Annotated in this window: 109 protein-coding genes and 4 tRNA genes; 65 read left to right on the top strand and 48 right to left on the bottom strand. The window is 60.9% G+C overall.

Going from position 1 to position 112,095, the window contains the following annotated elements:
- Positions 1–156 precede the first annotated feature (156 nt).
- On the bottom strand, positions 157–501 hold the full coding sequence (locus GH663_RS07240) for an STAS domain-containing protein (protein WP_153130980.1): 345 nt from the start codon (positions 499–501) through the stop codon (positions 157–159).
- A gap of 381 nt (positions 502–882) precedes the next feature.
- Positions 883–1,695 carry an inositol monophosphatase family protein gene (locus GH663_RS07245; protein ID WP_153130981.1) on the bottom strand — a complete coding sequence of 271 codons (813 nt, stop codon included), beginning with the start codon at positions 1,693–1,695 and terminating at the stop codon, positions 883–885.
- Between the two features lie 66 nt (positions 1,696–1,761).
- Between GH663_RS07245 and GH663_RS07250 the strand changes: the two genes are divergently transcribed.
- The gene (locus GH663_RS07250) at positions 1,762–2,523 is read left to right on the top strand and encodes an RNA methyltransferase (protein WP_153130982.1); all 762 of its coding nucleotides are present in this window, start codon (positions 1,762–1,764) and stop codon (positions 2,521–2,523) included.
- A gap of 8 nt (positions 2,524–2,531) precedes the next feature.
- On the opposite strand, the gene GH663_RS07255 is transcribed toward GH663_RS07250, so the two are convergent.
- From GH663_RS07255 to tig, 7 genes are all read right to left on the bottom strand, one after another.
- Positions 2,532–3,401: an HDOD domain-containing protein gene (locus GH663_RS07255; protein ID WP_153130983.1), complete on the bottom strand. Its 870-nt coding sequence runs from the start codon at positions 3,399–3,401 to the stop codon at positions 2,532–2,534.
- 64 nt (positions 3,402–3,465) lie between these two features.
- Positions 3,466–3,541: transfer RNA gene (locus tag GH663_RS07260), tRNA-Val, on the bottom strand.
- A gap of 9 nt (positions 3,542–3,550) precedes the next feature.
- A complete protein-coding gene (locus GH663_RS07265; RefSeq protein ID WP_066879221.1) occupies positions 3,551–3,823 on the bottom strand; it encodes an HU family DNA-binding protein in 273 nt (90 codons plus the stop codon).
- Between the two features lie 165 nt (positions 3,824–3,988).
- Positions 3,989–6,403, bottom strand: a complete 2,415-nt coding sequence (lon, locus tag GH663_RS07270) for an endopeptidase La (RefSeq protein WP_153130984.1) — start codon at positions 6,401–6,403, stop codon at positions 3,989–3,991.
- A 67-nt stretch (positions 6,404–6,470) separates the two neighbouring features.
- Positions 6,471–7,733, bottom strand: coding sequence for an ATP-dependent Clp protease ATP-binding subunit ClpX (clpX, locus tag GH663_RS07275; RefSeq protein ID WP_153130985.1), 1,263 nt, complete (start codon positions 7,731–7,733; stop codon positions 6,471–6,473).
- A gap of 14 nt (positions 7,734–7,747) precedes the next feature.
- Positions 7,748–8,377 carry an ATP-dependent Clp endopeptidase proteolytic subunit ClpP gene (gene clpP / locus GH663_RS07280; RefSeq protein ID WP_066879212.1) on the bottom strand — a complete coding sequence of 210 codons (630 nt, stop codon included), beginning with the start codon at positions 8,375–8,377 and terminating at the stop codon, positions 7,748–7,750.
- 56 nt (positions 8,378–8,433) lie between these two features.
- Positions 8,434–9,738 (bottom strand): trigger factor, encoded by a 1,305-nt coding sequence (gene tig, locus GH663_RS07285; protein ID WP_153130986.1) that lies wholly within the window; start codon positions 9,736–9,738, stop codon positions 8,434–8,436.
- Between the two features lie 152 nt (positions 9,739–9,890).
- On the opposite strand from tig, the gene GH663_RS07290 reads away from it, so the two are divergent.
- Positions 9,891–9,966 (top strand) — tRNA-His (locus GH663_RS07290).
- Between the two features lie 57 nt (positions 9,967–10,023).
- A complete protein-coding gene (locus GH663_RS07295) occupies positions 10,024–11,490 on the top strand; it encodes an aminoacyl-histidine dipeptidase (protein WP_153130987.1) in 1,467 nt (488 codons plus the stop codon).
- 120 nt (positions 11,491–11,610) lie between these two features.
- Here the strand turns inward: GH663_RS07295 and prmB are convergent, their stop codons facing one another.
- The 5 genes from prmB to dapC are packed head-to-tail and all read right to left on the bottom strand — an operon-like array spanning position 11,611 to position 16,877.
- Complete coding sequence (gene prmB, locus GH663_RS07300; RefSeq protein WP_153130988.1) at positions 11,611–12,507, bottom strand: 50S ribosomal protein L3 N(5)-glutamine methyltransferase; 897 nt, start codon at positions 12,505–12,507, stop codon at positions 11,611–11,613.
- The gene (dapE, locus tag GH663_RS07305) at positions 12,504–13,637 is read right to left on the bottom strand and encodes a succinyl-diaminopimelate desuccinylase (protein WP_153130989.1); all 1,134 of its coding nucleotides are present in this window, start codon (positions 13,635–13,637) and stop codon (positions 12,504–12,506) included. Before dapE ends, prmB begins: the two co-directional genes overlap by 4 nt.
- The gene (locus GH663_RS07310) at positions 13,637–14,824 is read right to left on the bottom strand and encodes a PilT/PilU family type 4a pilus ATPase (protein ID WP_153130990.1); all 1,188 of its coding nucleotides are present in this window, start codon (positions 14,822–14,824) and stop codon (positions 13,637–13,639) included. The genes dapE and GH663_RS07310 overlap by 1 nt, the downstream gene beginning before the upstream one ends.
- 30 nt (positions 14,825–14,854) lie before the next feature.
- Positions 14,855–15,670, bottom strand: coding sequence for a 2,3,4,5-tetrahydropyridine-2,6-dicarboxylate N-succinyltransferase (gene dapD, locus GH663_RS07315; RefSeq protein ID WP_153130991.1), 816 nt, complete (start codon positions 15,668–15,670; stop codon positions 14,855–14,857).
- Positions 15,671–15,686: 16 nt separating this feature from the next.
- Complete coding sequence (gene dapC / locus GH663_RS07320) at positions 15,687–16,877, bottom strand: succinyldiaminopimelate transaminase (protein WP_153130992.1); 1,191 nt, start codon at positions 16,875–16,877, stop codon at positions 15,687–15,689.
- Between the two features lie 59 nt (positions 16,878–16,936).
- Here dapC and GH663_RS07325 point away from each other — a divergent pair, with 59 nt between their 5' ends.
- Positions 16,937–17,314 (top strand): hypothetical protein, encoded by a 378-nt coding sequence (locus GH663_RS07325; protein ID WP_153130993.1) that lies wholly within the window; start codon positions 16,937–16,939, stop codon positions 17,312–17,314.
- On the opposite strand, the gene GH663_RS07330 is transcribed toward GH663_RS07325, so the two are convergent.
- Positions 17,311–17,784, bottom strand: coding sequence for a nucleoside deaminase (locus GH663_RS07330; RefSeq protein WP_066879185.1), 474 nt, complete (start codon positions 17,782–17,784; stop codon positions 17,311–17,313). The genes GH663_RS07325 and GH663_RS07330 overlap by 4 nt on opposite strands.
- A 126-nt stretch (positions 17,785–17,910) precedes the next feature.
- Between GH663_RS07330 and smc the strand changes: the two genes are divergently transcribed.
- Genes smc through GH663_RS07365 form a run of 7 tightly spaced genes read left to right on the top strand, consistent with a single transcriptional unit; the run spans position 17,911 to position 27,981 of the window.
- Positions 17,911–21,423, top strand: coding sequence for a chromosome segregation protein SMC (gene smc, locus GH663_RS07335; RefSeq protein ID WP_153130994.1), 3,513 nt, complete (start codon positions 17,911–17,913; stop codon positions 21,421–21,423).
- Positions 21,424–22,710 carry a cell division protein ZipA C-terminal FtsZ-binding domain-containing protein gene (locus GH663_RS07340; protein WP_153130995.1) on the top strand — a complete coding sequence of 429 codons (1,287 nt, stop codon included), beginning with the start codon at positions 21,424–21,426 and terminating at the stop codon, positions 22,708–22,710.
- Complete coding sequence (ligA, locus tag GH663_RS07345; protein ID WP_153130996.1) at positions 22,710–25,094, top strand: NAD-dependent DNA ligase LigA; 2,385 nt, start codon at positions 22,710–22,712, stop codon at positions 25,092–25,094. The genes GH663_RS07340 and ligA overlap by 1 nt, the downstream gene beginning before the upstream one ends.
- Positions 25,094–25,966 carry a UTP--glucose-1-phosphate uridylyltransferase GalU gene (galU, locus tag GH663_RS07350; protein WP_066879173.1) on the top strand — a complete coding sequence of 291 codons (873 nt, stop codon included), beginning with the start codon at positions 25,094–25,096 and terminating at the stop codon, positions 25,964–25,966. Before ligA ends, galU begins: the two co-directional genes overlap by 1 nt.
- Positions 25,966–26,511 carry a hypoxanthine-guanine phosphoribosyltransferase gene (locus tag GH663_RS07355; protein WP_153130997.1) on the top strand — a complete coding sequence of 182 codons (546 nt, stop codon included), beginning with the start codon at positions 25,966–25,968 and terminating at the stop codon, positions 26,509–26,511. The genes galU and GH663_RS07355 overlap by 1 nt, the downstream gene beginning before the upstream one ends.
- Positions 26,511–27,212, top strand: coding sequence for a class I SAM-dependent methyltransferase (locus GH663_RS07360; RefSeq protein WP_153130998.1), 702 nt, complete (start codon positions 26,511–26,513; stop codon positions 27,210–27,212). The genes GH663_RS07355 and GH663_RS07360 overlap by 1 nt, the downstream gene beginning before the upstream one ends.
- A 1-nt stretch (position 27,213) precedes the next feature.
- Positions 27,214–27,981, top strand: coding sequence for an S-methyl-5'-thioinosine phosphorylase (locus GH663_RS07365; RefSeq protein WP_153130999.1), 768 nt, complete (start codon positions 27,214–27,216; stop codon positions 27,979–27,981).
- Between the two features lie 79 nt (positions 27,982–28,060).
- Here GH663_RS07365 and GH663_RS07370 read toward each other — a convergent pair whose 3' ends face one another.
- A complete protein-coding gene (locus GH663_RS07370) occupies positions 28,061–30,622 on the bottom strand; it encodes a [protein-PII] uridylyltransferase (RefSeq protein ID WP_246181520.1) in 2,562 nt (853 codons plus the stop codon).
- Entirely contained in the window at positions 30,619–31,419 is an 801-nt protein-coding gene (gene map, locus GH663_RS07375; RefSeq protein WP_153131000.1) for a type I methionyl aminopeptidase, read from the bottom strand. The genes GH663_RS07370 and map overlap by 4 nt, the downstream gene beginning before the upstream one ends.
- Before the next feature lie 119 nt (positions 31,420–31,538).
- Here map and rfbD point away from each other — a divergent pair, with 119 nt between their 5' ends.
- The 17 genes from rfbD (at position 31,539) to GH663_RS07460 (ending at position 47,377) form a co-directional block, all read left to right on the top strand.
- Positions 31,539–32,450, top strand: coding sequence for a dTDP-4-dehydrorhamnose reductase (gene rfbD, locus GH663_RS07380; RefSeq protein ID WP_153131001.1), 912 nt, complete (start codon positions 31,539–31,541; stop codon positions 32,448–32,450).
- 199 nt (positions 32,451–32,649) lie between these two features.
- Entirely contained in the window at positions 32,650–33,399 is a 750-nt protein-coding gene (gene rpsB / locus GH663_RS07385; protein WP_066879159.1) for a 30S ribosomal protein S2, read from the top strand.
- Positions 33,400–33,455: 56 nt separating this feature from the next.
- Entirely contained in the window at positions 33,456–34,355 is a 900-nt protein-coding gene (tsf, locus tag GH663_RS07390) for a translation elongation factor Ts (protein WP_153131002.1), read from the top strand.
- Between the two features lie 19 nt (positions 34,356–34,374).
- Entirely contained in the window at positions 34,375–35,091 is a 717-nt protein-coding gene (gene pyrH, locus GH663_RS07395; protein WP_153131003.1) for a UMP kinase, read from the top strand.
- A gap of 12 nt (positions 35,092–35,103) precedes the next feature.
- Complete coding sequence (gene frr / locus GH663_RS07400; RefSeq protein ID WP_153131004.1) at positions 35,104–35,661, top strand: ribosome recycling factor; 558 nt, start codon at positions 35,104–35,106, stop codon at positions 35,659–35,661.
- 28 nt (positions 35,662–35,689) lie between these two features.
- Entirely contained in the window at positions 35,690–36,451 is a 762-nt protein-coding gene (uppS, locus tag GH663_RS07405) for a polyprenyl diphosphate synthase (RefSeq protein ID WP_153131005.1), read from the top strand.
- Positions 36,444–37,274 carry a phosphatidate cytidylyltransferase gene (locus GH663_RS07410; RefSeq protein WP_153131006.1) on the top strand — a complete coding sequence of 277 codons (831 nt, stop codon included), beginning with the start codon at positions 36,444–36,446 and terminating at the stop codon, positions 37,272–37,274. The genes uppS and GH663_RS07410 overlap by 8 nt, the downstream gene beginning before the upstream one ends.
- Positions 37,271–38,464, top strand: a complete 1,194-nt coding sequence (gene ispC, locus GH663_RS07415; protein ID WP_153131007.1) for a 1-deoxy-D-xylulose-5-phosphate reductoisomerase — start codon at positions 37,271–37,273, stop codon at positions 38,462–38,464. Before GH663_RS07410 ends, ispC begins: the two co-directional genes overlap by 4 nt.
- On the top strand, positions 38,461–39,828 hold the full coding sequence (gene rseP / locus GH663_RS07420; RefSeq protein WP_246181521.1) for an RIP metalloprotease RseP: 1,368 nt from the start codon (positions 38,461–38,463) through the stop codon (positions 39,826–39,828). Before ispC ends, rseP begins: the two co-directional genes overlap by 4 nt.
- A gap of 3 nt (positions 39,829–39,831) precedes the next feature.
- Positions 39,832–42,111, top strand: coding sequence for an outer membrane protein assembly factor BamA (bamA, locus tag GH663_RS07425; RefSeq protein WP_153131162.1), 2,280 nt, complete (start codon positions 39,832–39,834; stop codon positions 42,109–42,111).
- Between the two features lie 12 nt (positions 42,112–42,123).
- Positions 42,124–42,630 (top strand): OmpH/Skp family outer membrane protein, encoded by a 507-nt coding sequence (locus tag GH663_RS07430; RefSeq protein WP_205629801.1) that lies wholly within the window; start codon positions 42,124–42,126, stop codon positions 42,628–42,630.
- Positions 42,630–43,673 carry a UDP-3-O-(3-hydroxymyristoyl)glucosamine N-acyltransferase gene (lpxD, locus tag GH663_RS07435; protein ID WP_153131009.1) on the top strand — a complete coding sequence of 348 codons (1,044 nt, stop codon included), beginning with the start codon at positions 42,630–42,632 and terminating at the stop codon, positions 43,671–43,673. The genes GH663_RS07430 and lpxD overlap by 1 nt, the downstream gene beginning before the upstream one ends.
- 4 nt (positions 43,674–43,677) lie before the next feature.
- Positions 43,678–44,112, top strand: coding sequence for a 3-hydroxyacyl-ACP dehydratase FabZ (fabZ, locus tag GH663_RS07440; RefSeq protein ID WP_153131010.1), 435 nt, complete (start codon positions 43,678–43,680; stop codon positions 44,110–44,112).
- 1 nt (position 44,113) lies between these two features.
- Positions 44,114–44,884: an acyl-ACP--UDP-N-acetylglucosamine O-acyltransferase gene (gene lpxA, locus GH663_RS07445; RefSeq protein ID WP_153131011.1), complete on the top strand. Its 771-nt coding sequence runs from the start codon at positions 44,114–44,116 to the stop codon at positions 44,882–44,884.
- Entirely contained in the window at positions 44,884–46,032 is a 1,149-nt protein-coding gene (lpxB, locus tag GH663_RS07450) for a lipid-A-disaccharide synthase (RefSeq protein ID WP_066879127.1), read from the top strand. Before lpxA ends, lpxB begins: the two co-directional genes overlap by 1 nt.
- Positions 46,020–46,610 carry a ribonuclease HII gene (gene rnhB, locus GH663_RS07455; RefSeq protein ID WP_153131012.1) on the top strand — a complete coding sequence of 197 codons (591 nt, stop codon included), beginning with the start codon at positions 46,020–46,022 and terminating at the stop codon, positions 46,608–46,610. The genes lpxB and rnhB overlap by 13 nt, the downstream gene beginning before the upstream one ends.
- Positions 46,607–47,377, top strand: coding sequence for a TrmH family RNA methyltransferase (locus tag GH663_RS07460; protein ID WP_153131013.1), 771 nt, complete (start codon positions 46,607–46,609; stop codon positions 47,375–47,377). The genes rnhB and GH663_RS07460 overlap by 4 nt, the downstream gene beginning before the upstream one ends.
- Before the next feature lie 3 nt (positions 47,378–47,380).
- Here the strand turns inward: GH663_RS07460 and ppsR are convergent, their stop codons facing one another.
- From ppsR to GH663_RS07495, 7 genes are all read right to left on the bottom strand, one after another.
- A complete protein-coding gene (gene ppsR, locus GH663_RS07465) occupies positions 47,381–48,199 on the bottom strand; it encodes a posphoenolpyruvate synthetase regulatory kinase/phosphorylase PpsR (RefSeq protein ID WP_153131014.1) in 819 nt (272 codons plus the stop codon).
- 9 nt (positions 48,200–48,208) lie between these two features.
- Positions 48,209–50,971 (bottom strand): phosphoenolpyruvate carboxylase, encoded by a 2,763-nt coding sequence (gene ppc, locus GH663_RS07470; RefSeq protein WP_153131015.1) that lies wholly within the window; start codon positions 50,969–50,971, stop codon positions 48,209–48,211.
- Positions 50,972–51,067: 96 nt separating this feature from the next.
- The gene (locus GH663_RS07475) at positions 51,068–51,514 is read right to left on the bottom strand and encodes a universal stress protein (RefSeq protein WP_153131016.1); all 447 of its coding nucleotides are present in this window, start codon (positions 51,512–51,514) and stop codon (positions 51,068–51,070) included.
- Positions 51,515–51,588: 74 nt separating this feature from the next.
- On the bottom strand, positions 51,589–54,357 hold the full coding sequence (locus GH663_RS07480) for an FAD-binding and (Fe-S)-binding domain-containing protein (protein ID WP_153131017.1): 2,769 nt from the start codon (positions 54,355–54,357) through the stop codon (positions 51,589–51,591).
- A gap of 603 nt (positions 54,358–54,960) precedes the next feature.
- Positions 54,961–56,403: a LutB/LldF family L-lactate oxidation iron-sulfur protein gene (locus tag GH663_RS07485; protein ID WP_153131018.1), complete on the bottom strand. Its 1,443-nt coding sequence runs from the start codon at positions 56,401–56,403 to the stop codon at positions 54,961–54,963.
- The gene (locus tag GH663_RS07490) at positions 56,400–57,071 is read right to left on the bottom strand and encodes a LutC/YkgG family protein (RefSeq protein WP_153131019.1); all 672 of its coding nucleotides are present in this window, start codon (positions 57,069–57,071) and stop codon (positions 56,400–56,402) included. The genes GH663_RS07485 and GH663_RS07490 overlap by 4 nt, the downstream gene beginning before the upstream one ends.
- Entirely contained in the window at positions 57,068–57,850 is a 783-nt protein-coding gene (locus GH663_RS07495; RefSeq protein ID WP_153131020.1) for a (Fe-S)-binding protein, read from the bottom strand. The genes GH663_RS07490 and GH663_RS07495 overlap by 4 nt, the downstream gene beginning before the upstream one ends.
- A gap of 175 nt (positions 57,851–58,025) precedes the next feature.
- Between GH663_RS07495 and GH663_RS07500 the strand changes: the two genes are divergently transcribed.
- The 3 genes from GH663_RS07500 to GH663_RS07510 all read left to right on the top strand — a co-directional run bounded on the left by GH663_RS07500 (position 58,026) and on the right by GH663_RS07510 (position 62,632).
- Positions 58,026–58,802, top strand: coding sequence for an FCD domain-containing protein (locus GH663_RS07500; RefSeq protein WP_066879094.1), 777 nt, complete (start codon positions 58,026–58,028; stop codon positions 58,800–58,802).
- Between the two features lie 33 nt (positions 58,803–58,835).
- Positions 58,836–61,211 carry a phosphoenolpyruvate synthase gene (ppsA, locus tag GH663_RS07505; RefSeq protein ID WP_066879091.1) on the top strand — a complete coding sequence of 792 codons (2,376 nt, stop codon included), beginning with the start codon at positions 58,836–58,838 and terminating at the stop codon, positions 61,209–61,211.
- A 911-nt stretch (positions 61,212–62,122) separates the two neighbouring features.
- Positions 62,123–62,632, top strand: a complete 510-nt coding sequence (locus GH663_RS07510; protein WP_153131021.1) for a hypothetical protein — start codon at positions 62,123–62,125, stop codon at positions 62,630–62,632.
- Between the two features lie 249 nt (positions 62,633–62,881).
- On the opposite strand, the gene GH663_RS07515 is transcribed toward GH663_RS07510, so the two are convergent.
- Positions 62,882–64,246 carry a DUF6035 family protein gene (locus tag GH663_RS07515; RefSeq protein ID WP_153131022.1) on the bottom strand — a complete coding sequence of 455 codons (1,365 nt, stop codon included), beginning with the start codon at positions 64,244–64,246 and terminating at the stop codon, positions 62,882–62,884.
- 188 nt (positions 64,247–64,434) lie between these two features.
- Between GH663_RS07515 and GH663_RS07520 the strand changes: the two genes are divergently transcribed.
- Both GH663_RS07520 and GH663_RS07525 read left to right on the top strand, forming a co-directional pair.
- Positions 64,435–64,614: a hypothetical protein gene (locus tag GH663_RS07520; RefSeq protein WP_153131023.1), complete on the top strand. Its 180-nt coding sequence runs from the start codon at positions 64,435–64,437 to the stop codon at positions 64,612–64,614.
- A 162-nt stretch (positions 64,615–64,776) separates the two neighbouring features.
- The gene (locus GH663_RS07525; RefSeq protein ID WP_153131024.1) at positions 64,777–65,205 is read left to right on the top strand and encodes a hypothetical protein; all 429 of its coding nucleotides are present in this window, start codon (positions 64,777–64,779) and stop codon (positions 65,203–65,205) included.
- A gap of 20 nt (positions 65,206–65,225) precedes the next feature.
- On the opposite strand, the gene GH663_RS07530 is transcribed toward GH663_RS07525, so the two are convergent.
- Positions 65,226–67,070: a hypothetical protein gene (locus GH663_RS07530; protein WP_153131025.1), complete on the bottom strand. Its 1,845-nt coding sequence runs from the start codon at positions 67,068–67,070 to the stop codon at positions 65,226–65,228.
- 368 nt (positions 67,071–67,438) lie between these two features.
- Here GH663_RS07530 and GH663_RS07535 point away from each other — a divergent pair, with 368 nt between their 5' ends.
- Genes GH663_RS07535 through GH663_RS07550 form a run of 4 tightly spaced genes read left to right on the top strand, consistent with a single transcriptional unit; the run spans position 67,439 to position 70,230 of the window.
- Positions 67,439–67,981 (top strand): hypothetical protein, encoded by a 543-nt coding sequence (locus GH663_RS07535; protein WP_153131026.1) that lies wholly within the window; start codon positions 67,439–67,441, stop codon positions 67,979–67,981.
- Positions 67,981–68,268, top strand: a complete 288-nt coding sequence (locus GH663_RS07540) for a hypothetical protein (protein WP_153131027.1) — start codon at positions 67,981–67,983, stop codon at positions 68,266–68,268. Before GH663_RS07535 ends, GH663_RS07540 begins: the two co-directional genes overlap by 1 nt.
- Positions 68,262–69,176, top strand: a complete 915-nt coding sequence (locus tag GH663_RS07545) for an HprK-related kinase A (RefSeq protein ID WP_170291363.1) — start codon at positions 68,262–68,264, stop codon at positions 69,174–69,176. Before GH663_RS07540 ends, GH663_RS07545 begins: the two co-directional genes overlap by 7 nt.
- Entirely contained in the window at positions 69,169–70,230 is a 1,062-nt protein-coding gene (locus GH663_RS07550) for a nucleotidyltransferase domain-containing protein (RefSeq protein ID WP_170291364.1), read from the top strand. Before GH663_RS07545 ends, GH663_RS07550 begins: the two co-directional genes overlap by 8 nt.
- A gap of 27 nt (positions 70,231–70,257) precedes the next feature.
- On the opposite strand, the gene GH663_RS07555 is transcribed toward GH663_RS07550, so the two are convergent.
- Positions 70,258–70,569, bottom strand: coding sequence for a hypothetical protein (locus tag GH663_RS07555; RefSeq protein ID WP_153131030.1), 312 nt, complete (start codon positions 70,567–70,569; stop codon positions 70,258–70,260).
- 132 nt (positions 70,570–70,701) lie between these two features.
- Positions 70,702–71,466, bottom strand: a complete 765-nt coding sequence (locus GH663_RS07560) for a Mut7-C RNAse domain-containing protein (RefSeq protein ID WP_343029824.1) — start codon at positions 71,464–71,466, stop codon at positions 70,702–70,704.
- Positions 71,467–71,588: 122 nt separating this feature from the next.
- Here GH663_RS07560 and GH663_RS07565 point away from each other — a divergent pair, with 122 nt between their 5' ends.
- Positions 71,589–71,900 carry a hypothetical protein gene (locus GH663_RS07565; protein WP_153131031.1) on the top strand — a complete coding sequence of 104 codons (312 nt, stop codon included), beginning with the start codon at positions 71,589–71,591 and terminating at the stop codon, positions 71,898–71,900.
- A 107-nt stretch (positions 71,901–72,007) separates the two neighbouring features.
- Complete coding sequence (locus tag GH663_RS07570) at positions 72,008–73,249, top strand: threonine/serine exporter family protein (RefSeq protein ID WP_153131032.1); 1,242 nt, start codon at positions 72,008–72,010, stop codon at positions 73,247–73,249.
- Position 73,250: 1 nt separating this feature from the next.
- Here GH663_RS07570 and GH663_RS07575 read toward each other — a convergent pair whose 3' ends face one another.
- Both GH663_RS07575 and GH663_RS07580 read right to left on the bottom strand, forming a co-directional pair.
- Positions 73,251–75,485 carry a putative bifunctional diguanylate cyclase/phosphodiesterase gene (locus GH663_RS07575; protein WP_246181522.1) on the bottom strand — a complete coding sequence of 745 codons (2,235 nt, stop codon included), beginning with the start codon at positions 75,483–75,485 and terminating at the stop codon, positions 73,251–73,253.
- Positions 75,485–76,591 carry a methyl-accepting chemotaxis protein gene (locus tag GH663_RS07580; RefSeq protein ID WP_153131033.1) on the bottom strand — a complete coding sequence of 369 codons (1,107 nt, stop codon included), beginning with the start codon at positions 76,589–76,591 and terminating at the stop codon, positions 75,485–75,487. The genes GH663_RS07575 and GH663_RS07580 overlap by 1 nt, the downstream gene beginning before the upstream one ends.
- 567 nt (positions 76,592–77,158) lie before the next feature.
- Between GH663_RS07580 and GH663_RS07585 the strand changes: the two genes are divergently transcribed.
- The 3 genes from GH663_RS07585 to GH663_RS07595 all read left to right on the top strand — a co-directional run bounded on the left by GH663_RS07585 (position 77,159) and on the right by GH663_RS07595 (position 80,599).
- Positions 77,159–77,560: a DUF3135 domain-containing protein gene (locus GH663_RS07585; protein ID WP_153131034.1), complete on the top strand. Its 402-nt coding sequence runs from the start codon at positions 77,159–77,161 to the stop codon at positions 77,558–77,560.
- 28 nt (positions 77,561–77,588) lie between these two features.
- Complete coding sequence (locus GH663_RS07590; protein ID WP_153131035.1) at positions 77,589–80,051, top strand: Lon protease family protein; 2,463 nt, start codon at positions 77,589–77,591, stop codon at positions 80,049–80,051.
- 179 nt (positions 80,052–80,230) lie between these two features.
- Positions 80,231–80,599, top strand: coding sequence for a hypothetical protein (locus GH663_RS07595; RefSeq protein WP_153131036.1), 369 nt, complete (start codon positions 80,231–80,233; stop codon positions 80,597–80,599).
- Between the two features lie 131 nt (positions 80,600–80,730).
- Here GH663_RS07595 and GH663_RS07600 read toward each other — a convergent pair whose 3' ends face one another.
- The gene (locus GH663_RS07600) at positions 80,731–81,312 is read right to left on the bottom strand and encodes a nitroreductase family protein (RefSeq protein WP_153131037.1); all 582 of its coding nucleotides are present in this window, start codon (positions 81,310–81,312) and stop codon (positions 80,731–80,733) included.
- 17 nt (positions 81,313–81,329) lie between these two features.
- The gene (locus GH663_RS07605; protein ID WP_153131038.1) at positions 81,330–81,563 is read right to left on the bottom strand and encodes a hypothetical protein; all 234 of its coding nucleotides are present in this window, start codon (positions 81,561–81,563) and stop codon (positions 81,330–81,332) included.
- A gap of 400 nt (positions 81,564–81,963) precedes the next feature.
- On the opposite strand from GH663_RS07605, the gene GH663_RS21065 reads away from it, so the two are divergent.
- From GH663_RS21065 to nudC, 8 genes are all read left to right on the top strand, one after another.
- Entirely contained in the window at positions 81,964–82,278 is a 315-nt protein-coding gene (locus GH663_RS21065) for a nuclease-related domain-containing protein (protein WP_211371086.1), read from the top strand.
- 1 nt (position 82,279) lies between these two features.
- On the top strand, positions 82,280–83,740 hold the full coding sequence (locus tag GH663_RS07610; protein WP_211371087.1) for a DEAD/DEAH box helicase: 1,461 nt from the start codon (positions 82,280–82,282) through the stop codon (positions 83,738–83,740).
- A gap of 99 nt (positions 83,741–83,839) precedes the next feature.
- Positions 83,840–85,012 carry a hypothetical protein gene (locus GH663_RS07615; protein WP_153131039.1) on the top strand — a complete coding sequence of 391 codons (1,173 nt, stop codon included), beginning with the start codon at positions 83,840–83,842 and terminating at the stop codon, positions 85,010–85,012.
- Positions 85,013–85,269: 257 nt separating this feature from the next.
- Entirely contained in the window at positions 85,270–85,773 is a 504-nt protein-coding gene (locus GH663_RS07620) for a helix-turn-helix domain-containing protein (protein WP_153131040.1), read from the top strand.
- Positions 85,766–86,470, top strand: a complete 705-nt coding sequence (locus tag GH663_RS07625; RefSeq protein WP_153131041.1) for a nucleotidyl transferase AbiEii/AbiGii toxin family protein — start codon at positions 85,766–85,768, stop codon at positions 86,468–86,470. Before GH663_RS07620 ends, GH663_RS07625 begins: the two co-directional genes overlap by 8 nt.
- Positions 86,471–86,534: 64 nt before the next feature.
- On the top strand, positions 86,535–86,915 hold the full coding sequence (locus GH663_RS07630) for a hypothetical protein (RefSeq protein WP_153131042.1): 381 nt from the start codon (positions 86,535–86,537) through the stop codon (positions 86,913–86,915).
- 186 nt (positions 86,916–87,101) lie between these two features.
- On the top strand, positions 87,102–88,313 hold the full coding sequence (locus GH663_RS07635; RefSeq protein WP_153131043.1) for an MFS transporter: 1,212 nt from the start codon (positions 87,102–87,104) through the stop codon (positions 88,311–88,313).
- A 29-nt stretch (positions 88,314–88,342) separates the two neighbouring features.
- The gene (gene nudC / locus GH663_RS07640) at positions 88,343–89,110 is read left to right on the top strand and encodes an NAD(+) diphosphatase (RefSeq protein WP_153131044.1); all 768 of its coding nucleotides are present in this window, start codon (positions 88,343–88,345) and stop codon (positions 89,108–89,110) included.
- A gap of 69 nt (positions 89,111–89,179) precedes the next feature.
- Here nudC and GH663_RS07645 read toward each other — a convergent pair whose 3' ends face one another.
- The 8 genes from GH663_RS07645 to GH663_RS07680 form a co-directional block, all read right to left on the bottom strand.
- Complete coding sequence (locus tag GH663_RS07645; RefSeq protein ID WP_153131045.1) at positions 89,180–89,440, bottom strand: DUF2164 domain-containing protein; 261 nt, start codon at positions 89,438–89,440, stop codon at positions 89,180–89,182.
- Positions 89,441–89,520: 80 nt separating this feature from the next.
- Positions 89,521–89,751: a DUF2789 domain-containing protein gene (locus GH663_RS07650; protein WP_153131046.1), complete on the bottom strand. Its 231-nt coding sequence runs from the start codon at positions 89,749–89,751 to the stop codon at positions 89,521–89,523.
- 89 nt (positions 89,752–89,840) lie between these two features.
- Positions 89,841–90,227 carry a VOC family protein gene (locus GH663_RS07655; protein WP_246181523.1) on the bottom strand — a complete coding sequence of 129 codons (387 nt, stop codon included), beginning with the start codon at positions 90,225–90,227 and terminating at the stop codon, positions 89,841–89,843.
- Between the two features lie 57 nt (positions 90,228–90,284).
- The gene (locus GH663_RS07660; protein ID WP_153131048.1) at positions 90,285–90,698 is read right to left on the bottom strand and encodes a VOC family protein; all 414 of its coding nucleotides are present in this window, start codon (positions 90,696–90,698) and stop codon (positions 90,285–90,287) included.
- 54 nt (positions 90,699–90,752) lie between these two features.
- Entirely contained in the window at positions 90,753–91,247 is a 495-nt protein-coding gene (locus GH663_RS07665) for a VOC family protein (protein WP_153131049.1), read from the bottom strand.
- 247 nt (positions 91,248–91,494) lie between these two features.
- Entirely contained in the window at positions 91,495–91,845 is a 351-nt protein-coding gene (gene arsC, locus GH663_RS07670) for an arsenate reductase (glutaredoxin) (protein ID WP_153131050.1), read from the bottom strand.
- A 55-nt stretch (positions 91,846–91,900) separates the two neighbouring features.
- A complete protein-coding gene (locus GH663_RS07675; protein WP_153131051.1) occupies positions 91,901–92,785 on the bottom strand; it encodes a DMT family transporter in 885 nt (294 codons plus the stop codon).
- Complete coding sequence (locus tag GH663_RS07680; protein ID WP_153131052.1) at positions 92,782–93,180, bottom strand: tautomerase family protein; 399 nt, start codon at positions 93,178–93,180, stop codon at positions 92,782–92,784. The genes GH663_RS07675 and GH663_RS07680 overlap by 4 nt, the downstream gene beginning before the upstream one ends.
- Positions 93,181–93,279: 99 nt before the next feature.
- Here GH663_RS07680 and GH663_RS07685 point away from each other — a divergent pair, with 99 nt between their 5' ends.
- On the top strand, positions 93,280–94,173 hold the full coding sequence (locus GH663_RS07685) for a LysR substrate-binding domain-containing protein (RefSeq protein ID WP_153131053.1): 894 nt from the start codon (positions 93,280–93,282) through the stop codon (positions 94,171–94,173).
- A 101-nt stretch (positions 94,174–94,274) separates the two neighbouring features.
- Here the strand turns inward: GH663_RS07685 and GH663_RS07690 are convergent, their stop codons facing one another.
- The gene (locus tag GH663_RS07690; protein ID WP_066883576.1) at positions 94,275–94,493 is read right to left on the bottom strand and encodes a Nif11-like leader peptide family natural product precursor; all 219 of its coding nucleotides are present in this window, start codon (positions 94,491–94,493) and stop codon (positions 94,275–94,277) included.
- Between the two features lie 43 nt (positions 94,494–94,536).
- On the bottom strand, positions 94,537–94,818 hold the full coding sequence (locus tag GH663_RS07695) for a DUF6156 family protein (RefSeq protein ID WP_153131054.1): 282 nt from the start codon (positions 94,816–94,818) through the stop codon (positions 94,537–94,539).
- A 160-nt stretch (positions 94,819–94,978) separates the two neighbouring features.
- On the opposite strand from GH663_RS07695, the gene GH663_RS07700 reads away from it, so the two are divergent.
- From GH663_RS07700 to GH663_RS07750, 11 genes are all read left to right on the top strand, one after another.
- A complete protein-coding gene (locus tag GH663_RS07700; RefSeq protein ID WP_153131055.1) occupies positions 94,979–96,307 on the top strand; it encodes a malonyl-CoA decarboxylase in 1,329 nt (442 codons plus the stop codon).
- Between the two features lie 206 nt (positions 96,308–96,513).
- Positions 96,514–97,194 carry a substrate-binding periplasmic protein gene (locus tag GH663_RS07705; RefSeq protein ID WP_170291366.1) on the top strand — a complete coding sequence of 227 codons (681 nt, stop codon included), beginning with the start codon at positions 96,514–96,516 and terminating at the stop codon, positions 97,192–97,194.
- 89 nt (positions 97,195–97,283) lie between these two features.
- Positions 97,284–99,221: a DNA repair helicase YoaA gene (gene yoaA / locus GH663_RS07710; RefSeq protein WP_246181524.1), complete on the top strand. Its 1,938-nt coding sequence runs from the start codon at positions 97,284–97,286 to the stop codon at positions 99,219–99,221.
- Positions 99,214–100,389 carry a hypothetical protein gene (locus tag GH663_RS07715; protein WP_246181525.1) on the top strand — a complete coding sequence of 392 codons (1,176 nt, stop codon included), beginning with the start codon at positions 99,214–99,216 and terminating at the stop codon, positions 100,387–100,389. Before yoaA ends, GH663_RS07715 begins: the two co-directional genes overlap by 8 nt.
- A gap of 17 nt (positions 100,390–100,406) precedes the next feature.
- Positions 100,407–100,907, top strand: coding sequence for a molybdopterin-guanine dinucleotide biosynthesis protein B (gene mobB / locus GH663_RS07720; RefSeq protein ID WP_153131057.1), 501 nt, complete (start codon positions 100,407–100,409; stop codon positions 100,905–100,907).
- The gene (locus GH663_RS07725; RefSeq protein WP_211371088.1) at positions 100,907–102,124 is read left to right on the top strand and encodes a molybdopterin molybdotransferase MoeA; all 1,218 of its coding nucleotides are present in this window, start codon (positions 100,907–100,909) and stop codon (positions 102,122–102,124) included. The genes mobB and GH663_RS07725 overlap by 1 nt, the downstream gene beginning before the upstream one ends.
- A complete protein-coding gene (moaD, locus tag GH663_RS07730) occupies positions 102,121–102,369 on the top strand; it encodes a molybdopterin converting factor subunit 1 (protein WP_211371089.1) in 249 nt (82 codons plus the stop codon). The genes GH663_RS07725 and moaD overlap by 4 nt, the downstream gene beginning before the upstream one ends.
- 12 nt (positions 102,370–102,381) lie before the next feature.
- The gene (gene ylqF / locus GH663_RS07735; RefSeq protein WP_153131060.1) at positions 102,382–103,281 is read left to right on the top strand and encodes a ribosome biogenesis GTPase YlqF; all 900 of its coding nucleotides are present in this window, start codon (positions 102,382–102,384) and stop codon (positions 103,279–103,281) included.
- Between the two features lie 115 nt (positions 103,282–103,396).
- A tRNA-Asn gene (locus GH663_RS07740) sits at positions 103,397–103,472 on the top strand.
- Positions 103,473–103,522: 50 nt separating this feature from the next.
- A tRNA-Thr gene (locus GH663_RS07745) sits at positions 103,523–103,597 on the top strand.
- Between the two features lie 217 nt (positions 103,598–103,814).
- Complete coding sequence (locus GH663_RS07750; RefSeq protein ID WP_153131061.1) at positions 103,815–104,126, top strand: hypothetical protein; 312 nt, start codon at positions 103,815–103,817, stop codon at positions 104,124–104,126.
- A gap of 11 nt (positions 104,127–104,137) precedes the next feature.
- Here the strand turns inward: GH663_RS07750 and GH663_RS07755 are convergent, their stop codons facing one another.
- Positions 104,138–105,157, bottom strand: coding sequence for a class I SAM-dependent rRNA methyltransferase (locus GH663_RS07755; protein WP_153131062.1), 1,020 nt, complete (start codon positions 105,155–105,157; stop codon positions 104,138–104,140).
- A 287-nt stretch (positions 105,158–105,444) separates the two neighbouring features.
- Entirely contained in the window at positions 105,445–105,888 is a 444-nt protein-coding gene (locus GH663_RS07760) for a rhodanese-like domain-containing protein (protein WP_153131063.1), read from the bottom strand.
- Between the two features lie 185 nt (positions 105,889–106,073).
- Here GH663_RS07760 and GH663_RS07765 point away from each other — a divergent pair, with 185 nt between their 5' ends.
- Positions 106,074–106,625: a YaeQ family protein gene (locus GH663_RS07765; protein ID WP_153131064.1), complete on the top strand. Its 552-nt coding sequence runs from the start codon at positions 106,074–106,076 to the stop codon at positions 106,623–106,625.
- A 65-nt stretch (positions 106,626–106,690) separates the two neighbouring features.
- Entirely contained in the window at positions 106,691–107,167 is a 477-nt protein-coding gene (locus GH663_RS07770) for an OmpA family protein (RefSeq protein WP_153131065.1), read from the top strand.
- Between the two features lie 50 nt (positions 107,168–107,217).
- On the opposite strand, the gene GH663_RS07775 is transcribed toward GH663_RS07770, so the two are convergent.
- From GH663_RS07775 to GH663_RS07785, 3 genes are read right to left on the bottom strand one after another with little or no spacing between them, the layout of a single operon-like run.
- A complete protein-coding gene (locus tag GH663_RS07775; RefSeq protein WP_153131066.1) occupies positions 107,218–107,934 on the bottom strand; it encodes a TFIIB-type zinc ribbon-containing protein in 717 nt (238 codons plus the stop codon).
- Positions 107,931–109,808: a peptidase U32 family protein gene (locus GH663_RS07780; RefSeq protein WP_153131067.1), complete on the bottom strand. Its 1,878-nt coding sequence runs from the start codon at positions 109,806–109,808 to the stop codon at positions 107,931–107,933. The genes GH663_RS07775 and GH663_RS07780 overlap by 4 nt, the downstream gene beginning before the upstream one ends.
- A 7-nt stretch (positions 109,809–109,815) precedes the next feature.
- Positions 109,816–110,637 (bottom strand): class I SAM-dependent methyltransferase, encoded by an 822-nt coding sequence (locus GH663_RS07785; protein ID WP_153131068.1) that lies wholly within the window; start codon positions 110,635–110,637, stop codon positions 109,816–109,818.
- A 297-nt stretch (positions 110,638–110,934) separates the two neighbouring features.
- Between GH663_RS07785 and GH663_RS07790 the strand changes: the two genes are divergently transcribed.
- On the top strand, positions 110,935–111,213 hold the full coding sequence (locus GH663_RS07790) for a PI-PLC domain-containing protein (protein ID WP_153131069.1): 279 nt from the start codon (positions 110,935–110,937) through the stop codon (positions 111,211–111,213).
- 97 nt (positions 111,214–111,310) lie between these two features.
- Here GH663_RS07790 and GH663_RS07795 read toward each other — a convergent pair whose 3' ends face one another.
- A complete protein-coding gene (locus GH663_RS07795) occupies positions 111,311–111,964 on the bottom strand; it encodes a hypothetical protein (RefSeq protein WP_153131070.1) in 654 nt (217 codons plus the stop codon).
- Between the last annotated feature and the right edge of the window lie 131 nt (positions 111,965–112,095).

A 112,095-nucleotide genomic window follows, 5' to 3' on the forward strand; every position in this document is an offset into this window, starting at 1 on the left:
GCTAAATCCCCTACGGTGATATCGGTATTCGGCGTTTGGTGAGGTGAAGGAAAGCGCAACAAGGTGGAATTAATGCTGTGCTCAATGCATATCACTATTCCACGCATTCACTCGCTATCTTGTGAATGTTTGCGTTGCAGCGTTTGTGATCTCAAATCACAAAGAAGCGGCCTGCATTGCAGGGGATTTTCTGAACTTTGAGGCGCTGCTGCCTGGCCGAGTATGGCAGTGGATCGGAGAGAGCTGATGCAGCCTCACTTCGACTTCGGGCGAGGTTGCGATGATTTTCACTGCATCACCGCCAAAGCTTTTTAATACGGAAAGCAGATGTATGCCGCATCGATCAATTTCGTGAACTCGTGACAGGTCTACGTTAATTCTCGGATGTCGGCGCATCATGTCGATAATGCTGTTTTCTATTTCGCGGGCGAACTTGCAGGTCATGCTGCCCTCAAAAACCAGGCAATGATCATTACCCGTGCCATTGAGTGTGATTTTCATGGTGTCTCCAGCATATTTGTTAGTCCGTTTTTAACCGAGATAACGGAAGATAAAGACTGGAAATCAAGCACATCGTTTTTATCATTCCAACCTTTAGTTTTTTATTTAGAGGTTGTCCTGATCAATGACAGATGCTTCCAAGCGTCTTCCCGCCCATGCTGCTCGGTATTTTCTTAATCCGATTCTGTTGTCTTGGCGTGAAGTGGGTAATTCCGGGAAGTGTGTATTTTTATACGTATTCTCGGGGAGTGGGGCTAGGTGTTTTTGTGTAGCCATCTGGCACTTCATTTCCTGGGAGAAAAGATGCCACCCCATTGCATATGGGCTACTAAAAAACAAAAAAGCGCCATATCGGCGCTTTTGGGTTATGGCTGGAGAAACTTAGCCGCGCACGGATTCGGGTAGTTTTTCCTGAATCAGATTGAGGAGCGGAGAGAAAACCTTCGGGGTGCCGGCAATGATGTTGCCGGTTTCGAGATAGTTGGTTTCGCCGCGCAGATCGCTGACCAGCCCGCCCGCTTCAGAAATCAGCAGAGAACCTGCCGCCATGTCCCATGGAGCAAGGCCGAACTCCCAGAAAGCATCGTAGCGGCCACAGGCGACGTAGGCGAGGTCGAGTGAAGCGGCTCCGGGGCGGCGCAAACCGGCTGTCTTCTGGGCCAATTCCTTGAAGATGGCCAGGTAGCTATCGATGTGTTGAAACTGGCGGTACGGGAAGCCGGTACCGATCAGTGCATCCTGAAGTTTGAGCCGTTTGGAAACGCGGATACGGCGCTCATTGAGGAAGGCGCCTGCGCCCTTGCTGGCGGTGAACAGCTCATTGCGATTGGGATCGAACACCACCGCTTGCTCAACGACCCCGGCCTTGGCCAGGGCGATGGAGACAGCGTATTGGGGCATGCCATGAATGAAGTTGGTAGTGCCATCGAGCGGGTCGATGATCCACTGATATTCGGCATCGTTGTTGCCCTTGCCGGCAGTCTCGCCAGACTCCTCTGCTAAAATGCCGTAGCCGGGATAGGCCTCCTGCAGGGTTTCGATGATCGAAGCTTCGGCCGCTCTGTCGACTTCAGTGACGAAGTCGTTCGGTTGCTTGGTCGAAACCTTCAGCAAGTCGAGGTCGTTGGAGGCGCGGTTGATGATCTGGCCGGCGCGGCGCGCCGCCTTGATGGCGATATTCAGGGCTGGATGCATGGGCTTAAAGAGCTAACGGGTGGCCGAGGCCACCCGATTTATATTTGAAAGACTGGATTTTACACTATGAACCCTCAACTCCTGCTCTCGCGCATCAGAGTTGTTCTGTGCCGTCCGAGTCATCCGGGCAACATCGGTGCTGCGGCGCGGGCGATGAAGACGATGGGATTGTCCAGTCTGTATCTGGTGGAGCCTAAACAGTTTCCCGATCCCGAGGCCGATGTGCGGGCAACTGGCGCGGTCGACCTCCTTCAGGCAGCCAATATCACCAGTTCGCTGAAAGATGCTTTGGCTGGGACGATATTTGCGGTTGCCTTGTCTGCCAGGCAGCGTGATTTGGGACCGGAGATCGGTGCGCCGCGTGAAACGGTGGCTCGCCTGTTACGCGAGGCGGAGCAGGGGGAGGTGGCGCTGGTGTTCGGCAACGAGACCATGGGGTTGAGCAATGAGGAGATTCTGCATTGCCAAGCTGCAGTCACGATTCCGACCAACCCAGACTTCAGTTCCCTAAACCTGGGCTCTGCCGTCCAGGTGCTATGCTATGAAAGCCGGATGGCCGCATTTGCTGGTCAGCCACCGATCCGAGTGCAAGGGGTGACTCCGTTTGCTTCGCAGCCGGCGACGCTTGATGAGGTCGAGGGGCTGTATGGTCATCTTGAAAAAATCATGACCGACACCGGCTTCTTTAATCCCGAACAGCCGGGACGTTTGATGCCGAAATTGCGGCGCTTGTTTGGGCGGGTACGTCTCGAAAAAGATGAAATCAATATTTTGCGCGGCGTACTGGCCTCGACCCAGGTCAAGACCGGCTACGGACGCAAGGATTGATTGCCTATTTAAGCGAAGCTGGCGCGCATTTGTGAGGCTTCCGCTTCGATCTCGGGTCTGATATCGGCAAAGTGGGTCTCAAGTGCCTCCAGGTCTGTGGAGCACATCGGCAGATCCTGCATCGTCCATTCAAAATGTCCGCCAGCCAGCATGTTTGCCACGTAAACCACGTCGGTCAGGGTACGCACGGGGTTGGGCGGTGGGCGCAGGCGATCGTGATCTTCCGTCGCCTTGACAATTTCTTCGGGCAAGCCAAGCGCGTTAAGCAGCGAAACACCGATGCTTTCATGCCATTGGATGATCAAGTATTTGACGCTCTCCGGCCGGTGGCTTAGCTCCTCGTACTGTGTTGCACGATAGAGCATGTAGAAGGCCCCCAGATCGTGAATCAGGCCGGCCAGCATTGCCTCTTCCGGGTTGATGCGGGTCAGCTTGCGGGCAATGATGCGAGCGGCGGCGGCAGTGTTGATCGAATGATCCCAAAGGGTGTGGGTCAGCTCGCTGTAAGCGGCCATGCCTTTGGCCCGGAGAAGCTGGGTCATGACAATGGACAGCGCAGTGCTGCGTACCACGTTGATGCCGAGGCGGGCGATGGCTGCTTGAAGATCAAACACTTCGGTGCCGCCAGGGTTGAAGGCGACTGAGTTGGCGAGGTGCAGCAGTTTGGCGCTGATCAGCGGCTCAACAGCGACTGCGGCAGCGATCCTGCCGAGCGATTGGTTGGGGTCCTGGAGTGTCTTGCGAAGGCGCAAGACTGCATCGAAGTAAGTGGGAAACACAACTTCGCCAGCGAGTTCCTTGGCGATGTCTGCCAGCATCTCAAAACGCTGGGCTCTGAGCGCATCACCGGTCTTGTTGTCATCTTGCTGCGCAGTCATTTGATCCTTCCCAACAAAAACCCCGCTACGGGAGCGGGGTTAATGTAATCCTTTTCAGGAGTCTTGGTGGGTGCTGACGGGGTCGAACCGCCGACATTCGCCTTGTAAGGGCGACGCTCTACCAACTGAGCTAAGCACCCGGAAAGCTATTAGTTGATGGCGTCTTTCAGACCCTTGCCAGCGCGGAACTTCGGCGACTTGGCGGCCTTGATTTCAAGGGTCTTGCCGGTGCGCGGATTGCGGCCGGTGCGGGCAGCGCGCTCGCCCACGTAGAAAGTACCAAAACCGATCAGGCTGACGGTATCGCCGGCCTTCAGCGCATCCTTGACGGCTGCAACGGTGGCGTCGAGGGCGCGAGCAGCGGCTGCCTTGGAAATGTCAGCAGAAGCAGCAATCTGATCGATCAGTTCAGTTTTATTCATCTTGAGTCCCCTAAATGGAAGGATTTGAACGGCAAAAATTTTGTGAGGACGGATTTATATCTCTGCCGAAATCCTTGTGTCAAGCGGATTCTGGCGGCATTCGCCGGTGCGGAGCAGCCGGAAGAGCATGCTGGACGAATGGTCCGGCATGCTCTTCCTTTCAAATCAATGAGTAAGGATGGTCTGCGCTGCAGTGCTGTCGGCGCCCGCTGCGACGCCTGAACTTTGCTCGGATTGCTCCGGCAAGGCTTCCGGTTTGCGCTCCAGTGCGCGCTCCAGTACCTGATCGATCCATTTGACCGGGACGATCTCGATCTTGTTTTTGATGTTGTCAGGGATCTCGGTGAGGTCCTTGACGTTCTCTTCCGGGATCAAGGCTGTCTTCAAGCCGCCACGCACGGCGGCCAGCAACTTTTCCTTGAGACCGCCGATGGCCAGTACCTCGCCACGCAAGGTGATCTCGCCCGTCATGCAAACTTCACAGCGGACCGGGATACCGGTGTAGGAAGATACCAGTGCCGTGGTCATTGCAATGCCTGCAGACGGCCCGTCCTTGGGCGTGGCGCCTTCCGGAACGTGAATGTGGATGTCGGTCTTCTCAAACGCTTCATCCTTGATGCCGAGGCGGCGTGAGCGGGCGCGGACCACGGAGCGGGCAGCTTCGACCGACTCCTTCATGACGTCGCCCAGCGAGCCTGTGCGCAGGATATTGCCTTTCCCAGGCATGTTGGCGCATTCGATGGTCAGCAATTCGCCGCCGACTTCCGTCCATGCCAGACCGGTAACCTGGCCGACCTGGTTTTCCTTCTCGGCCATGCCAAAGCTGTAACGCTGCACGCCGAGGAATTTGTCCAGATTGCGGGCGTTGACCGCAATCTTCGTGTCGCGCTTCTTGAGTACCAGAGTCTTGACTACCTTGCGGCAAATCTTGGAGATTTCCCGTTCCAGAGCTCGGACGCCGGCTTCTCGGGTGTAGTAGCGGACGATGTCGCGAATGGCGCTGTCAGCCACGGCAATTTCAGTCTTCTTCAAGCCATTGTTCTTGATCTGCTTGGGCAGCAGATAGCGCATGGCGATATTGACCTTCTCGTCTTCCGTGTAGCCGGACAGGCGAATGACTTCCATCCGGTCGAGCAGCGGAGCGGGAATGTTCAGGGTATTGGCGGTTGCCACGAACATGACGTCGGAAAGATCGAAATCAACCTCGGCGTAATGATCCTGGAAGGTGTGGTTCTGTTCCGGATCAAGGACTTCCAGCAATGCGGAAGAGGGGTCGCCACGGAAATCCTGGCCGAGCTTGTCCACTTCGTCGAGCAGGAAAAGCGGGTTGCGGACGCCGACCTTGGTCAGGCTCTGCAGGATCTTGCCCGGCATCGAACCGATGTAGGTGCGGCGATGGCCGCGGATTTCGGCTTCGTCACGGACGCCGCCGAGCGCCATGCGCACGAACTTGCGGTTCGTTGCCTTGGCGATGGACTGGCCGAGCGAGGTCTTGCCGACACCCGGGGGGCCAACCAGGCAGAGGATCGGTGCCTTGACCTTGTCGACGCGCTGTTGCACCGCGAGATACTCGACGATGCGCTCCTTGACCTTCTCCAGGCCATAGTGGTCCGTGTCGAGAACCTTTTCCGCTTCGTGCAGATCCTTGCTGATCCGCGTCTTCTTGCGCCAGGGTAGGCCGATCAGCGTTTCGATGAAATTGCGGACGACGGTGGCTTCGGCCGACATCGGCGACATCAGGCGCAGCTTCTTCAGCTCGCCCTGAGCCTTGGCCAGGCCTTCCTTGCTCATGCCGGCGGCCTTGATCTTCTTGTCCAACTCTTCGAGGTCGGCACCTTCTTCGCCTTCGCCGAGTTCCTTTTGGATCGCCTTGACCTGTTCGTTCAAGTAGTACTCGCGCTGGCTCTTCTCCATCTGGCGCTTGACGCGGCCACGGATGCGCTTTTCGACCTGCAGGATGTCGATCTCGGATTCCAGTTGGGAGAGCAGGCGGTCGATGCGGTCGCGGATGCTTTCCATCTCCAGCACTTCCTGCTTCTGTTCCAGCTTGAGTGGCAGGTGAGCGGCGATGGTATCGGCCAGGCGGCCGGCGTCTTCGATGCCAGCGATGGAGGAGAGAACCTCCGGCGGAATCTTCTTGTTCAGTTTGACGAACTGATCGAACTGGGCAACCACCGCGCGGCGCATGGCTTCGATCTCGTGATCTTCAATCGCGGCTTGCGGCAAGGGGGCGGCCGTTGCCATGAAGACCGAGGATTGCACCTCGATGGCTTCGACGCGGGCACGCTGGGTGCCTTCGACCAGCACCTTGACGGTGCCGTCCGGCAGCTTGAGCATTTGCAGGATATTGGCCATGCAGCCAATGCGGTAGAGGTCTTCCGGCTCCGGATCGTCCTTGGCGGCCGATTTCTGGGCGACCAGCAGGATGTTCTTGCCGGCTTCCATGGCCATTTCGAGGGCCTTGATCGATTTCGGGCGGCCGACGAAGAGGGGGATGACCATGTGCGGGAAGACGACGACATCGCGCAACGGCAGCAGCGGCAGTTCGACGGTTTCCGGGAGCGTGTTGGGGTTCGACATTACGAAGCCTTTGAAATAGGTATGTGCCCCCTAGGTGGGGGCGGGAAACCGCAATTCAAGTCCCGGCTCAGTTTGAGCCGGAAACCTTTGGCTGATCGGCGTAAATAAGCAGCGGCGGGGTGTCGCCGGTGATCATGTTTTCATCGATGACGATCTTTTCGACATTTTCCATGCCGGGAAGTTCGTACATCGTGTCAAGCAGGGCATGTTCCATGATCGAGCGTAGGCCGCGGGCGCCGGTTTTGCGTTCCAGGGCCTTCTTGGCGATGGCAGAAAGGGCGCCGGGGCGGATTTCCAGTTCGACGTCTTCCATGCTGAACAGCTTCTGGTATTGCTTGACCAGGGCGTTCTTTGGCTCGGTCAGAATCTGCACCAGGGCTTCTTCTTCCAGCTCCTGCAGGGTGGCGACCACCGGCAGTCGACCGATCAGTTCGGGAATCAGGCCGAACTTGATCAGATCTTCCGGTTCGGTTTCGAGTAGAACCTTGCCGACGGCTTTGCCGTCATCCTTGCTCTTTACTTCGGCGCCGAAGCCGATCCCACCCTTTTCGGAGCGCTTCTGGATCACCTTCTCAAGGCCGGCGAAAGCACCGCCGCAAATGAACAGGATATTGGTCGTGTCAACCTGGACGAAGTCCTGGTTGGGGTGCTTGCGGCCGCCCTGCGGCGGGATCGAGGCGGTGGTGCCTTCGATTAATTTGAGCAGGGCCTGCTGCACACCTTCGCCCGAAACGTCACGGGTAATCGACGGATTGTCGGACTTGCGTGAAATCTTGTCGATTTCGTCAATGTAGACAATGCCCTGCTGCGCCTTCTCGACGTCGTAGTCGCATTTCTGCAGCAGCTTCTGGATGATGTTTTCGACGTCCTCGCCGACGTAACCGGCTTCGGTCAGCGTCGTCGCGTCGGCCATCACGAAGGGCACGTTGAGCATGCGAGCCAATGTCTGGGCGAGCAGGGTCTTGCCCGAACCGGTCGGCCCGATCAGCAGGATGTTGCTCTTCGCCAGTTCCACTTCGCCGGTGTTCTTGGCGGTGTGGCGCAGGCGCTTGTAATGGTTGTACACCGCAACGGCGAGAATGCGCTTGGCGACTTCCTGGCCGATTACATACTGGTCGAGGATGGAGCTGATTTCGCGCGGCGTCGGCAGATCGGAACGACCTGCCTTGGCAGCTTCTTCGGGGAGTTCGTCGCGGATGATGTCGTTGCAGAGTGCAATGCACTCGTCACAGATGAACACCGACGGACCGGCGATGAGCTTTTTGACTTCATGCTGGCTTTTGCCGCAGAAGGAGCAGTAGAGCAGTTTTTCCTGGCCGCCTTTAGACATCTGTATCTCCTTGCTTAAGCCGCATCGCGGCGGGTCAACACCTTGTCGATCAAACCATATTCCGCCGCTTCGACCGCCGACAGGAAATTGTCGCGGTCGGTGTCTTTTTCGATGCGCTCGAGCGGCTGGCCGCTGTGTTCGGCCATGATCCGGTTCAGGCGATCGCGAATCGACAGGATTTCCTTGGCGTGGATGGCAATATCCGAGGCCTGGCCCTGGAAGCCGCCCAGCGGCTGGTGAATCATTACGCGCGAGTTGGGCAGCGCGAAACGCTTGCCCTTGGCGCCGGCGTTGAGCAGGAAGGCGCCCATCGAGGCGGCCTGGCCGATACACAGCGTCGACACGTCGGGCTTGATGAACTGCATGGTGTCGTAGATCGACATGCCAGCTGTCACCGAGCCACCCGGCGAATTGATGTAGAAGTAAATGTCCTTGTCCGGGTTTTCCGCTTCAAGGAACAGCAATTGGGCGACGACCAGGTTGGCGCTGGCGTCGTTGACCGGGCCGACAAGAAAAATCACCCGCTCCTTCAGCAGGCGCGAATAGATGTCGTACGCGCGCTCACCGCGTCCGCTCTGTTCAACCACCATCGGGACGAGGCCCAGAGCCTGCGGATCCCAGTTGCTTGCGTTGTCGATATTCATGTCAGCCCTTCTCTGTTGCATTTCAGACGTTTGTCGTTTTTGTGACGATGTTCAGATTACTGCTTCTGACCCATGAGTTCATCAAATACGGCAGCCTTGTCGGTGACCTTGGCCTTACCCAGCACCCACGCCACGACGTTGTTTTCAATTGCGACACCTTCAACTTCCTGCAGGCGTTGCGGCTGAGCGTAGTACCAGCGGATAACTTCTTCCGGCTGTTCGTAGGAGGCCGCAGTTTCTTCGACCATCGCACGGACTTGTTCCGGGCTCGCCTGCAGCTTTTCCGTCTTGACGACTTCAGCAAGAATCAGGCCCAGCGAAACGCGACGCTTGGCCTGGTCGGCAAACCATTCCGGCTGGATCGGGAAATCCTTGGTTTTCATGCCGCGCTGTTCCATGTCCTGGCGGGCTGCTTGCATCAGGCGCTGGATTTCCATGTCGACCAGAGCGGTCGGGACGGTAATCGGGTTGGCCTTGAGCAGGGCTTCCATGACCTGGTCCTTTAGCTTGGCCTCGATGCGGCGCTTCACTTCACGCTTCAGGTTGGCTTCGATTTCGCTGCGCATCTTGCTGACGTCGCCGTCGGCAATGCCCATGCTGGTCGCGAATTCGGCGTCGAGTTCCGGCAGGACCGGGGCTTGCACCTGCTTGACGGTGATGTCGAACTGGACCGTTTGGCCAGCCAGATCCTTGGCGTGGTAATCGGCCGGGAAGGTCAGGTCGAAAGTCTTGGACTCGCCGGCTTTGGCGCCTTCAACGGCATTCTCGAAGTCGGGCAGCATCATGCCCTGGCCGAGGACGAACGGGTAATCCTTGGCTTCGCCGCCGGCGAACGGCACGCCGTCCTTCTTGCCGAGGAAGTCGATAACGACGCGGTCTTCCTTGGCGGCTGCGCGGTCGGCGTCAGCGTAGGAAACGCGCTGTTTGCGCAGGATGTCGAGGGTCTTGTCGACTTCGACGGCGCTGACTTCGAGTACCGGACGTTCGACTTCTGCGGTGGACAGGTCACCCGGTGTAAATTCCGGATAAACCTCGAAGATGGCGGAGAACTCGAGGTGCGAGGTGCTTTCGCTGGTCTTCGGCTCGATGCGCGGGTAACCGGCAACGCGCATCTTCTTTTCAGTAACGGTTTCGCCGAAAACGCGGTCAAGTTGTTCGGACAGTACTTCGTGGCGAGCCTGGTCACCGTACTGCTGCTTGACGATGCTGAACGGAACCTTGCCCGGACGGAAGCCGGACATCTTGACGTTCTTGCCCATGCGCTTCAGGCGTTGTTCCATTTCCTTCTCGACATCGGCGATGGCGATGGAGAGGTCGACGCGGCGTTCGAGTTCGTTAGCTTGTGCAGTAGTTGCTTCCATGAGGATTCCTTGTGACAACAGGGCCGAAAAATAAAGCGGACGATTCTATCACGGTAGACCAAACGCGGAATGCCAGCATTTTTTTCAAACTTATTTGAAAAGTCTGTAGACAGTTGCAGGAGAAGCCCCTACAATGCGGGCCTTCTTCAGCGGCGGCTGTAGCTCAGTTGGTAGAGTCCCGGATTGTGATTCCGGTTGTCGTGGGTTCGAGCCCCATCAGTCGCCCCAGAATTCAACCCCCGAAAGTCGAAAGGCTCTCGGGGGTTTTCTCTTTGGAGTTGCCGCATGTCACCAGCCAACCTCCCCACAGTTTTCCTTGATCTTCAACCGGCGGCGGTATGGGCTCATTTCGCCACCCTTTGCGAAACACCGCGTGCTTCCAAGGCGGAAGGTCTGTTGCGCGAAAAGCTGCAGCGTTGGGCGGTGGCCCGCGGCCTGAGTGCTGCGGTAGACGCTGCGGGCAACCTGATTATCAGGAAGGCGGCGAGTCCGGGGCGTGAAAACGTGCCGGCTGTCGTCTTGCAGGCGCATCTGGATATGGTTTGCCAGAAGAACAGCGAGAGCGCTCATGACTTTTCCCGTGATCCGATCTGCCCGGTGCTGCGCGATGGCTGGCTGATGGCCGACGAGACGACGCTGGGTGCCGATAACGGCATCGGCGTGGCGCTGATTCTGGCTGCGCTGGAGGCGCAGGATCTTGTGCATGGGCCACTGGAGGCGCTGCTGACGGTTGATGAAGAGGCCGGCATGGGCGGTGCCCGCGGCCTGGCCTCCGGTGTTTTGCAGGGGCGCCTGATGCTCAATCTCGATACCGAGGAATGGGGTGAGTTTTACCTGGGCTGCGCTGGCGGGCTTGATGTAAACATCGAGCGGCAGGGGCAAACCGAGCCGTTGCTGGCGGATTTGCAGGCATGCCGGATCAGCCTGCGCGGTCTGCGCGGCGGGCATTCGGGCGTCAATATCCACGAAGAGCGGGGTAACGCCATTAAGTTGCTGGTCCGTGTGCTGCGCGAACTGGAGGCAGTATTCCCGCTGCGCCTGGCGGCGCTACAGGGTGGTTCGGCCCGCAATGCGCTGCCGCGCGAGGCGAGCGCAACGCTGGCGTTGTCGGCTGAGGCGATGCAGGTGTTGCCGCAATGGCTGGCGCAGATGCAGGCATCTTTGCGCCAGGAATTGCTCGGCGTCGAGGCCGGTCTGCAACTGGAACTATCGAATGCTACTTGTGTGCAGGTCATGGCGCCGGCCGAGCAGGCAGTCTGGCTAGCCTCGCTACATGCGGCCCCGCATGGCGTCTATCGGATGAGCCGGCAAGTGCCGGGCGTGGTCGAAACCTCCAATAACCTGGGGATGGTCGATTTGCACCCGAATGGTGGCACCTGCAACTTTATGGTGCGCTCCCTGCTCGATAGCGGCAGTACAGCGCTGGCCGACGAGATCGTCAGCCTGTTTGCGTTGAGCGGCACGAAGGCCGAGAAGTCGGGCTATTACCCGGGCTGGGCGCCGAACCCGGCTTCACCGCTGCTGGCGCTGTGCCAGTCGGTCTATCGGGCAGAGTTTGCCGCCGAGTCGACGGTGCAGGTGATTCATGCCGGACTGGAATGCGGCATCATTGGCGCCAAGTACCCGGGGCTGGATATCGTCTCCTTCGGTCCGACGATTCGTGGGGCGCATGCGCCGGGTGAGTCGGTCGAAGTTGCCTCGGTCGGGCGCTGCTGGCATCTGTTGCGGTCGATTTTGGCGGCAATCAACTGAAGCCTCTGCCTGGCCGAGGTGTTTGGATGGGCATCAGCCTGATGCTCATTTTTGCTCAGGCGGTCCGACAAGTTGCTTGCCGATGTTACGAAGCGGGCTGGGCCCGCTTCGCTTTGCCGGTCAGTCGGGCAGGTCGGCGGCGTGGAGCAGGAAGACGTATTCGTCGCCTGCCGCAGTATCCAGCCAGGTGAAGGGCAGCGTCGGGTAGGCGGCTTCCAGTTCGTCGCGGTTGTGGCCGATTTCGACGACGAGAATGCCGTTCGCCGTCAGATGCTTCTTCGCTTCGCGCAGGATAATGCGGGTGAAGTCGAGGCCGTCGTCGCCGGAACCGAGGGCCATTTCCGGCTCATGCAGGTATTCCGGCGGCAGGGCGGCGACCGATTCGGCATTGACGTAGGGTGGATTCGAGATGATCAGGTCGTAGCGTTTGCCGTCGAGCTGGCTGAAGGCGTCGGACTGGATGATCTGGATGCGCTCGGTCAGGTGGTAGTCGGCGATATTGCGTTCGGCGACGGAAATTGCATCTTTTGACAGGTCGACCGCATCAACCTGCGCTTCCGGGAAGGCGAGGGCGGTCAGAATGGCCAGGCAGCCGGACCCGGTGCACAGATCGAGTGCCGACTCGACGGCCCAGGGATCGTCAATCCAAGGCGTCAGTTGTTCCTGCAGCAGTTCGGCGATGAAGGAGCGCGGCACGATGACGCGTTCGTCGACATAGAAACGGTGCTCGCCGAGCCAGGCTTCGTGGGTCAGGTAAGCGGCCGGCAGGCGGTCCTGGCTGCGCCGGCTGTAGATGTCGAGCAGCATCTCGCGCTCGTGCGGCAGCAGGCGGGCATCGAGGAAGGGCTCAAGGCGGTCGAGCGGCAGGTTCAGGGTGTGCAGCGTCAGGTAAACCGCTTCGTCCCAGGCGTTGTCATTGCCGTGACCGAAGAACAGGCCGGCCGCGTTGAAGCGGCTGACGGCGTAGCGGAGATAGTCGCGAACGGTGATCAGTTCGCTCTTGGCGGCAGTAGTCATGCGGTCAGGGTCTGTTCGAGAATGCGGCGGTAGATGGTGGAAAGTTTGGGCAGGGCGGCAACTTCGACGCATTCGTCGATCTTGTGGCTGGTCGCGTTGACCGGGCCGATTTCCAGCATTTGCTCGCAGATTTCGGCAATGAAGCGGCCGTCGGAGGTGCCGCCGGTCGTCGAAAGCTCGGTGTCGATGGCGCAGACTTCACGGATCGCAGTCGTCGCGGCGTCAGCCAGCGGGCCGCGGCCGGTCAGGAAAGGCTTAGCGCCGAGCGTCCATTTGATCTCGTAATCCAGCTTGTGGTTTTCAAGAATGGCACGCAGGCGCTGTTGCAGGCCTTCCGGTGTGCTCGCCGTCGAGAAGCGGAAATTGAACTTGATTTCGACGTGGCCCGGGACGACGTTGGTGGCACCGGTACCGCCGTGGATGTTGGAGATCTGCCAGGTCGTCGGCGGGAAATATTCGTTGCCTTGGTCCCATTCGGTGGCAGCCAGTTCGGCCAGCGCCGGGGCGGCTTCGTGGATCGGGTTGCGGCCCTTCTCCGGGTAGGCGATATGGCACTGGATGCCCTTCACCGTGAGTACGCCGGACAGCGAGCCGCGGCGGCCGTTCTTGATCATGTCGCCCAGGGTGTCGACCGAGGTCGGTTCGCCGATGACGCAGAAATCGAGGCGTTCGCCGCGCGCCTTCAGTGCCTCGACGACGGCGATCGTGCCGTCGTTGGCGTCGCCTTCTTCATCGGAGGTCAGCAGGAAGGCGAGCGAGCCGGGGTGGCTCGGGTTGGCGGCGACAAAGGCTTCGCTTGCGGTCAACATCGCAGCGAGGGACGATTTCATGTCGGCCGTGCCGCGCCCGTAGAGCATGCCACTGCGGATTTCCGGGGCGAAGGGCGGCGAAGTCCATTTTTCCAGCGGGCCGGTCGGCACCACATCGGTGTGGCCGGCGAAAACGAACAGCGGCTTGGTCGTGCCGCGGCGCGCCCAGAGGTTGGTGACGCCGTTGCGGTTGATGAATTCGATGCTGAAGCCGAGGGCTTGCAGGCGCTCGGCGAAGAGGTCGCAACAGCCGCCGTCTTCCGGGGTGACCGAAGGGCGGGCAATGATTTGTTGGGCCAGGTCTAGCGTGGGGTCTGACATCAGGGGTTGTCTTCGTCGTTATCGGAGAGGCTGAGCGTGAATTCCTTGAAGGAGGTGCCGCCCAGATTGGTGCTGTCGAACTCGAGCGCAATATCGCTCTTCTTTTCTTCGTGGCCGTTACCGGTGCTGGCCTCGGAGTTGTTGATCAGCCACGAAAGATTGGTCGGCGAGTCGGCATTGGCCAGGGCCTCGTCGAGGGTAATGACCTCTTCGCGATAGAGGCGGAAGAGGTCCTGTTCGAAGGTCTGCGAGCCCGGGGCCAGGGTTTGCTCCATGGCGTCCTTGATCGCCTGCACTTCGCCGCGCTCGATCAGTTCGCTGATGTGGCGCGTGTTGAGCATGATTTCGCAGGTCGGGATGCGCTTGCCGTCCGGCTTCTTGACCAGGCGTTGCGAAACGATGGCGCGCATGGCGACCGAGAGGTCGAGGAAGAGCGCCGGGCGATTCTCGATCGGGAAAAAGCTGATGATGCGGTTCAGCGCGTGATAGCTGTTGTTGGCATGCAGCGTGGCCAGGCAAAGGTGGCCGGTTTGCGCGTAGGCGATGGCCGCCTGCATGGTTTCCTTGTCACGGATTTCACCGATCAGGATGCAGTCCGGGGCCTGGCGCATGGCGTTTTTCAGGGCCGATTGCCAGTCGACCGTATCCATGCCGATTTCACGTTGGTTGACGATCGATTTCTTGTGCTTGAACAGGAATTCGATCGGGTCTTCAACGGTCAGGATGTGGCCGGAACGGTTGGCGTTGCGGTGATCCAGCATCGAGGCAATGGTCGTCGACTTGCCGGAGCCGGTGGCGCCGACGATCAGGATCAGGCCTCGCTTTTCCATGATCAGGTCGGACAGCACCGAGGGCAGGCCGAGGCTTTCCAGCCCCGGGATGTTGCCGAGGATGAAACGGACGACGATGCTGGTCGAGCCGCGCTGGCGGAAAATATTGACCCGGAAGTTGCCGACCTGCGGTACACCGAAGGAAAGGTTCATTTCCCAGGTGCTTTCGAAGGTCTTGATCTGCTCCGGCGACATCAGTTCGTAGGCGATCTTGTCGATCATGTCGGGCAGCATCACCTGCTGGTTGACCGGCATGGTGTTGCCCTGGATCTTGATGTGGATCGGCGTGCCGGCGGAAATGAAAATATCCGAGGCCTGCTTTTCCGACATCAGGAGGAACAGTTTGTCGAGGATCATGGCGGGACGTCCGGGTCCGTGAGGCGTTGATTAGGCGCGCAGCAGTTCGTTGATGCTGGTCTTCGAACGGGTCTGCGCATCCACCTTCTTGACGATGATGGCGGCGTACAGGCTGTACTTGCCACCATCTTTCGGCAGGTTGCCGGAGATCACGACCGAACCCGGCGGGATGCGGCCGTAGGTGATTTCGCCGGTTTCGCGGTCGTAGATCGGGGTGCTCTGGCCGATGTATACGCCCATCGAGATCACCGAGTTCTCGCCGACGACGACGCCTTCGACGACTTCCGAACGGGCGCCGATGAAGCAGTTGTCTTCGATGATGACCGGGCCGGCCTGGATCGGTTCGAGCACGCCACCGATGCCGACGCCACCCGACAGGTGCACGTTCTTGCCGATCTGGGCGCAGGAACCGACGGTGGCCCAGGCGTCGACCATGGTGCCTTCATCGACGTAGGCGCCGATGTTGACGAAGGAGGGCATCAGTACGGCGTTCTTGGCGATGAACGAACCCTTGCGGGCGAAGGCGCCGGGCACGACGCGGAAGCCGCCGGCCTTGAACTGTTCCTCGGTCCAGCCTTGGAACTTGGTATCGACCTTGTCGTAGAAGCGGACGTCGCCGGCTTCCTGGACGCGGTTGTCGCGGGTGCGGAAGGAGAGCAGCACGGCTTTCTTGGCCCACTGGTTGACGACCCATTCGCCGTTGATTTTTTCGGCAACGCGCAGTTTGCCGCTGTCCAGGTCGCCGATCACGGATTCGATGATCTTGATGGCGTCGGTAGATTGGGTGGAAAGCTCGGTGCGGCGTTCCCAGAGGTCGTCGATGGTGGCTTGCAGCGGATGGCTCATGAGGGGTTCTCTCTGTTTACAGTTGTTGTGCGAATTGACGGATACGGTTGGCCGCTTCGAGGCATTCGGCGAGCGAAGCAACCAGGGCGATACGAATGAAGTTGGTGCCCGGATTGACACCGTTGGCCTCGCGGGCGAGGAAGCTGCCGGGCAGCACCACGACATTATAGTGTTCGAGCAGACCACGGGCGAACTCGGTGTCGGCGATCGGCGTCTTCGCCCACAGATAGAAGCTGGCGTCCGGCATGCCGGTGCCGAGCACCTCGGCGATCAGCGGCGTCACGGCAGCGAATTTCTCGCGGTACTGGTTGCGGTTGTCGAGGACGTGCGCTTCGTCGTTCCAGGCGGCGATCGAGGCGGTTTGCACCGGTGGCGCCATGGCGCAGCCGTGGTAGGTGCGGTAGAGCAGGAATTTCTTCAGGATCTGCGCATCGCCGGCGACGAAGCCGGAGCGCATGCCGGGCACGTTGGAGCGCTTCGAGAGGCTGGAGAACATCACCAGTCGCTCGTTCGAGCGGCCAAGCAGCTTGGCCGCCTGAAGGCCACCGATCGGCGGGTTGGCTTCGTCGAAATAGATTTCCGAGTAGCACTCGTCGGAAGCGATGATGAAGCCGTACTTGTCGGAGAGGGCGAACAGCGTCTTCCAGTCGTCGAGCGACAGCACCTTGCCGGTCGGGTTGCCCGGCGAGCAGACGTAGAACAACTGGACGCGCGCCCATTCCTCTTCCGACAGTGCCGCGTAATCGAAGGCAAAGCCGTTGTCCGGCAAGTTGTTCAGGAAGCGTGGCTCGGCACCCGACAGATAGGCGGCGCCCTCGTAGATCTGATAGAAGGGATTCGGACTGACGATCAGTGGAACATGGCCACGGCTTGGATCGATCACCGTCTGCGCGAAGGAGAAAAGTGCCTCGCGCGAGCCGTTGACCGGCAGGATTTCGGTTTCGGCATTCAATTCGAGGCCGTAGCGCCGCTGGCACCAGGCAGCGATGGCCTGGCGCAGGGCCGGGATGCCTGCCGTGGTCGGGTAGTTGGCCAGGCCCTTCAGGCCGTTGGCCAGGGCGTCCATGATGAAGGGCGGCGTCGGATGCTGCGGCTCGCCGATCGACAACTTGATCTCTTTATATTGCGGGTTCGGGGTGACGCCGGCGAACAGGGCGCGCAGCTTTTCGAAGGGGTAGGGCTGGAGTTGGGCGAGGTGCGGATTCACGTCGAGCGTCGAATGGGTGTAAAAATGTCGATTATCCCTGAAAACGCTTTCACTGCCTCGTGAACAAACACGCCTTTGCCGTCCTCCTCCTTGTCCCCGTTTTACTGAGCGCCTGTGCCTTCGGCTATCGGGCCACCGGCAGCCTGAGCGACGTGCCGGGTGAACTGCTGGGCAAGGGCTATCCGGGCAACCGGGGCGGTGGGCGTTTTTCCTTGAGCGATCGGGACGGGCGTCTGAGTTGCGATGGGCAGGCATTGCCCGCAAAGGCTTTACCGAATTCGGGCAATTGCGCCGACGATGCCGGTGAGGGCGAGGTGCTGTGCAGCGACGGGCGAAAGATTCCGGTGCGCTGGCAGGCGATCAGTTGTCGGGCATGGCGGGGGAGCGGCGTCGATGCCCAGGGCAACCGCCTGGAATTTCGCGTCGAGCGGCGCTAGTAAGGGATATGTTTTGGGTTGTCGGCCCACTCTTGCATCGGGCCGAGTGAATTCGGTAGCGGGTGATGTTCCATGACGATGCTGCGCGCCGAGAAATGGCGGCCCAGTTCGTCATACAGTTCGTCGTCGCAGAAGCCGATGGCCGCGGCCTCGGCCCGGCTGTTGGCGAAGACGATGCGCCCGATGCGTGCCCAGTAGGCGGCGGAAAGGCACATCGGGCAGGGTTCGCTGGAGGCGTAGAGGGTGCAGTCGGTCAGGTGGAAGTGACCGAGCGTGGCGCAGGCGCTGCGGATGGCATTGACTTCCGCGTGGGCGGTCGGGTCGCCGCTGCTGACGACGCGGTTCCAGCCTTCGGCAATGACTTTTCCGTCGTGCACGATGACGGCGCCAAACGGGCCGCCGTCGCCGTTGGTGCTGCCCTGGCGGGCGAGGTTGATGGCGCGGGCGAGAAATTGATCATCCGGATTCATGGCTGCCGATTCTCCGTGTGCTTGGCGCTGCGGCCTTGAAAAGGCGGGCGCCATGTCATGCGTGTGTCCGATGCTATCATACGGCCCCCGTTGCGGTGCCGCCTGGCGCGCCGCCTGGCTTAATCCATGCGCCTGACCAAACTCAAACTCGCCGGTTTCAAATCCTTCGTCGATCCGACTGCCGTTGCCCTGCCCGGGCAGTTGGTCGGCGTCGTCGGCCCGAATGGCTGCGGCAAATCCAACATCATGGATGCCGTGCGCTGGGTGCTGGGCGAGTCGAAGGCGTCGGAACTGCGTGGTGAGTCGATGATGGACGTCATTTTCAATGGCTCCTCGAACCGCAAGCCGGTGTCGCGCGCTTCGGTCGAGCTGATTTTCGACAATTCGCTCGGCCGGGCGATGGGCCAGTGGTCGCAATACGCCGAACTGTCGGTCAAGCGCCTGCTGACCCGGCAGGGCCAGTCGGACTACTTCATCAATAACCAGAAGGTCCGGCGCAAGGACATTACCGATCTCTTCCTCGGCACCGGCCTCGGGCCCCGCGCCTACGCCATCATCGGTCAGGGCATGATCTCGCGCATCATCGAGGCCAAGCCGGACGACCTGCGCGTCTTTCTTGAAGAGGCGGCCGGTGTCAGCCGCTACAAGGAGCGCCGCAAGGAAACCAACGGTCGACTGGAAGACACCCGCGAAAACCTGCTGCGCGTCGAGGATATCCGGCTCGAACTGGGCAACCAGATGGAGCGCCTGGAGTCGCAGGCCGAAGTGGCGCGGCGCTACCATGCGCTGAACGAGCAACTGGTCCAGCGTCAGCATATCTTGTGGCTGCTGCGCAAGCGGGAAGCCGAAGCCGAACGCCAGCGGCTGTCGCTGGAAGTCGAGCGGGCAACCACCGAGCTCGAAGCGCAAAGCGCCGCCTTGCGCGAAACCGAGGCCCGGGCCGAGGAAATGCGCGAGACGCATTTCGCCGCCGGCGATGCCCTGCATCAGGCGCAGAGCGAAATGTACGCAGCCAATGCCGAAGTCGCCAAGCTGGAAGCGGAGATCCGCCACCGCCGCGAATCGCAGCGCCAGCTGGAAACCCGGCTCGCCCAGCTGGAAGGCGAACTGGCCCAGTGGTCGGCGACGGCGGAAAAACTGGCCGAGGACCGGCTACGCTGGGAAGAATTGCAGGAAATCACCCGCCTGCGGGTCGGGGAAGCCGAAGAGCGCCTCGATCAGCAGATGAATATCGCACCACAGGTCGAGGAAAGCCACGCCCAGGCGCAGGAGGAACTGCAGCGGCTTAAGGCACGCACGGTCAATGGCGAGCAGAAGCTGGAAGTCGAGCTGACCAACAAGTCGCATGCCCAGCGGGCGCTGCAGGCCATCGTCCAGCGTCGGGAACGCCTGCGCGACGAGGCGGGCGGGCAGGATGCGCCGGACGCGATGGATCAGGCCGAGAAGGAAGAGGAGCTGGCTCTGCTGCGCGAGGAGCTGGCCGGCGATCAGGACCACCTGCAACAGTTGCAGCACGAGTTGCCGCAACTGGAAGCCTCGCGCCGGCAAGTGCAGGAGGAATTGCAGCGCATCGAGCGCGAACTGGCGGCCGGCCAGGCGCGCCGTGCCGCGCTGGAGCAGATGCAGGCGCGGACGCAGCGGAGCGGCAAATTGCCCGAATGGCTGCATCGTCACGGCCTCGATGCCGCCTTGCCGCTGTGGCAGCAGATTCACGTCGAGGCGGGCTGGGAATCGGCGGTCGAGGCGGTGTTGCGCGAGCGCCTGAGCGCCATTGCCTGCGACGATCCGGCCAAGCTCGACGAATGGCTGCATGACCGGCCGGATGCCCGCTTGAGCGTCGTCTTCCCGACGGCGACGGATTTTGCTCCTGACAGCACGTCCACCGCCGGTAATCTCGGCCAGCAGGTGCGTTGCGACAAACCGGCGCTGGCCGCCGTGCTCGCCGACTGGCTGGGTGGCGTGCGTACCGCCGAAAGCCTTGATGCGGCGCTAGCTGTGCGCGCTGACCTGCCGGCCGGCGTCGCGTTGGTCACCAAGACCGGCGACATCCTGACCCGTTCCAGCCTGACCTTCTTCGCGCCCGACAAGAGCGAACACGGCCTGCTCGAACGCCAGCGCGAAATCGAAGCGCTGGCCGAAGGCGTCGCCGCTTTCGAGGAAAAGGCCGAGGGCATCCGCGAGCAACTGGCCGTGCTCGACGAGCAACTCGACGACAAGCGCGAGGAAGTCACCGAAACCCGCCACTACATCACCGACCGCCAGCAGCGCGTGCACGCCGTGCAGCTTGAAGTGCTCAAGCTGAGCCAGGCCATCGAGCGCTACCGCGAGCAGAAGGAGCGCCTGCAGGAGCAGATGGCCGAACTGGCCGAGGAAGAGGAAAGCGAGCGCGAACGCGACATGTCGGCCGATGAGCGGATCGCCGAGATTCGCGACGGCCTCGGGCGGATTCGCGTGCTGGTGGCCGGGGCACAAGCCCGGCTGGACGAAGCAGAGCGGGCAGTGCGCGCCGAGCGCGAGCGCAATTCGGACTACGACCGGGCGCTGCGCGAGGCACAGTTCTCGCTGCGCGAGTCGGAAAGCAAGCTGCAGGACATCTTTGCCCAGCAGGCCACCGCCCAGCGCGAGTTGAACCGGATCGAGAAGGACCGGGCGCAGTGCGCCGAGCAGGTCGAAGCAGCGCCGCCGGATGTCATGGAAGACAATCTGCAGGCGGCGCTCGAATTGCGTCAGGAAAAGGAAAAGGCGCTGGCCGAGAAGCGCGATGCGCTGGAGGCGGCGACCAACGGGCTGCGCGGCCTGGAAGAGCAGCGCCTGAAGATCGAGCAGAGCCTGGAGCCGCTGCGCGTCAGGATCGGCGACCTGAAGCTGAAGGAGCAGGCAGCGGCGCTGAATACCGAGCAGTTTGCACAACAGTTGCTGGAAGCCGGGGCCGACGAGGAAGCCCTGCTGCCGGAGCTGGGCAATGCCCGGCCGGCCAGCCTGCAGGGCGAAATAACCCGACTCGGCAACGCCATTGCCGATCTCGGCGCGGTCAATCTGGCGGCGCTACAGGAACTGGAAACGGCGACCGAGCGCAAGGGCTACCTCGACATGCAGGCGGCTGATCTCAACGAGGCGATGGAAACGTTGGAGAATGCCATCCGCCGTATCGACCGCGAGACACGCGATCTGCTGCAGAGCACGTTTGACACGGTCAACAGCCATTTTGGGCAACTTTTTCCGGAGCTGTTCGGTGGCGGCCGGGCCGAGTTGGTGATGACCGGTGAAGAAATCCTCGATGCCGGCGTCCAGGTCATCGCCCAGCCGCCGGGCAAGAAGAATTCGACCATCCATTTGCTGTCCGGCGGCGAAAAGGCGCTGACGGCGATTGCGCTGGTCTTCTCGATGTTCCAGCTCAACCCGGCCCCGTTCTGCCTGCTTGACGAGGTCGACGCGCCGCTGGACGATACTAATACCGAGCGTTTTTGCGGCATGGTGCAGAAAATGTCCGCCAATACGCAGTTCCTATTCATTTCCCATAATAAAATCGCCATGGAAATGGCCGAGCAACTGGTCGGCGTGACGATGCAGGAATCCGGCGTTTCGCGGGTCGTGGAAGTGGATATCGAAGAAGCTTTGAAGATGAGGGATGCGGCGTAAATGACCGAACTCCAGATGGGATTGATTGGCTTGGGCGCGGCGGCGGTGGTCGGCGTGTTCGCTTACAACAAATGGCAGGAATACCGCCATCGCAAACTGGCGGAAGCAGTGCTCAAGCCGCATCACGACGATGTTCTGCTCGGCGACGGGCCGAAGGCAGTGCCGGTAGCGCCCGAACGCAGCGAGCCGGAAATTCGTCTCGATGAACCGGTGACGGCCGAGCGGGTCGAGCCCGTCTTTACCGATCCCAATCCGACATTGCCGTCCGATGATTTCGTCCCGGCGGTCGAGGAAGTGGAGGCGGAGTTGGAAACGCCCCACGAAGCCGAGCCAGCTTGGGCACCCGAGCCCGAACCCCTGCCCGAACCGGAAGCTCCGGCCATGCCCTTGCGCAAGGCCGTACGCAGCACGCCGCCGGCCGAAGCGGTCGAGGAGCAGCACGATGTGCCGGCCCCGCCAGTACCGCTGGAACTGCTCGATCCGCGGACCGAGTTCATTGTCGCCATGGAACTGGTCGAGCCGGTTTCCGCGCTGCAGATCCTGCATTCTCAACGCGATGTGCTGCATCGCTTGAACAAGCCGCTGCATTGGGTCGGTTTCAATGAACGGACCCGTGAATGGGAGCGCCTCAGCTCCGACCATGACCTGCACTTGCGCCGCCTGCGCGTCGGCCTGCAGCTGGTCAACCGGATGGGGCCGGTTTCCGAGGGCGATCTGACCATTTTCACCAACGCAATCCGGGCCCTGTCCGATGAACTGATGGCGGTGGCCGATATGCCGTCATCGCGCGTACTCGATCAGGCGGCGGAAATTGATCGCTTCTGCGCTGCGGTCGACCTCGAAATCGGCATCAATCTGGTCAGCCGCGGCAGTGCATTTTCCGGCACCAAGATCCGCGCACTGGCAGAAGCGGCCGGCATGGTGCTCGGTATCGACGGCCTGTTTACCCGCTACGACGACGAAGGTCGCGCCCAGTTCAGTCTGCAGAATTACGAAAGCACGCAGTTCACAGCCGATACCGTACGTACCCTGACGACCCACGGCCTGACTTTCCTGCTCGACGTGCCGCGCGTCGATCACGGCGAGCGTGTCTTCCAGCAGATGGCCGAACTGGCCAAGCGTTTTGCCGATACCTTGAACGGCGCCCTGGTCGATGACAATCGTCAGCCACTGTCGGATGCACAGCTCGACCATATCCGTCGCGAATTCATCGGCAAGCCGCAGGCAACGATGCTCAGCTTCGGCTTGCCCGCCGGATCGGCCCAGGCACGGCGTTTGTTTTCCTGATGGTCGTGCCGGTCCCGGAGGCGCAGCGCGCCGCCCAGTTGCGCGCCGACATTGAGGCGCACAACCATGCCTATTACGTCCTGGATGCCCCGACAATTCCCGATGCCGAGTTCGACCTGTTGTTTCGCGAGTTGCAGGGGCTGGAACGGCGTTATCCCGAACTGCTGACTGCCGATTCGCCGACCCAGCGGGTTGGTGGGCAGCCCTTGGCGAAATTCCAGCCGGTACGGCACGACGTGCCGATGCTGTCGATCCAGACCGAGACCGACACCGAGTCGAGTGGAGCGTTGAATTTCGATGCTCGTATCCGGCGCGAGCTGGAATTGCCGCCCACAGCGCCGGCCATCGAGTACGCAGCGGAGCTCAAGTTCGATGGCCTGGCGATCAGTTTGCGCTACGAGAACGGCGTGCTGGTGCGCGGTGCGACGCGCGGCGACGGCGTGACCGGCGAGGATGTTACGCAAAACCTGCGCACGTTGCGCCAGATTCCGCTACGCCTCGCGGGTGATGCGCCGCCACTGCTCGAAGTGCGCGGCGAGGTCTACATGCGACGCGACGATCTCGAACGCTACAACGCGGCGGCCTCCGCGCGTGGCGACAAGACCCTGGTCAATCCGCGCAACGGCGCGGCCGGCAGCATTCGCCAGCTCGATCCGGCGATCGCCGCGAGTAGGCCGCTATGTTTCTTCGCCTATGGCCTCGGTGCGGTCGACGGCTGGGAAATGCCAAAAACCCACGCTGGCGTGCTCGACGCGCTGGCCGCCTTCGGCCTGCCGGTTTGTGAACATCGCGCCGTGCTGGCGGGGGGCGAGGCGCTGGCCGCCTTCCACCGCCAAATCGCTGAATTGCGGGGTCGGCTGCCGTTCGACATCGATGGTGTGGTGTACAAGGTAAATAGCCTGGAACTGCAGCAGCGCCTGGGTTTCCGCTCGCGTGAGCCGCGCTGGGCGGTGGCCCACAAATATCCGCCGCAGGAGGCGTTGACCGTCGTCGAGGCGATCGACATCCAGGTTGGCCGGACCGGGGCGCTGACGCCGGTGGCGCGGCTGGCGCCGGTTTTCGTCGGTGGCGTAACGGTGACCAATGCGACGCTGCACAACGCCGACGAGGTCGAGCGCAAGGGCGGTATTTGCGTGGGCGATACGGTGATCGTGCGCCGCGCTGGCGATGTCATTCCCGAGGTGGTCGGCGTGGTCGCCGAGCGCCGGCCGGCCGATGCGCAACCTTTCGCCATGCCCGACGCCTGTCCGGTCTGCGGCGCCCACGTCGTGCGCGAACCGGGCGAGGCGGTGACGCGCTGCTCCGGCGGTTTTGCATGCAGCGCCCAACGCATCCAGGCGATCCTGCATTTTGCCGGGCGTCGTATGATGGATATCGAAGGCCTCGGCGAGCGTTATGTCGAGCGTCTGGTCGAGTTTGGCTACGTGCATGGCATCGCCGACCTCTATCGCTTGAAACTAGACGATCTGCTCGAAATGAAGCGGCGCGCCGACGAGCGTGACGGCAGCCTGCCCGAAACGGTCAAGGCCGGCCAGGTGCCGACCCGCTGGGCCGAGAACCTGCTCGACGGCATTGCCGCCAGTCGGCGGCCGAGCTTGGCCAGGCTGTTGTTTGCCTTGGGCATCCGCCACGTCGGTGAGTCGACTGCCAAGACGCTGGCCGACTGGCTGGGTAGCGTCGAGCGTGTGCGCCGGGCTCCGGCGCCGCTGTTGGCGGTGCTGCCGGATATCGGTGCGACGGTGGCGGCGGCGATTGCCGATTTCTTCGCCGAGGAGCGCAATGTGCAGGCGGTCGACGAGCTGCTGCGCCCGGAAATCGGTGTTGCACCGGCCGACGAGCACCCGCCGCGGCCCGCCTTGGCCGAACGCTTGGCCTGGAGCGAACTGTACGCGGTGCTCGGCGTGCCCCGCTTGACGCCGGTGCGGGCCAAGCAACTGGCCAACGTGATCGACGGGGCGACGCTGGCGGCGCAGGGGATCAATGGCGCCGCGTTGTCGAGTGCCGGCATTCCCGGCGAGCTCATTACTGCGCTCAGCGACTGGTTGCAGGCACGCGGCAACCGCGGCTTGCTGGCGGCGGTGGCGACTCGTCGCGACGAACTTTTGGCCGCACTGCCGGCGGTCACCGCTCAGGAAGCCCCGGTGGCCGCGCTGGCCGGCAAGACCCTGGTGCTGACCGGCACGCTGCCAACCCTGAAGCGTGACGAGGCGAAGGCGATGATCGAAGCTGCCGGCGGTAAGGTGGCCGGTTCGGTATCAAAGAAAACCGATTACGTGGTAGCCGGTGAAGAAGCCGGTTCCAAGCTGGAAAAGGCAGTGGAACTGGGCGTGACGGTCATCGACGAAACAGAATTGTTGAAATTGCTGGAAGAGGAAGATAAATAATGAAAAAAGTCAGAAAGGCCGTATTCCCGGTGGCCGGCATGGGTACCCGTTTCCTGCCGGCGACCAAGGCCAGCCCGAAGGAAATGCTGCCCATCGTCGATAAGCCGCTGATCCAGTATGCGGTCGAGGAAGCGGTGGCGGCCGGTATTACCGACATGATTTTCGTCACCGGTCGGTCCAAGCGCGCCATCGAGGACCATTTCGACAAGGCCTACGAGCTGGAATCGGAATTGGCGGCACGCGGCAAGGACGAGATGCTGGAATTCGTCCGCAACATGATTCCGAAGAACATCAACTGCATCTATATCCGCCAAGCCGAAGCGCTCGGTCTCGGCCATGCCGTACTGTGCGCCAAGCCGGTGATCGGCGACGAGCCGTTTGCCGTGCTGCTCGCCGACGACCTGCTCGATGGCGACAAGGTGCCGGTGATGAAGCAGATGACCGACACCTTCGACTACTACCGCTGCTCGGTACTCGGCGTGCAGGATGTGCCGCGCGCCGACACCAAGAGCTACGGCATCGTCGATGCGCGCAGCGTGGCAGATCGCCTGGAACAGGTGAATGCCATCGTCGAAAAGCCGAAGCCGGAAGAGGCGCCATCGACGCTGGCCGTCGTCGGTCGCTACATCCTGACGCCGCGCATCTTCCACCATCTGGAAAATATCAAGCCCGGTTCCGGCGGTGAAATCCAGTTGACCGACGGCATTGCCTCGCTGCTCTCCGAAGAGCAGGTGCTGGCCTACCGTTATGCCGGAACACGCTACGATTGCGGCTCCAAGCTGGGCTACCTGCAGGCGACGGTCGTTTTCGGCCAGCGTCACCCGGAAGTCGGCCCCGCCTTCGATGCTTACCTGAAAACGCTGGGGAACTGATGGACGAGAACAAAGCCCGCAAGCTGCTGGCCGAGGCAGAGCTGATTCACTCCGAAGCAACGGTGCAGAGTGCATTGACGCAGGTGGCCAGTCGCATTCGTACCCGACTGGCTGACAAGAATCCGCTGGTCCTTTGCGTGATGACCGGCGGTGTGATCTTCTGCGGTCAACTGCTGCCCAAGCTCGATTTTCCAATTGACTTCGATTACCTGCACGCCACCCGTTACGGCCCGGAAACGCAGGGCGGCAAGATTTCCTGGCGGATGGCGCCGTGGACTTCGGTCAAAGGGCGGACCGTGCTGGTCGTCGACGATATTCTCGACGAAGGCGTGACGCTGGCGGCGGTCAAGGAAAGCCTGACGCGCCTCGGCGCTGCCGAAGTATTGCTCGCCGTCTTTACCGACAAGCTGAATGGCAAGACCAAGCCCATTTCTGCCGATTTCGTCGGGTTGACCGTACCGGATCGCTTTGTTTTCGGTTACGGCATGGATGTCGATGGCGCTTGGCGCAATCTGCCGGCGATTTACGCCATGAAGGAAGATTGATGAGCGGGGCGACGGTTGCCGAGTTCCTCGGCTACTGGGAGGCCGAAGGGCTGAACTACGTCCGGCGCGGCGACTACGAATGGATGGCTGCGCAGGTCCCCGAGCAGCGCGTGCTGGAGATTGGCTGTGGTGTCGGTTATGCGACGCAGGCGCTGGCCGCCCGCGGCTTACATGTGTTGGCGCTGGATTCGCTGGCCGAGTGCCTGGCGGCAACGCAGGCCCGTGTCACGGACCCGGCCGTGCAGTTGCTGCAGGCCGAAGTTACGGCGCTGACCGCCGAACAGCGGACCCAGCTTGAAGCCTTCGCGCCGGACAGCGTGGTCTGCTGGCTGATGGGGGCGCCGGCCGATGTCACCGGCGCTGCGCCGAGCGATGCCGGGCAGGCGGTGGTGGCTTATCGCGAGAAAATCCACCGCGCCGTTGCCGAACTGGCGGCCAGCCTGTCCAGTGTACAGGCCCTGCATTTCGTCGACCGAACGGTAATTCCCTGGCAGGCCAAGGATATCGGCCGCGATACGCTGGTCGGCTATCACGGCGGCAAGACGCTGCTCGACCTGCCATTCACTGCCGAACGCCGGCATGCCTTGTATCGCAAGCTCGACGACAATACGCTGGCGATGACTAAATTCCGCAATTCACACCCGTCGTTGAAGAACGTCGTGCCGGTGCTGGCTTCGTTGCTGGCCGAAAGGAAAAAATAAAATGTTGGCAATCATTGGCGGCAGCGGTCTGACGACGCTGTCCAATCTTGATGTTTCGCACCGCGAGGTGGTCCGTACGCCGTTCGGCGAGGCGTCCGGCGCCGTGGTGTTCGGTGAAATCTGCGGCAAGCCGGTGATGTTCCTGCCGCGCCACGGCTACGGTCATACCATTCCGCCGCACATGGTCAATTACCGCGCCAACCTGTGGGCCCTGCATCATCACAAGGCGGTCGGCGTCATTTCCGTCGCCTCGGTTGGCAGCATCCGCAGCGACCTGCAGCCGGGCGACATTGTCCTGCCGCATCAGATCATCGATTACACCTGGGGTCGAAAATCGACCTTTTTCGATGGCGTGGCCAGTCCGGTGACCCATATCGACTTTACCGAACCCTACGATGCCGAATTGCGGGAACGGATTCGCGAGGCCGCCGAAGCGCTGGCGGTCGACGTCAAGGTGGGTGCCGTCTACGGTGCAACGCAGGGGCCACGTCTGGAAACTGCCGCCGAGATCAATCGCTTTGAAAAGGATGGCGTTGATGTGGTCGGCATGACAGGGATGCCGGAAGCGGCGCTGGCCCGCGAACTGAATTTGCCCTACGCGGCGATCAATGTCGTCGCCAACCATGCGGCTGGTCGTGGCAGTAGCGCCAACGGCATTCGTTTCGAGAGCCTGGAAGTGGTTCTGCACGAAGCGATGGGCCGCGTGCGCAGTGTCATTGAAGGGTTGGTCGGTTGTCAGAACAACTGCCCGCCGGTGGCTTCGGTTTAAGCAGGGCAGCGGCCCGAAATCGAGGTTTCGGGCCGGTTGACCGCAGGACTGCCGGGTTTGCCGGGCAATCCTGCCTGGATCAGATTTTTAGCTGATCCATCAGCTCCGTTTCCAGTCGGATGCGGCTGCCACTCTCGTTGAGGTCGCCGCCGCTGATCAGGAATACGTCTTCGGCCCGCTCGCCGAGCGTGGTGATCTTGGCGGTATGCAGGTTGGCGTGGTGTTCGGCCAGGATGTTGGCGACGGCGTAGAGCAGGCCGGGGCGGTCGGCGGCGATCAGTGACAAGATGAAATGCGTGCCGCGCTCGTCGCTGCGGATGCTGGCTTCCGGCTTGATCGGGAAGTGCTTGACCTGGCGCGACAGGCGCCCGGCCGACGGCGCTTCCGGCGGTGTCTGGTGCACCAGGCGATGCTCCAGTTCGTGTTCGATGTAGGCCACCATCTCGCGATTGTTGTCGCGTTTTTCAATGTCGAGCACGACAAAGCTGTCCAGCGCGTAGCCGTGGGCGGTGGTGTGGATCTTGGCATCGACGATGCTGTAGCCGGCGCGCGCGAAGAAGCCGACGATGCGGGCGAAGAGGTCGGGCTGATCCTGCGTATAGACCATCACCTGCAGGCCTTCGCCATCCTGGTGCAGGCGGGCGCGGACCACCGGCTGGTTGTTGAAGATCCGGTAATGCAGCGAGCGCGTGTGCCAGGCGATTTCCTCGGCCGAGTGGCGCAGGAAATAGACCATGTCGAGCTGTTTCCACAGCCGTTCGTGGACGGTGTCGGAAAGCGCGAAGAAACGCAGCAGGCGCATCGCCTCGGCCTGACGTTCGGCGATGATGCCATGCGGGGCCGGCGCCTCCTCCTGCCCGAGATAGTGCTGGGTCTGGAAGAAAAGGTCGGCCAGCAGCTTGCCTTTCCACTGGTTCCAGACTTTCGGGCTGGTGCCGCGGATATCGGCGTGGGTCAGCAGATAAAGGGCCTGCAGGTGGCGCAGGTCGCCGACCAGGCGGCTGAAGTTACTGATCACCTCGGGGTCGGTCAGGTCTTCCTTCTGGGCGACCTGGGACATCACCAGGTGGTTGCGGACTAGCCAGATCACCAGTTCGGTGTCTTCCTCGCTCAGGCCGTGTTCTTCGCAGAAAAGGCGGGCGTCGGCTGTGCCGAGTTCCGAATGATCGCCGCCGCGGCCCTTGGCGATGTCGTGGAAGAGGGCGGCAATATAGAGCAGCCAGGGCTGGTCGAATTCGCTCATGACCCGGGCGCACAGCGGATACTCGTGCGCGAACTCGCTCATCGTGAAGCGGCGGATATTGCGCATCACCTGCAGGATGTGCTGGTCGACGGTGTAGACGTGGAACAGGTCATGCTGCATCTGGCCGACGATGCGGCCGAAATTCGGCAGGTAGGCGCCGAGGATGTCGAGCTGGTTCATCCGGCGGAATTCATGGACGACGCCGCGCGGGCTCTTGAACAGCCGGATGAAGGCCGCCCGATTAGCCGGGTCGGCGCGGAATTCCGGACCGATTCGGTCGCTCGCCCGCCACAGCGCACGCAAGGTGCGGGCAGTCATGCCGTGCAGGTCATGGCTTTCCTGCATGGCCAGAAAGCTGTCGAAAATGGCCGATGGCTTACGTTCGAACAGTTTCTCGTCGCGAATGTCGAGCAGGTTGCCGACCGACTGGAAATCTTCATCCAGCAACTGCGGAATCTGCTCGCTTTCCGGGGAAAGGGCGGCGCCCATGTTCTGCAGCAGGATGGTATTGATCAGTGTCACTGCCTTGGCGTTGCGGTAGTAGACCTGCATCAACTGCTCGGAGGCCCGCCGGGCGTCGGTCGAGACGAAGCCGAAGCGTTCGGCCAGCGTGTTCTGGTAGTCGAAAAGCAGGCGGTCTTCGCGGCGACCGGCCTGCAGGTGCAACCGGATGCGTAGGTGACGCAGAAATTCCTCGCAACTCTCGGCCAGGGTGATGCCTTCACAGGTCAGGATGCCACTCTGGTGCAGTTCGTTCCAGGTGCCACCGTAACCGGCAGCCTTGGCAATCCAGAAAATGACCTGCAGGTCGCGTTGACCGCCGGGCGAGTCCTTGCAGTTCGGTTCCAGGCTGAACGGCGTTTCGTTGAAACGCAGGTAGCGCTCCTGCTGCTCCAGTTTCTTGGCTTCGAAGAAGAGCAACGGGTCGAGGTTGCCGTGCAGGCGCTTTTCGAAAGTGGCAAACAGCTTTTCGTTGCCAGTCAGCAGGCGCGCTTCGAGCAATGCGGTTTGAACCGTGATGTCGTTGCTGGCTTCCTCCAGGCATTCCTGGATGGTGCGCACGCTATGGCCGATTTCGAGGCCGATGTCCCAGAAATGGCCGATCAGCGTTTCCAGCTTTTCCTGCAGGGCCGGACTGGCTTCCTGTGGCAGCAGGATCAGCAGATCAATGTCGGAAGACGGGAACAGTTCACCCCGGCCGTAACCGCCAACGGCGGCCAACGCCAAGGTGGCGGGAAAGTCGAGCGAGGCCCACAGCTTGCACAGGACTTCATCAACGCCAGCGCTACGGGCGCGGAGCAGGGCGCAGGCATCGCCGGTGCGTTCGTACTCCTGCTGCAGTTTGATCTGGCGTTCCTTGACCTCGGCGCGCAGCGCCGCAACATTGCCGACCATCATTTGATCCAGTCAGGTTTTGGACGGCAATTGGCGGACAGGGTCATGACTTCATAGCCGGTCTCGGTCACCAGTATCGTGTGCTCCCACTGCGCCGAAAGGCTGCGGTCCTTGGTGACGATGGTCCAGCCGTCGGCCATTTCGCGAATGGCTGCCTTGCCGGCATTGATCATCGGTTCGATGGTGAACATCATGCCTGGTTCTAGGCGCGGGCCGGTGCCGGCCTTGCCGTAATGCAGGACCTGCGGGTCTTCGTGGAATTTCTTGCCGATGCCGTGGCCGCAGAATTCGCGAACCACCGAGTAGCCATTTTTCTCGGCGTGCTTCTGAATGATGGCACCGATGTCGCCCAGGTAGGCGCCCGGGCGAACGACCGAAATACCCAGCCACATGCACTCGAAGGTGATTTCACACAGACGCTTGGCCTGAATCGAGCCTTCGCCGACGACGAACATCCGGCTGGTGTCGCCGTGGTAACCATCCTTGATCGTCGTGATGTCCAGATTGATGATGTCGCCGTTCTTCAGGGCGCGGTCGCCGGGTACGCCGTGGCAAACCTGCTGGTTGATCGAGGTGCAGATCGATTTTGGATAGGGGTCATATCCGGAGGGCGCGTAATTGAGCGGTGCCGGGATGCAGCCTTGGACATTGACCATCAGGTCGTGACACAGGCGGTCGAGTTCTTCCGTGGTGATGCCGGGTTTCACATAAGGCTCGATATAGTCGAGAACCTCGGCGGCGAGGCGCCCGGCGACGCGCATTTTTTCGATTTCTTCAGGCGTCTTGATCGTGATGCTCATGGCTGTTCTGTTCTGCGTTGGAGAGGGGCAAGGATAAATGATGGCCCCTGTTTCTCAAAGCCGGGCCGAGCGGGGTGGCATACTTGCTGCCTTACCGGTTTTCGATGCAGGAATGGGTGATGAGTATTCTTCTTCTCGGCAAGGATGGTCAGGTCGGTTGGCAGTTACAGCGCTCGCTGGCGCCGCACGGCCAGGTCGCTGCCGTCGGGCGTGCTGCCTGCGATTTATCCGATGCCGATCAGATTCGTTCCCTGGTGCGTGATCTCAAGCCCTCGGTGATCGTCAATGCGGCGGCGTATACTGCGGTGGACAAAGCCGAGTCTGAGGTGGAGAAGGCGTTCCGCATCAATGCCGTGGCGCCCGGCATTCTGGCCGAGGAAGCGGCGCGACTCGGCGCCTTGCTCGTCCATTATTCGACCGACTACGTTTATGATGGCACCAAGGTTACGCCCTATCTGGAAGGCGATCAGACCGGGCCGCTTTCCGCGTACGGCCGCAGCAAATTAGCCGGCGACGAGGCAATTCGTGCGGCCGGCGGCAAGTCGCTGATTTTCCGGACCAGTTGGGTCTTTGGCGTGCGGGGCGACAATTTCATCAAGACCATCCTGCGCCTGGCCCGGGAAAAGGAGGCGCTCGACGTGGTCGCCGATCAGTTCGGTTCGCCGACGCCGGCCGCCTTGGTCGCGACCGTGACCGGCGTGGTGCTGGCCATGGTGCGGCGCGGTCAACTGCTCGAAAAGGGCGAAAACCGGCTTTATCACCTAGCTGCGGCGCGCCCGGTCAGCTGGCATGCCTTTGCGCAGACCATTGTCGGTTTGGCTTCGGCGGCGCCGGGCTTCAATCTTCGTTTGCGGCCGGCGGCGATTCGGCCGATTGCCAGTGGCGAATATCCGAGCGCGGCCCGCCGTCCGTTGAATTCCCGGCTCGACTGCGGCCGTCTCGAAAACGATTTCGGATTGCAGATGCCGGACTGGCAGCCTTATCTCGAGCGCATGCTACAACTGCTCGCACTTAAGCAAAATGGTTACTGAGCCTGCCAACAGGCTTTTTAGTTGCCCGTTCTGCTGCTATAATCCGGCGGTTTTTCTCGGTCATGTCGACCGAAATAGACGGTTGCGTGCTTGATGTGCGCAATCAATCCACACATCCGCCGATTAAGGGTGTTCGCCAGAATTCAATAATGGCGTTCGTTTCCGGCGGGTGGCGGTTCAACCCTTAAGGAGTTTTAGTATGTCCGTTACTATGCGCGAAATGCTGGAGGCTGGTGTTCACTTCGGTCACCAGACTCGTTTCTGGTCCCCCAAGATGGCCCCGTACATCTTCGGTGCTCGCAACAAGATTCACATCGTCAACCTCGAAAAGACCCTGGCCAAGTACAACGAAGCCATGGCTTTCGTGAAGAAGCTGTCGGCCAATCGCGGCAACATCCTCTTCGTCGGTACCAAGCGTCAGGCCCGCGAAATCATCGGCGAAGAAGCTGTTCGCGCCGGTGCGCCGTTCGTTGATCAGCGTTGGTTGGGCGGCATGCTGACCAACTTCAAGACGGTCAAGACCTCGATCAAGCGTCTGAAGGACATGGAGCTGGCTGTTGAAGCCGGTGATCTCGAGCGCATGCCGAAGAAGGAAGCGCTGACCTTCCGTCGCGAACTGGAAAAGCTGCAGAAATCCATCGGCGGCATCAAGGATATGGCTGGTCTGCCGGACGCCATCTTCGTCATCGACGTCGGTTACCACAAGATTGCCATCACCGAAGCTGAAAAGCTCGGTATCCCGGTTATCGGTGTGGTCGATACCAACCACTCCCCGGACGGTGTTGCTTACGTGATCCCGGGTAACGACGACTCTTCCCGTGCTATCCAACTCTACGCCCGCGGTGTGGCCGATGCCATCCTCGAAGGACGTAGCCAGGTGGTTCAGGAAATTGTTGCGGCCGGTGGCGACGACGAATTCGTCGAAGTCCAGGAAGAAGCTGCGCAATAAGGTTGTAACGGCGGAGCGTCAAGCTCCGCCAGTTCTATAAGTTCAGGAGATTGAGTATGGCGGCAATTACCGCAGGCATGGTGGCAGAACTGCGCGGCAAGACCGATGCGCCCATGATGGAATGCAAGAAGGCCCTGACCGAAGCCGATGGCGACATGGCCAAGGCTGAGGAAATCCTCCGCGTCAAGCTGGGTAACAAGGCCTCCAAGGCTGCTGCTCGGATCGCAGCGGAAGGCATCGTTGCAATCAGCATTTCGGCTGACGGCAAGACCGGTGCCATGATCGAAGTCAATAGCGAAACCGACTTCGTTGCCAAGAACGACGAATTCATTGCGCTGGCCAACGGCTCTGCCGCACTGGTCGCCGCCAATAACCCGGCTGACGTCGCTGCGCTGTCGGCGCTGCCGATGGGCGAAGGCACGGTCGAGTCGACCCGTTCGGCACTGATCGGCAAGATCGGCGAGAACATGACCATCCGTCGTTTCGTCCGCTTCGAAGCCAAGGGCAAGCTGCAGTCCTACATCCACGGTGGTGCCAAGGTTGGCGTTGTGGTCGACCTGGTTGGTGGCGACGAGCAACTGGGCAAGGATCTGGCGATGCACATTGCCGCTTCCAAGCCGAAGGCGCTGGACGCTTCCGGTGTTTCCGCCGAATTGCTCGATACCGAGCGTCGCGTCGCCATCGAGAAGGCCCGGGCTGACAACAAGCCGGAAGCTATGCTCGAGAAGATCGCCGAAGGCACCGTTCAGAAGTATCTGAAGGATGTCACCCTGCTGGCTCAGGTCTTCGTCAAGGCTGAAGACGGCAAGCAAACCATCGAGCAACTGCTGAAAGCCAAGGGCGCTTCCGTCGCCAGCTTCTGCCTGTTCCTGGTTGGCGAAGGCATCGAGAAGAAGGTTGACGACTTCGCTGCTGAAGTAGCCGCCCAGGCTGCTGCCGCTGCTGCCAAGAAGTAATCAAGCAAGGAAAAGACCGATGACTACACCCAAATACAAGCGCATTCTCTTGAAGCTTTCCGGCGAGGCCTTGATGGGCTCGGATGCTTATGGCATCAATCCGCAGACCATTGCGGGCATTTGCGGAGAGGTCAAGGCAGTCGCTGATCTGGGTGTGGAAATCGGTGTCGTGATCGGCGGTGGCAATATCTTCCGCGGTATGGCCGGTACGGCCACCGGGATGGATCGCGCCACCGCGGATTACATGGGCATGCTGGCCACGGTGATGAATGCCATGGCGCTGTCCGATGCGATGCGTCAGTGCGGCCTGAATGCCCGGGTGCAATCAGCCCTGAATATCGAGCAGGTCATCGAGCCGTACATTCGCGGCAAGGCGATTCGCTATCTCGAAGAAGGCAAGGTCGTTATTTTTGGTGCCGGTACCGGTAACCCCTTCTTCACCACCGATACTGCAGCGGCTCTGCGCGGTTCGGAAATCGGGGCCGAAATCGTTCTTAAGGCGACCAAAGTCGATGGTATCTACACGGCTGACCCGAAAAAGGATCCGTCGGCGACCCGTTTTGACAAGATCAGCTTCAACGAGGCGATCTCCAGAAATCTGGCGGTCATGGATGCGACCGCCTTCGCGCTCTGTCGCGATCAAAAATTGCCGATCAACGTGTTTTCCATCTTCAAGGCCGGCGCGCTGAAGCGCGTGGTCTGTGGCGAGGATGAAGGCACGCTGGTCTATTGCTGAGGAAAACACGAGATGATTCCAGAACTCAAAAAAACTGCCGAAAGCAAAATGCAGAAGACGCTGGATGCGTTGAAGAACGATCTCCAGAAAATCCGTACCGGCCGTGCTCATATTGGCCTGCTTGACCATGTTCAGGTGGATTACTACGGTTCGATGGTGCCGGTGAATCAGGTGGCGAACATAACCCTGGTTGATGCCCGGACGATCGGTGTGCAGCCTTGGGAAAAGCCCATGTTGCAAAAGGTCGAGAAGGCGATTCGTGATTGTGATCTCGGCCTTAATCCGGCATCGCAGGGTGACCTGATCCGTGTGCCGATGCCTGCGCTGACCGAAGAGCGTCGCAAGGAAATGATCAAAGTCGTCAAGAATGAAGGCGAGGGGGCCAAGGTTGCCATCCGCAATCTGCGGCGCGACGCCAACACCCACCTCAAGGATGCGCTCAAGAAGGGCGAGATTCCCGAGGACGACGAGCGCCGGGCACAGGACGAAGTTCAGAAGCTGACCGATAAATTCATCGTCGAAGTCGACAAGATGCTCGCCGCGAAAGAGGCCGAGCTGATGCAGGTTTGAACGCCGTTTGACGCGGATTCACCGCTGAATGGCGATTTTCTCCAGCTCAACACGCCAGGTTCCCGATGCGGCGGCCGTGCCCAGGCACGTCGCCGTTATCATGGATGGCAACGGCCGCTGGGCCAAAAAACGTTTCATGCCACGCGTCGCCGGTCATGTCAAAGGCGTCGAACTGGTTCGCGAAATGGTTCGTGCCTGCCTTGAGCGCGGGATTTCCTACCTGACCCTTTTTGCATTTTCCTCGGAAAACTGGCGTCGACCGCAAGAAGAGGTTAGTCTGCTGATGCAGCTCTTCGTCAAAGCGCTTGAGCAGGAAGTGGACAAGCTTGATCGCAACGGTGTGCGCCTGCGCATCATCGGCGATCTGTCGCGCTTCGACAGTCGTTTGCAGCAGTTGATTCGCGATGCGGAGAACCGGACGGCCGGCAATACCCGCCTTGATCTGACCATTGCCGCCAATTACGGCGGACGCTGGGACATCATGCAGGCAGTCAACCAAATGCTGGCGGCGCAGCCGGATAAGCGGGAAGGGTGGAGCGAGTCCGATCTCGATCCTTACCTGTCGATGAACTATGCGCCGGAGCCCGATCTGTTCATTCGTACCGGTGGCGAGGAGCGGATCAGTAATTTCCTGCTCTGGCAACTGGCCTATACGGAACTGTATTTCACTCCAACGCTGTGGCCTGATTTCGATACGGCCGAATTCGGCAAGGCGATTACCTCGTATCAGCAACGTGAACGGCGGTTCGGGCGAACCAGCGAGCAACTATCGGAAAAATCGAATGCTTAAGACGCGCGTCATCACGGCGCTCGTTTTGCTGGCCCTGCTCTTACCCAGTCTTTTTCTTTTGCCGCAGGCCTACTGGGCGATCCTGGTTGCGGCCTTTATCGGTGTCGCGGCTTGGGAGTGGGGTGCCCTGCTCCGCTGGTCGGAGGCTTCGCGGCGTCTGCTCGGTGGCTTAACGGCGCTGATTTGCGTCGTTCTGGCCCAGCTTGATCCGGCAGCAATCGGCGCCGGCGCGCTCTTCGAGCCGGCGGTGCATTGGGTGCTTGTCTTTTACGGGGCAGCCGCCGTGTTCTGGTGTCTCGTGATGCCGTTCTGGCTGCAAAAGAAGTGGTCCTTGGATGGCGGTGTGCTAGGCGTTGCGGTCGGATCCGTCGTGCTCTTGCCGACTTGGCTGGCCATGGTGCAACTGCGTGCATTGGGCCCCTGTGTTCTGCTCGCCATTTTTGCCGTGGTCTGGATGGCTGATATTGCCGCCTATTTTTCCGGCAAGGCATTTGGCAAGCACAAGCTGGCGCCGGCAATCAGTCCGGGCAAAACCTGGGAAGGGGCGGTCGGGGCCGGTGTCGGGGTCGTGATCTACGGTCTGCTCATTCGTCTCGCTTTTCAGCTTGATACCCCGTCGCTTGTGCTCTGGGTGGTGATGCTGCTCGCCGTTACTGCCGTCAGCATTATTGGTGATCTTTACGAGTCCTTGCTCAAGCGCAAGGCCGGGATCAAGGACAGCAGCAATGTCCTGCCGGGGCATGGCGGCGTGCTTGACCGTATCGACAGTCTGACCTCGACTCTGCCTGTTGTTGCCTTGCTGCTTACCGTTTATCGGCCTTGAATAAATTGCAGAACATCACCGTATTAGGTTCAACAGGGTCGATCGGGGTCAGTACGCTCGACGTTATTCGTCGTCATCCCGAGCGCTATCGGGTCTTCGCGTTATGCGCCCATAGCCAGCTCGAAAAGCTGTTTGAGCAGTGTTGCGAATTCAGGCCGCGCTTTGCAGTGTTGCGTGATGCACCGTTGGCAGCCCAGTTGGCGGAGCGCTGCCGTGCGGCGGGGGTGGATACCGAAGTTCGCCACGGCATTGAAGCTCTGATCGAATTGTCTTCACTGCCCGAGGTTGATGCAGTGATGGCCGCGATTGTCGGTGCAGCCGGTCTGGAGCCGACATTGGCCGCCGCCCGGGCGGGCAAGAAGGTGATGCTGGCCAACAAGGAAGTCCTGGTGATGGCCGGCGAATTGTTCATGCGCGCCATCCGCGAATCCGGTGCCTCGCTGCTGCCGGTCGATAGCGAACACAATGCGATTTTCCAGGCTTTGCCGACGGATTTTGCGCGTGGCTTGACGGCCTGCGGCGTGCGTCGAATCCTGTTGACCGCTTCCGGCGGACCATTCCGGAATACGCCGCTTGCCGACCTGCAGGGAGTGACCCCGGAAGCCGCTTGCGCCCATCCCAACTGGGTGATGGGACGAAAAATTTCTGTCGACTCGGCAACCATGATGAACAAGGGGCTTGAGGTCATCGAGGCGCATTGGCTGTTTGCCGCACCGCCCGAACAGATTCAGGTCGTCGTTCACCCGCAGAGCGTGATTCACTCGGCGGTTGATTACGCCGATGGTTCGGTTCTCGCCCAACTGGGGAATCCGGACATGCGGACGCCGATCGCCTATGCGCTGGCCTATCCAGAGCGGGTCGAAGCCGGTGTCGAGCCGCTCGATCTGTTCAAAATTGGGCGCCTGGAGTTTTTCGAGCCAGATTTTGTGCGTTTTCGCTGCTTGCAACTGGCTTACGATGTCTTGCATCAGGGTGGAACGGCGCCGGCCATTCTCAATGCCGCCAATGAAGTTGCCGTGGCCGCCTTCCTTGACCGGCAGTTGCCATTTCTGGGCATTGCCCGCTTGAACGAGGAAGTCTTGTCCAAGGTGCAGGCCGGGCCGGAGGGCAGTCTGGCCGATGTGCTGGCTGCCGATGCAGATGCCCGTCAGGTGGCAAACCGCTTGATCAAGGAATGTCGTTTCGCGTGAGCGGCCTGGCCTTCTATCTCGCTGCTTTTCTGGTCGTGCTCTGTGTACTCATCGTAGTGCACGAACTTGGTCACTACTTGGCGGCGAGATATTGCGATGTCAAGGTTTTGCGTTTCTCTGTCGGTTTCGGGCGGGTACTCTGGCAGCGGCGTGTTGGGCGTGACCAGACGGAATGGGCGCTTGGCCTTTTCCCGCTGGGCGGTTACGTCAAGATGCTCGACGAGCGAGAGGGGGCAGTGGATGCAAGCGAGCTTCATCGTGCCTTTAATCGAAAGTCGGTTGGGCAGCGCAGCCTGATTGTCGCGGCGGGGCCGCTGGCAAATTTCATCCTGGCCATCCTGCTGTTCTGGGGTGTTTTCATGTACGGCGGCAACGAGCTGTTGCCGATTCTTGGTACGCCAGCCGCGGGGTCGCCGGCGGCGGCAGCCGGTATCGCCAACGGTGAGCAGGTGCGAGCGGTGGATGGGCAGGCGGTAGAGACCTGGAATGACTTTCGCTGGTTGATCCTACAGAAGGCGGTCGCCAAGGAAAGCGTCGATCTCGAGCTGATCAACGAATCGAGGGAAATTGCACTGCGTCGCCTTCATTTGAAAGCTGCTGGAGAGCAGGGCTGGGAAGGCGATGCGCTGCAACGTTTGGGGCTTGCGTTCTTTCGGCCGAACATTCCGGCAGTGGTCGGTAAGCTGGTTGGTGGTGGTCCCGGCGAGCGCGCTGGTTTGCAGGTTGGCGATCTGGTGCGTGCGATCAATGGCGCGGCGGTTTCAACCTGGCAGGATCTGGTCATCCGGGTTCGCGATTCGGCCGGCCAGAGCCTGCGCCTGGAAGTCCTCCGTCAAGGTGCTATTGCGACGGTTGACGTTGTTCCGGAAGCGGTTTCCGAGCGTGGCCGGAGTGTTGGCAAGATCGGCGTGGCCGTCGCCGAGAGCAGCGATACGCAGCGTGAACTGTATACTTTCGTGCGCTACGGTTTTTTCGAGGCCGGCGGCAAGGCGCTGGAGGAAACCTGGGATAAGTCCGTTTTCAGCCTGGTCATGCTCGGTAAAATGCTGACTGGCGAAGTCTCGTGGAAAAACCTGTCAGGGCCGGTGACGATTGCCGATTATGCCGGGCAGTCAGCCCGCCTCGGTGTGGACTACTACATCAAGTTCATGGCGCTGGTCAGCATCAGTCTGGGCGTGCTGAATCTGCTCCCCATCCCGGTTCTGGACGGTGGGCATTTGATGTATCATATGATTGAAGTCGTCAGACGGCGCCCGCTTTCCGAGCGGGCCATGGAGATTGGGCAGCAGATAGGTTTGTCCATTCTTTTTATTCTGATGGCTTTCGCCTTTTTTAACGACATAAATCGCCTGATTTCCGGCTGAATGATGAAAAAATCCCTGTTGTCAGTCTTGGTTGCCGGCCTTTTCGCCGTGCCTGCGTTGGCCTTTGAGCCATTCGTGGTCAAGGATATTCGTGTAGAGGGGATCCAGCGCACCGAAGCAGGAACTGTCTTCAGCTATTTGCCGGTCAAGGTCGGCGATACCTTGGACGATGAAAAGGCTGCGCAGTCGATCAAGGCGCTGTTCGCTACCGGTTTCTTCAAAGATGTCCGCGTCGAGGTCGACCGGGATGTCATGGTAATCGTCGTGCAGGAGCGCCCGGCCATTGCCAAGGTCGACTTCGTCGGCATGAAGGAATTTGAGAAAGACGTCATCGTCAAGGCCCTGAAAGAGACGGGGATTGCCGAAGGGCGGATTTTTGACCGTGCTCTGCTGGAAAAGGCCGAGCAGGAATTGAAGCGCCAATACCTGACGCGCGGCAAGTACGGTGTCAATATTACAACGACGGTGACGCCGCTGGAGCGCAACCGGGTCGGCGTCAATTTCAACGTCGAAGAGGGTGCGGCAGCCAAGATCAAGCAGATCAATATCGTTGGTGCCAAGGCTTACAAGGAAAAAGAGCTGCTCAGCCAGTTGGAGCTGACGACGCCTGGTTGGCTGACGTGGTACACCAAGAATGATCAGTATTCCCGACAAAAGCTTTCGGCTGACCTGGAAAAGCTGAAATCCTTCTACATGAATCAGGGCTACCTGGAATTTGCCGTCGAGTCGACTCAGGTTTCCATTTCTTCGGACAAGCAGGATGTCTATATCACCGTCAATGTGACTGAAGGTGAGCGTTACCAGGTTTCCTCCGTCAAGCTTGCTGGGGATTTCACCATCTCCGAGCCAGAGCTGCGGAAGCTGGTTCAGGTCAAAGCGGGGGATGTCTTCTCGCGCGAACGCCTCAATGACTCTACCAAGGCGATCAGCGAGCGATTGGGCAAGGAGGGTTATGCCTTTGCCAACGTCAATGCAGCGCCGGAAATCGATAAGGAGAAGCGCAAGGTAGCCTTCACCATTTTTGTCGATCCAGGAAAACGGGTTTACGTGCGGCGGATTAACGTTACCGGCAACACGAAAACGCGCGACGAGGTCATTCGGCGTGAACTGCGCCAGATGGAAGGTGGCTGGTATGACGCTGACCGTGTTGCCGCTTCCAAGCTGCGTCTCGATAAAGTCGGCTACTTTACCGAAGTAGCTGTCGAAACACCTGCCGTTCCGGGAACGGCCGATCAGCTTGATGTTAACCTCAAGGTGACTGAAAAGCCGACCGGCAACCTGATGCTTGGTGTGGGTACCTCCAGCACGGACAAGGTCATCCTGTCCGGCTCGATTGCCCAGAACAACTTCATGGGTAGTGGCAACAATGTGGCTATCCAGGTCAATTCTGCCAAGTCTTATCGGACTTATTCCTTTTCTTATACCAATCCGTACTTTACGACGGATGGTATAAGCCAGGGCTTCGATGTTTACCACCGTACGGTGAATACCAGTTCAACGACGCTGGCTTATTACACCTCGGCTTCGACTGGTGGTGGTATTCGCTTTGGTTTCCCGATCGGAGAAAAGGAGTCGCTGAGTTTTGGTGCTGGCCTTGATTCGACGGATATTACGACTTACGACGATAGCCCTCAGTATTACAAGGACTTCGTTAACCAGTATGGTAATAAGAATCTGACTATTCCAATATCGGCAAACTGGGTGAGCGATGGCAAGGACAGCTATTTCTTCCCGACCCGAGGGACCTTTCAGAAGGCCGGTATTGAGGTTGCCATTCCAGGTGGTGATTTAACCTACTACCGTGCTAGTTATCAATTGCAACAATATTTCCCGTTGAACTCCAAGTTCACTTTGATGTTGAATGGCGAGGTGGGATATGCTGATGGCTATAGCGGTGACGGTTTGCCGTTCTACAAGAATTTTTATGCGGGCGGGGTGACTTCGGTCCGTGGCTACAAGGCTTCCAGCCTTGGGCCGATCACGAATTCTGATGGGACCGATTATCGTATCGGTGGTAATCGTCGTGTAATTGCCAATGCCGAACTGCTTTGGGGTATTCCAGGGATGGAGAAGAGCTTCCGTATGGGGTGGTTCTTCGATGCCGGTCAGGTTTATGGCCAGGGTGAAAAGATGGATCTTGGTGAGCTTCGTTATTCGACGGGCCTCTCTGCGGCATGGATTTCACCGGTTGGTCCGCTCAAGTTCAGTTATGGTATGCCGCTCAACAAGCAGGATACCGATAAAACCGAGTCCTTTCAGTTCCAGTTGGGCACCACATTTTGATTTGGGAGTGTCATGTTGAAAATTAAGTCTATTGTTCTCGCTTCGTTGTTGTCTGCACTGTTTGTGACCGGTGCTGTTGCTGCCGAGTTGAAGGTTGGTTACGTCAATACCCAGCGTATTTTCCGTGATGCGCCGGCAGCTCAGAAGGCTGCCAAGAAGCTTGAAGGCGAGTTTGCCAAGCGCGATCAGGATTTGCAGCGCATGGCCAAGCAGTTGCAGGGGCTGCAGGAGAATCTGGAGAAGAACTCCGTGACGATGGCTGAAAGCGACCGTCGGGCCAAGGAGAAGGAATTCGGCGAGTTGTCGCGCGAATTCCAGCGCAAGCAGCGCGAGTTCCGTGAAGATCTGAACCTGCGTCAGAACGAGGAAAATGCGGCGGTGATCGAGAAGGCCAACAAGGCCATCAAGCAGATTGCCGAATCCGACAAGTATGACCTGATTCTTCAGGATGTCGTCTGGGTCAGCCCCAAGCTGGACATCACCGATCGCGTGATCAAGGCCCTCGCCGAAGGCAAATAATGCCTGCCGCAGCGGGTGTTGTGCTCTCGCTGTCCGATATCGCCGCCCTTCTGGGCGGCGATGTGCTTGGCGATGCCAAAACGCAGATTCGACAGGTAGCAACGCTGGCTTCGGCTGGTGAAGGGGAGATTGGTTTTCTCGCCAATCTGAAATACAAAAGCCAGTTGCTGACGACACGGGCCTCGGCCGTCATCGTTGGGCCGGATTTTGCCGATGCGCTCGATTTGCCGCGGATCGTGACGCGAAATCCGTATGCTTACTACGCTCGACTAGCGACTCTGCTGAATCCGCGGGTTGCGACTGTTGCCGGTGTTCATCCGACGGCATCTTGTGCCTCGGAGATACCGGCCGGTGTCAGTGTCGGGGCGAATGCCAGTATTGGCGTCGGGGTAGTCCTCGGCGATTCAGTGGTCATTCATCCCGGCTGCGTGATTGGCGATGGCGTCAGTATTGGTGCCGGCAGTGTGTTGTACCCCAATGTCACTATCTATGCCGGTTGTTCGATTGGTCGTAACGCCATTCTCCATTCTGGCGTCGTGATCGGCGCCGATGGTTTTGGCTTTGCGCCAGACCAGGGGCAATGGGTCAAGATTCCGCAGATTGGCCGTGTAGTGATTGGTGACGATGTTGAAATCGGGGCCAGTACGACGGTTGACCGCGGGGCTCTCGACGATACGGTGATTGGCGATGGCTGCAAGCTCGATAACCAGATCCAGGTCGGCCATAACTGCGTCATTGGTAAAAATTGCGTTGTGGCGGCTTGTGCAGCAATTGCCGGTAGCGTCGAACTGAAGGATAACGTGATCGTCGGTGGGGCAGCGATGATTGCCGGGCACGTGACGATTGCTTCCGGCGCCGTCATTTCCGGCGGCTCGTTGGTCATGAAGAATATTACCCGGCCGGGGCAATACACCAGCGTTTTTCCGCTGGAAGAACATAGTCATTGGTTGCACAACGCCGCCCAGATTCGCCACTTGGCGAAGCTGGCCGAGCGTGTTTCCGAACTTGAGAAAAAACTTAAAAATACGGATATAGAGGGTTGATTAAATGGATATTCACGAAATTCTCGAACACTTGCCGCACCGCTATCCCTTCCTGCTCGTCGATCGCGTGCTTGAAGTTGAACCGGGCAAGTCGATCCACGCCTACAAAAACATCACGATGAACGAGCCGTACTTCGTCGGCCACTTTCCGCACCATCCGGTGATGCCTGGCGTGCTGATCATGGAAGCCCTGGCCCAGGCGGCCGGCATCCTGTCGTTCAAGACCATGGACTCGAAGCCGGATCCCAATTCGGTGTTCTACTTCGTCGGTATCGACGACTGCCGCTTCAAGAAGCCGGTCATGCCGGGCGACCAGTTGCACCTGCATGTCGAGATCGTCCGCAACATGCGCGGCATCTGGAAGTACAAGGCGGAAGCCCGGGTCGATGGCCAGATCGTGGCCGAAGCCAATCTGATGTGCGCCAAGCGGGACGTCTGAGATGATTCATCCGACTGCCATTATCGATCCGGGTGCCAAGATCGGCGCCAATGTCGAGATCGGCCCGTATTCAATCATCGGTCCGCACGTCGAGATCGGGGATAACACCAAGATCGGTCCGCATGTCGTCATCAAGGGACACACCCGGATTGGTCGCGACAACCAGATTTTCCAGTTCTGCTCGCTCGGTGAAGTCCCGCAGGATAAGAAATACGCTGGTGAGCCGACGCGTCTGGAAATTGGTGATCGGAACACGATCCGCGAATTTTGCACCTTCAATCTGGGGACGATCCAGGATGCCGGCGTCACTAGGGTTGGTGACGATAACTGGATCATGGCCTACGTGCATATCGCCCACGATTGTCAGGTTGGCAACAAAGTCACTTTTGCCAACAACGCTTCGCTGGCAGGCCACGTTGTCGTCGATGACTGGGCCATCCTCGGCGGCTTCACCGGTGTGCACCAGTTTTGCCGGATCGGCGCCCATGTCATGACGGCGGTCAGTACCGTGATCCTGCAGGACGTGCCGCCTTACCTGATGGCGGCTGGCAACACCGCGCAGCCCTACGGCATCAATGTCGAGGGCCTGAAACGGCGCGGCTTCACCTCAGAGGCGCTGACTTCATTGAAGCGTGCCTATCGCACGCTCTACAAGTCCGGGCTGTTGCTGGAAGAGGCCAAGGGCAAACTGGCGGAAGATGCCAAGACCCAGCCGGACGTTCAGCGCTTCGTTGATTTCCTGGAAATGTCCAAGCGCGGCATCATCCGCTGATGGGAAACGCAGTACGGATTGCGATGGTGGCAGGAGAGGCCTCCGGGGATCTCCTGGCCAGCCATTTGATTGCGGCCCTCAAGGCGCGCTTGCCCGACGCCGTGTTCTACGGCATCGGCGGACCGCGCATGGAAGCGCAGGGCTTCGATGCCTGGTGGCCGATGGAGAAACTGGCGGTGATGGGCTACGTCGATGCTCTCAAGCATTACCGCGAGATTGCCGGGATTCGCCGCCAACTGAAGAAGCGCCTGCTCGACATCCGGCCGGACATCTTCATCGGGGTCGATGCGCCCGATTTCAACCTGGGGCTGGAAACCGACCTCAAGTCGGCCGGCGTCAAGACCATCCATTACGTCAGCCCGTCGATCTGGGCCTGGCGTGGGGGGCGGATCAAGAAGATCGCCCGGGCGGTCAACCGCGTGCTGGCGCTGTTTCCGATGGAGCCGCCGCTCTACGAGAAGGAGCGGATTCCGGTGACCTACGTCGGGCATCCACTGGCCGACATCATTCCGCTCGAAACCAACAAGCTGGCGGTCCGCGAGAAGCTGGCCTTGCCGCGTGATTACCCGATCTTTGCCTTGCTGCCGGGCAGTCGTCAGGGGGAACTGGCGATGATGGCCGAAACCTTCGTCCAGACTGCCAAGCTCATCCGCGAGCGCTACCTGCCGAATGCGCTGTTCGTGGTGCCGCTGACTACACGTGAAACACGTCTGCAGTTCGAGATGGCGATCTACACCCAGCAGGCGGGCGAGGTGCCGTTCCGGCTGTTGTTCGGGCATGCCCAGGATGCGCTCGGGGCGGCCGACGTCTCGCTGGTGGCGAGCGGCACGGCAACACTGGAAGCAGCGCTGATCAAGCGGCCGATGGTGATCACCTACAAGATCGCCAAGCTGTCGTACTGGATCATGAAGCGGATGGCCTACCAGCCGTTCGTCGGCCTGCCCAATGTGCTGGCCGGCCGCGAAGTGGTGCCGGAAATCCTGCAGGATCAGGCGACGCCGGAAAACCTGGCGGAAGCACTGGTCAAGCTCTATGAGGACAAGGAAAACGCCGAGGTCGTTGCCGACGTGTTTACCGAGATCCATTACCGCTTGCGTCAGAACACCGCCGAGAAGGCCGCCAATGCGGTCATCGAATGTCTGAACTGATCATCCCGCCAGGCCTGGTCTGCGGCGTGGACGAAGCCGGGCGCGGGCCGCTGGCCGGTACGGTGGTGGCGGCGGCGGTGATTCTCGATCCCTTGCGGCCGATTGCCGGTCTCAACGACTCCAAGAAACTCAGCGAGAAGAAGCGCGACGCGCTGGCCGTACTGATTCGCGAGCGGGCGGTGGCCTGGGCCGTGGCCTCGGCCTCGGTCGAGGAAATCGACCGCCTGAATATCCTGCACGCCAGCATGCTGGCCATGCAGCGAGCGGTCGCCGCCTTGTCGGTGCGGCCGACCAGTGCGCTGATCGATGGCAACCGCTGTCCACAACTGGATATTCCCAGTGAAGCTGTGGTCAAGGGCGACGGCAAGATTGCTTCGATCGCCGCCGCCTCGATCCTCGCCAAGACGGTGCGCGATGCCGAGATGCTGGCCTTGCATGCGCAGTACCCGATGTACGGTTTCGACCGCCACATGGGTTACCCGACGGCGGCGCATTGCGCCGCACTGGCGGAACATGGTGCCTCGCCGGTGCATCGCCGCAGTTTCGGGCCGGTCGCCAGGCAACTGGCGCTGTTATGAAGCTGATCCAGTCGCGCGACAACGCCTTTTTCAAGGCGCTGAAACGGCTGGCCGAATCGGGGCGCGAGCGCCGCAAAACCGGCAAGACGCTGCTCGACGGCGTGCACCTGGTCGAGGCTTACGAGGCGGCATTCGGCGCCGTCGAAACCTTGGTCGTTGCCGAATCGGCATTGGCAGGCGGTGAAGTGGCCCGCTTCGTCGAAGGGCGCGATGCGGTGCTATTGGCCGATGTGCTGATGCGCGAGCTTGGCTTGGTCGATACGCCGAGTGGCCTGCTGGCCGTGGCGGCGATGCCGGATTCGTTTGCTGCGGTCGACCTCGAAAAAGAGGCCATTTTGCTCGACGGCGTGCAGGACCCGGGCAACGTCGGGACGCTGCTGCGTACCGCAGCGGCGGCCGGCATCAAGCAGGCGCTGTTGGCGCCGGGCTGTGCCGCCGCTTGGTCGCCGAAAGTCCTGCGCGCCGGGCAGGGCGCTCATTTCGCCCTGGCCATTCATGAGGACGCCGATCTGGCCGGCTTCATGGCGGCTTACCGGGGAACGACGGCGGTGACCTGTCTGGATGGTTCGACCTCGCTGTACGAAGCCGACTGGCAAGGCCCGCTGGCCTGGGTATTCGGGGCCGAGGGGCAGGGCGTCAGCCCGGCGCTGATCGCCGCCGCCCGGCTCAGAATTCGCATTCCGATGCCGGGCGCGGTGGAATCGCTCAATGTCGCAGCCGCAGCCGCCGTCTGCCTGTTCGAGGCGGTGCGCCGCAAACTGGCGTAAGCCCTAGCGCAGCTTCAGTTCCTGCAGGATGGTGGTGGAGATTTCCTCGATCGACTTGGTCGACGAGTCGAGCCAGCGGATGCCTTCGCGGCGCATCATCTTTTCCGCTTCGGCAATCTCGTAACGGCAGTTGGGCAGCGAGGCGTACTTGCTGGCGGCCCTGCGTTCCTCGCGGATCTGCGTCAGGCGTTCCGGCTGGATGGTCAGGCCGAATAGCTTGGGGCGATGCCGTTCCAGTGTGCTGGGCAGGCGGCCGCGATCGAAGTCTTCCGGAATCAGCGGGAAATTCGCTACTTTCAGGCCGAACTGCATGGCCAGATAGAGCGAGGTCGGCGTCTTGCCGCAGCGCGAGACGGCGACCAGGATGACATCGGATTCTTCCAGGTCGCGATCGGTGATGCCGTCGTCGTGGGCTAGCGTGTAGTTGATCGCCTCGATCCGCTTCTTGTAGTCCGAACTGTCCGCCGTGCCGTGCGAACGGCCGACGGTGTGGTTGGACTTCAGGCCGAGCTCGGCTTCGAGCGGGGCGAGGAAGGTTTCGAAGTAGGACAGGCAGAAGGCATCGGCCTGATGCACGATGCTGGCCAGGTCCTGATTGACCAGCGTCGTGAACACGATGGAGCGCATGCCGTCGAGTTCGCCCTGGGCGTTGATGCGGGCGACAGCGTCCTGCGCTTTCTCGATGTTGTCGAGAAATGGAATGCGGATCTGCTTGAACTCGACGTCCTCGAACTGGGTCAGCAGGCTGTGGCCGAGGGCCTCGGCGGTCAGGCCGGTGCCGTCGGAGACGAAAAATACGGTGCGTTTGATGGGATTTGGCATGGGCCGATTTTAACCGCTGTTCCGCAAACCGGAAGCGATGCCATTGATCGACAGGTGGATGCCGCGGGCCAGCCGCTCATCGGTGTCGCCGGCCCGGTGGCGCTTCAGCAACTCGACCTGCAGGTGATTCAGCGGGTCCATGTAGGGCGAGCGCAGTTGCAGCGAACGCTTCAGCATCGGGTTGTCGCCGAGGAAGTCGTCCTGCTCCAGAATGGCCAGCAGGTGCTTTTTGGTCAGCGCCCATTCGGCCGTGATCTGGCTGAAGATGCGCTCGCGCAGCTCGACGTCGCTGACCAGTTCGGCATAGCGTGAGGCGATGGCGAGGTCGGTCTTGGAAAGCACCATGTCCATGTTCGACAGCAGGCTCTTGAAGAAGGGCCAGGCGTGGACCATGCGGCGCAGCGTGGCGAGGCCGTCGGCATTGGCAACCAGATAGCCGTCGACCGCCGCCCCGAAGCCGTACCAGCCGGGCAGCATCAGCCGGCATTGCGCCCAGCTGAAGACCCAGGGAATGGCCCGGAGGTCTTCGATACGGTCGGAAGCCTTGCGCGAAGCCGGGCGGCTGCCGATGTTCAGCGAGGCGATTTCGGACACCACCGTCGACTGGCGGAAATAGGTCGTGAAGCCCGGCGTCTCATAGACCAGGCCGCGATAGGCGTTGAAGGCGCGGGCCGATAACTCGTCCATCACGGGGTGAAACTGCTCGGCCGGCTCGATCTGGTTCTCGTGGTCGGTCAGGCTGGCTTCCAGCGTCGCGGCGAGCAGCACTTCCAGATTGCGGCGGCCGGTGTCCGGGTTGCCGTACTTGGTCGAGATGACTTCGCCCTGTTCGGTCAGGCGGATCTGGCCGGACACGGCACCGGCCGGCTGGGCCAGAATGGCGTGATAGGTCGGGCCGCCACCGCGGCCGACCGAGCCGCCGCGGCCGTGGAACAGGCGCAGGCGGACGCCGTATTGCTGGAAGACGCGGGTCAGCTCGATCTCGGCCTTGTAGAGTTCCCAGCCCGAGGTCAGGAAGCCGCCGTCCTTGTTGCTGTCGGAGTAGCCGAGCATGACTTCATGCTCGTCGCCGCGGCCGGCGATCAGTTCGCGGTAGGCCGGCAACTGGAAGACGCCGGCCATGGTGACGGCGCTCTTCTGCAAGTCTTCGATGGTTTCGAACAGCGGGATGATATTGACGTCGAGACGCGGCGCAGCGCCCGGCAGCAGCAGGCCGGATTCCTTGAGGAGCAGCGCCAGTTCAAGCAGGTCCGAAACGCCGTCGGTCTTCGAGATGATGCAGTTGGGCAGCGCGGCGGCACCGTAGCGCTGGCGCAGCTCGCGGGCGGCGAAGAAGATGGCCAGTTCGCCCTGGGCTTCTTCGGAGTAGCTCAGGTAGGGCGAATAGAGCGGCCGTGGCGTGCTGATTTCCTCGACCAGCAGCTTGATGCGGCCGGCTTCGTCGAGTGCTTCGTAATCCGGGCAGCGGCCGGCCCCGGCCAGCAGTTCGGCGACGCTGCGGGCATGCACTTCCGAGTTCTGGCGGAGGTCGATCGGCGCCAGGTGGAAGCCGAAGACCTGCACGCCGCGCAGCAGGCGGCGCAGACGGCCGCCGGCCAGCGCGGCGCTGCCGTTCAGCTTCAGCGAATTGTTCAGCACCTTGAGGTCGGCGCGCAGCGCTTCCGGCGTCTCGTAGGCGGCGGCATGGCCGATTTCATGGCGGACCGGCTCGAAATGGTCGAGGGCGCGGGCGGTGGCGGCGAGGCGGGCGTAGATGCCGGACAGGGCGCGGCGATAGGGCTCGTCGGCACGCTGCGGCGAATGGTCGGTCGAGTGCTCGGCCAGGGCCAGCAATTCCGGCGTCACCTTGATCAGCAGGTCGGAGAGCGGCAGTTCGCCGCCCAGTTCGTGGATTTCGTCGAGGTAATGGCTGAGGGCGGCGGACGATTGCAGGCGCAGCGCTTCGCGCAGGATCTCGGCAGTGACGAAGGGGTTGCCGTCGCGGTCGCCGCCGATCCAGCTGCCGACGCGGAAGAAGGGCGGCAGGGCCCAGACCTTCTCGGGATAACGCTTCTGCAACTGCTGGGTGGCCTGGATGTAGAGGCGCGGCAGTTCGGTGAAGAAGGTTTCCTTGAAATAGGTGATGCCGTTCTTGACCTCGTCGAGCACCTTCAAACGAACCGGGCGCAGCATCCGCGACTGCCACAGGGTGAGGATGGAATTGGCGATCGCGTGGTCGTTCTCGGCCTCTTCTTCCGGCGTCATCTGCAGGCGTTCGCGCTGGTCGAGCAGGCGGGCCAGGTCGCGGTGATTGCGGATCAGGCTCTGGCGCTGGACTTCGGTCGGGTGCGCGGTGAGCACCGGGGCGACGACGGCGTGGGCGAAGAAGTCGGCGATGGCTTCCGGCGACACTGCTGCGGTCGACAGTGCGTCGAGGGCAAAAATCAGACTGCCTTCGCGCGGCGGCGAGCCGGCCAGGTCGTGGGCGCGGCGCCGGCGGATGTGATGCTCGTCTTCGGCGATGTTGGCCAGTTGCAGGAAGTAGCTGAAGGCGCGGACGACCGATTGCGTCGTGTCGCCCGGCAGCGGGTCGAGCAGCGTGGCGAGTTCGGCGCGGGCGGCCGGGTCGCCGTCGCGGGCGAAACGCACCGCGGTCTGGCGGACGCGCTCGACGATGTCGAAGACGGCTTCGCCTTCCTGCTCGCGCACGGTGTCGCCGAGGATGCGGCCGAGCAGGCGGATATCGGTGCGGAGCGGTTCGTCCTTGTTGGTGTCGTGTGCGCGGTCAGACATTGGGAATCCCATCATGAATGATCCCCGGCCAGGCGGGGATCCTTGGTTGCTTGAAACATCGTTTGCCCGCCGTAGCGGGTCCTGCTGCCGGCCGCTTTAGTGCTTGCGGACGAGCAGCACCGAGGCGTCGGCTATTTTGGCCAGTTGTTCGGCGACCGAGCCCAGAATCAGCGTGGCCAGGCCGCGCTGGCCGTGACGGCCGATGATGATCAGGTCGATGCCCAGTTCCTTGGCCTTGTCGGCGATGGTTTCGGAAACCCGGCGATTGCGCGCTTCGAGGAGCACGGTTTCGGCGTCAACCCCGTCGGCCGACTTGATCGCTTCGTCGAGCAGGGCACGGCCGGCATCGGCAATGGCCTTGATCGCGTTGTCGATGTTCAGCGAGGTGGTGAAGGTGCGGCCGTGCATGCCCATCAGCGTTTCGTCGGCGACGTGGCAGATGTAAAGCTTGGCGCCGCTGGTCTTGGCGATGTGCAGGGCTTCCTTCAGGGCGCAGGCCGAGGTTTCGCTGTCGTCGATGGCAACCAGAATCTTTTTGTACATGGGTCTTCTCCTTGAATTCGTTGGATGGGGCGTACCTTAGCAAGCCACCGGGGTTTTTGCTGTTAGGGAAATCCTCAACATGCGATGTCCTGCGGTCGACTGCATTGTTCGAGCAAATATGCGATCGACTGGTAAGTGCGCCCGGTTTCGGCGGTCAGGCCGATTTCGCAGGTGCGGTTGGTCGACACGCCGCAGCCGCAATTGGCCGGCAGTTCGTCATGAATCTTGCGCAGGGCGTGCTGGTTCAGTTCTGGCACGACGAAGCCGCGGTCGCCGCCGAAGCCGCAGCAATTGACGCCGGCCGGCTCGACGACCTGCTCGACACAGGCGGCGAGCAGCTTCTTCAACTTGCCCTCGCTGCCCGTCCGGCGCACGCTGCAGTTGATGTGCAGGGCGATCGGGCCGGCTTGCTTGGTTAGCTGCAGGCGCGGCAGCAGCGCATCGTGGGCGAATTCGTGGAAGTCGTAGAGCTGCAGGCGGCCGGCCAGGTGCTCGACCATGCGCGCCGTGCAGGCACTGGCGTCCATGATCACCGGGTAGCGGCCGTTGTCGCTGGCCGCCATCAGCGCCGCTTCCAGCGTGTTCGACATCGCTTCGGCTTCTTCGGCCATGCCCTTGCTGGCCAGCATCTGGCCGCAACACAGCTTGTCGAAACCTTCCGGCAGGCGCGGTGCATAGCCGGCACGGATCAGCAGTTCGAGAATGACATCGCCCTGCTGCTTTTCGCCGGCGGTGGCCGGCCCGAAGATGCGGCTGCCGCAAGTCGGGAAATAGACCACCGGGTCGCCCTGGCTGCTGCGCGCAACGGGGGCCTTGCCGGCATGCGGCATGTTCTTCTTCCAGGCGCCGCCGGAAATGCGGCTCAGGAAATTGTCGCCGAGTACGCCGGAAACGGCATGGCCGACACTCAGGCCGAGGCGCGAGGCATTGGCCAGGGTGCCGAAATTGTTGCCGGTCCAGGCGTTGACCGCACGACTGGTGTCGCTCAGCTTGCGGCCGCGCAGGCGGCGGGTCAGGTCGCCGGTGTTGATGCCGACCGGGCAGGCCGTCGAGCACAGGCCGCAGCCGGCGCAGGTGTCGAGGCCCATGTAGGCGTAGTCCTCGCCGATGGCGCCGGCCGGCTGGCCGGCGGCGGCACGACGCGCCAGTTCGCGGACGCTGACGATGCGCTGGCGCGGGCTGAGCGTCAGCCGGTGCGAGGGGCAGAGCGGTTCGCAGAAGCCGCATTCGATGCAGCGGTCGACAATGTCCTCGGCGGCCGGCATCGGCTTCAGGTTTTCGAGGTGGGCCTGCGGGTTGTCGTTGATGATGACGCCGGGGTTGAGCAGGTTGTCCGGGTCGAACAGGCGCTTGATCTTGCGCATCAGTTCGGTCGCTTCCTTTCCCCATTCCAGTTCGACGAAGGGCGCCATGTTGCGGCCGGTGCCGTGCTCGGCCTTCAGCGAGCCATCGTATTTCTTGACCACCAGGTCGCAGACGTCGTCCATCAGGCGGGCGTAGCGGTCGACTTCGGCCTGGTCGCCGAAATCCTGGGTGAACACGAAGTGCAGGTTGCCTTCCAAGGCGTGGCCGAAAATGATCGCCTCGTGGTAGCCGTGGTGACGGAGCAGGGCCTGCAGGTCGAGCGTGGCATCGGCCAGCGACACGATCGGGAAGGCGACGTCCTCGATCAGCACCGTGGTGCCGGTGCGGCGCATGGCACCGACCGATGGGAAGGTGCCTTTACGTACCTTCCAGTACATGTCGCAGGTGGCCGGGTCGGTCGAAAACTGCATCGGCTCGACAGTATTGATGCCAGCCATCGCGGCCTGGACGGCAGCAATCCGTTCATTGATGCCCTCGGCCGTGGCGGCACGGACTTCGATCAGCAGCGCAGCGGCGTCCTCGCCCAGTTCGCGCATGATCGCCGGCAGCCCGGGTTTGTTCTCGACCGAATGCAGGGCAGGGCGGTCGAGCAATTCGACGGCGGCGACCGGCTGCGGTTTGAGGCGGATGACCGCCTCGCAGGCGGTGCGGATGTCGGGGAAGAAAACCAGGGCGCTGGCCTTGAACGGATCTTCGACCACCGTCTGATAGGTGATGCGCGAGATGAAACCGAGCGTGCCTTCGGAGCCGATCATCAGGTGGGCCAGGATGTCGATCGGGTGTTCGTAATCGACCAGCGCGTTCAGGCTGTAACCGGTGGTGTTCTTGATCTTGAACTTGTGGCGGATGCGTTCGGCCAGCCGGGCGTTGTTGCGCGTGTCGCTGCCCAGGCGCTCAAGTTCGCCGAGCAGCACGGCGTGGCTCTTGGTGAAGGCATCGACGCTGAGCGGATCTTCGGTGTCGAGTACGGAACCGTCAGCGAGCATGACGCGCAGGCCGGCCAATGTCCGGTAGCTGTTCTGGGCCGTGCCGCAGCACATGCCGGAAGCGTTGTTGGCGGCGATGCCGCCGATCTTGCAGGCGTTGATCGAGGCCGGATCGGGGCCGATCTTCTTGCCGTGCGGAGCGAGCCGGCGATTCACTTCGCCACCGACGATGCCCGGGCCGACGCGAACCTTGCTGGCGTCCTGGTTCAGTTCGTACGTCGCGAAACCCTCGCCGATCAGGGCAAGGATGCCGTTGGTGATGGCCTGCCCGGAAAGGCTGGTGCCGGCTGCGCGGAAGGTGACCGGGGTGTTGTGTCGCTTGCCTGCGGTCAACACCGTTTTGGCGTCGTTTTCCGTTTCGATGACAGTGATGACCTGCGGAATCAGGCGGTAGAAGCTGGCGTCGGTACCGTAGGCGAGGCGGCGCAGTTCATCGACGATGATTTGCTGTTCGGGCAGGTGCTGGCGGAGGGATTGGATCAGGTCGCTCATTGGATTGTCTCGTGGTGTTTTGCTTCTTGTGCTTGATTTAAGGCTGGGTTCCGCTCTTGCGGGGCGTCTTACTTTCTTTTGCTTCGCCAAAAGAAAGTAAGCAAAGAAAAGGCGACCCCTGATTACGCGGCCGGCTTTGCCGGCTCCCCTGCGCTACTCGATCCTGGCGGGGGCTGCGGAACTCGGCCCGGCGGGCCTCAGACAGTCCTCGCCCTTGATCCGCCAGCATCTGCGTTGCTCGGCGCTTCACAAGGGGGCCCGAAAGGCGTCGCGGTGCTGACGTCAGGGCGCTTTTTTGAGTGCTGCGGTCGACTAAGGAAAAAGGCCCAAAATGGGGCTGGCTATTTGCATACGGAAGGTTTTGCGGGCCCCTTGAGAGGTGCCGAGCAAAGCAGGCTGGCGCGGAAAAATGGCGAGCACTGTTTGAGGGCGTAGCCCGAGTTGCGCAGCCCCCGCGCAAGTCGAGTAGCGCAGGGAACCCGGCAACGCCGGGCACCGACCTTGGGGTCGCCTTTTCTTTGGCTACTTTCTTTTGGCGAAGCAAAAGAAAGTACGCCCGCGCCGCAAGCGCGGAACCTGGTGCCAAATACAAAGGCAAATCCATCAGCCCCGTTCCCTCAACATATCCCGCAACCGCTTCGGCGCCGGCTTCAACGGCACCCGAACTGACGTCCACGCCCCTTGCTTCGAAGGCATCAACCAGCCAAACCGGCTGCCCAGCCATGTCACCGCCCCATACAGCGCCGGCGAGCGATAAACCGCCGCCCAGCCGCGCCAAATGGAAGTCATCAGGCGGCTATAGCCCGCCCCCTGACCACGCATCGCCGGATTAGCGTGCGGTTCGGAAAATGACTCCTCGCGCAGGCGCATCAACAGTTCGGGGATCGGTATCTTTACCGGGCAGACTTCGCCGCAGGCGCCGCACAGCGACGAGGCGGTGGCCATCGTCGCCGTCGCTTCGAGGCCGAGCATGTGCGGCGAGATGATCTTGCCGATCGGGCCGGGGTAGGTCGTGCCGTAGGCATGGCCGCCGATGCGGGTGTAAACCGGGCAATGGTTCATGCAGGCGCCGCAGCGGATGCATTGCAGCGTCTTGCGCAGTTGCTCGTCGGCGTAAGCCTGGCTGCGGCCGTTGTCGAGCAGCACCAGATGCACTTCGCCTGGACCGTCTTTTTCGCCCGGTTTGCGCGGGCTGGAGATCATGTTGAAGTAGGTCGAGATGTTCTGGCCGGTGGCCGAGCGGGTCAGCAACGAGAGTAGCGGCGGTACGTGCTCCAGTTTCTCGACGATCTTCTCGATGCCGGTGATGGCGATATGGACCGGCGGCGCCGTCGTGCACATCCGGCCGTTGCCTTCGTTTTCGACCAGGCACAGCGTGCCGGTTTCGGCGACGGCGAAATTGACGCCGGAGAGGCCGATGTCCGCCTCCAAAAATTTCTGGCGCAGTACGTTGCGACCGATCTGGATCAGCGCATCGACGTTGTCGGTGTAATCGACGCCCGGCACGTTGTCGGCGAAGAGCTGGGCGATCTCCTGCTTGGTCTTGTGGATGGCCGGCATGATGATATGCGATGGCTTTTCATGGGCGAGCTGGACGATGTACTCACCCATGTCCGATTCCAGGGCGCCGATGCCGGCAGCTTCAGCGGCGTGGTTCAGTTCGATTTCCTCGCTGACCATCGACTTGCCCTTGACCATCAGCTTGGCCGAATGCTTCTGGCAGATGCCGAGGATGATGGCGTTGGCTTCGTCCGGCGTTTCCGCCCAATGGACCTGAATGCCGTTGCGGGTCAGGTTGGTTTCGAGTTGCACCAGCAGGTCGGGCAGCTTGGCCAGGTTGTACTGGCGGATGCGTTCGCCCAGCGTGCGCAGGCTTTCCAGCTCCTCGGCATCCGGAAACTGGGCGGCGCGCTTGCTCATCAGGAAATCCATCGCGCCACGGAAACTCTGGCGCAGGAAGGGGTTCTCGACGACCGCCTTGGAGCGGGCGCGGAAGCCCTCGGAGGGCATGAAGTGCAGGGCGTGCGGGGTCTGGGGGGCGTTCATTGCAGGTTGTCCTCGATCATCAAGACCACCAGCTCCTTCGGGCCGTGGGCGCCGTAGGCCAGCGTCTGCTGGATGTCGGCAGTTTTCGACGGGCCGGAAATGAGCAGCGAATTGGTCGGCAGGCCGTTGGCCCAGCCTTCCGTCTGCATGGCTTCGTAAAAGGTGTTGTAGATATGGGCGGCGTCGAGCAGCACGATGTGCACCGGCGGCACCAGCGACATCAGGCGCGGTTCGTCGGCGTCCGGCCAGAGGATCAGCGTGCCGGTCTCGGCGATGGCGGCGCGGGCGGCGGTGAAGCCGGCCGGCGTCTCGTTGAACATTGCCGATTTCCAGCTTTCGATGGCTTGGCCATAGCTCGGGCAGTCGATGCCGAGGGCTGCCAGTTCGCGCTGGGCGCGTTCGCCGTGGGCGGTACCCGGGGCGACCAACAATTTGCCGAGCTGCTTGGCATCGAGCACTTCCCATAGCTTTTGCAGCCAGCCGCCGCGCGACACCGAATAGACCTCGGCGTGCGCCAGTTCGATGAAGTGGCGGAAGCGCTTCGCCTTGTCGGCCTGACTCTCGACGCTGCGGTGGGTGGCGTACCAGTCGGCGACATTGGGCAGCTCGCCGGCAGTCGACGGTGCGTTGGCCTTCAATTTGGCCAGGATGCGATCACGGGCGCTCATTGGGCGGTCCTCCGCAGCAGGAAGGTGGCAATGTGTTCGCCGGGCAGGCTCGGTGTAGCGCGGCCTTCCTGCTTGTCCTTCCAGGCGGCGTGGCCGAGGATGTTCATCAGGCAGCCACAGTCGGCGCTGACAACGCGTTCGGCGCCGGTCGCCTTGAGTGCCTTGACCTTGTCCTCGACCATCGCGCCGGAGATTTCCGGCTGCTTGACCGAGAAGGTGCCGCCGAAACCGCAGCATTCCGATTCGTGGTCCTGCTGAGCGACCGTGACTTTGCCGAGATCGCCGAGCAGCTTGCGGCCGGTCAGATGGACGCCCATTTCGCGGCGGGCCGAACAGGAGGTGTGGAGGACGACGGTGCAGTCGCTGCCGCTATCTTCCGGCTTGAAGTTCAGCACATTGACCAGAAAGTCGGTGAATTCATAAATCCGGACCGACAGCGCTTCAGCCTGCGCCTTGCGCACCGGGTCGGCGGCGAACAGCGTCGGGTAGTGGTGCTTCATCATGCCGGCGCAGGAACCGGAGGGCACGACGACCGGCCAGTCGTTCGGGAACAGCGTCAGCTGGAGGGTGGCAACCTTGCGCGCCTGGTCGGGAAAACCGCTGGTGTAGGCCGGTTGACCGCAGCAAGTCTGTTCCTCGGGGAAGTGCACGCGGATGCCCTCGCGTTCAAGCAGGGTAATGGCATCCATCCCGGCGCCGGGAAAGAACTGATCGACGACGCAGGTGGCGAAAAAATAGACGTCGCTGGGCCTGGGGGTTTCCGGTTTTGGGCTGCTCATTGTGTCTCCGACGTTAATTATTTATCGGTACATTGGTAAGACCAATGCTTGATGAGGTGAAAATTTACGTGAATACCGATACTTAGTCAATCACGATAGGGAAATCCCTACGCTTGCGCATTACCGATTCGCTGTTTAGAATGTGTTGGTCTTACCAATCAAGGTGGTCTTACCGATGTCGAACAAGGTGCAGGTTCCGCGTATATCCGATGCCGTTGCGGCATCGCTGGAGCGTCGCATCCTCGAAGGCTCCTTGAAGCCGGGTGATCGACTGGCGCCGGAGCGCGAACTGGCCGCCGAATTCGGCGTTTCCCGTCCCTCGTTGCGCGAGGCAATCCAGAAGCTGGCTTCCAAAGGCATGGTGCAGAGCAAACAGGGCGGCGGTACCTACGTTACCGACAGTCTCAACTCTACCTTCTTTGATCCCTGGCGCGACATGCTGGGTAACCACCCGAACCTGCGCGAGGACATGCTCGAGTTTCGTCACATGCTGGAAGGCCAGGCGGCGTCCTGGGCCGCCGAGCGGGCGACCGATGCCGACCTGCAGCGCCTCGAACAAACCTTCAGCGCCTTGCGCGACGCTTTCGCCAGCGACGACACCGAAAAGCGTTCGGCCGCCGATATCGCCTTTCATCAGGCGATTGGCGATGCCGCCCACAATGCGCTGCTCGGCCACATGTCGGCCGCCTTGCTGCGCCTGATGCACGACAACATCCGCCTCAACCTCGGCGAACTGAAAGGCATCCCTGCCGCCAGTTCGCTGCTGATGAGCCAGCATGAGTCGATCTACAAGGCGATTGCCGAGCGCAAGCCGCAAGCCGCCCGGGCTGCTGCCGAGACGCATATCGACTTCGTCCGCGAGACGCTGGCGCAGTCGCTGCGTTCCGCCGCCCGCCGCGAAACGGCCGAGCGCCGTCTGAACACCGAGTTTTCACCTTCCCTATCTGTTTAATCGTTTTAATTTGACCCACTGAAAGGAATCCGCATGGAGCCCCTGGTTATTCCCTTTGAAAAGCTGCGCATGACCGACGTTGAGCAAGTCGGCGGCAAGAATTCTTCCCTCGGCGAAATGATCAGCCAGCTGGCTGATTCCGGCGTCCGCGTACCGGGCGGCTTTGCCACCACAGCGCAGGCCTACCGCGACTTCCTGGCCCAGAGCGGTCTGGACAACAAGATCAACGCCGCCCTCGACGCCCTCGATGTCGAAGACGTCAATGCCCTGGCTGCCTGTGGCGCCGAGATCCGTCAGTGGATCATGGAAACCCCGTTCCCGATGGAACTGACCATCGCCATCACCGAGCAGTATCAGCGCCTGGTGGCCGATTCCTCCGCCGACATGTCCTTCGCCGTGCGCTCTTCCGCCACCGCCGAAGACTTGCCGGACGCATCCTTCGCCGGCCAGCAGGAAACCTTCCTGAACATCGTCGGCCTGGAAAACATCCTGCACGCGATCAAGGAAGTCTTCGCTTCCCTGTACAACGACCGCGCCATTTCCTACCGTGTGCACAAGGGCTTCATCCACGCCGATGTCGCACTGTCCGCCGGTATCCAGCGCATGGTGCGCTCCGACAAGGGCGCCGCTGGCGTCATGTTCACCCTCGACACCGAATCCGGTTTCCGTGACGCCGTCTTCGTGACCTCTTCCTACGGCCTGGGCGAAACCGTCGTCCAGGGCGCCGTCAATCCGGACGAGTTCTACGTGCACAAGCCGATGCTGGCTGCCGGCAAGAAGGCCGTCGTCCGTCGCAACATCGGTTCGAAGATGATCAAGATGACCTTCTCGGCCGAAAAGATGGCCGGCAAGTCGGTGATCACCGAGGATGTCGAAGAAAGCCTGCGCCATCAGTTCTCGATCAATGACGAAGAAGTCATGGAGCTGGCCCGCTACGCGATGATCATCGAAAAGCACTACGGTCGCCCGATGGACATCGAATGGGGCAAGGACGGTGTCGACGGTAAGCTGTACATCCTGCAGGCCCGCCCGGAAACCGTGCAGTCGCAGACCGGCGCCGGCAAGGTCGAGAAGTTCAAGCTCAAGCAGTTCTCCAAGGTGCTCGCCTCCGGCCGCGCCATCGGCCAGAAGATCGGTATCGGTCCGGTCCGCATCGTCAAGGATCCGAAGGAGATGGACCAGGTCAAGCCGGGTGACGTGCTGGTCGCCGACATGACCGACCCGAACTGGGAACCGGTGATGAAGCGCGCTTCCGCCATCGTCACCAACCGTGGCGGCCGCACCTGCCACGCCGCGATCATCGCCCGCGAACTGGGTATCCCGGCCATCGTCGGTTGTGGTGATGCCACCGAAACGCTGACCGAAGGCGAAGAAGTCACCGTCTCCTGTACCGAAGGCGATACCGGCCACGTCTATCGCGGTCGCCTCGACTTCGAAATCACCTCGCGTGATATCTCGGCCATGCCGGACGTCCCGGTCAAGGTCATGATGAACGTCGGCAACCCGGAACTGGCCTTCGATTTCGCCCAGCTGCCGAACGCCGGTGTCGGTCTGGCCCGCGTCGAGTTCATCATCAACAACGTCATTGGCATCCACCCGAAGGCCATCCTCGACGTTGAGCGCCTGCCGGCTTCGAAGCGCGACGAAATCAAGCGCCGCGCCCGTGGCTACGCTTCGCCGAAGGAATTCTTCGTCGAGAAGCTGGTTGAAGGTGTGTCCACCATCGCCGCCGCCTTCTGGCCGAACCCGGTCATCGTTCGTCTCTCCGACTTCAAGTCCAACGAGTACCGCAAGCTGCTCGGCGGCGACCTCTACGAGCCGGAAGAAGAAAACCCGATGCTCGGCTTCCGCGGTGCCTCGCGTTACATCGCCCAGTCCTTCCGCGACTGTTTCGAGATGGAATGCCGCGCCATGAAGAAGGTGCGCGAAGAAATGGGCCTGACCAACGTGCAACTGATGGTGCCCTTCGTCCGTACCGTCGGCGAAGGCCAGGCTGTCGTCGATCTGCTGGCCGAACACGGTTTGAAGCAGGGCGAAAACGACCTCAAGCTGATCATGATGTGCGAAATCCCGTCCAACGCGCTGTTGGCCGAAGACTTCCTGAAGATCTTCGACGGCTTCTCGATCGGCTCCAACGACCTGACCCAGCTCACCCTTGGTCTGGACCGTGACTCCGGTCTGGTCGCCAACCTGTTCGACGAACGCGATCCGGCCGTCAAGATGCTGCTCGGCATGGCCATCGCTGCTGCCAACAAGGCCGGCAAGTACATCGGCATCTGCGGTCAGGGCCCGTCCGATCACCCGGATCTGGCCGAATGGCTGATGGACCAGGGTATCTCCTCGATCTCCCTGAATCCGGATACCGTGGTCGATACCTGGACCCGTCTGGCTGGTCACAAAAAGGCCTGATTCCTGCGGTCGACCGCAGGAACCAGTAAAAAAGGCCGGGAGCGATCCCTAGCCCCTACGTTAAGTTGTTGATGGATTGCTAGCCTCGGCTTCGACAAAAACGGAACTCCACCTGGGGTTCCGTTTTTCATTTGAGGCCTGAAAAGACAACGGCCGCCGAATCGGCAGCCGTCGTTGCGAAGGGGCCCTTGCAACCTGCGAGTCTCTCTTAGCTACTCCAGGTAGGACCCGGCCGGAGCCGGGTGGCGCTATGTTTTTGCCTTGCGGCGCACTCGCGCAACATAGCCTTGAGATGAAGCATACCAAAGATCGCCCGCACCCCCAGGAAGATCAGAGGGTGCTCCCCCATAGCGCTCGCGGCGTTCAGTTGCATTGACGGGGGCACAATAGCCAATACAATGGTGGCTAAGTGTTAGCCCACCTGGCGCCCCTGAGGCACGGGATTTGGCAAAACAGCATCCGGTTGCGAAACCCGGATGTGAGAACCGCAGCACAGCGAGGTCGCCGTCATAGGTAGCTGCGTACCATTGGTTCCTCGCACTTTTTCCTAGAAAGTCCTGAATTTCCAGGGGCCTTACGCATCTGACCCAGCGCAGTGCGAGGCTCGCCATCGCCTCCTGGGTGACCGCCTGATCGACTCCGTCATCAAGCGCGCTCGCTTCCTCCCTTGAGCCCCAAGTGCTACTCTTTTGGGTTATGACAAGTACAAGCGAGGGCGTGATGTGGGGAATACTTCTGGCATGGGTTATAGCGGTTGTTACCAGCTTTGGCGCCGCTGCCCAAGGTAAGCCGAAAACGTTATGGGATTCGATGGGGGTGCTAGGCCCGCTGATATATTAGGCCAATGACCTGCCGGCACTGGTGGCCGCCTGTAAAATGCCCGGCTATGCATCTATCAACAAAAAACACGCATGCCTAAAAAACCACCGATCACTCAGGTTGCTAGTAATCCGTACATCACCAAGACGCCTAGTAAAAATCAAACAATCGACAACCCACTGACCGGAACTCCGTTATTTGGTCATTTTCCTGAAATTGCAAGTCCGCGGATTTCCTTTGAGCCCGGTCCCATCTATCTTCGCTATGGTGAGCATTTTGGGCCAAATCGTGGCTACGGCTTAGTACATATTTGGCAAGAACACTTCCGCTCAGCGCCTTCCGCTATGGAGGCATTGCCGGACGCTGCTCGACTGCTCAACAGGGTTTTGCAACCGCGCTCAACGATCCATTACGAGTATGGCGTAGGGCGAGCAGCTGATCGATCAACCGTGCTTCGCAGTGCAGCAGGGATTGCGATCCTGGAAAAGAGACTTGATGGGTTAAACAAAGTGTTTTACGCCATCGTTACCGCATTCCCTGGGAAAAATGCGAATGGCCCCGTGATTGGGGCCATCCAGAAAAGTGCGTTGGATCCAACATAGCCGCAGCCTCTCGTTAGCTCACCTTTCGGTGGGGTCCGAGATCAGAAGCGCGTGCGCCTCTGCAACTACTTCAGCTGTATCGGTTACAGCTGCTGCCCTGGAGTGCGAAGACCGAAACTACCGATCATGTCCTCGCCTGATGCTCGATTTGCAGGGATCCAACGGTTCAAAGTATAGACCAAAATTATCCGGATTTGGTTAATTTTTGACGCGAACCTACGCAGAAAAGCGAGCCAGGCGACGGTAGTACTAAGGCTGTTTTTTGGGATAGCGCCCCAACCCCTCCGCAATCTCCGGAAACAAAAACCCGATCAGTTGGTTGAATTTTGGATCGGGCCTGTAAGCGTCATCCCCTGCTTTGATTCGCGGATGGTAGATCGCTCTTTTCTTTTCCCATTTCCCGCTATTCTTGTCTTCTGCCTGAATCTGCTCAAGACGGTTGTGCGCCGCCAGAAGTAATCCAAAAGCCCACAGCTGCGATTTGTAGCCGCCTGCAACAAGATGTGCCACTTCGATGAATTTTTTATAGCTCCGTCCAACCACCTTGCCATGCCTGGCGCTGTAAAGGTTGTTGAGCAGGGATTCGGTACCATCGCCACCAAGGTATTGCGACAGCTGTATCCCATGTTCGCTGAACCGTCGCATGAACGCGTACCACTGCGATAGCGTTTCCTGCGTGTTCGATTCAGGCTTTGATAACCAGAATGCCTCAAAATCCCTACGTAGCCGCTCAGCGCTTGCTTGTTTCGGTGTGACCGAGGCCTTGGCCATCTCCTGGTCAAAATCGAAGTAGAAGATACGCTGCCGTTCGACATCCAGAGTTAGATCATCAATTGACACGATCTTGCGGTACTGCGTGAGTACAATTTCATTGTTTTGGCGGACAGGCGCCGACCAGCAACACTCCAGATGCAGGCGCCCTGTCGCACGGGAGGCTGCCAAGGTTTCTTCACTCGCCAGGAACGCGTTCCGGTTGTTGTTGTAGAACACGTCATCTTGCGTCAGCCGCGTATCGTGCTCAGTAAAGTGCTTGAATAGCCAGATCAGCATCCCGCCTTCGCGGAGATAGAACTCCCGTCTCTCCGCAATCACCCGGATGAATGTCGTCGAGAGCTGCACCTCGAATGCCATGCGCTGCTGCCCGAACTGGGCCTGGACATCGGGCCGGCGCCATGACCCATCGGCACCTTTCCACGTTTTTTCGACCTGGGGCGCCGAAAAGCGCGCATCACACTTGATGCTCTCCTCAATGATTTCCTTCATCCTGCGGTGGTCAGGGCTTTCCTTGGCCGCATTGTATTTTTGGGCGTTGATTTCCTTTTCACTCAGGTCGCCTCGAGTGACGGCAGGGCAACTGCCATCCTCATGGAGATGCTTGAAGTAGAAACGCCGAGTGTCCTCCCGCGAAACCAGATAGACCGGCACGCTGCACCGTGGGCAGGCATAGATGGGCTCTCCTCGAGCGATGGCGCCTCGGACCGCCAAACGCAGCTGGATTACGGCGGCGTAATCCCGGCCAATTACCTCGGCTACCGGGCGTACATCCCAGGTATCGATCCGCGCTACCTCCGGGATTTCTGGCTTGGCTACTGCAAGGGAACCGTTATCGGACATGCGCACGATCCATGACGAATGAACTGTCTTGGATTGTACACCCGGGATGCTTTTGGAATTTTCGAGTAATGGTGAAAAGCAAGGGGGCTGACGCTATACGGAATAACTGAGACGCATTTGCGTTCGATCAGAACTTACAGGGTATCGCCTATACCCTCATAGACAACCTTCATGTCAGGGAGATCAACATGGGCACACAACTAGAACTGCTGAAAAATCGTTTGTATGGGGAAGGTGGACTGGGAGTCAAGAATATCAAATTGTTTCTCGGATCCGACCGAGAAATTGACGCAGAAGATTTGGCGCGTGAAATAAACAAATCGCTAACGCACCTTTTTCTAGGTGAAACTTCCGATATTGCTGAGTAAGTAGCGGCTATGACCTTGTTTGAAAAACTTTACGATTTTTGTCAAACCCAATCATTGCCTATAAGCCGAAATACCATTAGAGATAAGATAGTAGAACTAACCGGATGCCCTGTGGTATGCCGAGTGCACGGATTTAACACAAGACTTCTTCGTGGATACTATTTGGCATCAGATGACCAATTTGGGAAATTCCCGGCTGAAGCAGGAAAGACGGTAGTGCTTCTTGCTCGTAATATGGACAAGAATTGGGAGCGCCTAGTCTACGTTAAAGAGTTAATGCACGTATTTGATACGTCGCTTACCGACACACCCGAAAAGTTTGAAGAGCTATTTAAGGCTCTACTGGTACAGCATGCACCCACCACAACACAAAGCACGCTTCTACAATCGGAACATCTTGCGGTATGGCTAGCGCTAATGTGTCTTTGTCCTGAAAAGGACAGAGAGGCCCTAAAAGTGCAATATTTAGCTAAAGCTATCGACGCATACGAAGTTGCGTCCCGGGTAAAAATACCTGAAGCATTTGTTCCCTACTTGTTCGCTCATGATTTCGCCTGTATCAAGCAGGTTATTGCGACAGTGACAAAATAACTACAAGCCGAAGCGCCACCTCACCATCCATCAAAATACAAAATGTCATGCGGCTTGATCACGCCCTTGGCCAACCCCAGCCTCAACGCTGGGGTCATTTTGTCCTTGGTGTCGTTCTCGCAGTAGTTGTAGAACACCCGGAAGATCTCCAAGAGCTTCATCAGGGTACTTGGGTCGTAGGCGCTATATCCGTGCCATATCCGCCCCTGGTTGGCTGAACTCGAGATTCCTCGTTCGGCAAGCGATATCCGGCGCCGGACCTGCATGAAGTAGCGGTCGATCGGATGCAAGGTTGCCTTCAGATACAACCGGGCAATGCGCTCCTCGTCGTAGTCGCCCACGTCGGTAAGCCAGCACACGCGCTTGTCCGGCTCGGCCATGTTGGGCAAGGGGTGGAACAACCACTGATCAGCCCACTTCCCTTTAGGCCTCATGACCTGCATCTCTTCCAACACCATGGCCAGCATCACCTCATAGTCCGATTTGCCGAGGAAGCGCTTCTTGGCTTCCTTGAACCTCCGAGTTGATATATTCACGGCCTGGCGCTTCTTATCGACCGTGGTCTCCTTGAGGATGGCCACGTAGAAAGCGTCGGCCGTACGATCTCGGACCCTTGGTCCAAACGCATTCATGAACGCAGCCCGCAGGCCGGATTCCTGGTCCATGAATGCTCGAACCTTTTCGGCATTGCGCAGCAGGCCCGCCAGGAAGAAGAGGTGCGCGTTCATCGATATCTGTTCGTGAACCAGCATCCCTTTCGCCGGCGTGCGCGTCTCCTTTTCTGGCCCCGAGCCCGCTTCAATGTCGTCCCGGTGCAGCGCTTGGTCGTAGGCAGCCTCAATCGCGGCATCCAGGCCATCCTCTGCTTTCACCTTGCGCAGTTGATGCATTCGGGCAGCGGACGCTCGCTCGTAGTCCGCAGGCAACCACACACGCGCATATCGGCGGAAAGGCTGCTTCAGCTCGTGGTCGCCATATCGAAGCATATCCTCCCGGACATAAGCCTCGTCCAGCTCGGGCTCGTAGTTAAGGTGCATGCCGAACACGTAGCTCGACTCCAAGTCCGCGCTACCGGTACCCCATAGCGCCACGTTGCGGCGATCTTTTCGCGAAGTCCAATTGACTGTCAGCATCTGGCGATCTATGCAGATGTACCGCCGGCCTAGCGCTGTCGATTCCAGTAAGGATCGCTCCCGTTCGCCGGCGAATGTCCGGCACTGGCGCCAAATGAAGTCGATGCGCCGATAGAGCAAGGGCATCGAGATATCCAGCGTAGCGACGATCCGCGACAGTGGATGCTTGTTGACCAGGTGCTTGAAGATGTCGATGTTTCGGTGTGTCTCCCGCTGACGCTTCGTCGGCTTCCCGCCGAACGAGAACACCTTGCGACAGGTTTGGCACCGGTACCGCGGCGTGCCGGCAGTGTTCGTGCCGAAGCTCACGTAGTTCGAGGGACTGACCGATTGCGGCACCTGGTAGCACGCACAATCCTCATTTGTGCAAGCCGGGCCGGTGGCAGGATCGAGATATCGGCCAATGCGTAGCAGTTCTTCCGCAATTGCCAAGTTGCTTTGCATGGGCAGCGTTGCCCCACACAGGTCGCATTGAAGCAGCGGATGGCTTGTACCAGGCCCAGAGCCGGCCGAAACGCCGATCACCCTGTAATCACCAGGGATGGGGATGTCGCCCTTGAGCTTCTTGCCGCGCAAACTACCGAAAGCATGGCGCGGTGGTATGCCAAAGTTGGCACACAATGGGTTCTTGCAGTGATTGACCTGGATGCCGGCCGCAGTGGGTGGATAGCGCCACCAGGTCCCTGCAGGTGGCAGGCCGGTTTCACTGCCTAGAAAAGATTTTTCATCCAAAGGAAATCCCCTATACACGCTGGTGCATAGGGGATTTTAGCGATTACGAAGCCCGTATCAACAACTTAACGTAGGGGCTAGGAGCGATCCCGGCCTTTTTTTTCGCCGTAACAAAATCGTTACTCTTTGTTCGGAGGCTTGGCTGCATGACGGTTGCCGCCTGCTCTCGGGCGAATTTGCCCAGGATGAAATGGGCGTGTGCTTCTCGGGTGTCGGATAAATTGACACTTAGGTGCCCGGAGTACGGGGTATTCTTGTTTGATTTGTTTAGTTTGTTGATAGTAAAAGGAAAATTTGTTTGGTTTGAATCTTGCTACTGTCTTGTCGTCATGGCGCCTGGTCGGCCTGCTTTATTATCGGGAATAACTATGAAAACACTTGACGATCGTATCCAGCCGTCCGGGAATGAGAAGAGTTCTGGACGTAGGCGTTTTGTTCGCGGACTTGGCGTGGCGCTTCCGGTCACGCTGACCGTCTCGGCCCGTTCCGCCATGGCGGCAACTTGCACGACCGTTTCGGCTCAGGCATCGATTGATCTGGCCAATAGTCATAACTCGCTGACCGATGTGAATCAGCCATGCGCAGCCCTTTCCCCGGCAACCTGGGCCGGCAGGGAGGAGAGCGAGTTCGGCGTCGCCAACGTCAACTTCTCGTCCCAGTTCGGCGGTGGTCCGAACAAGACCATGCGTAAGGTTTTGCGGGACCCGAATGCCACGGCCTTCCAGAAACATATTGCGGCGGCCTACGTCAATTCCGTGCACGGAAAAGTGGGCACCAAGTTCTACGACATCGATAAACTCAAAGCGATGTGGAACTGGAAGCAGGGGCACAACGGCTTCTATCAGCCCTTGCCCGGTGCGAATTGGGATGAGGCCGATATCATGCGCTATCTGGCAGATACCTGGAGCTGATGAGCGGCGGTATTCCGGCCGGGCGACCAAGCCTTTCCCGAGTGGCCTTGGCCGAGGCGCTGCTATTCGAGGAAGTAGAGGATGGGGCCTTGATTTTCGACCAGAGCTCGGGGGCGACGACGCTATCGAGCGGACTTGGCCTTGCCATGATAAAGTCTTTGCGTAGTCTTGGCGCCTTGGACGAAGCGGCGCTTAGGGCCGCGGTTCAGGATATGGGCGAGGCGCCAGAAAATTTTACCGATGTCCTGATTTCACTTGAGAAATCCCAACTGATCTTTCGGTGCTGACCCTTTCCTCCTGCACAAGCGAGCAATTGCACAGGTCCCTGCGGGACGGTAGCTTCAGGCTTTATCTGGGGCAGTTGGCGCTCAAGGTGTCCAGTGATATTCCCGAGTTTATTGCCGCTTTTCGGCAGCTCTATGGCGACCATCCGGTAACGCTCGGGGGCGGTGAATACGATTTCGACATTGCCATTTCTGCCCCGGCTCTGTGGCGCCGATGGCTTCGGCGCAATGCAAGCTTCGAGTTTTCCGGCGACACCCCCTTTCTGCCGATGGAGGTCGGGCATGCCCATGCCTTGTTCGAATGGGGCTTGAACTGGGCGATAGCCTCGTTTCTGCATCATTGCCTGATTATTCATTCGGCAGTCGTTGAATGGCAGGGCAAGGGCGTGCTGCTTTCAGCCGTTTCCGGAAGTGGCAAGAGTACGTTGTCGGCCGAGCTCTCGGAGCAGGGTTGGCGTCTCTTGTCCGATGAGCTGGCGTTGCTGGACAGTGATCTGAAGCTGATTCCGCTAGCCCGTCCAGTCAGCCTTAAAAATTCCTCTATCGACATAATCCGCCAGCGCCATCCGATGGCGGTGATCGGGCCGCTGGCCCGCGACACGCACAAGGGCACGGTCGCTCATCTCAAGGTCTCGGCCGATGCGGTGGGTCACAACCTTGTTCCCGCCGTTCCCAAACTGATTGTTTTTCCGAAATGGGTCGAGAATGCCCCCCTGCGCGTCGAGCCTGTCGGTGCCGGGCAGGCGGCGCTCCGCTTGATCGATCAGGCGTTCAACTACTCCATCCTCGGTGCCGAGGGATTTCGCCGCTTGGTGGCGCTCGTGCGGACGACTGAGGCTTGGCAGATCGAGTATTCGTCGCTGGACGAAGCGCGGGATGCGTTGGAAACCCTGGTGGCTGAGCATGGCTAAGTCGTCACCTTTGATGAGCCTGCTTGGTGGCAGGGGGCACGATGCGTTCGATCCGGAAGCATGGAGTCTCTTGTTTTCCGAAGCACGCCGGGCAGGGCTGCTGGCTCGCCTGGCCGCCATCCTTCGCCTCGATGAGGTGGGGCTGCCCGAACGCCTGCAGAAGCAAGTGAAGGCGTCGTTGATCGAGGCCGCAGCTTTTCAGCGCGATGTCCTGCGTGAACTGGAGCACGTCCAGCAAGCCTTGCAGGGGCTTGGGGTTCCGGTGTTGCTGCTCAAGGGCGCGGCCTACGTGCGCTTGAACCTTCCAGCTGCGCGGGGTCGGATCTTCAGCGATATCGATATCGTCGTGGCCAAGGAGAGCCTGGCGCAGGCCGAGGCATCGTTGATGCTGGGCGGCTGGCTGACCGGCAAGCTCGACCCTTACGACCAGCGCTATTACCGGGAGTGGTCGCACGAGGTGCCGCCGATGACCCATCGACGCCGGGGAACGACGATTGACCTCCATCACGCCTTGGTCATGCCCACCTGTCGCATTCGTGTCGACTCCGGGAAAATGATACGGGAGGCAGTGCCGGTCGATGGCAGCGCCTTCTGGTGGCGCTTGCAGGACGAAGACATGGTGCTGCATGCCGCCAGCCATCTGATGTTCAATTCCGAGTTCGAGCGTGGCTTGCGGGATATTTGGGATATTGACCTGCTGTTTCGCGATTTCGCTTCGCGTTCAGCATCATTTCCCGAGCGTTTGTTCGAGCGGGCGCGTGAGGTTGGGTTGGGTGAGGTGATCCGGGAGGCGCTACGGCTGGCCCGGGCATTATTGGGCACACCCGTCCCCGAAAACCTGCTGCCTGGCGACGCCAAAATGGCGACCCGCCTCGTTGCCCGGGCTGTTTATTCCCGCCATCGGCAGACCCGTCCCGCTGGCCAATGGCTGGCCGATATGCTGCTCGTCAGTCGTGAAATGTATTTACGCTTGCCGAACCATCTTCTGCTGACCCATCTAGCCCATAAAGCGTCGCTCGGCTTTACCGGCACAACGCCTCATAAGGCCATCTAGGCTCAATCTGTCATCCCGTTTGACGAACTACGCCGCCGCCCGGTTCAGGATCACGCTCAGTTGCGGATAGTAGGCCAGGCGGCTGAGTTCGATGTGGCGGCCGATTTCGACCGATTCCAGTGCGTCGCGGGCGGCCGCGGACTGCTTGACCAGGCTGGGGAAGGATTTGTTGGCATCGGTTGCGGAAAAGATCAGGAGCAGCAGGCGGCCGCAGGCCTGGTAATAAGTCGGGTCCAGACGGACGAACTTCGCACCGCTGTCGCAGGAATCCAGATAAGCCGCGGCGGTCGTCGCGGTGGCTTCAAGCGTGCTGAGGTCGGTCTGGCTAAGCTGCAACATGGTGATGCTCCTTCATTGATCGGTCCGGAAAACTGCCTCCGTGCTGCTATTAACGGCCAGACCGGGCCCAAGGTTGAGGCCTTTAATGTCTGCTTACACTTTGCTACAGCAGAAACACAGAAGTGGCCGGTCTTAGGTTGTCGTTTGCTGGTTTTTCGCCGAGGCGGCGGCCACGGCAAATGCCAGGCGTTGCTGCATGTGCTGCCAGTGGCTGCCTTCCCAAAAAACACGCTGGCAGACGTGACAGGTGCTGAAGCTGTGCTTGCCGGCGCGGATGTTGGGGGGCAGGGTGTCGATGATCTGCGTCTTGGCTACCGGTTGCAGCGGCGCATTGCACTCCAGGCATAGCGAAAGCGGCTGGACGCGGGCGGTGAGATCAAGGCGGACCAGGATTTCAACCAGTTGCGCCTGCGGTTTCAGCGCATGCACGTAACAGCCGTGGGTGATGCTGCGCCGTTTGAGCAGGGCGCGGTCGCGGCTCAGCACGATGCGGCCCTCGCCAGCGGCTAGGCGGGCAATTTCAGCATCGTCGAAATGGTTGTCGTAGAGCGTATCGAAGCCGGCCATGCGGAGCAGGCGGGCCAGGCCGCCAAGGTGGGCGTCGGCGACAAAGCGCGTCACCCGCAGGGGCTGCGGGCGTAGGCGGAGCAGGGGGCCGATGTCGAGACTTTCGAATTTGGGATAGACCGAAACGCGGTCGCCGGGCTGCAGGCGTGCCGCGAAGCCGACCGATACGCCGTTGATCAGGATCAGTTCGATCTCGGTATGCGGCACGCCGGCGGCTTCGATGACATGCTTGAGGCTGGCCCCGTCTGTACAGGGCAGATCGAAATCGCGATAACGGCGAGAGGGGGCGAGGAAATCGTTCAGTTCCTCGTAGAAACGGAAGCTGGGCATGATGATCCTTTCCCCGGCAGCACCGGCGAAGCAAACATATCCAGCATAGTACAAAGCGGCCCGGGCACCTTCGCTCGGCCCGGCGGTCTGACCAAGCGGGAAGTGACCCGCAAGGAGTTGCCATGATGATCAATACCGCCGAACTGGTCGAACTGATTCGCGAAGTCGAAGCCGAGGATCCGATCGATTATGGTGATCTGCCCTATGCCGAAGAGGATTTGCGGCTGCTGGTCTGCGACCAGGTGCGCGACATTGCCGGCCGGGCCGAGGAACTGGGCGAGGAGGAGTCCCGCACGGTATTGCTGGCGGTGGCCGCCAAGCTGGTCCTCGAAAACCTGGTGCTCCATGTCCGCCTGATGCAGGCCCAGGGCCTTGCCCTTGATGAGAGTTGTGCGGCGCTGTTCCGGCGGCTGCGTGGCCAGACGGGTTCCTAGCCCGGCTCGCCTTGCGCTGCGCGCCGGCCGCCGTCCCGCCGGTCTTCCTGAGGTAAAGTGCGTCTCCCTGCATCCTGTGCCGCGATGGCGATCGGCGTTCCCTGAGCATGAATGAACAAACCCTGGCGCGACTGGCGCTTTTCCTGCGCGATCTCGGGCAGGCCCTGCATGTCAGCGGCGCTCCGGCGCATGATCTGGAAACGGCGATGAAGGCGATCGGCCAGCGCCTCGGGGCGCGGGTCGAAGGCTTCGCGGTGCTGACCTTTCTCGCCCTGACCGTGGTCGCAGGCGGCAACTCGCGGCGCGTCGAACTGCTGCGCCTGCCGCCCTACGACTACAACATGGCCCGGCTGATCGAACTCGATGCACTGTGCCGCGAGATCTCGTCGGTCGACGATCTGGAATGCTACATCGAGCGCCTCGCCGCCATCATGCGGCAGCCGGCGCCGTGGTCGGGCTGGCGTTTCGTCGGCATGGGCTTCCTGCTCTCCGGTTCAGTCGCCTTGCTGCTGCGTGGCGGCTGGGTCGAGATGCTGTGCGGCGGCTTGCTCGGCATGTTCTTCGTTGCCGGCTACCTGCAGTTCGCCCGCATTCCCCGGCTCGGGCCGGCCGTGCCGGTAATTCTTTGCGCCCTGGCGGCGATGGGGGCGCAAGGGCTGGCCCATCTGTGGCCGCAGCAAGTGCCCTTCATTTCGGCCGTTGCCGGCATCGTGCTGCTGCTGCCTGGTTTCATGCTCACCGTCGCCATGTCCGAACTGGCGACGCAGAACTATCTGGCCGGCACCGGCCGGCTGACCGGCGCTTTCGTACTGCTTTTCCTGATGGGCGCCGGGCTGGCCATCGGCACCCAGATCAGCCTGGCCTGGCTACCGGCCGTGCCGCTGCCTGAGAGTGTCGCCGCCTTGCCGGCCTGGGCGATCTGGGCGGCGATTGCGGCGCTCGGCATTTCGCTGCTTGCCGTACTGCAGGCGCCGTGGTCGGCGGTGCATGTCTCGGTCGGCGCCTGCCTGCTCGCCTGGGCCGTCTATTCGCTGGTCAATGCCAAAATGGGCAACGTGGTTGGCGCTTTTGCCGGCGCGCTGGCCGTGGCCAGCGCCGGGCACCTATACCAGTACCTGAGCAAGCGGCCGGCCGCACTGGTCCAGATTCCCGGGCTGATCACGCTGGTCCCGGGCAGCATGGGCTTTCGCGGCGTCCATGCGCTGATCCAACAGGACAGCGCGGCCGGCATCAGCCTGATCACCGACATGGTGATCACCGGTGCCGTCCTCGCCGTCGGGCTGCTGCTGGCCGACAACATCCTGCCGCTGGTCTTCGAGCGGCGCGGCGCCAGCGACCGGGCGGTTTGATTTATGGCCCGGCGGCGAGGTCGACCGGCGGAATGATCGTTGCCGCCAGCCAGGACTCGAATTGCGCCAGCGGCATCGGTCGGGCGAACAGGTAGCCCTGCAGCAGATCGCAGCCGATGCCGGCCAGGAACTGCCGTTGTGCTTCGGTTTCCACCCCTTCGGCGACCACCGACAGACCAAGCTGCCGGGCCAGCGTGACCACCGCGCCGGCCACCGCGGCATCGGTTTCCGAGGTCGGCAGGTGCTGGACAAAGCTGAGGTCGAGCTTGAGCACGTGCAGGGGCAGGCTGCGCAGCATGGCGAGCGAGGAGTGGCCGGTGCCGAAATCATCCATCGCGACCTGGATGCCGCGCTCGCGCAGGCGCTGCAGTACCTGAACGGCGTCGGCCGGATGCTGCATGGCAGCCGATTCGGTGATTTCCAGTTCGATACATTCAGGCGGCGCGCCGGTGGCGATCAGGATGCGTTCCAGTCGTTCGGCCAGGTCGGCATCGTGGAACTGGCGCGGCGACAGGTTGACGGCGACGCGGGGTACGGCGATGCCGCGCCGCTGCCAATCGACGATCTGCTGCGCCGCTTCGCGCAAGGCCCACTCGCCGAGTTCGGCGATGATGCCGACTTCTTCGGCGAGCGGAATGAATTCGCCGGGCGAGACCAGGCCGCGTTCCGGGTGGTGCCAGCGCAGTAGCGCCTCGACCCCGGCCAGACCGCCTTCGACGGCGCGAATCTGCGGCTGGTAGAACAGTTCGAGCTGCTGCCGGGCGACGGCCCGCCGCAGGTCGGCTTCCAGCGCCAAGCGCTGGCTGGCCTGCCGGTTCATCGCCTCGTCGTAGAAGCAGAAAGTGTTGCGGCCGGCCGCCTTGGCGGCGTACATCGCGGCGTCGGCATTGCGCAACAAGGTGTCCACATCGCTGCCATCGGTCGGGCATAGCGCCAGGCCGAGGCTGGCGCCGACATCGATTTCCCGGCCGCCAGCGCGGATCGGGCGGCTCAGCGCGGCCAGCACCCGGTTGGCGATGGCCGCCGCCGGTTCGGCCTTGCCGGCGCCTTCGATCAGGATGACGAACTCGTCGCCGGCCAGCCTGGCCAACATGTCGCCGTCGCGGCAGACGGCGCCGACCCGGCGCGCCACTTCGAGCAGCACGCTGTCGCCGGCATCATGGCCGAGGCTGTCGTTGATCAGCTTGAAGCGGTCGAGGTCGATGAAGCACAGCGCGAAGCCCTGCCGCCGTTCGCCGCGGGCCAGGGCCTGGCGCAGGCGCTGCTCGAACAGGCTGCGGTTGGGCAGGCCGGTCAGCGAATCGTGGTGGGCGAGGAAGGCCAGTTGCTCTTCGGCCTCCTTGCGCGGCGTCACGTCGTTGAGGACGCCGACGAAATGCGAGATGGCCCCCGCGTCGCTCCGTACCGGCGCCAGGAAGAGTTCGATCCATTGCCGCGAGCCATCGCAGCGCGGCCGCGACAGCGTAGTGTAGCCATCGCGGCCTTCGGCGATGGCGGTGCGGATCAGCGCGAAGCCGTCGTCCTCGCCGGTGCACAGGCAGGGCTGGCCGAGGACCGTTTCGCGCGGGCTGTCGAGGATTTCGGAGAAGGCGGCATTGACGTAGGTCAGCCGGTAATCGGGTGGCGTCGCGGCGGCGATGAAGATGCCGTTCACGCTCGATTCGATGGCCCGGTCGCGCAGCGCGATGGCGCGCTTGTCGGCATGGATGTAGGTATCGAGCGTCAGCCCGAGGTCGAGCATGACGACCTTGAGCAGCGCGTCGAAGGCCGGCTTGAAAGTCTCGAAATCGCCGTCGGCGGCGGCCCAGGTCGCGCCCAGCATGTCGGAAAGGTACTTGCGGAAGGCGCCGACGTACCATTTCGGCGTCAGCCCGATCCGGGCGTGGGTCATGCCGACGCGCAGGCGGCCGCCGACGTAGCTTTCGTCGTAGCAGCCTTCGGTCAGGCTGGCAAAGTAGCGGCCATGCGCCGCCTTCAGGCGTGCGACCGTGGCATCGTCGGGAAGCAGGGCGGCCAGTTCGGGCAACTGGCGCAGGTAGGCATAGAAACCGTCGGCGAAACCGTCCTCCGCAGCGGCCAGCTTGCCGCGGATGGCGCGCAGTTGATCGGCGTCGGCCTCGGTGAATTCGAGGAAAGCCTTGCGCGCAGCGATCTCGGCGGCATCGATGCCCATTTCGGTGGCGATGCCGTCCAGCTCGCCGGGCGGCTTGCCGGTATGCGGGGCAGGGGCGTTCATCAGGCGCGGCGTCCGGGCATTTGCGCCAGGATGCGTTCCATGCCGCCCATCACGGTCAGGTTGGCTTCTTCCATCCGGGTCAGTGCGTCGAGGGCGCCGGTGAAATCGCCGCGCCGGTAATTGTCGACGGCACGCCGGGCGTAGTCATGCACCGCCTTGTGCGGCGCTTCCATTTCCCGGTAGCCGGCCAGGCGCGAAAACTCGGCCTTGCCTTCGCCTTCGTAATACCACTGGCCGAGGCGGCACTCGGTTTCGTCGGGCAGGGCTTCCGGGCGAAGGTCGGAGAGGCCGAGCAGCACCTTGTAGACTTCGAGCTTCAGCGTCAGCTCTTCGATATTAGCTAGTTCGGCATTGGCCAGCCGCGACGACGAAGCGATACTGCCCTGCATCCGTTGCGACAGTTCGAGCAAGCGCTGCATGCTGCGCATCGCGGCCTCGCTCTCGGCGCTCTGGTTGGCCGCATTGTCGGCGCCGAGATCCATGATCGCCTTGGCGTTGCCGGTTTCCTGCTGGATGCCGGTGACCAGGCTGCCGATTTCCGTCGTTGCCTTGGCGGTGCGCTCGGCAAGCTTCCTGACTTCGTCGGCGACGACCGCGAAACCGCGTCCCGCCTCGCCGGCCCGTGCAGCTTCAATGGCGGCGTTCAGCGCCAGCAGATTGGTCTGTTCGGCAATTTCCTTGATCAACTGGACAATGCCGCCGATTTCGCCGGCACGCTGCGACAGGCCTTCGACGCTCTTGCCGGCGGCGCTGATGCGCTCGAACATGGCATGCAGGTTGGTGGCGATCTTCTCGAAGGCGCCCCGGTTGCTGTCCGATTCGGCTGCCGCGGTCAGGGCGGCCTCCGAATCTTCATTCAGTTGTCCGGAAAGGCCCGAAAACGATTGGCGCATGCCAGCCAGGGATTCGCCAAAGCGGGGGATGTTGCCGAGCACGCCGTCGAGCAGGGTCTGCCGGTTCGCCAGTTGCTGTTCCTGTGCCGTCGCCTGGGCGAGTTGGGCCTGTGTACGGGCCAGTTCTTCCTGCTGAGCCTGCAGGTGGGCTTTCAATTGGGCGTTCTCTGCCTGGGCTGCCGCCAGTTCCCGTTTTGCTTTGCTTCCGAACATGCGGCTTCCTTTTTTGAATGCGGTTAATGTTGAGTAATTTACTATGGTATTAGGTGGTGGCGCATGACCAAGATCAAAATTGTCCGGCCGCCAAATTGAGGAGGCGCGTCGTTGCGCCAGGCGACTCTGGCGGTCAACGTCGAAAAAATGGCAAAAACCGGAAGCGCTGGCCGAATGCGCAAGGCGCGCGTTGCCTACTCGATAGCCGGTAGCAACAATACTGGGCTCAACGTATGTTTTTCTGGCCCGGCCAATCGTAGATTGATTGACATCTACGAAGGCTAAGCCCGTGGCATTCACAGGCTGACCCGCCGCTTGTATTGCTTCAATTTGCCGTTTTGTCTTTGTCTCGCGATTGGATGGGGGAACGAAATGAAATTCGTCCATTGCATGACCGTATTTCTGCCCGAGGGCAGGAAGGGCGAGGCATGACTGGCGCCTGACGCGTTTTCACGCCAGGCAGTATTGAGGTGACGCTGGAAGGGGCCGGGCGATGCGCCGATCCTTTCAGTGCTGTCTTTCAGCTTCGATCGTGGAGCAAGGAAGGACCGGGCAAGGGGAGGTGGCATGATGAGCGAGAACCGACCGGTGGCAATACTGCCCCCGCACGATGAGCTGGCCAGGCTGGCCAGTGAGGATCCCGAAGCACTTGAGGCGTTGCGCAGCGAGTTGATCGAGCGCTATATCGCCGGGGCGCCCGAAGGTGTCCAGCTTCGCCTGCGCCAATTGCAGTTCAGGATCGACGGCATCCGCAAGACCTCCAGTTCACCACTGGTGGCCAGCCAGCGCATCCACGCCCTGATGTGGGAATCCTTCGTCCAACTGAAGGAGGAACTGCATCGTATTGGCCTGCTGAACCGGGGCAAGGCCTCTCCGCCAGCAACCGGCCGGGCGTCGCCAAAGCGGAGCGCCGCGGTAATTTCGCTGACCATTCGGCGATCCGAAACCAGCATGAGCAGCCGCCGCTGACGTCACCTCTTCGAGAAAGGGTGTCGCAATGCCCGCCCGTTTGCTTGAGCCCCACCAGCTTTATACGGTCAGCACACTGGACGACCTGCCTTTCAGCAATACCTCGGAACTGCCCGATGTCGATCAGAGCTTTGCCCAGCCGCGAGCTGTCGACGCACTGCGCTTCGGCCTGGCCATGCCGAAGGCAGGCTTCAATCTCTTTGTCCTTGGCGAAAGCGGTAGCCGCCGGCATGCCCTGGTCAGCCACCTGATCGAAGAGGTTCGGCAAAAGACGGTGGCGCACGTCGATTACTGCTACGTCAATGATTTTCAGAATCCGCATGCGCCCCGCCTGCTGCAACTGCCGGCTGGCCGCGGGGCACGCTTGCGCGACGACATGCAGCAGATGACCAGCCGCCTTGGCCCGGCCATCGCGATGGCTTTTGAAAGCGAGGAATACCGGGCCCGGGTCAATGCGCTGGAAGAGGGCTTCAAGCAGCGTCAGGAGGGGGCCTTGAGCGAACTTGGCGACACAGCCTTGGCGCGTGGTGTGGCGTTGATGCATACCGCGGCCGGCTTTGCCTTCGCCCCGATCGATCCGGAGAGCAAGGAACCGATCAACAAGGAGGCCTTCGAGCAACTGCCCACGGCACGCCAGCGTGAACTGGTCGATATCATCAAGGAATTCCAGGCGCCGCTGGAAAAACTGCTCGCCCACTTTCCCCGCTGGCGGCACGAGTTGCAGGAGGCACTGCGGGAGATCGGGCGGGATGCCATTCGCCAGACCATCGGCCATCTGCTGGCGGAGATCAGAACCAGCTATGTCGATTTGCCCGCAGTGCTGGCGTTTCTCGATGCCGTCGGGGCCGATATCGTCGAGTTCGGCGATACGCTGCGCGAAGCCCGCCAGGAAGAGGCGGATCCCGAAACGCTCCATTTCACCGGCAGCATTTCGGTCCAGCGCTACCACGTCAATTTGCTGGTTGATAACTCGACCACGCAAGGCCAGCCGGTCATTTGCGAAAACCTGCCGACCGTGCCCAACCTGCTCGGCCGGGTCGAACATGTCTCGCACATGGGGACGCTGCTCGCCAATTTCACGCTGATCCGGGCCGGCGCCTTGCACCGGGCGAATGGCGGCTTTCTTGTTCTCGACGCCGTCAAGCTGCTTACCCAGCCTGGCGCCTGGGATGCCCTGAAGCGTGCGCTGCAAAGCGCGCGGATCAGTATCGAGTCGCTCGGTGAAATCTACGGCTTGACCAGCACCGTGCAACTCCAGCCGGAAGCCATCCCACTCAAGGTCAAGATCGTACTGATCGGCGAGCCGATCATCTATTACCTGCTGGCCGAATTCGACCCCGAGTTTGCCGGTCTGTTCAAGGTCGCCGCCGACTTTGACGACAGAATTCCCCGCAATACGGAGAACAGCGGCCAGTTTGCCCGCTATCTGGCCACCCTGGCCCGTCGCCACCAGCTCAAGGCGCTGGAAAGGGCGGCGGTGACGCGCCTGATCGAACACGCCGCCCGCCTGGCCGAGGATGCCGAGCGGCTCAGCGTACTGACCCGGGAGCTGATCGAACTGATGCTGGAGGCCGATTTCCTGGCCGGTAGCGCCGAGCTGATCAGCCGGGCGCATATCGAGCAGGCGATGGCTGCCCGAACCCGACGTGCCGACCGCCTGCGCGAGCGGATCTTCGAGGCAATCCAGCGCGACATCCTGCTCATTGCCACGGCAGGCGAACTGATCGGGCAGGTCAATGGGCTGGCAGCCATTGCCCTGGCCGATTTCGTTTTTGCCCACCCGGTGCGTCTTTCCGCCGCCGTGCGGATTGGCGAAGGCGAAATGATCGACATCGAGCGCGAGGTCGAACTGGGCGGCCCGATCCATTCCAAGGGCGTGATGATCCTGTCCGGCTTCTTTTCCGCCCGCTTCGGCCGGGGCATGCCCCTCGCGTTCAATGCCAGCCTCGTCTTCGAACAGACCTATGGCGAGGTGGAGGGCGACAGCGCCTCGCTGGCCGAACTGTGCGCCTTGCTCTCGGCGATCGGCGCCGTGCCGATCCGTCAATGCTGGGCGGTGACCGGCTCGGTGAATCAATATGGCGCCGTTCAGCCGATTGGTGCGGTCAACGAGAAAATCGAGGGCTTTTTCGATATCTGCGCCGCCCGCGGCTTGAGCGGCGAGCAGGGCGTCATCATCCCGGCCGCCAACGTTCGCGACCTGATGCTCAAGCCGGCCGTGCTCGAAGCCGTCGCCGCCGGTCGCTTCCGCGTAGCGGCGGTGGATCATGTCGACCAGGCCATCGAACTGCTCACCGGTCTGCCGGCTGGCGATGCCGACGCCAACGGCGCAGTTCCCGAGGGCAGCATCAATTACCTGGTGGCGACCCATCTTCTTGAACTGCACTCAATGCAGCAACTAGCGCACGAAGAGAGGAAGCCCAGTGCTAAACACGTCAGCCACCGGAAAAAGCCGGTACTCAAGCAGCCGCCAAAGAAAACCAGCCAATAATTATGCTAAATATGTGCGAAATCCAACAAAAATAGGCGAAAGCCGGTAACGGATTACCGTGCTCCGGGTATTCCAGAACATTGTTACAAAAAAGAAACTTGCCAACTCCTGCATTGCAGTCATCGACTCAGTTTGGTGGGGCCGCACTGCTTAAATCGTCATTCAATAAGGGAGTTCCCATGATCAAAAAAGCCGGCCCGTTTCTTCCCAGCGCCCAAAGCGCCATGGAGTATGCTCAGCAAATGATGGAATGCACCGCGCAACTGCTCCAGTCGCAACTGGACATTGCCGAGAAGGTCTACACCAGCACCACCTCAGGCTATCGCGAGATCATCAAGTCCGGCGAACCGGCGGCCATCATGAACAAGCTGCCAAAAATCGTTGAAAACACCATTCGCGTTACCTCGGAAGGGGCGACCGGTTACCTGACCAATGGCCTCAACTACCAGAACACCGTGATCGACCTGATGAAGAACAAAGTACCCGAGATGAACCGTCACTTCATCAAGGGCATGATGGAAAGCACCCAGATTTCCAGCGCCAGCTAAGGTCGCGATAGCGGTCGACGCTGACGGCGTATCCGCCGATCAGCGCCGGCCGCTCAGGATCGGCAGCGTTTCCGATCCGATTTGGCAAGCTCCGGCTTGCCGCTCCCACCGCCAATGCGGTCGAGCCAGGCTTATTTCCAGCAAAGAATCCGTGGTTCTTTTCTTGGTGACGGTTTGCCCGCCACATCGGGTACGCCAACAATGATCGGCGCCAGCACCTGCATGTCGTCCGGGATGCCAAGTTCCGCCTTGATTGGCGGCGTGTTCAGCGTCTTGCTCGCCGAGCCGATGACGCAACTGCCCAGGCTCATCGCACAGGCCGCCAGCATCAGGTTTTCCGCTGCCAGCCAGCAATCGGCAACCGCCATCGGGTTCGCGGCCTGGCCGCAGATCAGGATCAAAGTCCCGGCATTGTAGAAAATGTTGAAATTGGGGTGGGCAAACAAACTCAGCACCTCGGCATCGCAATCGGCGCGCTGCATCTCGGCCAGGGCGACTGGTTTTGCCCGGTCCGAGATGCTTTTTAACAACTGGCGGTCTTGAATGACGGCGAAAGCCCAAGGCTCCTGATGCATCGCCGTCGGTGCGCGCACCGCAGCGGCCAGCAACTGGCGGACAGTTTCCCGCGAGATGCCTTTTCTGCAAAACGCCCGCACCGAACGACGCTGGTTGATTGCCTCAAGCGTATTCAAGGGGGCAAGTAGATGGGCCATCGCCGGCAGTCGGCCACTCAGCCATACGACTGCTGACTTCGCGCCAGGGCCGGATAAAGCTCGGCCAAACGGCGTTGCAGGCGGGCCGTTTCGCTTGCCAGATGCTGGATTGTCGAATGTCGGCCCGAGATCGCTGCCTCGTCCGCATGTTGTGGCCCGGCGATTTTTTCACCGGTCGACTGAAGGTTTGATGAATGGGCACGGGCAACCGCTTGCCAGTCAGCATCATGCCCGACCTGTGGAACGTGCATATCTACATGCTTGTGTTGTCTCAGCACAAGATTCCTCGCTTTCTATCGAATGTCTCCGCGTCGCAGCCAGCCGACGGCAAAACCGTCAAACCGGATGCACCTCGATGCGATATGGAACTGTCTTTGCCTGCTTGTTGGTTGAATATGTGTCAGGCATCGACCTCTGAAATCTTGACGGACAGTCAGGGGTAAAAAAATACCGGTATTTGATTATTTTCGAGCTGGCAGGCGCTACCGGTTTTCTGCTGCAGTGATACCGGACAGGCACGCAGACGATCAGTTGCAAGCATCGCCATGAAACGCCGGGAGCCTTGTCCCACCGCGGAGCGTGCGCACCGGTGCATTGCTGCACATGGCATAATCGATCAACGATAAAGTCATAAAAAAAAAGGGGAGAGTCGTGGCTTCATTGATTCCGGCCATCGGTACCTGCGTTTCACGCATGACCGGCGGTGAACGGCGGCTGGCCCAGCGCCTAGAAAACAAGCTCGAAGACGACTGGCTGCTCTGGTACGACGTACCGCTCGGCCCGCGCAATGTGCATCCCGACTTCGTTGTCTTCAATCCGCGTCGTGGCCTGCTGGTCCTGGAGGTCAAGGATTGGCGCCTCGACACCATTCAGGAAATCGACCGGCAAAGCGTCAGCCTGCTGACCGGCAACGGCCTCAAAACGCCAGGTCAACCCGCTCGAACAATCCCGGCAATACGCGCATGAAGTGGTCGATCTCCTCAAGCGCGATCCGCAACTGACCATCAACAGCGGCAGGATGCAAGGCACCTTGCTGTTCCCCTGGGGTTACGGCGTCGTGCTGGCCAATATCACCCGCAAGCAGTTCGAGAGCACCAACCTCGGAGAAGTGCTCGAAGTCCATCGTGTCATCTGCCAGGATGAAATGACCGAAGCGGTCGATGCCGAAGCGCTCCAGGAGCGCCTCTGGGGCATGCTGCCTTTTGCACGCAGTGTCCCGCTCTCGTTGCCACAGATCGACCGCATCCGCTGGCACCTCTTCCCGGAAATCCGCATTGCAGCGCCAGCACAAGGCGGCTTGTTCGAAGAAAGCGAACCCGAGATTCCCGACATCGTCCGCGTCATGGATATTCAGCAGGAGCAACTCGCTCGCAGTCTTGGCGAAGGCCACCGTGTGATCCACGGTGTCGCCGGTAGCGGCAAGACGCTGATCCTCGGCTACCGGGCTGAACATCTGGCCAAGGTCTGCGCCCGGCCGATCCTCGTTCTTTGCTACAACCGCACCCTGGCCAAACGGCTGGCGCGCAGCATGGCGGCCAAGGGGCTGGCCGACAAGGTCTTGGTGCACAGCTTTCACCAGTGGTGCCGGGCACAACTCGTCGCCTACAACGCCGGCCTGCCGGAAAATGGCAAAGACAACGATTTTTACGCCTCGGAACTGGTCGACCGCATCATTCGCGCCGTAGACGCCAACATCATCCCGGCCGGCCAGTACGACGCCGTGCTGATCGACGAAGGCCACGACTTCCAGCCCGAATGGCTCAAACTCGTTGCCCAGATGGTCAACCCGAGCACCAACTCGCTGCTCGTGCTTTACGACGATGCCCAATCGATCTACGGCCGCGACAAGCGCGGCAAGCTCAGCTTCAAGAGCCTTGGCATTCAGGCGCAGGGCCGTACCACCATCCTCAAGGTCAATTACCGCAACACGCAGGAAGTGCTCGAACTGGCCAGCGGCATTGCCAGCGAACTACTCAAGCCCAGCGCCTCGGACGAAGACGGCGTACCGCTTGTCGCCCCGATCAGCGCCGGCCGCCACGGCCCCAAACCGCTGCTGATCAAGCTGCCGAGTATTCAAGACGAAGCTGACTACATCGCCAAGCATCTCAAGGAAGCCCATAAAACCGGCACCCCGTGGAGCGATATGGCGGTGATCTACCGCGACTACCCGCGCATCGGCAAACCGGTGCTGGCGACGCTACGCAAGGCTGGCATCCCGGTCACCTACCAGGACGACATCACCTTCGCCGAAAAAGAGGACACCGTGAAGTTCCTGACCATGCATAGCTGCAAGGGGTTGGAGTTCCCGCTGGTGGCGATACCGGGGGCGGGTAGGGTGGAAGCGGATGAGGGGCGGAAGGATGAGGAGGCGCGGTTGTTGTATGTGGCGATGACAAGGGCGACGCGGGAGTTGGTGGTGGTTGGGTGAGGATGAATTGAGCTGTCCCCTTTGCGGGTACTTGGTGCCCGCCTGTAAATTCCTAATCGGTTGCTAGATATGTACCTAACGCTTTCTTATCCTCAAATCATGCCCCATGTTGAATCTGTAGGGGTGGGACTTTGGCCTGTAAAAATCAAAGGCAAATGGAGCCTAATTGTTAAGACTTCCAAAGAAGCAATTCTGACCGCAAAGGTTAATAAAGGATTTGATATCTACGTCGCACCGGTTCAGTTTAACGGCTCCACTTCTGTGGCTCTCGTAACAGCTTTTTATGACAATGATGACGAGCCACTGACCATTAGGACTCCGTTGCTAGCGGATGATGATTTTACTCAAGGGATGTTAAGCCTTTTTGCCAATAATAATTTTGGCATTTTCTTTTTCGATGAACATAACCGAGAACTATTAAGTTATCAGGCCTGTGGTGACGTGCATTTTCTACTGGCGAAGCTTAAGGCAGCTACGCTGCTTAGAGGAGATGCCGTGCACGAGATATTGGACCGTGCAGAGGAGTGGTTTTCGTTACGTACTGCGCAGGATGATTGTGACGCGGTGAGAATTAACTTGGATGAATCGCTGCTTCGGGACGATTTTATCATCATGGATTTAGGGATTGAAAAGCATTCATTCCTTGGTTCTAAATCCTTTTCAACGACATCTCTTGAGAGAGAGGAGCCCGGCCAATATCAAGAGTTGGATATTGTATTTTTGTTCCAGCGGGTGTTCAAAAACGAGCAGATTTATTTGAACCCGATCAAGGAATCGGATGGAAAAGAATTTGTAGATATTCTGGTCTCGGGTGATGAAGCGGTTCTACTTATTCAGGCAAAGGATAGCCCGAACGTCGAACGGATATTGAGAAGCACGGTAAAGCGCAAAAGGTCAAAGTCGGTAGCTCAATTGAAGGAGGCCGCAACTCAACTTAAAGGAGCCGTGACCTTTGCTGAGCGGAACAAGGTTCTGCGATTCGTGGATGGAGATGTAGTGGTAGAGGTTAAAATTGGTGATCGGCAAGTGATAGGCATAATGATTGTCAAGGAGTTGTTCAATGACACGTTTAATGAATACGATCAAATTGCCTTTAATGTTGTCAGCGAGTCCAATATTCCAGCATTCTTTTTTGACTATCCAGAGTTGGCGAGAATGACGTTTTGTTGCAATAGCGAAGATAAGTTTCTGGGGGCGCTTTATCAAATATGGACGGTGGCAATGGAAAAGAATACTTTTCCAAGGCTGAACTATCCGGGAAGGCCAAGCTAATCAGCCAAATGGAGCAATAGGGGTCAGACCCCTATTGTTGTTTCTGTCGTTTGAGACTTCGCCGTTTTTTCCAGTTGACCGCGGAAGGTTCGGAAAACCGGTCTCGGTCGGCTAATCCGCCCCACCATCGTCTGCAAAGGGTTTCCGCATCGAAGAGGCCAGCTTCGTAGTATTGCGGCTTTCCTTTGTCGACACATTTTACAAATATGATTCTCAATATTGACAATAAGCAATGTTTGCCTAATATGAGAAACACTATGCCAGCCAAAGCCCCTGCAAACCCCTCTGTCGTTACCGAGCAGCTTGCCGCTCTCGGCACCCGTATTCGTGCCCAGCGCAAGGCCTTGCGGGTGAGTGCGACGGCGCTGGCGGAGGCGGCGGGGATGTCGCGGGTGAGCGTGCATCGCATTGAGCAGGGCGAGCCTTCCGTAACGATGGGGGCTTACCTGAATGTGCTGGCGGCGCTGGGGATGAGTTTTTCGGCGACTGCGCTGGGCGATGCGGCGTCGGGAAATACATCGGATGACAAGGCTGGCTGGTTGCCGGCGCGAGTCCGTCTGGCCGATTTCCCGCAGTTGAAGCAACTGGCGTGGCAGCTTCAGGGGGCGGATGAATTGACGCCGCGCGAGGCGCTGGGAATATATGAGCGGAACTGGCGGCATCTCGATGAGGCGGCGTTGCTGCCACGCGAACGAAATTTGATTGATGCCTTGCGCTTGGCTTTCGGCGGCTCTGATACGCCCGGAGCCAGCAATGTTTGAGCGCCCGCATCATCGCCGGATTGCTCGGGTGTTGTTGGCGCTGGATGGTGATTTGCTGCGTGAGGCGAATTGTCTGTTTGGCGGCGGCACGGCGATGGCGTTGCGGTTTGGCGAGTATCGCGAATCGGTCGACATGGATTTTTTGGTGTCGGACCTGAGCAGTTATCGCAGTTTGCGCCAGTTATTGACCTGCGAGGCGGGCTTTGGCGGATTGTTGCGGCCGGATGGCGAGCACTTTCGGCTGGCTCGGGAGGTGCGCGCCGATCAGTACGGAATACGCACGACGCTCTTGGCTGATGATCAGCCGATCAAGTTTGAGATCGTCCTTGAAGGCCGAATTGAAATAGAGGCGGCGACCGGGAAAGACCAGATTTGCGGTATTTCGACGCTGACACCGCTCGACATGGCAAGCAGCAAGTTGCTGGCAAATTCTGATCGGTGGAGCGATGACGCCGTGTTCAGCCGTGACGTGATCGATCTGGCGATGATGAGCCCCTCGTTGCCCTTGTTGCGCAAGGCAGTGCTCAAAACTCAGGGGGCCTACGGCGAGTCAATTACCCGCGATCTCGATCGCGCCATCGAGCGTCTGCAAAATCGTCCGGACTGGCTGGAGCGCTGCATGCAACTGATGGCGATGAATCTGCCCAAGGCCGCGCTGTGGAGCAAAATCCGGGCGCTGCGGCGCGTGCTGGATTGAGGCCGATCTTTCTCCGCCATCCCCCTTCTGCGAGAATCGCCGTTTTTCAGTTTGCAGCCCAACCATGATCCAAGGCCAATACCGTTCTGTCATTTTGCAGGTGCCTGTCGAAGTGACGCCGCTCAAGTTTCGCGGCTACCTGCGCAAGGAGATTGAAGCGGTGCAGGCGACGGCGCAGAGCGAAGAGGACATCATCATCGTTCGTCTGTTCGTGCTGGAAAAAGTGCTGTTCGGTCTGGGGGCGAAGAAGGTCGACAGCATTCTGGCCGGCGTTGTCGGGAAGTGTCCGAACATTCTGCGTATCGAACTGGAGGGCTTGGTTCGGCCGCTTACTCAGGATGAGATGCAGGAAGCCGCCGATGAGGCCCAGGCAACGCTGCAAGCGCTGCGTGATCAGGTCATCGCTTCGGGCGGCAATCTCGGGACCAAGAGCGGCGCGAATTAATCGGCAGCCCGCCTGAAAAGGCCTGATTCCTGCGGTCGACCGCAGGAATCAGGCAAAAATCATCTACCGGGCTGGCCCCCATGCGGCTTGATTGAAGGCTTCGGGCGATGCGCGCCAAGTTAGCGGGCAGCGCCCGAAGCACGTATCCTTGTCGCCCGCTTCTGCCACGATTCCGTTTCCCCATTCATGACCACCGCGCTTGATCCCCGTGCCGAACGTTTCTTTCTGCTGACGCTGGCCGGCATTCAGTTCAGCCATGTGCTGGATTTCATGATCATGATGCCGCTCGGGCCGATCCTGATGTCGGCCTTTGGCATCGGGACGCATGAGTTCGGCTTGCTGGTCGCCTCCTACAGTTTCAGCGCGGCGGTGTCGGGGATTCTGGCGGCGACCTTTGTCGACCTGTTCGAGCGCAAGCGCCTGTTGCTGATCAGTTTTGCCCTGTTTGCGCTGGCGACGCTGGCTTGCGGGCTGGCGCCGAGTTATTCGATGCTGATGCTGGCGCGCGGACTGGCCGGGGTGTTCGGCGGCATCATGGGGGCGCTGATTCACACCATGATCGGCGATGCCATTCCGTTTTCCCGGCGGGCGCGCGCCAGTGGCATCATTTCCAGTGCCTTTTCGGTGTCGACGATTGCCGGCGTGCCCTTGTCGCTGTGGCTGGCCAATCATTTCGGCTGGCGCTCGCCGTTCATTCTGATCGCCGCGCTGAGCGTGGTTTTTCTCGCCATCGGCCTGCGTTTCCTGCCCGAGTTGCGGCACCATCTGGGCGAAGAGAAGCGCGCCCATCTGCTGTCGGCCACCTTCAGCGTGCTGGGGGACAGCAACCACCGGCGCGCCTTGCTGTTTTCGGCGCTGATCATTTTTTCCGGCTTCACGGTGATTCCCTACATCACCGTCTATGCGGTGAATAACGTCGGCATCGCCCAACTCGACATTCCCATCGTCTATCTGGTCGGCGGTTTCGCAACCTTCATCAGCGCCCGGCTGATCGGGCATTGGGCCGACAAGCACGGCAAGGTCGAGGTTTATCGTTGGGTGGCGCTGCTCGCCGTGCTGCCCTTGCTGGCGGTGACCCACGCCGGAGCGTTGCAGTTGTGGGCCTGGCTGATCTGTACCACGGCCTTTTTCGTGCTGACCTCGGGGCGGATGATCCCGGCCATGGCGATCATCGCCTCGGCCGCCCAGCCCAAGCTGCGCGGCACCTTCATGTCGCTGAACGGCACGATGCAATCGCTGGCCATGGGCTTGGCGACAACGCTGGCCGGTTTTCTGACTTCGCTCGATGACAGCGGTCGGATCGTCGGCTATCCGCTGGTCGGCTATGTCGCCGTCGCGGCGAATATGCTGGCGATCTGGTTTGTCGCCCGCATCGTCATGCACGGGCGTAATCTTTAGGTTTGCCGCCTTCGGCTTCAGGAGCCTCGATGAACAACGCAAGTTACTGGATTCTGCGCTGCGAACACCGTCTACTGACCTTGGCCGGCGGTGCGCCCGAGCGCATTTTTCCGTCCGGCCCTGCGTCGGATTTCGGCCATCCCGAGCACGCGCTGCAGATCGGCGAATTGCACGGCTTTCCCTGCTACGCGGCCGATGTCGCGCAGTTGCCGGAAATCGAGGGGGCCGAGGCAACGCCGCTGCGCGCCATCTTCCAACTGGCCGGGGCCGAAACTTTCGCCCTGGCCGGGCGGGCGACGCAGTTGCTCGACTGGCAAAACAACCATCGTTTCTGCGGCAAGTGCGGCACGCCGACGGCGATGAAAGCAGGCGAGACGGCGATGCAATGTCCGGCCTGTGGATTGCTGGCCTATCCGCGGATTTCGCCGGCGGTGATGGTGCTGGTGCGCGATGGCGACAAGTTGTTGCTGGGGCGCAGCCCGCATTTCAAGCCGGGCGTCTTCAGTGCGCTGGCCGGCTTTGTCGAGCCCGGTGAAACGCTGGAGGAGTGCGCCGCCCGCGAGGTGCGGGAAGAGGTCGGCATCGAGATCACCAACCTGCGCTATTTCCACAGCCAGCCCTGGCCGTTTCCGAACTCCCTGATGGTCGCTTTTTTTGCCGACTATGCCGGCGGTACGATCACGCCGGACCCGAAGGAAATCGAAGCGGCCGACTGGTTCCCGCTCGATGCGCTGCCGCTGCTGCCCGACCCGGTCAGTATTTCGCGGCGGCTGATCGAAGCGGCCCGGCAGGGGTAATTCAGAGGCGGATTTCCGCTCGACCGCAATTGCTGCGGTCGACGTCGGAAAACAGCCAAAAACCAACGCTCACTTGCGTTTGCGTTGCGTCCAGTATTGGAACTCTTCTTCGTGGATCTCGATGTCCAGTTCCATCACCCGCGCCTGCATGCGGGTCTGGGCATCGGCCACCGCCTGGTTGTAAATGGCGGGGCCGATTTCCTTTAGGAAAAAGCCGAGCAGCGCCCCGGCTTCGAGGTTGCCGATTTCATCGTCCATGTTCTCGGCGAAATAGCGCTGGATCGAGGCCAGTGCCGTTTTGTGTGCTTCCTTGGAAATTTCGATGGCCATGAGTATGCGGGGCGGTGAGCGGGCGAGCAGTGTAGCTGCTGCCGGCGGGGCGCGCCCATGCTCGCCCTTGTTTCGGCGGGCTAACTCAGGCGGCCGTTCAGTTCGTCGATGACGCCGGCCCAGTCGGCATCTTCGATGATCTCTTCCTTGAGGAAAGCTCGTTGCGCCGCCGTCCAGAATGGTGCGCGGTACAGCGCGATATCGCTGTCCAGCGGGCGGTGGGCGGCGATGAAGGCTTCGATGGCGGCCTGATCGGCGGGCAAGCCGAGTTGGGCAAACAGGTTGCTCATAGTGTGCTGGTTGGCATTCATGACGAACTCCTTGCGCGGCTGACTTCCATTCGAGGGATGCTGGCGGGAACAGTTCCGTCCGCTGTCATTGGCCTGCGGCAGCAGCCGGTTCAGGCAGTTGACGCATCGGCGGGCGAGCAGAACCAGAGCTTGTTGCCTTCGCTGTCGAGAAAACTGCCTATCAGGAAGTGACCGTCGTACAGCGCGACCTCGTCGGCGATCAAGATGTCGCGCGCGCGCAGCGCTGCCTGGGTGGCCGGTGCATTCTCGACGCTGATCGTGATGCGCGGGTTCGGCTCGTCAGTCGGCATGGCCCAGTCCGGCTTGAGCATCAGGATGATCTGGTCGAGTCGCCAGCCGATTTGTTGCGTCCCCTCAAAGGCTGGTTCGAGACCCAGTTGTTCCTGGTAGAAGCGATCGGCCCGTAGCGGGTCGATGACCGCAAGTGCAATGACCTTGACGCACTGGAGGCCGAGGGGGGGTAATGTTTGGCTCATGACGTTTCTCCTCATCAATGATATTGGCGATGACCGGCAAAGGCCGGCCGCGCCCGATCAGGGCGTGACGATGACCATCCAGGCGACGCCGAAGCGGTCGACGAGCATGCCGAAGCTGGAGGCGAAGAAGGTCTTGCCGAGCGGCATCGTGATCTGCCCGCCGTCCGCCAGCGCGGTAAAGCAACGTTCGGCCTCGGCGGCGTCGGCAACTCCGAGCGACAGCTGAAACCCCTGGAAGCCGACGCCCTTGCCGGTGCAGTTGTCGGAGACCATGACGACGCTGTCGCCGATGCGGAAGCTGGCGTGCATCACCTTGTCGTCCATCCCCGGCGGGACCATGCCGGGCGGTGGCGGCTCGGGGCTTTCCCGGTAACGCATCAGCATTTCGATTTTGGCGCCGAGCGCCTGGCTGTAGAAGGTGAGCGCTTCTTCGCAATTACCGTCGAAGTGCAGATAGGGCTGGATGTGCATGATGTCTCCTTTGTCGAATTTGGTGCGCTGCTTCAGCGCGGATCGGCGCTCTGCCTAGCCATCGAAAGCTTGTTGCAGCTTGGCAATGTCGAGCTTTTTCATTTGCAGCAAGGCGTTCATGACTCGCTCGGACTTTCCCGAATCGGCATCGCACATCATGGCCGGCAGGCCAGTGGGGATGATTTGCCACGAGACGCCGTAACGGTCCTGGAGCCAGCCGCATTGCTGCGCCTGTTCTTCGCCGTCGGCCGACAGGGCGTCCCAGTAACGGTCCAGTTCCGGCTGGTTGTCGCAAGCGACCTGAAAGGAAATGGCCGGGTTAAACCTGAATTCCGGGCCGCCGTTCAAGGCGGTAAACGCCTGCCCGTCGAGCTCGAAGGTGACAGTCAGGATGCTGCCGGCCCGCTTGCGGTGAATTTCGTAGCCCGCTTCGCCATAACGGCTGATCTGCAGGATTTGTGAATTTGGAAAAATGGCGCAATAGAATTGCGCGGCATCTTCGGCTTGGGTGTCGAACCACAGGCAGGGGGTGATTTTTTGCAGGTGCATGGCGTTCTCCTGCGTTGAATGCTCAGGGCATCTCAGAAGATGGCGACAAGTTCGGCAAGTTGATTGGTGACCTTGGCCCACTCTTTTCGCGGAAGCCCGGTTTGCGTGCTTTGCGCACTAGGTATCGGCGGAAGGCTTGTTTGACATCAAGCCGGCCCCTGGAGTTTCCGACTCCTCACGCCTGCCTGCCGGCGGGCGATTGCTGCGGTCGACCCGGTCAAAATGGCAAAAACCGGGTCGTTTCGGATCAGAGCAGTTCGAGCACGCGTTCCGGCGGGCGCCCGATGACGGCGCGCTCGCCATGAATGAAGATCGGCCGTTCGATCAGGCGCGGGTGCGCGGCCAGCGCGGCGATCAGCGCTTCCTGGGTCAGCGCCGGGTTGTCCAGGCCGAGTTCCTTGTATTCCGCTTCGCCTTGGCGCATCAGGGCGCGGGCGTCGCTCAGGCCGAGCTGGCGGAGCAGGGTGCCCAGTTCGGCAATCGTCGGCGGCTGCTCAAGGTAGGCGACGAGTTGCGGCTCGACCCCGCGGGCCTGAAGCAGGGCGAGGGCGGCGCGGGATTTCGAACAGCGCGGATTGTGGAAATAGGTGGTGGGCATCGGCAGGGCTTCCGGCAAAAACGTGATCGCCGATTGTAACCAATCGTCCGTCGCCTCAGGCCGGTCGCCGAGTGACCAGAACGACGCCGCCACCGGCGATGGCGATGCCCAGCCATTGCGTCGGCGCGATGCCTTGCCCGAACAGCAGGTAGGCGGTAAGGGCGGCCGAGACCGGCACCAGATAGAAGAGGCCGGCCACCCGGCTGACTTCACCATGGCGGATCAAAATCACCAGAATACTGACGGCGCCGACCGAAACGACGACCGCCATCCAGAGCAGGGCGACGACGAATTCGCCGGCCCAATGCACCGTGCCGCTTTCGCCGAGAAAGGCGCCGCCGGCGCAGGCCAGGGCACAGGCCGCACACTGGATGGTGCCGCCGGATAGCGGGTGCATGTCGGCGCAGCGCGCTTTCTGATAAAGATTGCCGGCCGACATGCCGAGCAGCCCGATGAAACTGTAGAACAGGGGCCAGCCGAGCCCCGGCTGGCTGCTCAGGCCGTGCTGCAGGACCATGAAGACACCGGTCAGGCCGAGCAGCAGGCCGGCCCATTGCCGGGGCGAGACCCGTTCGCCGAGCAGCAGCGGAGCGGCAATGGCGATCAGGATCGGGTGCAGCGCGATGATCAGCGCCGAGACCGCCGGTGTTACGCCGCCGGCAATGCTGTAGAAAACGCCGGCCGAAAAGAGGCCGACCGTCAGTAAGCCGGCGCCGGCAATGTGCATGGCTTGCGGCCGGCCCGGCCAGGGCGTCCGAAAGGCCAGCGCCAGCCCGCCGAGAAGGAGGGCGGCCAGTGCGAAGCGCAGGCTGAGGAAGGTCAGCGGTTCGGCATGCGGCAGGCCGAGCCGGGCGCCGACAAAGCCGGCCCCCGACAAGGTGACGAAGCCGACGGCGAGCAGCCGGTGGTCGCGCGGCATCGGCATTCGGCCGGCGCTCATAAGACGCTTGCCGCTGGCCGGCGGGCGGCCTGGGTCAGCCCGGCGAAGCCCCAGTCGCTGGCGGCAATTTCGTGGATGACGATGTAGCTGGCCTCGGGCACGGCGCCCAGCGTGTCGCCGAGCAGGCGATGCAGGGCGGCGATCATTGCCACCTTTTCCGCCGCCGTGTTGGTCCCGGCGGTGATGTAGATGTCGCTGTGCGTCGGCGTCAGGGTGGCGGCGACCGCTTCGCCGGCGATGCACCAGGCCTCGGCCGGGGCGCTGACGACATGGACGGCGGTGACTTCGGCCCGCTTGTGCAGCAGATCGGCGATCAGGGCGGTGGCCTGGCGGGCGATGGCCTGTTTTTGCGCCGGGCTGGCGGCGCGGCCGAGGGTGATGCGGATGAAAGGCATGCTGTGCTCCTTGGGTTGGCTTGCTTCAAGGGCACTCTAGCGGCTAGGATTAAATTAAAAAAATTGATTAATATAAGTTCAATATATGGATTCAATATTATGCCGCGTCGCCATCTCGATATCGAAGCCCTCCGTGCCCTGGCCTGCATCGTCGATAGCGCCAGCTTTTCGGCGGCGGCCCAGCAACTGGGGCGGACCCAGTCCGCGATCAGCCTGCAGATCAAGCGGCTGGAGCAGACGGTCGGGCAAACGCTGCTGCGTCGGGTGCAGGGGCGGGTCGATGGGCCCACCGCCGAGGGCGCCAGCCTGCTGGCTTACGCCCGGCAGATCCTGCGCCTGAACGACGAGGCATACGCAACGGTGGCGCAGGACGCGGCGCCCGGCACGCTACGTATTGGTCTGCCCGAGGAGCTGATGGAAAGCGTCTTCCCGGCCGTGATGCCGCAATTCCAGTCGCTTTATCCGCGCCTGCGCCTCTTCGTGCAGGCCGATACCGCAGCCGCCGTGCGCCAGTCGCTGGCAGCCGGCGGGCTCGATGTCGCGCTCTACAAGCACTGCGGCGAGGCGATGCCGGGCAGCAGCGAGGTGCTTTGGCAGGAACCCTTGCGCTGGATGGCCGGCGCGGCGTATCGCGACAGTCCGGTCACGCTCGACGGCGTGATGCCGCTTGCCCTGTTCGGCGAAAACTGTGTTTTCCGGCTGGCCGTGACGGTGGCGCTGGCCCAGGCCGAATGGCCGTGGGTGTTGCAGTATTCCGGCAGCAGCACGACGGGACTTTGTCATGCCGTGCGCTGCGGTCTCGGTCTGACTGTCTTGCCCTGCAGCCTGCTGGCCGCCGGCATGGCCGATGTGACCCGGTTCGACGGGCGTAGCCTGCCCGCCTTGCCGCCCGCCCGTCTGCTGGCCGAATATGCGCCGGGCACGGTGACGGCCGCGGCGCGGCGTTTCGTGGCGATGGTCGCCGAGGTCAAGGCGTCCCGGATGGCGGGCTGATCGCCGGTTTTGCCTCATTCCTGCGGTCGACCGGGCAAAACAGGCAAAAACTGAACTGCCGGGTTGCCCCGGCAGTTTTCCTGCGTCGAGCCGTGAATGCCTTAAACGCGGAGCAGGGCCTTGATCAGGCGCTCGGACAGCTGGTCTTCGGTGAATTGCGGCTCGTTGGGCGGGTAGAGCGAATTTTCTTCGATGGTGAAGCCGTTCTCCTGGGCCAGGGCGCGCAGTTCCTTGATCTTCTGGCAGGCGAGGAGTTGCTCTTTGAGCGCCGGGTCGGCTTTGGCTTTATCGGAAAAGGCCTTGATGGGGACAATCGACATCTGTTTCTCCTGGGTACGGTTGTTGTGAAAACGGGGAAGGGCTTCAGGCGGGGTAATCGATGACGGCCGGCTCGTCGCTGCCGTCGTCAATCACGGCTTGGGCGAGACGGCCATCCGGGTGGTAGCGGTAGTCGTGGCGGAATTCCGCCTCGCCATAGACGATTTTTTCGCAACTGAGCATTTGCCCGGCCGCGTCGAAGCTGCCGCGGAAGTAGGTGTTGCGGTTGCGCATGTCGTCCGCCGCCAGTTCGCCGACCAGCTTGAGGGGCAACTTGGCGCCGCTGTAGCTGGTGAAGTAACGGGCGGCAGTGGTGTTTTCCGGCATGATGTTCTCGCAGGGTGAAAGGTTGGCCGGAAAACCTGGGGTCGCACTGTCGTCTTTCCGACAAAAGCGCGGCATTTTTCCGGCCCGTCGGGGTGGTAAGCAATTACGAGGCCAAACAGCGCGCGCCGCTTGGGGCAAAATAGCTGCAAGGAGGTGTGTCATGGTTGCGAAAGGTCTGGTGGACAAGTTGCGCTCGATGATCGGTTCGGGCGCCGAGCGCGTGGCGCTGACGGCCCGCGGTTTGGAATCCTTGCGGGTGCAGTTGCGTGAATGCGCCGACGGGCAGGGCGGCGAAGTCTCGGCCCGAGGGCGGGCGGCGCGGCTGGCCGAGACTTATTTGAGCCTGAACGACGAAGGCCGGCATCGTTTCCTGAGATTGATCGCGCTCGAGTTCGGGCCGAACCCGGACAAGGTGGCGACGGCCCATGCCGCGTACCAGAAGGCAGTCGGCACGGCCGAGCAATGGAAGACCGAGGCCGCGCTGCGCGGCGCCATGCGCTCGTCGCGCATCCGCATCCTGACCCAGTTCAACGCCATCCCACAGGGCGTCAAATTCCTGGTCGACCTGCGCGCCGACCTGCTGCGCTATCTGGAGCAGGACCGCGAACTGGCGGTGCTCGACCGCGAGCTGGAATCCCGGCTCTCGGCCTGGTTCGATGTCGGCTTTCTCGAACTGCAGCGCCTGACCTGGAACTCGCCGGCCGCGCTGCTCGAAAAGCTGATCGAATACGAGGCGGTGCACGAGATCCGCTCGTGGACTGACCTGAAGAACCGGCTCGACTCGGACCGCCGGCTCTACGCTTTTTTCCACCCGCGCATGCCGGCCGAGCCGTTGATCTTCGTCGAGGTGGCGCTGACCGACCATCTGGCCGGCAACGTGCAGGACCTGCTCGACGAGCAGGCGCCGGTCTTCGACCACCGCAAGGCCGATACCGCCATTTTCTATTCCATTTCAAACACCCAGGTCGGCTTGCGCGGGGTGTCCTTCGGCAATTTCCTGCTCAAGCGGGTGATCGACGACCTGAAGCGCGACTTCCCGAAACTGGTCTACTTCGCCACCTTGTCGCCGATGCCGGGCCTCGCCGCCTGGGTGCGCAAGCATCCGCAGGCGCTCGACGAGGCCGAGGTCCCCTTGCCGCTCGACGAACTGAGCACCGGCACCTGGGCCGCCGACCGCAAGCTGGCGCGGGCCTTGAATGGCCCGCTCAACCGGCTGGCGGCGACCTATCTGTCCAGTGCCAAGCAGGGCGGCGGCGACAGTGGGGCGCCGTTCGATCCGGTGTCGCGCTTCCATCTCGGCAACGGAGCACGGGTCGAGCGCCTCAATTTCCTGGCTGACAGTTCCGCCAAGGGGTTCCGGCAATCGTTCGGTATGATGGTCAATTACCTGTACAGCCTCGACGATATCGAGACTAATCTGGAGGCCTTCGCCAGTAGCGGCAATATAGCGATGTCGGCCAGCGTGCGGCGACTGGCGCGGAAGAAGTAAATGTTTTTACTCGTCTGTGTCAGGATGGGAAAGGTGAACGAATTTTTGTTTGCTGCTCATGAAAATGTATCGCTTGTGTTTGCCGGGTAATTGTTGATAATGCGTCGTCGATTGAGTTTTTATCACTTATACCAAAAACAATGATTTTTCAGCGTCTCCTGGCTGTCTGCTTGGCTCTGCTCCTGACTTTTGGAGGGGCTTTGGCCATGGCGGAGGCGCCGACGCTCAAGGTGGCGGTTCTCGATGATTCGCCGCCGTTGGGGTACCGCGACGGGAATGGTCAACTAACCGGCTTCAGCATTTCGGTAATGCGGGCCCTGTGCGCAGAAATAGCGATGCACTGCGAATTCGAAACCCGCCGCCTGGAACATCTGATCGACGACCTGGCGGCCGGCCACTTCGATGTGGCCGCCATCGGCCTGCTCAATACGCCTGAAAGGCGGCAGCGAATTGTCTTCAGCAAGCCGGTCTACCGCTCGCTGACCCTGCTTTTTGCGAAACCCGGCGTCAAGCCGGGGCAGCCGGGCGTGCGCGTCTCCACCTTCAAGGGCTCGGCGCAGGAGCGTTATATCAAGTCACAGGGCTGGGATTTTGTCGGGGCGCAAACCGATCTCGAAATCATCGAGCAATTGCGAGCTGGCATTACGCAGGCTTGCATCGTGCCGCTGATGACCAGCTTGAACATGCAGCGCAGCCCGAAATTTCTGCAACTTGACTTTGAAATGAGTGTGCTGACGATACCTGAACTCGATACCAATGCCTCTTTCGGTATCTCGCCCAAGCGTCCCGAGCTCAAGACGGTGCTCGACAAGGCGCTGGAGCGGATCAAACTGAACGGCACTTACGACCGCATCAATTCGCAGTTCCTGCCCTTCCGCGTCGATTGAGCCGGGCTGCCGGCGCTGTGGCACACGGCGAACTCGTCGCCGGGTGGTGCATCTGTTAAGATTCGCCCTGATTTTTCAGGCTTTCTTCCTTGTCTTCCCTCCCCGATATATTTTCCCCCGACGGGCCGCTGGCCCGCGCCATTGGCGGCTATCGCGTCCGCGAACAGCAGGTCGACATGGCCGAGCGCATTGCCGCGGCCATCAACAGTCAGTCGGTCTTCATCGCCGAGGCCGGCACCGGCACGGGCAAGACCTTCGCCTACCTGGTGCCGGCGCTGAAATCCGGTGGCAAGGTAATCGTCTCGACCGGCACCAAGACCCTGCAGGACCAGCTATTCAACAAGGACCTGCCGATGGTGCGCGACGCGCTGAAGGCGCCGGTCAAGATCGCGCTGTTGAAGGGGCGGGCCAACTACGTCTGTCCCTACCATCTCGAACGGGCCATCGTCGATGGCCGTTTCCTGACCCGCGAGGATGCCGCCGACGCCCGCCGCATCTCGGTCTTCGCCAAGGTCACGCACACCGGCGACAAGGCGGAGTGCCTGGAGGTCTCGGAGTCGTCGCCGGTCTGGAACCATGCCACTTCGACGCGGGAAAACTGTCTCGGCCAGGACTGTCCGGACTACAAGGAATGTTTCGTCATGCAGGCCCGCCGCGAAGCGATGGCGGCCGATCTGGTGGTGGTCAATCACCACCTGTTCTTTGCCGACGTCATGCTGCGCGACGAAGGCATGGCCGAACTGCTGCCGGCCTGCAATACGGTGATCTTCGACGAAGCCCACCAGTTGCCGGAAGTGGCGACGCTGTTCTTCGGCGACAGCATTTCCACGGCGCAGATCCTCGATCTCGCCCGTGATGCCCGGGCCGAAGGCCTGACCAGCGCCCGCGACTGTCTCGACCTGCCGGAAGCCAGCAAGCGTCTCGAAAAGCTTGCCAAGGACCTGCGCCTGACCGTCGGCCTCGATGCCGGGCGCTTCTCCTACGGTCAACTGGCCGAAAAGCCCGATTTTGCCCCGGCCGTCAAGGCACTGGAGGAGGAGGTCGGCGCCTTCGCCGCCATTCTCGAAACCCAGGCCGAGCGAGCCGAAGGGTTGGAGAAGTGCTGGCAGCGCGCGCTCGAATTGCAGCAGCGCCTGAGCCACTGGCAAAAGATCGCCGATGACGGCTACGTGCGCTGGGCCGAAGCCTTCAGCCAGTCGCTGCAGTTGAACTCGACGCCGCTCAGCGTCGCCGACATTTTCCGCAAGCAGATGGGCGGCCATCCGCGAGCCTGGATTTTCACCTCGGCGACCTTGGCCGTGCAGGGCAAGTTCCACCATTACTGTGCCGAACTCGGCCTCGGCGATCCGGAATCGGCCTGCTGGCACAGCCCCTTCGATTACGGCAAGCAGGCCATGCTCTACGCGCCGCTCGGCATGCCGGAGCCGAATTCCTTCGGCTATACCGAGGCTGTCGTCGAGGCTGCCTTCCCGGCCGTGGTTGCGTCCGGCGGCGGCGCCTTCTTCCTGTGCACCAGCCTGCGTGCCATGCGCCGCACGCATGAACTGCTCAAGGAGCGGCTGGAAAGCGGCGGCCATGAAATGCCGCTACTGCTGCAGGGCGAGGGCAGCAAGAATGAACTGCTCGAACGTTTCCGCCGCCTCGGCAATGCCATCTTGGTCGGCAGCCAGAGCTTCTGGGAAGGGGTCGACGTGCGCGGCGAGGCGCTGTCGTTGGTCGTCATCGACAAGATTCCCTTCGCACCGCCCGACGATCCGGTGCTGTCGGCCCGCATCGAGCAGATGAAGCAGCAGGGCCGTAACGCCTTCATCGAATACCAGCTGCCGCGAGCCGTGATCAACGTCAAGCAGGGCGCCGGCCGGTTGATTCGCGACGAGAGCGATACCGGCGTGCTGATGATCTGCGATCCACGACTTCTATCAAAGCCTTACGGCCGCCGGGTGTGGCAAAGTCTGCCGCCAATGAAACGGACCAAGGAGCTGAAGGACGTGCTCGATTTCTTTGCCGGCCGGAACGGCCATGTTTAACCCGCGTGCCCTGAGCGAGGCGCTGGCGGCGGGCGGCGACCTCGATCCGGCGGCGCTGGCCGCCTCGCATCCCTCGCTGTTTTCGTATGCCGAACTGCACTTGCCTGAGGCCACGCTGCATGCCATCGCCGAGCTGGTCGCCGCCATCGAATCGGTCGTTGCCCTGGCGGCCTACCAGCAGCGCGTGCTGGCCTGGGCGCCGGCCGCGGCGCAGCAGGCGATGGCGGCACGCAGCGTCTTCTTCGGTTACGACTTCCATCTGGCGGGCGACGGTCCAAGGCTGATCGAAATCAACACCAACGCCGGCGGTGGCATGCTCAATAGCCGCCTGCTGATGGCGCATGGCCAGGATGAGGCGGCAACGCGCATCGAGCAGGCCTTTGTTGAGATGTTCCGCCAAGAGTGGCGGCTGATGCGCGGTGATGTGCCGTTGCAACGCATCGCCATCGTCGATGAAAATCCGGGCCAGCAATATCTGGCGCCCGAGTTCGAGCTCTTTCGCCAGCTTTTCGAGCGCCACGGCATTGCCGCCGTGGTCGCCGATCCGGCTGAACTGACGCGCGATGGCAACCGCCTGCTGCATCGGGGCGAGGTGGTCGACCTGATCTACAATCGGCTGACCGATTTTGCGCTCGATGCTGCGGTCAACGCCGATTTGCGGACCGTTTTCGCGGCCGATGGCGTCGTCGTCACGCCGCATCCGCGCGCCCATGCGCTGTATGCCGACAAGCGCAACCTGATCCTGCTCTCGGATGCCGCCGCGCTGGCCGAACTCGGCGTCCCGGAAGCCACCCGGCAGACCCTGCTGGCCGGCATTCCGCGTACGGTGGCGGTGGCGGCAGCCGATGGCGAGCGCTTCTGGAGCGAGCGCAAGCGGTGGTTCTTCAAGCCGGCCGCCGGTTTCGGCAGTCGCGCCGCCTATCGCGGCGACAAGCTGACCAAGCGCGTCTTCGAGGAGATCCTGCAGGGCGGCTACATCGCCCAGGAAATCGTGCCGCCCTCCGAGCATAACGTGCTGGTGGACGATGAAATGCAGGCGATGAAGGCCGATATCCGCGCCTATGTCTATCTGGGCGCGGTCCAGCTCTTCTCGGCCCGGCTCTACCAGGGGCAAACGACCAATTTCCGGACGCCGGGTGGTGGCTTTGCCCCGGTCTTCGCGGCCTGAAAGCGTAAAATCCGCCCATGAAAGTATTCGGTATCGCCGGCTATTCCGGCTCCGGCAAGACCACCTTGCTGGAAAAACTGATTCCCCAGATCACCGCTCGGGGCCTCCGGGTCTCGGTGATCAAGCACGCCCACCACGGCTTCGACATCGACCGCCCGGGCAAGGATTCCTACCGCCACCGGGAAGCCGGGGCGAGCGAAGTGCTGCTCTCCTGTAACGACCGCTGGGCCTTGATGCACGAGCGGCGCGACGAAGGCGAAGTGTCGCTGAACGAATTGCTGTCCCGGCTGGCGCCCTGCGATCTGGTGCTGATCGAGGGCTTCAAGCAGGAACCCGTGCCCAAGCTGGAAGTCTATCGACCGGAGAATGGCAAGCCGCCGCTCTTTCCCGCGCGCAGCGACATCGTTGCCATCGCCAGCGATGCCCAGCTGGCCACCGATTTGCCGATATTGCCCTTGAACGACATCGCGGCGATTGCCGACTTTGTGATGAACCATCTTGAATTTCAGGAACGCTGATGCTGAGTTTTGAACAAGCCCTGGAAAAACTGCTCGCTGCCGCCAAGCCGGTCGAGGAAGTCCGCGCCCAGCCGCTGACCGCCGCCGCCGGCCGCGTTTTGGCCGTCGCCCAGCAGTCCACCGTCGCCGTGCCGCCGCTCGACAATTCGGCAATGGACGGTTACGCCGTTCGCCTCGCCGACATTCCCGCCGCTGGCGTCTGCCTGCCGGTCAGCCAGCGCATTCCGGCCGGCACGGTCGGCACGCCGCTGCAGCCGGGTACCGCCGCCCGCATCTTCACCGGAGCGCCGGTGCCGGCTGGCGCCGACGCGGTGATCATGCAGGAACGCTGCGAGCATGGCGAGGCTGGCGTCGTCATCAACTACGTGCCGCGCCTGGGCGAGAACATCCGCCGGGCCGGTGAGGACATCGCCGTTGGCGCCGAGATCCTCAAGCCGGGCATCAAGCTGCGGCCGCAGGACATCGCGCTCGCCGCCTCGGCCGGTCTGCCGGAGCTGCCGGTCTATCGCCGGCTGCGGGTCGGCGTCTTCTTCACCGGCGACGAACTGGTCCAGCCGGGCGAGCCGCTGCCGCCAGGCGCTATCTACAACTCCAATCGCTACGCGCTGCGTGCGCTGCTCGAAGGCCTGGGCTGCGAAGTGCGCGATCTCGGCACCGTGCCGGACAATCTCGAATCGACCCGCGAGGCTCTGCGCAAGGCGGCGGCCGATAACGACCTGATCGTCACCAGCGGTGGCGTTTCGGTCGGCGAGGAAGATCACGTCAAGCCGGCGGTCGAAGCCGAAGGCCAGCTCGATATGTGGAAGATCGCCATCAAGCCCGGCAAGCCGCTGGCTTTTGGCGAAGTTCGTCGCACTGCCGACAACGGCGGCGGCAAGGCATGGTTCATCGGTCTGCCCGGCAACCCGGTCTCGGCCATCGTCACCTTCCTGATCATGGTCCGGCCGTTCGTGCTGCGCCTGCAGGGGGTGAGCAACGTGACGCCGCGCTGCTTCAACCTGCGTGCCGATTTCGATTGGCTGCGCCCGGATGTTCGCGCCGAGTTCCTGCGTGGCCGGCTGAACGAGCAGGGCGGTGTCGACTTGTACCCGAACCAGGGCGCCGGCGTCGTTACCTCGCTATGCTGGGGCGACGGCCTGGTTCTCAACAAGCCGGGGCTGGCCATCAACAAGGGCGACAGCATCAGCTTCGTGCCCTATGCGGAGTTGCTGTCGTGAGCGTGAAGATTCTCTATTTCGCCGGCCTCAAGGAAGCGCTCGGCCTGGCCGGCGAATCGGTCGACCTGCCGGCCGGCGTGACGACCGTCGGCGCCCTGCGCGACTGGCTGGTCGAACAAGGCCGCGACAAACTGGCGACAGCGAAGAATCTGCGCTGCGCCGTCAATCAGGACATGGCCGGCCTCGATGCCGCCGTCCGGGAAGGCGACGAGATCGCCTTCTTCCCGCCGGTCACCGGCGGTTAACTAGGAAAAACAATGGCAATTCAATGGTATCCCGGCCACATGACCTCGGCCCGCAAAAAGGCCGCCGAGACGCTGGCCATGGCCGATGTCGTGGTCGAGGTGCTCGACGCCCGCCTGCCGGCCGCATCCAGCAATCCGATGATTCATGAGCTGCGCAGCTTTCGCCAGCGCCCATGTCTGAAGCTGCTGAACAAGGCCGATCTGGCCGACCCAGCGGCGACCAAGGCCTGGATGGAATATTTCGAGCAGCAGCCCGGCGTCAAGGCGGTGGCGATTTCCTGCAAGAAGGCGAGCGACGTGGCGCGTGTTCCGTCGCTGGCCCAGAAATTGGCGCCGCATCGCTGCGATGCGGTCAAGCCGCTGCGCCTGATGATCATGGGCATCCCCAACGTCGGCAAATCGACGTTGATGAATGCCCTGGTCAAGAAGAAGGTGGCGGCGGTCGGCGACCAGCCGGCGGTGACCAAGAGCCAGCAGCGCATCGACATCAGCTCGCGGCTGACCATCTACGATACGCCGGGCATGCTGTGGCCGAAGATCGACCACCCGATCGACGGCCTGATGCTGGCCGCCAGCCATGCAGTCGGCGTCAATGCCTACATCGACGAAGAGGTGGCGACCTTTCTCGCCGGCTTCCTGCTCGATAGCTACCCGGCCTTGCTCAGTGCGCGCTACGGCTTCGCCACCGAAGGCATGGATGCGGTGGCGGTGATCGAGGCGGTGGCCAAGAAGCGCGGCTGCCTGATGAAAGGGCGGGGCGGCGAGTTCGACCTCGAAAAGGCGGCTGCCATCCTGCTGACCGATTACCGGACCGGGGCGCTCGGCCGGATCACGCTCGAGACCCCGGTTTTGCGCACGGCACGAGCCAAACAGCTGGCCGAAACGCCGGCGGTCGACCTCGAAAACGACTGATTTTTCGACACATTAAAATTTATATGCGCCGCGAAACACAGAGTACTAGGCGTTTCGCAAAGTTGTGTATATAATTCGCGCCCTGTTGGTGACGCGCAAGCGATCACTGCTTAGTTCCTCGATAGCTCAGTCGGTAGAGCGCCGGACTGTTAATCCGTAGGTCCCTGGTTCGAGCCCAGGTCGGGGAGCCAAAAAGCCACTGTTTCAGGTCACAACCTTCTGAATCGGCTGTCTTAGTTGTGCCCATGTGGCTCAGTGGTAGAGCACTCCCTTGGTAAGGGAGAGGTCGGCAGTTCGATCCTGCCCATGGGCACCACACCATTTTCCGAAAGCGCCGTGTTGATCAAGGCGCCTTGCCGGAGTGGTTGGGAGTTTTTCTCCCGCTAATTCCTCTAGTTCGAATGATTGCCGCTTGTCGTCCGGCAAGCCTTGGCGTGTTCTTTCCCGCTTCGTGAAATAGTTCGCTGACAGTTCGGCAGTGCCTGTCTAAGGTAGGCGCATGGTGCATTCCAACCGCTGAAAGGAGCGCCGCCATGTCAGCTTTGAGCCAGACCACCCTGAAGGCGCTTGCCGTCTCGGCCAACGCCGCAGCCGTGTATCTCGATGCCTACGATGCCGGGAAGCAGGATGGGCCACTCGACCCTAGCTACTACCGGGCCTGTGGTGAGCTGTTAATGAATATTTTCTCGCTGGTCGATGCGACCAATGCCTTCCCGCGCTTATTGAAGCAATCGGCCGCCGCCCGCGAACTGGCGGAATCCGTGCAAATTGCCCAGCGCCTGGAAATCAGCCGGGAGAAGTTTTACCCCCGGCTGGTCGCACTACTCAATCGTGCTGCGGCATGACGAGACGAGCGTCAGACGCGTAGCAGCGCAATCTTCAGTGGCGGCTGGCCGTCATGACTGGGGAAATCCTCTTCCGGTGCGATCCACTCCAGTTCACGAACCGTGCGCCCGGCTTTCTTGGCACAGCGCAGCAGTTGCTCGCCCCAGGTGTCGCGCGAAATCTGGGCGGCGTTGTTGCAGCAGATCAGCGTGCCGCCTTCGACGGTGCAGGCCAGCGCCAGCTTCATCAGTGCCGCATAGTCGTTGACGATATCGACGACGCCGAAGGCACTCTTGGCGTGACGCGGCGGATCGAGGAAGACGACATCGAAGGCCCGTTGATCGAGCTTCGGGAAGGCCGGCATGCGCTTGCCGCGGACCATGGCGGCCTGGCCGAGGCCGGCCAGTTGGCGCATGGCGGCAAAGGCATCGCTCTGGACGAAACGCAGGCGGATCGGTAGTTCGTTCAGGCGCGCATTTTCCTTGCCGACGCGCAGGTTCGATTCGGCAAAATCGACATTGACGACATGCGCCGCGCCGGCTTTGGCTGCCGCGACGCCGACGCCGCAGGTGTAGGCGAAGAGGTTGAGCAGCGATTTGCCGACCGCCTCCTGCATGACGCGGCGGCGACCGGCGCGCATGTCGAGAAAGAGCCACGGGTCCTGGCCGCTGTGGCGGCCCTGGACGGCGTAGCGGACGCCCATTTCGTTGAATTCGCGCGGCTTGTTGGCTTCGGCCAGCACTTCGGGCGGCAGCGGGTTGCAGATCCGCGAATTGGCCCGGCTGCGGTCGTTATAGACGGCGACCAGGCCGGGCATCGCTACGCGGTAGAACTCTTCGATGGCCGCCCGGTCGTGACCGTCGATAGGTTCGTGGAAAGTCTGAATCAGCAGCAGGTCGCCATAGCGGTCGACGGTCAGGCCGGGTTCGTTTTCGGTGCTGCCGTTGAACAGGCGATAGGCGTTGGTGTCTTCGGCGTGCAGGCGCTCGATCAGTGCCTGGCGGGCGGTGAGGGCGGCTTGCAGGTGCGCGGTGAGTTGCGTGGTGGGCATGGAGTTTCCGGTAGGGTGGCAGCGATCGCCGCGGGAGAGACCGCCGGAAAGCCGAGGCGACGTATTTTACCGGACTGGCTCCGCGCCCGGGGGATTAAGGGCCGGCCACAGGCGCCAATGACCGCAGGCTGAACGGGCGCGTCGCTCCGAACCATCCCAGCCGCCGCCGTCGCAAAGGCCGGTGCTGGTTTCGCTGTCGATTGCCACGGTGGCCGGTTCGCTACCCGGCTGCCGCTGACCACGCCAGCGCTCGCAACTGGCGCAACGCTTGCGGTCGACGGCCTGATTCAGCAAGTTTTCGCGGCGCGGCAGGCGGCAATGCTTTGGGCTGCCGGGACGACCGGGCCACCATTGGCGATCCAGTCCTTGATGCCGCTCTTGACGTTATAGACACGGCTGTAGCCGGCCTGTTGCGAGAGAAACTGGCTGACCGGCTTGGTCCGGTTGCCGGTGCGGCAGATGACGATGACCGGCTCGTCCGGCTTGGCGATCGGCTTGACCTTTTCCAGCCAGGCCGCCGCATCGTGCCGGCCTCGCTCATCGAAGAAGGTGAGCAGCTTGCTGCCGCTGACGATGCCGGTTTCTTCCCATTCCGATTGCAGGCGGATATCGATGACGGGAACGCCGCTTTTGACCAGTGTGTCGAGTTCGGCATTGTCGATGTTGATGACCTCGGCGTGGGCGATCAGGGGGCCGAGACAGAGGCAGAGGGAGAGCAGCAGGTGGCGCATGGCAAACCTCGTCAATCAGAGAGTGCTAATTATAGGGGCGGCTGGCCGACTTGCGTGCTGCGGCCCGGGGGCTCCTGTTATTAAGTCGGACAATATCGAGCCGGCGTGGTTCGGGGGAACTGCCGATTGCTGGCCCGCCCCAGGTGTTCGGCATGGGATAATCCGCGCTTTTTTCAGGGACTGGCATGGCGCTCAAATCGACTATCTTCAAGGTGGAATTGCAATTGGCCGACCTTGATCGTTCGCACTTTGGCGAGTACACGCTGACTATCGCCCGCCATCCCTCCGAAAACGACCAGCGGATGATGGTCCGCCTGCTTGCCTTCGCGCTGTTTGCCTCGGAAAGCCTGGCTTTTGGCCGGGGCCTGTCGAGCGAGGACGAGGCCGATCTGGCCGATGTCGACCTGACCGGGGCCATCGAGCGCTGGATCGATGTCGGTCTGCCGGATGAGCGCAATATCCGGCGCGCCTGCGGCCGGGCCAAGGAAGTCGTCGTGCTCGCCTACGGTGGGCGAGCCGCCGAAATCTGGTGGCAGCAGACGGCCGGCAAGGTGGCCGGGCAGAAAAACCTAACGGTACTGGCCTTGCCGCCGGCCGAATCGCAGGCGCTGGCTGCCCTGGCGGCGCGCAATATGCGTCTGCAATGCACGATTCAGGATGGCGTGGTCTGGCTGGGAGGCGACGATCAGCATGTCGAACTGGTGCCGCAGGTTCTGTTTTCACCCGAGGAACGATAGAATCACCGCATATTCCCGTGTCCTGAGCGGGGCGGTTTTTTCCATCCTTCATGAGGTAAGGCAGCATGTCAGATCAAGATGATAACGAAACACAAGGCGTTGTTTTCGGGGTGCTGGCCGCCGTCGTTTTGGGCGTGATTGCGCTAGTTTCCGGCGTCGCAATATGGAAAACGGCGCAGACCTCGCAGCCGGCCGCCATCGTCGCCGAGGCCGAGGTTGCGCCGGTTGGCGAGGCGCTGGCCAAGGTTTACTTCGCGGTCGGTGAGGCCAAGCTGAATGCCGCAGACAAGGCCGTCGTTGGCCAAACGCTGGCGGCACTGGCGGCCAAGCCGCAAGCCATTGTGCTGCTTTCCGGCTTCCACGATCCTTCTGGCGATCCGGCGCGCAATGCCGAACTGGCCAAGGCCCGGGCGCAGGCCGTGCGCGATGCGCTGGTTGGCGGTGGTGTGGCGGTGGAACGCATCAAGTTTCGTAAGCCGGAATCGACGCTGGGCAGCGGCAGCCCGGAAGAGGGGCGACGGGTCGAGATTCGAGTCCAGTAAGTGGCGGTCTGTCCGGCCTCAAGGCGAGCTGCGGCTCGCCTTTTTCATGGCTAGTGGCGAATCAGGTTCCAGATCAGTTCGACGCCATCAACCAGCAGGTCGCCGACCTCGAGATCTTCGATGCGGCCTTGCCGTTTTTCACGCTGGTAGCGTGATTTTTCCCGTTCGCGCATGACAATGGCGTCGCCGAGCGCTTCGACATCGCGGGTCGTTCGCCTGACTTCCGCCTGCTGAAAACGGGCCAATGCCTGCTCGACGGCTGTCGGGTCAAGGATGGCGATCGGTGAGCGGCAGTGGCCACAGGCATGCTCTCTCCTGATGTCCACCGGTGCGCCGCAACCGTTGCAGCGGATGGTGCCGACCTTGACCGCCAGTTCATCGATTTCGGCTGCGCTCAATTGGCGGACGAAACCCTTCTCGATCATGAACTGGGCAAAGGTCGTGAAGCGTCCGTGTTTTTGCAGGCAGCGGTGGTAGTTGAACTGGCCGCCGTGCTTGGCAACGTCCAGCCCGTGCAACAGTTTCTCGGTGCAGCGCGGGCAACGCAGCGGATCGCTCAGGGGCAGGCGCTGGCCATCACGATGGGCGTGAATCAGCTTGAACAACTCGATGATGCCGCCCGGTGTGATCTGGACGCTTTCAAAGTCGTCGAACCAGATGCCCTGGCAGGGAAAGCAGAGGTCGAGCACGACCTCGCCATGCAGCAGGCGCTCGAAGCGCTGCTTGTGCATGGTCTGCCGGCAGGAAGGGCAGGCGGCGGGCTTCACGCCGGGCGAATGCTGCCGAGGTTGAGTTTGACGCCTTTCTTCATCTTGCCGATGACGTGCATTTCGCAGGCCTTGCAGTCGAACTTGAGGATCAGCTTTTCGCTGCCGTTGACCAGGGTCATCGGGTCCGGCTTCAGGTGCTTCACTTCCTTCGGGCACAGGTTGAAGCTGTAGCGCAGGCAGTGGCGGGTGATCATCAGCGAGACCATGCCTTTTTCCTGGTTCGCCTCGTAGGCCTCGGCGATCAGCTTGACGCCGTGCTTCTCGTAGAAGTGACGGGCCTTGGCATTGAAGACATTGCCGAGATAGGTCAGTTCGTCCTGCGGGTAGGGCACCGGGTCGGCGGCCGGTTCGGCGCGCGCTGGGCGCTGGTAGGCGGCGAGGCGGGCCGCTTCGAGTTGTTCGGTTGCCTCACGGCGCAGGGCGTTGATGGCGCTGACCGGCAGGAACCACGGCTGCGACAGTTGCAACTCGGCTGGCTCGGCGGCGAACAGCGTGTTGCCGAACTTGCCGAGGTTTTCCTGCAGCGTGCTCAGCGCCCGCTCGGTATTCTTGGCGATTTCCTTGCCGTGGGGCAGGTCGACCGCAGCACTCACGCCGTCTTCGTCGGTCAGCGTCAGCCGGAAGCCGTCGGTGGTTTCTGTCAGAACGGGGCGGATCGAAATGCGGCGGTCGGCCGATTCCTTTTCCAGCGAACGCTCGAATTCCTGGTCGCGATTGCGGAAGAGGGTGGCGCCTTCGGTCAGTTCCTCGGGAATTTCGGCCGGGAACAGCGTCGTGCCTTCGGCCCGGTTGATGCGCATGCCGACCACTTCGCCTTGGCCATCGTAGAAGCAGACGCCGTCGCCATTGTTGAAGGGTTTTTCGGCATCGACGGTAAAGAAGCCGTCGCCGATTTCACGCACGTTGCCGATGATCTCGCCGACGAAAGCCGGCGAATCGAAAGCGCCGATGTCGTCCTGGCGGCCACCGGCGAAATAGTCGGTGTAGCCGCGGTTGAAGGTCTTGTCGGGCTGCGGCGTGAAGGTATAGGTACTGCGCCCCGAGGAGGCGCGACTGAATTCCGGGTGCTGGGCGATGACGTCGTCGAGCAGCTTGCGGTAGTGCGCGGTGATGTTCTTGACGTAGCTGAGGTCCTTCAGCCGGCCCTCGATCTTGAAGGAACTGACGCCGGCCTGGGCCAGGGCCAGGATGTTCTCGGTCTGGTTGTTGTCCTTCATCGACAGCAGATGCTGGTCTTCGGTGATGGTCTTGCCCTTGTCGTCGACCAGCGTGTAGGGCAGGCGGCAGGCCTGCGAGCATTCGCCGCGATTGGCGCTGCGCCCGGTGTGGGCATGGCTGATGAAGCACTGGCCGGAGTAGGCGACGCACAGCGCGCCATGCACGAAGTATTCGAGGGCCAGTGTCGTCTGGCGGGCGATGGCGGCGACCTCGTCGATCGACAGTTCGCGGGCCAGCACCAGTTGCGAGAAACCGGCATCTTCAAGGAACTTGACCTTGGCGGCGTTGCGGTTGTCGGTCTGCGTACTGGCGTGCAACTGGATTGGCGGCAGGTCCAGTTCGAGCAGGCCCATGTCCTGGATGATCAGCGCATCGGCACCGGCTTCGTAGATTTTCCAGGCGAGTTGGCGGGCGTCTTCCAGTTCGTTGTCGTGCAGGATGGTGTTCAGTGCGACGAAAACCCGGGCGTTGTAGCGGTGCGCGAAGGCGCTCAGGCGGGCAATGTCGTCAATCGTGTTGCCGGCCCCGTAGCGGGCGCCGAAGGCGGGGCCGCCGATATAGACGGCGTCGGCGCCGTGCTTGATGGCTTCAATGCCGAAATCGGCGTTTTTGGCCGGGGCGAGCAGTTCGAGGGGATGTTGGGGTCGAGTCATGGCGAACTTAGTAGGTAAACCGCGGCGCAAGTTCCTCGATATTGAACTCGCGCAGGATGGCTTCGGCCCGTTCGCGGGCATTCTTGCGCGGATTGCCCCGCTTGCTGGCGATGATCAGTTCATTCTTCATCGAGTGTTCCCAACCGACCAGTTCGGTGACGGTCACGTCATAGCCGTGCGCTTCGAGCAACAGGCAGCGCAGCACATTGGTCAGATGGCTGCCCAGTTCGCGGGTGTGGATCGGGTGGCGCCACAGTTCCGAGAGCGCTGTCTTGCCTAGTGATTCATTCTTGCGGGCGCGCATCGTGGCAGCCACTTCAGCCTGGCAGCAGGGCACCAGCACGATATGCCTGGCCTGCTTGGTCAGCGCAAAATGGATGGCGTCGTCGGTCGCCGTGTTGCAGGCGTGCAGTGCGGTGACGACATCGATGCGCTCGGGCAGGGCGCTGGAGTGTGTTGATTCCTCGACCGTCACGTCGAGAAAGCTCATCCGGGCAAAGCCGAGTCGGTCGGCCAGTTGGCGCGATTTCTCGACCAGTTCCTTCCGCGTTTCGATACCGTAAATATGGCCTGTCTCTTTTTCCTTGAAAAACAGGTCATAGAGGATGAAGCCCAGATACGACTTGCCGGCACCGTGGTCGGCCAGGCTTTGCGCCTCGGCGAGCAACGGTTCAATGAACTGGTACAGGTGGTAGACCTGCTTCAGCTTGCGACGGGTGTCCTGGTTGAGCTTGCCGTCGCGGGTCAGAATGTGCAGTTCCTTGAGCAGTTCGATGGATTGCCCAGGGCGGATTTCGGAAATGGCGACAGCGGGGTTTTGCTTTTTCATAGGGGATGGATTATCGCATTGGCGCAGCCGATACGGTGTGTTCGCCGCTGTGCGGTGCTCTGTCCGAAAGCTGCTGCTGCAAATTTTTTTCACCGAGCGTCGCCAACTCGCGACAGATCATTGATCTTCAAGCAGCGCTCGTTGATTTTAAGTTATTGAATACGCGTGGCTATTTTGTTTTTGGCACGCTCTTCGCAAAGTGTTGTTCAGGTTCGTCAAATTCGTGTCAACCGAACGCAGGCTGTGGCGTTATTCGGATCATGGTGATCCAACACCGAACTTCATACGGAGATACAAATGGGCAGTTTGAGCAACGAATCCTTTGAACAATTTCTGGATTCCCTGAAGAAAGCCGGCATTACGATTTCCAACGAAGCCGAACTGCGCGAGCGGCTGGCTGAAGCTCAACGTTGGCGTTTTGCCTTCCAGACGCTGGCTGCCAATGGCAAGGTCATCGGTATCAGCTTTGAAGACCATTCCGAAGGCCGCAACGAAGCTGAAATCAGCCGTGCGTTCAACGATTTCCAGTTTTCCGAAAAGACCAAGGCTGTTTTCTCGGCCAATCTGAAGCACTAAGAATTCCATAGCTTTTCTGCCCTTCGCGATGACGGCGGGCAAAAGAAGAACGGGTGCCAAGCGGCGCCCGTTTTGCTTTTCCTTCAGGCAGCTATTGTCAGCCAGCCAAGGAGCGAAGTTGCAGGCGTTGTAGATGCGTATATTTCAGCTTGCCGCTTTCTACTAGTTCCTTTAGAACCAATTTCAACTGGTTTTCCAGTGTTCCGTGCATTGCTTTCTCTGGCGAGGCGGCGATCATCGGAAGAAATACGATCCCAATCCAGGTGGTAATCGAGTCTTTGTTAGTCGAAGTGTTGATGAGGGTGCCCGCACTGTTCATCAGTTTTGCTTCCAGCGTGTAGTTGTCAGTTGCCGCCGCCGGAATCACGGTAAATGTCAGACCGCTGATGAAACCCGCTACTGCCGCCAGGCCCTCGTTGCCATGATTGTAGATGTCGAGGCGGATCACGTAGTCTGAACCGGTACGATCTTTTTCGTCAAAACTGTATTTCGAAAACAAGGCCGATTCGTTCAACGTGCGGCCTATTGTTTCGTTCATCTTGTCCTTGATAGGCAGGATCTCAAGTTGTGCCTTGCCAGGTTCGCCACGGAAAAAATGCGTGTCGACAAAGACCGATGGTTTTTGCGCATACCCCGAGACGTCCGGCAGTTTGCCGACTTCCGCAATCTCGTTGTTGCGGAACGAGGCGCAGCCGGAAAGAGTTAGTGCTGCACATGCCGCCAAAATGCAGGCGAATTTTCTGGATATCATTATTGCTCCCTTATGTTGTTGTTGGTGTTTTGTCAGAACTGACAAGCAATTCGGACAGTTTTCTATTGTATTGGCATTTTTCGCATGCTGGTGGTCGGAGGATGAAAAAAAGGGGCGCCGGTTGGCGCCCC

It is taken from the genome of Dechloromonas hortensis, from assembly GCF_009469765.1.
Classification (GTDB): Bacteria; Pseudomonadota; Gammaproteobacteria; order Burkholderiales; family Rhodocyclaceae; genus Azonexus; species Azonexus hortensis.

Bases quoted from the DNA above. Each gene is read 5' to 3' on its own strand.
- GH663_RS07240 (WP_153130980.1), bottom strand. From the start codon at position 501: ATGAAAATCACACTCAATGGCACGGGTAATGATCATTGCCTGGTTTTT.
- GH663_RS07245 (WP_153130981.1), bottom strand. From the start codon at position 1,695: ATGCATCCAGCCCTGAATATCGCCATCAAGGCGGCGCGCCGCGCCGGC.
- GH663_RS07250 (WP_153130982.1), top strand. From the start codon at position 1,762: ATGAACCCTCAACTCCTGCTCTCGCGCATCAGAGTTGTTCTGTGCCGT.
- GH663_RS07255 (WP_153130983.1), bottom strand. From the start codon at position 3,401: ATGACTGCGCAGCAAGATGACAACAAGACCGGTGATGCGCTCAGAGCC.
- GH663_RS07265 (WP_066879221.1), bottom strand. From the start codon at position 3,823: ATGAATAAAACTGAACTGATCGATCAGATTGCTGCTTCTGCTGACATT.
- lon (WP_153130984.1), bottom strand. From the start codon at position 6,403: ATGTCGAACCCCAACACGCTCCCGGAAACCGTCGAACTGCCGCTGCTG.
- clpX (WP_153130985.1), bottom strand. From the start codon at position 7,733: ATGTCTAAAGGCGGCCAGGAAAAACTGCTCTACTGCTCCTTCTGCGGC.
- clpP (WP_066879212.1), bottom strand. From the start codon at position 8,377: ATGAATATCGACAACGCAAGCAACTGGGATCCGCAGGCTCTGGGCCTC.
- tig (WP_153130986.1), bottom strand. From the start codon at position 9,738: ATGGAAGCAACTACTGCACAAGCTAACGAACTCGAACGCCGCGTCGAC.
- GH663_RS07295 (WP_153130987.1), top strand. From the start codon at position 10,024: ATGTCACCAGCCAACCTCCCCACAGTTTTCCTTGATCTTCAACCGGCG.
- prmB (WP_153130988.1), bottom strand. From the start codon at position 12,507: ATGACTACTGCCGCCAAGAGCGAACTGATCACCGTTCGCGACTATCTC.
- dapE (WP_153130989.1), bottom strand. From the start codon at position 13,637: ATGTCAGACCCCACGCTAGACCTGGCCCAACAAATCATTGCCCGCCCT.
- GH663_RS07310 (WP_153130990.1), bottom strand. From the start codon at position 14,824: ATGATCCTCGACAAACTGTTCCTCCTGATGTCGGAAAAGCAGGCCTCG.
- dapD (WP_153130991.1), bottom strand. From the start codon at position 15,670: ATGAGCCATCCGCTGCAAGCCACCATCGACGACCTCTGGGAACGCCGC.
- GH663_RS07330 (WP_066879185.1), bottom strand. From the start codon at position 17,784: ATGAATCCGGATGATCAATTTCTCGCCCGCGCCATCAACCTCGCCCGC.
- smc (WP_153130994.1), top strand. From the start codon at position 17,911: ATGCGCCTGACCAAACTCAAACTCGCCGGTTTCAAATCCTTCGTCGAT.
- GH663_RS07340 (WP_153130995.1), top strand. From the start codon at position 21,424: ATGACCGAACTCCAGATGGGATTGATTGGCTTGGGCGCGGCGGCGGTG.
- ligA (WP_153130996.1), top strand. From the start codon at position 22,710: ATGGTCGTGCCGGTCCCGGAGGCGCAGCGCGCCGCCCAGTTGCGCGCC.
- galU (WP_066879173.1), top strand. From the start codon at position 25,094: ATGAAAAAAGTCAGAAAGGCCGTATTCCCGGTGGCCGGCATGGGTACC.
- GH663_RS07355 (WP_153130997.1), top strand. From the start codon at position 25,966: ATGGACGAGAACAAAGCCCGCAAGCTGCTGGCCGAGGCAGAGCTGATT.
- GH663_RS07360 (WP_153130998.1), top strand. From the start codon at position 26,511: ATGAGCGGGGCGACGGTTGCCGAGTTCCTCGGCTACTGGGAGGCCGAA.
- GH663_RS07365 (WP_153130999.1), top strand. From the start codon at position 27,214: ATGTTGGCAATCATTGGCGGCAGCGGTCTGACGACGCTGTCCAATCTT.
- GH663_RS07370 (WP_246181520.1), bottom strand. From the start codon at position 30,622: ATGATGGTCGGCAATGTTGCGGCGCTGCGCGCCGAGGTCAAGGAACGC.
- map (WP_153131000.1), bottom strand. From the start codon at position 31,419: ATGAGCATCACGATCAAGACGCCTGAAGAAATCGAAAAAATGCGCGTC.
- rfbD (WP_153131001.1), top strand. From the start codon at position 31,539: ATGAGTATTCTTCTTCTCGGCAAGGATGGTCAGGTCGGTTGGCAGTTA.
- rpsB (WP_066879159.1), top strand. From the start codon at position 32,650: ATGTCCGTTACTATGCGCGAAATGCTGGAGGCTGGTGTTCACTTCGGT.
- tsf (WP_153131002.1), top strand. From the start codon at position 33,456: ATGGCGGCAATTACCGCAGGCATGGTGGCAGAACTGCGCGGCAAGACC.
- pyrH (WP_153131003.1), top strand. From the start codon at position 34,375: ATGACTACACCCAAATACAAGCGCATTCTCTTGAAGCTTTCCGGCGAG.
- frr (WP_153131004.1), top strand. From the start codon at position 35,104: ATGATTCCAGAACTCAAAAAAACTGCCGAAAGCAAAATGCAGAAGACG.
- uppS (WP_153131005.1), top strand. From the start codon at position 35,690: ATGGCGATTTTCTCCAGCTCAACACGCCAGGTTCCCGATGCGGCGGCC.
- GH663_RS07410 (WP_153131006.1), top strand. From the start codon at position 36,444: ATGCTTAAGACGCGCGTCATCACGGCGCTCGTTTTGCTGGCCCTGCTC.
- bamA (WP_153131162.1), top strand. From the start codon at position 39,832: ATGAAAAAATCCCTGTTGTCAGTCTTGGTTGCCGGCCTTTTCGCCGTG.
- GH663_RS07430 (WP_205629801.1), top strand. From the start codon at position 42,124: ATGTTGAAAATTAAGTCTATTGTTCTCGCTTCGTTGTTGTCTGCACTG.
- lpxD (WP_153131009.1), top strand. From the start codon at position 42,630: ATGCCTGCCGCAGCGGGTGTTGTGCTCTCGCTGTCCGATATCGCCGCC.
- fabZ (WP_153131010.1), top strand. From the start codon at position 43,678: ATGGATATTCACGAAATTCTCGAACACTTGCCGCACCGCTATCCCTTC.
- lpxA (WP_153131011.1), top strand. From the start codon at position 44,114: ATGATTCATCCGACTGCCATTATCGATCCGGGTGCCAAGATCGGCGCC.
- lpxB (WP_066879127.1), top strand. From the start codon at position 44,884: ATGGGAAACGCAGTACGGATTGCGATGGTGGCAGGAGAGGCCTCCGGG.
- rnhB (WP_153131012.1), top strand. From the start codon at position 46,020: ATGTCTGAACTGATCATCCCGCCAGGCCTGGTCTGCGGCGTGGACGAA.
- GH663_RS07460 (WP_153131013.1), top strand. From the start codon at position 46,607: ATGAAGCTGATCCAGTCGCGCGACAACGCCTTTTTCAAGGCGCTGAAA.
- ppsR (WP_153131014.1), bottom strand. From the start codon at position 48,199: ATGCCAAATCCCATCAAACGCACCGTATTTTTCGTCTCCGACGGCACC.
- ppc (WP_153131015.1), bottom strand. From the start codon at position 50,971: ATGTCTGACCGCGCACACGACACCAACAAGGACGAACCGCTCCGCACC.
- GH663_RS07475 (WP_153131016.1), bottom strand. From the start codon at position 51,514: ATGTACAAAAAGATTCTGGTTGCCATCGACGACAGCGAAACCTCGGCC.
- GH663_RS07480 (WP_153131017.1), bottom strand. From the start codon at position 54,357: ATGAGCGACCTGATCCAATCCCTCCGCCAGCACCTGCCCGAACAGCAA.
- GH663_RS07485 (WP_153131018.1), bottom strand. From the start codon at position 56,403: ATGAACGCCCCCCAGACCCCGCACGCCCTGCACTTCATGCCCTCCGAG.
- GH663_RS07490 (WP_153131019.1), bottom strand. From the start codon at position 57,071: ATGAGCGCCCGTGATCGCATCCTGGCCAAATTGAAGGCCAACGCACCG.
- GH663_RS07495 (WP_153131020.1), bottom strand. From the start codon at position 57,850: ATGAGCAGCCCAAAACCGGAAACCCCCAGGCCCAGCGACGTCTATTTT.
- GH663_RS07500 (WP_066879094.1), top strand. From the start codon at position 58,026: ATGTCGAACAAGGTGCAGGTTCCGCGTATATCCGATGCCGTTGCGGCA.
- ppsA (WP_066879091.1), top strand. From the start codon at position 58,836: ATGGAGCCCCTGGTTATTCCCTTTGAAAAGCTGCGCATGACCGACGTT.
- GH663_RS07510 (WP_153131021.1), top strand. From the start codon at position 62,123: ATGCCTAAAAAACCACCGATCACTCAGGTTGCTAGTAATCCGTACATC.
- GH663_RS07515 (WP_153131022.1), bottom strand. From the start codon at position 64,246: ATGTCCGATAACGGTTCCCTTGCAGTAGCCAAGCCAGAAATCCCGGAG.
- GH663_RS07520 (WP_153131023.1), top strand. From the start codon at position 64,435: ATGGGCACACAACTAGAACTGCTGAAAAATCGTTTGTATGGGGAAGGT.
- GH663_RS07535 (WP_153131026.1), top strand. From the start codon at position 67,439: ATGAAAACACTTGACGATCGTATCCAGCCGTCCGGGAATGAGAAGAGT.
- GH663_RS07540 (WP_153131027.1), top strand. From the start codon at position 67,981: ATGAGCGGCGGTATTCCGGCCGGGCGACCAAGCCTTTCCCGAGTGGCC.
- GH663_RS07550 (WP_170291364.1), top strand. From the start codon at position 69,169: ATGGCTAAGTCGTCACCTTTGATGAGCCTGCTTGGTGGCAGGGGGCAC.
- GH663_RS07555 (WP_153131030.1), bottom strand. From the start codon at position 70,569: ATGTTGCAGCTTAGCCAGACCGACCTCAGCACGCTTGAAGCCACCGCG.
- GH663_RS07560 (WP_343029824.1), bottom strand. From the start codon at position 71,466: ATGCCCAGCTTCCGTTTCTACGAGGAACTGAACGATTTCCTCGCCCCC.
- GH663_RS07565 (WP_153131031.1), top strand. From the start codon at position 71,589: ATGATGATCAATACCGCCGAACTGGTCGAACTGATTCGCGAAGTCGAA.
- GH663_RS07570 (WP_153131032.1), top strand. From the start codon at position 72,008: ATGAATGAACAAACCCTGGCGCGACTGGCGCTTTTCCTGCGCGATCTC.
- GH663_RS07575 (WP_246181522.1), bottom strand. From the start codon at position 75,485: ATGAACGCCCCTGCCCCGCATACCGGCAAGCCGCCCGGCGAGCTGGAC.
- GH663_RS07580 (WP_153131033.1), bottom strand. From the start codon at position 76,591: ATGTTCGGAAGCAAAGCAAAACGGGAACTGGCGGCAGCCCAGGCAGAG.
- GH663_RS07585 (WP_153131034.1), top strand. From the start codon at position 77,159: ATGATGAGCGAGAACCGACCGGTGGCAATACTGCCCCCGCACGATGAG.
- GH663_RS07590 (WP_153131035.1), top strand. From the start codon at position 77,589: ATGCCCGCCCGTTTGCTTGAGCCCCACCAGCTTTATACGGTCAGCACA.
- GH663_RS07595 (WP_153131036.1), top strand. From the start codon at position 80,231: ATGATCAAAAAAGCCGGCCCGTTTCTTCCCAGCGCCCAAAGCGCCATG.
- GH663_RS07600 (WP_153131037.1), bottom strand. From the start codon at position 81,312: ATGGCCCATCTACTTGCCCCCTTGAATACGCTTGAGGCAATCAACCAG.
- GH663_RS07605 (WP_153131038.1), bottom strand. From the start codon at position 81,563: ATGCACGTTCCACAGGTCGGGCATGATGCTGACTGGCAAGCGGTTGCC.
- GH663_RS07615 (WP_153131039.1), top strand. From the start codon at position 83,840: ATGCCCCATGTTGAATCTGTAGGGGTGGGACTTTGGCCTGTAAAAATC.
- GH663_RS07620 (WP_153131040.1), top strand. From the start codon at position 85,270: ATGCCAGCCAAAGCCCCTGCAAACCCCTCTGTCGTTACCGAGCAGCTT.
- GH663_RS07625 (WP_153131041.1), top strand. From the start codon at position 85,766: ATGTTTGAGCGCCCGCATCATCGCCGGATTGCTCGGGTGTTGTTGGCG.
- GH663_RS07630 (WP_153131042.1), top strand. From the start codon at position 86,535: ATGATCCAAGGCCAATACCGTTCTGTCATTTTGCAGGTGCCTGTCGAA.
- GH663_RS07635 (WP_153131043.1), top strand. From the start codon at position 87,102: ATGACCACCGCGCTTGATCCCCGTGCCGAACGTTTCTTTCTGCTGACG.
- nudC (WP_153131044.1), top strand. From the start codon at position 88,343: ATGAACAACGCAAGTTACTGGATTCTGCGCTGCGAACACCGTCTACTG.
- GH663_RS07645 (WP_153131045.1), bottom strand. From the start codon at position 89,440: ATGGCCATCGAAATTTCCAAGGAAGCACACAAAACGGCACTGGCCTCG.
- GH663_RS07650 (WP_153131046.1), bottom strand. From the start codon at position 89,751: ATGAATGCCAACCAGCACACTATGAGCAACCTGTTTGCCCAACTCGGC.
- GH663_RS07655 (WP_246181523.1), bottom strand. From the start codon at position 90,227: ATGAGCCAAACATTACCCCCCCTCGGCCTCCAGTGCGTCAAGGTCATT.
- GH663_RS07660 (WP_153131048.1), bottom strand. From the start codon at position 90,698: ATGCACATCCAGCCCTATCTGCACTTCGACGGTAATTGCGAAGAAGCG.
- GH663_RS07665 (WP_153131049.1), bottom strand. From the start codon at position 91,247: ATGCACCTGCAAAAAATCACCCCCTGCCTGTGGTTCGACACCCAAGCC.
- arsC (WP_153131050.1), bottom strand. From the start codon at position 91,845: ATGCCCACCACCTATTTCCACAATCCGCGCTGTTCGAAATCCCGCGCC.
- GH663_RS07675 (WP_153131051.1), bottom strand. From the start codon at position 92,785: ATGAGCGCCGGCCGAATGCCGATGCCGCGCGACCACCGGCTGCTCGCC.
- GH663_RS07680 (WP_153131052.1), bottom strand. From the start codon at position 93,180: ATGCCTTTCATCCGCATCACCCTCGGCCGCGCCGCCAGCCCGGCGCAA.
- GH663_RS07685 (WP_153131053.1), top strand. From the start codon at position 93,280: ATGCCGCGTCGCCATCTCGATATCGAAGCCCTCCGTGCCCTGGCCTGC.
- GH663_RS07690 (WP_066883576.1), bottom strand. From the start codon at position 94,493: ATGTCGATTGTCCCCATCAAGGCCTTTTCCGATAAAGCCAAAGCCGAC.
- GH663_RS07695 (WP_153131054.1), bottom strand. From the start codon at position 94,818: ATGCCGGAAAACACCACTGCCGCCCGTTACTTCACCAGCTACAGCGGC.
- GH663_RS07700 (WP_153131055.1), top strand. From the start codon at position 94,979: ATGGTTGCGAAAGGTCTGGTGGACAAGTTGCGCTCGATGATCGGTTCG.
- GH663_RS07705 (WP_170291366.1), top strand. From the start codon at position 96,514: ATGGCGGAGGCGCCGACGCTCAAGGTGGCGGTTCTCGATGATTCGCCG.
- GH663_RS07715 (WP_246181525.1), top strand. From the start codon at position 99,214: ATGTTTAACCCGCGTGCCCTGAGCGAGGCGCTGGCGGCGGGCGGCGAC.
- mobB (WP_153131057.1), top strand. From the start codon at position 100,407: ATGAAAGTATTCGGTATCGCCGGCTATTCCGGCTCCGGCAAGACCACC.
- GH663_RS07725 (WP_211371088.1), top strand. From the start codon at position 100,907: ATGCTGAGTTTTGAACAAGCCCTGGAAAAACTGCTCGCTGCCGCCAAG.
- ylqF (WP_153131060.1), top strand. From the start codon at position 102,382: ATGGCAATTCAATGGTATCCCGGCCACATGACCTCGGCCCGCAAAAAG.
- GH663_RS07750 (WP_153131061.1), top strand. From the start codon at position 103,815: ATGTCAGCTTTGAGCCAGACCACCCTGAAGGCGCTTGCCGTCTCGGCC.
- GH663_RS07755 (WP_153131062.1), bottom strand. From the start codon at position 105,157: ATGCCCACCACGCAACTCACCGCGCACCTGCAAGCCGCCCTCACCGCC.
- GH663_RS07760 (WP_153131063.1), bottom strand. From the start codon at position 105,888: ATGCGCCACCTGCTGCTCTCCCTCTGCCTCTGTCTCGGCCCCCTGATC.
- GH663_RS07765 (WP_153131064.1), top strand. From the start codon at position 106,074: ATGGCGCTCAAATCGACTATCTTCAAGGTGGAATTGCAATTGGCCGAC.
- GH663_RS07770 (WP_153131065.1), top strand. From the start codon at position 106,691: ATGTCAGATCAAGATGATAACGAAACACAAGGCGTTGTTTTCGGGGTG.
- GH663_RS07780 (WP_153131067.1), bottom strand. From the start codon at position 109,808: ATGACTCGACCCCAACATCCCCTCGAACTGCTCGCCCCGGCCAAAAAC.
- GH663_RS07785 (WP_153131068.1), bottom strand. From the start codon at position 110,637: ATGAAAAAGCAAAACCCCGCTGTCGCCATTTCCGAAATCCGCCCTGGG.
- GH663_RS07790 (WP_153131069.1), top strand. From the start codon at position 110,935: ATGGGCAGTTTGAGCAACGAATCCTTTGAACAATTTCTGGATTCCCTG.
- GH663_RS07795 (WP_153131070.1), bottom strand. From the start codon at position 111,964: ATGATATCCAGAAAATTCGCCTGCATTTTGGCGGCATGTGCAGCACTA.